General features: G+C 69.9%; 92 protein-coding genes (1 of these 92 running past the window's edge). 41 read left to right on the forward strand and 51 right to left on the reverse strand.

Annotated features, from left to right (window positions below; translation table 11 throughout):
• Nucleotides 1-9: 9 nt before the first annotated feature.
• A complete protein-coding gene (purF, locus tag OWM54_RS14925; protein WP_267697926.1) occupies nt 10-1,395 on the forward strand; it encodes an amidophosphoribosyltransferase in 1,386 nt (461 codons plus the stop codon).
• Between the two features lie 66 nt (nt 1,396-1,461).
• Here the strand turns inward: purF and OWM54_RS14930 are convergent, their stop codons facing one another.
• Both OWM54_RS14930 and wecB read right to left on the reverse strand, forming a co-directional pair.
• Complete coding sequence (locus OWM54_RS14930; protein ID WP_223746171.1) at nt 1,462-2,541, reverse strand: RluA family pseudouridine synthase; 1,080 nt, start codon at nt 2,539-2,541, stop codon at nt 1,462-1,464.
• Nucleotides 2,542-2,954: 413 nt separating this feature from the next.
• Entirely contained in the window at nt 2,955-4,085 is a 1,131-nt protein-coding gene (gene wecB / locus OWM54_RS14935; protein WP_141328718.1) for a non-hydrolyzing UDP-N-acetylglucosamine 2-epimerase, read from the reverse strand.
• A gap of 105 nt (nt 4,086-4,190) precedes the next feature.
• Between wecB and kdsB the strand changes: the two genes are divergently transcribed.
• The gene (gene kdsB, locus OWM54_RS14940) at nt 4,191-4,934 is read left to right on the forward strand and encodes a 3-deoxy-manno-octulosonate cytidylyltransferase (protein ID WP_267697927.1); all 744 of its coding nucleotides are present in this window, start codon (nt 4,191-4,193) and stop codon (nt 4,932-4,934) included.
• Here kdsB and OWM54_RS14945 read toward each other — a convergent pair whose 3' ends face one another.
• A complete protein-coding gene (locus OWM54_RS14945) occupies nt 4,935-5,783 on the reverse strand; it encodes an aldo/keto reductase (protein ID WP_223746170.1) in 849 nt (282 codons plus the stop codon). It abuts the gene before it with no gap.
• Between the two features lie 94 nt (nt 5,784-5,877).
• Between OWM54_RS14945 and OWM54_RS14950 the strand changes: the two genes are divergently transcribed.
• The 6 genes from OWM54_RS14950 (at nt 5,878) to OWM54_RS14975 (ending at nt 12,016) form a co-directional block, all read left to right on the forward strand.
• Entirely contained in the window at nt 5,878-7,644 is a 1,767-nt protein-coding gene (locus OWM54_RS14950) for an ABC transporter ATP-binding protein (protein WP_267697928.1), read from the forward strand.
• A 316-nt stretch (nt 7,645-7,960) separates the two neighbouring features.
• The gene (locus OWM54_RS14955; RefSeq protein ID WP_141328710.1) at nt 7,961-8,194 is read left to right on the forward strand and encodes a hypothetical protein; all 234 of its coding nucleotides are present in this window, start codon (nt 7,961-7,963) and stop codon (nt 8,192-8,194) included.
• 84 nt (nt 8,195-8,278) lie between these two features.
• Nucleotides 8,279-9,913, forward strand: coding sequence for a CTP synthase (locus OWM54_RS14960; protein WP_223746168.1), 1,635 nt, complete (start codon nt 8,279-8,281; stop codon nt 9,911-9,913).
• Nucleotides 9,910-10,749, forward strand: a complete 840-nt coding sequence (gene kdsA, locus OWM54_RS14965; protein ID WP_223746167.1) for a 3-deoxy-8-phosphooctulonate synthase — start codon at nt 9,910-9,912, stop codon at nt 10,747-10,749. The genes OWM54_RS14960 and kdsA overlap by 4 nt, the downstream gene beginning before the upstream one ends.
• Before the next feature lie 29 nt (nt 10,750-10,778).
• On the forward strand, nt 10,779-11,360 hold the full coding sequence (locus tag OWM54_RS14970; RefSeq protein WP_046717472.1) for a KdsC family phosphatase: 582 nt from the start codon (nt 10,779-10,781) through the stop codon (nt 11,358-11,360).
• Between the two features lie 35 nt (nt 11,361-11,395).
• Entirely contained in the window at nt 11,396-12,016 is a 621-nt protein-coding gene (locus OWM54_RS14975) for a response regulator (RefSeq protein WP_046711239.1), read from the forward strand.
• A gap of 134 nt (nt 12,017-12,150) precedes the next feature.
• Here the strand turns inward: OWM54_RS14975 and OWM54_RS14980 are convergent, their stop codons facing one another.
• Both OWM54_RS14980 and OWM54_RS14985 read right to left on the reverse strand, forming a co-directional pair.
• Nucleotides 12,151-12,600 carry an Hsp20/alpha crystallin family protein gene (locus OWM54_RS14980; RefSeq protein ID WP_223746166.1) on the reverse strand — a complete coding sequence of 150 codons (450 nt, stop codon included), beginning with the start codon at nt 12,598-12,600 and terminating at the stop codon, nt 12,151-12,153.
• A gap of 257 nt (nt 12,601-12,857) precedes the next feature.
• Nucleotides 12,858-13,052 (reverse strand): CPXCG motif-containing cysteine-rich protein, encoded by a 195-nt coding sequence (locus tag OWM54_RS14985; RefSeq protein ID WP_141328702.1) that lies wholly within the window; start codon nt 13,050-13,052, stop codon nt 12,858-12,860.
• Nucleotides 13,053-13,133: 81 nt separating this feature from the next.
• On the opposite strand from OWM54_RS14985, the gene OWM54_RS14990 reads away from it, so the two are divergent.
• Nucleotides 13,134-13,997, forward strand: coding sequence for a general secretion pathway protein GspE (locus OWM54_RS14990; protein WP_223746165.1), 864 nt, complete (start codon nt 13,134-13,136; stop codon nt 13,995-13,997).
• A gap of 3 nt (nt 13,998-14,000) precedes the next feature.
• On the opposite strand, the gene serB is transcribed toward OWM54_RS14990, so the two are convergent.
• From serB to OWM54_RS15005, 3 genes are all read right to left on the reverse strand, one after another.
• Entirely contained in the window at nt 14,001-15,191 is a 1,191-nt protein-coding gene (gene serB / locus OWM54_RS14995) for a phosphoserine phosphatase SerB (protein WP_223746164.1), read from the reverse strand.
• Between the two features lie 167 nt (nt 15,192-15,358).
• The gene (locus OWM54_RS15000) at nt 15,359-16,942 is read right to left on the reverse strand and encodes a serine/threonine-protein kinase (RefSeq protein WP_223746163.1); all 1,584 of its coding nucleotides are present in this window, start codon (nt 16,940-16,942) and stop codon (nt 15,359-15,361) included.
• Between the two features lie 67 nt (nt 16,943-17,009).
• Complete coding sequence (locus OWM54_RS15005) at nt 17,010-17,759, reverse strand: TIGR02266 family protein (protein WP_046711233.1); 750 nt, start codon at nt 17,757-17,759, stop codon at nt 17,010-17,012.
• Between the two features lie 105 nt (nt 17,760-17,864).
• On the opposite strand from OWM54_RS15005, the gene nuoE reads away from it, so the two are divergent.
• The 7 genes from nuoE (at nt 17,865) to OWM54_RS15040 (ending at nt 26,181) form a co-directional block, all read left to right on the forward strand.
• The gene (nuoE, locus tag OWM54_RS15010; RefSeq protein WP_141324621.1) at nt 17,865-18,353 is read left to right on the forward strand and encodes a complex I 24 kDa subunit family protein; all 489 of its coding nucleotides are present in this window, start codon (nt 17,865-17,867) and stop codon (nt 18,351-18,353) included.
• A 35-nt stretch (nt 18,354-18,388) separates the two neighbouring features.
• A complete protein-coding gene (nuoF, locus tag OWM54_RS15015; protein ID WP_223746162.1) occupies nt 18,389-19,729 on the forward strand; it encodes an NADH-quinone oxidoreductase subunit NuoF in 1,341 nt (446 codons plus the stop codon).
• Nucleotides 19,726-20,235 carry an NADH-quinone oxidoreductase subunit J gene (locus OWM54_RS15020; RefSeq protein ID WP_267697929.1) on the forward strand — a complete coding sequence of 170 codons (510 nt, stop codon included), beginning with the start codon at nt 19,726-19,728 and terminating at the stop codon, nt 20,233-20,235. The genes nuoF and OWM54_RS15020 overlap by 4 nt, the downstream gene beginning before the upstream one ends.
• Before the next feature lie 75 nt (nt 20,236-20,310).
• The gene (nuoK, locus tag OWM54_RS15025; protein ID WP_046711231.1) at nt 20,311-20,613 is read left to right on the forward strand and encodes an NADH-quinone oxidoreductase subunit NuoK; all 303 of its coding nucleotides are present in this window, start codon (nt 20,311-20,313) and stop codon (nt 20,611-20,613) included.
• 22 nt (nt 20,614-20,635) lie between these two features.
• A complete protein-coding gene (gene nuoL, locus OWM54_RS15030) occupies nt 20,636-22,870 on the forward strand; it encodes an NADH-quinone oxidoreductase subunit L (RefSeq protein ID WP_223746160.1) in 2,235 nt (744 codons plus the stop codon).
• On the forward strand, nt 22,867-24,597 hold the full coding sequence (locus OWM54_RS15035; protein ID WP_223746159.1) for a complex I subunit 4 family protein: 1,731 nt from the start codon (nt 22,867-22,869) through the stop codon (nt 24,595-24,597). The genes nuoL and OWM54_RS15035 overlap by 4 nt, the downstream gene beginning before the upstream one ends.
• A gap of 24 nt (nt 24,598-24,621) precedes the next feature.
• Complete coding sequence (locus tag OWM54_RS15040; protein WP_248542514.1) at nt 24,622-26,181, forward strand: NADH-quinone oxidoreductase subunit N; 1,560 nt, start codon at nt 24,622-24,624, stop codon at nt 26,179-26,181.
• An 85-nt stretch (nt 26,182-26,266) separates the two neighbouring features.
• Here the strand turns inward: OWM54_RS15040 and OWM54_RS15045 are convergent, their stop codons facing one another.
• The 7 genes from OWM54_RS15045 to OWM54_RS15075 all read right to left on the reverse strand — a co-directional run bounded on the left by OWM54_RS15045 (nt 26,267) and on the right by OWM54_RS15075 (nt 36,229).
• Complete coding sequence (locus OWM54_RS15045) at nt 26,267-27,091, reverse strand: GNAT family N-acetyltransferase (protein WP_267697930.1); 825 nt, start codon at nt 27,089-27,091, stop codon at nt 26,267-26,269.
• Nucleotides 27,092-27,511: 420 nt separating this feature from the next.
• Entirely contained in the window at nt 27,512-28,957 is a 1,446-nt protein-coding gene (locus tag OWM54_RS15050; RefSeq protein ID WP_267697931.1) for a sigma-54-dependent transcriptional regulator, read from the reverse strand.
• Nucleotides 28,954-31,470, reverse strand: a complete 2,517-nt coding sequence (locus OWM54_RS15055; RefSeq protein ID WP_267697932.1) for an ATP-binding protein — start codon at nt 31,468-31,470, stop codon at nt 28,954-28,956. The genes OWM54_RS15050 and OWM54_RS15055 overlap by 4 nt, the downstream gene beginning before the upstream one ends.
• Nucleotides 31,467-33,383, reverse strand: coding sequence for a selenocysteine-specific translation elongation factor (selB, locus tag OWM54_RS15060; RefSeq protein ID WP_267697933.1), 1,917 nt, complete (start codon nt 33,381-33,383; stop codon nt 31,467-31,469). Before selB ends, OWM54_RS15055 begins: the two co-directional genes overlap by 4 nt.
• A 19-nt stretch (nt 33,384-33,402) precedes the next feature.
• Nucleotides 33,403-34,224, reverse strand: a complete 822-nt coding sequence (locus tag OWM54_RS15065; protein WP_324289119.1) for a phosphoribosyltransferase — start codon at nt 34,222-34,224, stop codon at nt 33,403-33,405.
• Nucleotides 34,225-34,272: 48 nt separating this feature from the next.
• Nucleotides 34,273-35,304, reverse strand: a complete 1,032-nt coding sequence (locus OWM54_RS15070; protein WP_267697934.1) for a Glu/Leu/Phe/Val dehydrogenase family protein — start codon at nt 35,302-35,304, stop codon at nt 34,273-34,275.
• A gap of 34 nt (nt 35,305-35,338) precedes the next feature.
• Entirely contained in the window at nt 35,339-36,229 is an 891-nt protein-coding gene (locus OWM54_RS15075; protein WP_267697935.1) for an Hsp33 family molecular chaperone HslO, read from the reverse strand.
• A 265-nt stretch (nt 36,230-36,494) separates the two neighbouring features.
• Between OWM54_RS15075 and OWM54_RS15080 the strand changes: the two genes are divergently transcribed.
• On the forward strand, nt 36,495-37,172 hold the full coding sequence (locus tag OWM54_RS15080; RefSeq protein ID WP_267697936.1) for a succinate dehydrogenase: 678 nt from the start codon (nt 36,495-36,497) through the stop codon (nt 37,170-37,172).
• Between the two features lie 151 nt (nt 37,173-37,323).
• Here the strand turns inward: OWM54_RS15080 and OWM54_RS15085 are convergent, their stop codons facing one another.
• Nucleotides 37,324-37,821, reverse strand: coding sequence for a single-stranded DNA-binding protein (locus tag OWM54_RS15085; protein ID WP_223746150.1), 498 nt, complete (start codon nt 37,819-37,821; stop codon nt 37,324-37,326).
• A 546-nt stretch (nt 37,822-38,367) separates the two neighbouring features.
• Nucleotides 38,368-40,638: a D-alanyl-D-alanine carboxypeptidase/D-alanyl-D-alanine-endopeptidase gene (dacB, locus tag OWM54_RS15090; protein WP_267697937.1), complete on the reverse strand. Its 2,271-nt coding sequence runs from the start codon at nt 40,636-40,638 to the stop codon at nt 38,368-38,370.
• A gap of 215 nt (nt 40,639-40,853) precedes the next feature.
• Between dacB and dtd the strand changes: the two genes are divergently transcribed.
• Complete coding sequence (gene dtd, locus OWM54_RS15095; protein ID WP_223783449.1) at nt 40,854-41,324, forward strand: D-aminoacyl-tRNA deacylase; 471 nt, start codon at nt 40,854-40,856, stop codon at nt 41,322-41,324.
• Here dtd and OWM54_RS15100 read toward each other — a convergent pair.
• Nucleotides 41,321-42,166, reverse strand: coding sequence for a hypothetical protein (locus tag OWM54_RS15100; RefSeq protein ID WP_141324636.1), 846 nt, complete (start codon nt 42,164-42,166; stop codon nt 41,321-41,323). The genes dtd and OWM54_RS15100 overlap by 4 nt on opposite strands.
• A gap of 21 nt (nt 42,167-42,187) precedes the next feature.
• The gene (locus OWM54_RS15105; RefSeq protein ID WP_046711218.1) at nt 42,188-42,649 is read right to left on the reverse strand and encodes a PTS sugar transporter subunit IIA; all 462 of its coding nucleotides are present in this window, start codon (nt 42,647-42,649) and stop codon (nt 42,188-42,190) included.
• A gap of 234 nt (nt 42,650-42,883) precedes the next feature.
• Here OWM54_RS15105 and OWM54_RS15110 point away from each other — a divergent pair, with 234 nt between their 5' ends.
• On the forward strand, nt 42,884-43,501 hold the full coding sequence (locus OWM54_RS15110; RefSeq protein ID WP_223746147.1) for a hypothetical protein: 618 nt from the start codon (nt 42,884-42,886) through the stop codon (nt 43,499-43,501).
• Between the two features lie 305 nt (nt 43,502-43,806).
• Here the strand turns inward: OWM54_RS15110 and hpf are convergent, their stop codons facing one another.
• The 9 genes from hpf to OWM54_RS15155 all read right to left on the reverse strand — a co-directional run bounded on the left by hpf (nt 43,807) and on the right by OWM54_RS15155 (nt 51,941).
• Nucleotides 43,807-44,481 (reverse strand): ribosome hibernation-promoting factor, HPF/YfiA family, encoded by a 675-nt coding sequence (gene hpf, locus OWM54_RS15115; protein WP_223746146.1) that lies wholly within the window; start codon nt 44,479-44,481, stop codon nt 43,807-43,809.
• Nucleotides 44,482-44,717: 236 nt separating this feature from the next.
• Nucleotides 44,718-45,602 carry an SDR family oxidoreductase gene (locus OWM54_RS15120; protein ID WP_223746145.1) on the reverse strand — a complete coding sequence of 295 codons (885 nt, stop codon included), beginning with the start codon at nt 45,600-45,602 and terminating at the stop codon, nt 44,718-44,720.
• Nucleotides 45,603-45,720: 118 nt separating this feature from the next.
• The gene (locus OWM54_RS15125) at nt 45,721-46,500 is read right to left on the reverse strand and encodes a hypothetical protein (protein ID WP_223783452.1); all 780 of its coding nucleotides are present in this window, start codon (nt 46,498-46,500) and stop codon (nt 45,721-45,723) included.
• Nucleotides 46,501-46,596: 96 nt separating this feature from the next.
• Complete coding sequence (locus OWM54_RS15130) at nt 46,597-47,247, reverse strand: GNAT family N-acetyltransferase (protein WP_267697938.1); 651 nt, start codon at nt 47,245-47,247, stop codon at nt 46,597-46,599.
• Nucleotides 47,248-47,304: 57 nt separating this feature from the next.
• Nucleotides 47,305-48,822, reverse strand: a complete 1,518-nt coding sequence (rpoN, locus tag OWM54_RS15135; RefSeq protein WP_223746142.1) for an RNA polymerase factor sigma-54 — start codon at nt 48,820-48,822, stop codon at nt 47,305-47,307.
• A gap of 249 nt (nt 48,823-49,071) precedes the next feature.
• Nucleotides 49,072-49,815 (reverse strand): LPS export ABC transporter ATP-binding protein, encoded by a 744-nt coding sequence (gene lptB, locus OWM54_RS15140; protein WP_046711212.1) that lies wholly within the window; start codon nt 49,813-49,815, stop codon nt 49,072-49,074.
• Entirely contained in the window at nt 49,812-50,399 is a 588-nt protein-coding gene (locus OWM54_RS15145; RefSeq protein WP_267697939.1) for an LptA/OstA family protein, read from the reverse strand. Before OWM54_RS15145 ends, lptB begins: the two co-directional genes overlap by 4 nt.
• Nucleotides 50,392-50,952: a hypothetical protein gene (locus OWM54_RS15150; RefSeq protein WP_324289120.1), complete on the reverse strand. Its 561-nt coding sequence runs from the start codon at nt 50,950-50,952 to the stop codon at nt 50,392-50,394. Before OWM54_RS15150 ends, OWM54_RS15145 begins: the two co-directional genes overlap by 8 nt.
• Nucleotides 50,953-50,966: 14 nt before the next feature.
• Nucleotides 50,967-51,941, reverse strand: coding sequence for a lysophospholipid acyltransferase family protein (locus OWM54_RS15155; RefSeq protein WP_267697940.1), 975 nt, complete (start codon nt 51,939-51,941; stop codon nt 50,967-50,969).
• Nucleotides 51,942-51,946: 5 nt separating this feature from the next.
• Here OWM54_RS15155 and astB point away from each other — a divergent pair, with 5 nt between their 5' ends.
• Together astB and OWM54_RS15165 are read left to right on the forward strand one after the other, a co-directional pair.
• The gene (astB, locus tag OWM54_RS15160; RefSeq protein ID WP_267697941.1) at nt 51,947-53,269 is read left to right on the forward strand and encodes an N-succinylarginine dihydrolase; all 1,323 of its coding nucleotides are present in this window, start codon (nt 51,947-51,949) and stop codon (nt 53,267-53,269) included.
• Nucleotides 53,270-53,397: 128 nt separating this feature from the next.
• Nucleotides 53,398-53,937: an aminoacyl-tRNA deacylase gene (locus OWM54_RS15165; RefSeq protein WP_141324648.1), complete on the forward strand. Its 540-nt coding sequence runs from the start codon at nt 53,398-53,400 to the stop codon at nt 53,935-53,937.
• A gap of 6 nt (nt 53,938-53,943) precedes the next feature.
• Here the strand turns inward: OWM54_RS15165 and OWM54_RS15170 are convergent, their stop codons facing one another.
• Entirely contained in the window at nt 53,944-56,544 is a 2,601-nt protein-coding gene (locus OWM54_RS15170) for an O-antigen ligase family protein (protein WP_267697942.1), read from the reverse strand.
• A gap of 185 nt (nt 56,545-56,729) precedes the next feature.
• On the opposite strand from OWM54_RS15170, the gene OWM54_RS15175 reads away from it, so the two are divergent.
• Nucleotides 56,730-57,020 carry a hypothetical protein gene (locus tag OWM54_RS15175; RefSeq protein ID WP_141324650.1) on the forward strand — a complete coding sequence of 97 codons (291 nt, stop codon included), beginning with the start codon at nt 56,730-56,732 and terminating at the stop codon, nt 57,018-57,020.
• A 14-nt stretch (nt 57,021-57,034) separates the two neighbouring features.
• On the opposite strand, the gene OWM54_RS15180 is transcribed toward OWM54_RS15175, so the two are convergent.
• The 5 genes from OWM54_RS15180 to OWM54_RS15200 all read right to left on the reverse strand — a co-directional run bounded on the left by OWM54_RS15180 (nt 57,035) and on the right by OWM54_RS15200 (nt 63,233).
• Nucleotides 57,035-58,225: an acyltransferase family protein gene (locus tag OWM54_RS15180; RefSeq protein ID WP_223783457.1), complete on the reverse strand. Its 1,191-nt coding sequence runs from the start codon at nt 58,223-58,225 to the stop codon at nt 57,035-57,037.
• Nucleotides 58,222-59,523 carry a UDP-glucose dehydrogenase family protein gene (locus OWM54_RS15185; RefSeq protein ID WP_267697944.1) on the reverse strand — a complete coding sequence of 434 codons (1,302 nt, stop codon included), beginning with the start codon at nt 59,521-59,523 and terminating at the stop codon, nt 58,222-58,224. The genes OWM54_RS15180 and OWM54_RS15185 overlap by 4 nt, the downstream gene beginning before the upstream one ends.
• A 101-nt stretch (nt 59,524-59,624) precedes the next feature.
• The gene (locus tag OWM54_RS15190) at nt 59,625-60,596 is read right to left on the reverse strand and encodes a nucleotidyltransferase family protein (protein WP_223746134.1); all 972 of its coding nucleotides are present in this window, start codon (nt 60,594-60,596) and stop codon (nt 59,625-59,627) included.
• A 118-nt stretch (nt 60,597-60,714) separates the two neighbouring features.
• Nucleotides 60,715-61,752, reverse strand: a complete 1,038-nt coding sequence (locus OWM54_RS15195) for a nucleotidyltransferase family protein (RefSeq protein ID WP_267697945.1) — start codon at nt 61,750-61,752, stop codon at nt 60,715-60,717.
• Entirely contained in the window at nt 61,749-63,233 is a 1,485-nt protein-coding gene (locus OWM54_RS15200) for an MraY family glycosyltransferase (RefSeq protein WP_267697946.1), read from the reverse strand. The genes OWM54_RS15195 and OWM54_RS15200 overlap by 4 nt, the downstream gene beginning before the upstream one ends.
• Before the next feature lie 317 nt (nt 63,234-63,550).
• Here OWM54_RS15200 and OWM54_RS15205 point away from each other — a divergent pair, with 317 nt between their 5' ends.
• The 3 genes from OWM54_RS15205 to OWM54_RS15215 are packed head-to-tail and all read left to right on the forward strand — an operon-like array spanning nt 63,551 to nt 66,682.
• Nucleotides 63,551-64,648, forward strand: a complete 1,098-nt coding sequence (locus OWM54_RS15205; protein WP_267697947.1) for an acyltransferase family protein — start codon at nt 63,551-63,553, stop codon at nt 64,646-64,648.
• Nucleotides 64,645-65,607, forward strand: a complete 963-nt coding sequence (locus OWM54_RS15210) for a glycosyltransferase (RefSeq protein WP_267697949.1) — start codon at nt 64,645-64,647, stop codon at nt 65,605-65,607. Before OWM54_RS15205 ends, OWM54_RS15210 begins: the two co-directional genes overlap by 4 nt.
• 13 nt (nt 65,608-65,620) lie before the next feature.
• A complete protein-coding gene (locus OWM54_RS15215) occupies nt 65,621-66,682 on the forward strand; it encodes an acyltransferase family protein (RefSeq protein ID WP_267697950.1) in 1,062 nt (353 codons plus the stop codon).
• Between the two features lie 16 nt (nt 66,683-66,698).
• Here OWM54_RS15215 and OWM54_RS15220 read toward each other — a convergent pair whose 3' ends face one another.
• Nucleotides 66,699-66,971, reverse strand: a complete 273-nt coding sequence (locus OWM54_RS15220) for a hypothetical protein (RefSeq protein ID WP_267697951.1) — start codon at nt 66,969-66,971, stop codon at nt 66,699-66,701.
• Nucleotides 66,972-67,195: 224 nt separating this feature from the next.
• Complete coding sequence (locus OWM54_RS15225) at nt 67,196-73,156, reverse strand: RHS repeat-associated core domain-containing protein (RefSeq protein ID WP_267697952.1); 5,961 nt, start codon at nt 73,154-73,156, stop codon at nt 67,196-67,198.
• A gap of 826 nt (nt 73,157-73,982) precedes the next feature.
• Between OWM54_RS15225 and OWM54_RS15230 the strand changes: the two genes are divergently transcribed.
• A complete protein-coding gene (locus OWM54_RS15230; RefSeq protein WP_267697953.1) occupies nt 73,983-74,945 on the forward strand; it encodes a glycosyltransferase in 963 nt (320 codons plus the stop codon).
• Nucleotides 74,946-74,973: 28 nt separating this feature from the next.
• Here the strand turns inward: OWM54_RS15230 and OWM54_RS15235 are convergent, their stop codons facing one another.
• The 4 genes from OWM54_RS15235 to OWM54_RS15250 all read right to left on the reverse strand — a co-directional run bounded on the left by OWM54_RS15235 (nt 74,974) and on the right by OWM54_RS15250 (nt 79,542).
• Nucleotides 74,974-76,002 carry an ROK family protein gene (locus OWM54_RS15235; RefSeq protein ID WP_267697954.1) on the reverse strand — a complete coding sequence of 343 codons (1,029 nt, stop codon included), beginning with the start codon at nt 76,000-76,002 and terminating at the stop codon, nt 74,974-74,976.
• Between the two features lie 132 nt (nt 76,003-76,134).
• Nucleotides 76,135-77,052 carry a glycosyltransferase family 2 protein gene (locus tag OWM54_RS15240; protein ID WP_267697955.1) on the reverse strand — a complete coding sequence of 306 codons (918 nt, stop codon included), beginning with the start codon at nt 77,050-77,052 and terminating at the stop codon, nt 76,135-76,137.
• A 4-nt stretch (nt 77,053-77,056) separates the two neighbouring features.
• A complete protein-coding gene (locus tag OWM54_RS15245; protein ID WP_223746124.1) occupies nt 77,057-78,007 on the reverse strand; it encodes a glycosyltransferase family 2 protein in 951 nt (316 codons plus the stop codon).
• 17 nt (nt 78,008-78,024) lie between these two features.
• Nucleotides 78,025-79,542 carry an oligosaccharide flippase family protein gene (locus tag OWM54_RS15250; protein WP_267697956.1) on the reverse strand — a complete coding sequence of 506 codons (1,518 nt, stop codon included), beginning with the start codon at nt 79,540-79,542 and terminating at the stop codon, nt 78,025-78,027.
• 235 nt (nt 79,543-79,777) lie between these two features.
• Between OWM54_RS15250 and OWM54_RS15255 the strand changes: the two genes are divergently transcribed.
• The 3 genes from OWM54_RS15255 to OWM54_RS15265 are packed head-to-tail and all read left to right on the forward strand — an operon-like array spanning nt 79,778 to nt 82,728.
• Entirely contained in the window at nt 79,778-80,446 is a 669-nt protein-coding gene (locus OWM54_RS15255; RefSeq protein ID WP_223746122.1) for a class I SAM-dependent methyltransferase, read from the forward strand.
• A gap of 3 nt (nt 80,447-80,449) precedes the next feature.
• Nucleotides 80,450-81,592: a glycosyltransferase gene (locus OWM54_RS15260; protein WP_267697957.1), complete on the forward strand. Its 1,143-nt coding sequence runs from the start codon at nt 80,450-80,452 to the stop codon at nt 81,590-81,592.
• Nucleotides 81,593-81,618: 26 nt separating this feature from the next.
• Nucleotides 81,619-82,728 carry a glycosyltransferase family 4 protein gene (locus OWM54_RS15265; protein WP_267701133.1) on the forward strand — a complete coding sequence of 370 codons (1,110 nt, stop codon included), beginning with the start codon at nt 81,619-81,621 and terminating at the stop codon, nt 82,726-82,728.
• A 14-nt stretch (nt 82,729-82,742) separates the two neighbouring features.
• Here the strand turns inward: OWM54_RS15265 and OWM54_RS15270 are convergent, their stop codons facing one another.
• Nucleotides 82,743-84,293: a serine/threonine-protein kinase gene (locus OWM54_RS15270; RefSeq protein ID WP_267697958.1), complete on the reverse strand. Its 1,551-nt coding sequence runs from the start codon at nt 84,291-84,293 to the stop codon at nt 82,743-82,745.
• A gap of 287 nt (nt 84,294-84,580) precedes the next feature.
• On the opposite strand from OWM54_RS15270, the gene OWM54_RS15275 reads away from it, so the two are divergent.
• Complete coding sequence (locus OWM54_RS15275) at nt 84,581-85,825, forward strand: glycosyltransferase family 4 protein (protein WP_267697959.1); 1,245 nt, start codon at nt 84,581-84,583, stop codon at nt 85,823-85,825.
• Between the two features lie 46 nt (nt 85,826-85,871).
• The gene (locus tag OWM54_RS15280) at nt 85,872-87,020 is read left to right on the forward strand and encodes a glycosyltransferase family 4 protein (RefSeq protein WP_267697960.1); all 1,149 of its coding nucleotides are present in this window, start codon (nt 85,872-85,874) and stop codon (nt 87,018-87,020) included.
• Between the two features lie 5 nt (nt 87,021-87,025).
• On the opposite strand, the gene OWM54_RS15285 is transcribed toward OWM54_RS15280, so the two are convergent.
• From OWM54_RS15285 to OWM54_RS15305, 5 genes are read right to left on the reverse strand one after another with little or no spacing between them, the layout of a single operon-like run.
• The gene (locus OWM54_RS15285; protein WP_223783475.1) at nt 87,026-88,168 is read right to left on the reverse strand and encodes a glycosyltransferase family 4 protein; all 1,143 of its coding nucleotides are present in this window, start codon (nt 88,166-88,168) and stop codon (nt 87,026-87,028) included.
• On the reverse strand, nt 88,137-89,618 hold the full coding sequence (locus OWM54_RS15290) for an O-antigen ligase family protein (protein WP_267697961.1): 1,482 nt from the start codon (nt 89,616-89,618) through the stop codon (nt 88,137-88,139). The genes OWM54_RS15285 and OWM54_RS15290 overlap by 32 nt, the downstream gene beginning before the upstream one ends.
• Nucleotides 89,615-90,739 carry a glycosyltransferase gene (locus OWM54_RS15295; protein WP_223746115.1) on the reverse strand — a complete coding sequence of 375 codons (1,125 nt, stop codon included), beginning with the start codon at nt 90,737-90,739 and terminating at the stop codon, nt 89,615-89,617. Before OWM54_RS15295 ends, OWM54_RS15290 begins: the two co-directional genes overlap by 4 nt.
• A gap of 9 nt (nt 90,740-90,748) precedes the next feature.
• Nucleotides 90,749-92,008, reverse strand: a complete 1,260-nt coding sequence (locus OWM54_RS15300; RefSeq protein ID WP_223783477.1) for a glycosyltransferase — start codon at nt 92,006-92,008, stop codon at nt 90,749-90,751.
• Nucleotides 92,005-94,197 carry a GumC family protein gene (locus OWM54_RS15305; RefSeq protein WP_267697962.1) on the reverse strand — a complete coding sequence of 731 codons (2,193 nt, stop codon included), beginning with the start codon at nt 94,195-94,197 and terminating at the stop codon, nt 92,005-92,007. Before OWM54_RS15305 ends, OWM54_RS15300 begins: the two co-directional genes overlap by 4 nt.
• A 217-nt stretch (nt 94,198-94,414) precedes the next feature.
• Between OWM54_RS15305 and OWM54_RS15310 the strand changes: the two genes are divergently transcribed.
• The 9 genes from OWM54_RS15310 (at nt 94,415) to OWM54_RS15350 (ending at nt 106,082) form a co-directional block, all read left to right on the forward strand.
• The gene (locus tag OWM54_RS15310) at nt 94,415-95,764 is read left to right on the forward strand and encodes a bifunctional glycosyltransferase/class I SAM-dependent methyltransferase (RefSeq protein ID WP_267697963.1); all 1,350 of its coding nucleotides are present in this window, start codon (nt 94,415-94,417) and stop codon (nt 95,762-95,764) included.
• Nucleotides 95,765-95,885: 121 nt separating this feature from the next.
• The gene (locus OWM54_RS15315; protein ID WP_267701134.1) at nt 95,886-97,532 is read left to right on the forward strand and encodes a hypothetical protein; all 1,647 of its coding nucleotides are present in this window, start codon (nt 95,886-95,888) and stop codon (nt 97,530-97,532) included.
• Between the two features lie 247 nt (nt 97,533-97,779).
• Nucleotides 97,780-98,517 carry a hypothetical protein gene (locus OWM54_RS15320; protein WP_267697964.1) on the forward strand — a complete coding sequence of 246 codons (738 nt, stop codon included), beginning with the start codon at nt 97,780-97,782 and terminating at the stop codon, nt 98,515-98,517.
• Nucleotides 98,518-98,559: 42 nt separating this feature from the next.
• The gene (locus tag OWM54_RS15325) at nt 98,560-102,957 is read left to right on the forward strand and encodes a pilus assembly protein PilY (RefSeq protein WP_223783481.1); all 4,398 of its coding nucleotides are present in this window, start codon (nt 98,560-98,562) and stop codon (nt 102,955-102,957) included.
• The gene (locus OWM54_RS15330; protein WP_223783482.1) at nt 102,954-103,469 is read left to right on the forward strand and encodes a type IV pilus modification PilV family protein; all 516 of its coding nucleotides are present in this window, start codon (nt 102,954-102,956) and stop codon (nt 103,467-103,469) included. The genes OWM54_RS15325 and OWM54_RS15330 overlap by 4 nt, the downstream gene beginning before the upstream one ends.
• A complete protein-coding gene (locus OWM54_RS15335) occupies nt 103,466-104,683 on the forward strand; it encodes a PilW family protein (protein WP_267697965.1) in 1,218 nt (405 codons plus the stop codon). Before OWM54_RS15330 ends, OWM54_RS15335 begins: the two co-directional genes overlap by 4 nt.
• Nucleotides 104,684-104,690: 7 nt before the next feature.
• Nucleotides 104,691-105,329, forward strand: a complete 639-nt coding sequence (locus OWM54_RS15340) for a prepilin-type N-terminal cleavage/methylation domain-containing protein (protein WP_255665754.1) — start codon at nt 104,691-104,693, stop codon at nt 105,327-105,329.
• Nucleotides 105,330-105,377: 48 nt separating this feature from the next.
• On the forward strand, nt 105,378-105,701 hold the full coding sequence (locus tag OWM54_RS15345) for a c-type cytochrome (protein WP_267697966.1): 324 nt from the start codon (nt 105,378-105,380) through the stop codon (nt 105,699-105,701).
• A 69-nt stretch (nt 105,702-105,770) separates the two neighbouring features.
• Entirely contained in the window at nt 105,771-106,082 is a 312-nt protein-coding gene (locus tag OWM54_RS15350) for a hypothetical protein (RefSeq protein WP_223746107.1), read from the forward strand.
• Between the two features lie 31 nt (nt 106,083-106,113).
• On the opposite strand, the gene OWM54_RS15355 is transcribed toward OWM54_RS15350, so the two are convergent.
• Entirely contained in the window at nt 106,114-107,586 is a 1,473-nt protein-coding gene (locus OWM54_RS15355) for a PAS domain-containing sensor histidine kinase (protein ID WP_223746106.1), read from the reverse strand.
• Nucleotides 107,587-107,821: 235 nt separating this feature from the next.
• Between OWM54_RS15355 and mfd the strand changes: the two genes are divergently transcribed.
• Entirely contained in the window at nt 107,822-111,415 is a 3,594-nt protein-coding gene (mfd, locus tag OWM54_RS15360) for a transcription-repair coupling factor (protein ID WP_267697967.1), read from the forward strand.
• A 58-nt stretch (nt 111,416-111,473) separates the two neighbouring features.
• Here the strand turns inward: mfd and OWM54_RS15365 are convergent, their stop codons facing one another.
• The 4 genes from OWM54_RS15365 to hutF all read right to left on the reverse strand — a co-directional run.
• Nucleotides 111,474-112,382, reverse strand: coding sequence for a DUF2167 domain-containing protein (locus OWM54_RS15365; protein WP_267697968.1), 909 nt, complete (start codon nt 112,380-112,382; stop codon nt 111,474-111,476).
• 180 nt (nt 112,383-112,562) lie between these two features.
• Nucleotides 112,563-113,150, reverse strand: coding sequence for a flavodoxin family protein (locus OWM54_RS15370; RefSeq protein ID WP_267697969.1), 588 nt, complete (start codon nt 113,148-113,150; stop codon nt 112,563-112,565).
• Nucleotides 113,151-113,222: 72 nt separating this feature from the next.
• Nucleotides 113,223-114,356 carry an acetylornithine deacetylase gene (argE, locus tag OWM54_RS15375; RefSeq protein WP_223746102.1) on the reverse strand — a complete coding sequence of 378 codons (1,134 nt, stop codon included), beginning with the start codon at nt 114,354-114,356 and terminating at the stop codon, nt 113,223-113,225.
• Nucleotides 114,357-114,413: 57 nt separating this feature from the next.
• On the reverse strand, nt 114,414-115,343 hold the 3' portion of the coding sequence (hutF, locus tag OWM54_RS15380; RefSeq protein ID WP_267697970.1) for a formimidoylglutamate deiminase. 453 nt of this gene lie beyond the right edge of the window; only the last 930 of its 1,383 coding nucleotides appear in the window; the start codon falls outside the window, past its right edge — the gene reads right to left on this strand; its stop codon occupies nt 114,414-114,416.

The following is a 115,343-nucleotide window of genomic DNA, read 5'->3' on the forward strand; positions in this document are numbered from 1 at the left end:
CAGCGCGCCATGTGCGGCATCTTCGGAATCACGGGACACGCCGAGGCCTCCAACCTGACGTACCTGGGGCTGCACGCCCTGCAGCATCGCGGGCAGGAGTCCGCGGGTATCGTCGCCTCTGATGGTCATGGCCTGCGGGCCCACCGTCAGATGGGGCTGGTGGCCGACATCTTCGATGCGCCAGTGCTCGCCGGCCTGCCCGGTCAGTCGGCCATCGGCCACGTGCGCTATTCGACGGCGGGCGGCAGCCAGCTCAAGAACGCGCAGCCGCTCTTCGTGCAGTACGCGGGCGGTCAGTGTGCCATCGCGCACAACGGCAACCTGGTCAACGCGGCGGCGCTGAAGGAGAAGCTGGAGGCCGACGGAGCCATCTTCCAGTCGGACGCCGACACGGAGGTCATCCTCCATCTGCTCGCGCGCTCGCGACAGGGGAGCTTCGAGCAGAAGCTGGTGGAGGCCCTGCGCAAGGTGGAGGGCGCCTACAGCCTGCTGGTGCTCACCGAGAACAAGCTGGTCGCGGTGAGGGACCCCTTGGGCATCCGGCCGTTGGTGCTCGGGCGGATGAAGGAAGGCGCGTACGTGCTCGCCAGCGAGACGACGGCGCTGGACCTCATCGAGGCGGACGTGGTGCGCGAGCTGGAGCCCGGTGAGCTGCTGGTCATCGAGAACGGCGTCATGCGCACGAGCAAGCCGTTCGCGGAGCCGGCGCGACTGGGCCGGTGCATCTTCGAGCAGGTGTACTTCGCGCGGCCGGACTCGGTGCTGTTCGGCAACAGCGTGTACGAGGTGCGCAAGCGGATGGGCATGCAGCTGGCGCGCGAGCAGCCGGCGAACGCGGACCTGGTCATCGCGGTGCCGGACTCGGGCGTGGCGGCGGCCATCGGCTTCTCGCAGCAGAGCGGGATTCCGTATGACGTGGGGCTCATCCGCAGCCATTACGTGGGCCGGACGTTCATCGAGCCGCAGCAGTCCATCCGTCACTTCGGCGTGAAGCTGAAGCTGTCGGCGGTGCGCAACGTCATCAAGGGCAAGCGCGTGGTGGTGGTGGACGACTCCATCGTCCGCGGCACGACGAGCCGCAAGATCGTGAAGATGATCAAGGCGGCCGGCGCGCTGGAGGTACACCTGCGCATCTCCTCGCCGCCGACGAAGTGGCCCTGCTTCTACGGCATCGACACGCCCAGCCGGCAGGAGCTCATCGCCGCGAGCCACAGCACGGACGAGATTGCCCGCTACGTCACGGCGGACTCGCTGGGCTACATCTCCATCGAGGGCCTGGGCGAGGCCGTGGGCGACCCCAGCCGGGGCAGCTTCTGCACGGCGTGCTTCTCCGGTCAGTACCTGCTCGGGGAGATGGCCGGCTCCGGACAGGAAGCCAACAAGCTCACCGCCTGACGCCGCGCATGCGCGCGTGAGGCCCCAGGCCCCCTGCCCTTCATCGGGTCGGGGGCCTTCGTCGTTTCAACGGCTGGGTGCCGTGGAGGGCGGAGGCGGCAGGGGCGCGCCCGCGATGAAGTCCGCGAGGTCCGAGGGGAGCGGCGCCGAGAACGAGACCTCCGCGCCGGTGCCGGGGTGCGGGAACACGATGCGCTCGGCGTGCAGGGCGTGTCGGGGCAGTCGCAGTCGAGACCAGGCCTCGGGCTCCAGGCTGTGCTTGCTGAAGCGGTCGAAGTAGCCGGGATCCGGGCCGTACATCTTGTCACCGACCAGCGGGAAGCCCGCCTCACGCAGGTGGATGCGAATCTGGTGCTGACGTCCCGTCTCCGGGAAGCAGCGCAGGAGCGCGAAGGGCTCACCATCGCGGGTGAAGCGCTGGAGCACCTGGAAGCGGGTCCGGCTCGGCTTGCCCTCGACGGCGTCGATGCGCACGGCGATGCGGATGAGCTCGGTGCCCTCGGCGATGGGGGCATCCACGGTGAAGGTGTCCTCGGGAGGATGTCCCTCACAGAGGGCGAGGTACTCCTTGTGCACGTCGCGCGAGACGAAGAGCCGGCCGAGCACACGGCAGGCTTCGGTGGTGCGACCGCAGACGACCAGGCCGCTGGTTTCGCGGTCCAGACGGTGCGCGGGCTCGGCGAAGCGCTCCCCGAAGCGCTCGCGCAGGATGGAGACGAGGGTGCCCTTGTGGTAGCGCGCCGTCGGATGGATGGGGAGACCCGCGGGCTTGTCGAGCACCAGCAGCCACTCATCCTGGAAGACGACGGGCAGCGTGGTGGGCGTCTCCGGCTCCTCGCTGCCGGGGCGGCGCAGGCGGAAGGCCAAGCCAGGGTACACGGGCGTGGAGGGCTTCAGCCGCCGTCCTTCGCAGCGGACGCCGCGCAGGATGATGCCGGCCAGACGCTCGCGCGGCATGCGGCGCAGCTTCTGGCCCAGGTAGTCCTCCAGGCGCCAGCCCGCATAGTTGGGCTCGACGACGAAGGAGATGTCGACGAAGCCCTCGGGAGCGGCGTCCGACGCGGGCGCACGACTCGAGCCCCCCTGCTCGGAGGGCTCCTGCTCAGGGGAGGAGTCCTCCGCCGATGAATCCTTCTCGCCGTGCATCACCTCCGCGCTCTAACACGGCGCGGGACGGCGCACAGTCCGAACCCTTCAGGGTCGGGAGGCCTCACGACGAGGCACCACCCGAGCCAGCGCGGAAACAGAAGGACCTGCGCATCGAAGCGGCTTCACGCCGACGTCGACGAGCCCCTGCGGAAACACGCCACCTGGAGGAGTCCTCACTCCCCCGCCGCGTACGCGGTCACAGCCTCACGCGGATGCAGACACGCGCCACACGGTGAAGCCCAAACATGTCCCCGTCGCTTACGCCCTCACAACGTCACACCGAGGCGGGCACACGCCACGTGGTGAAGCCCACACGGGCCCCCATCACATGCGCACTCACATCCTGGCGCCGAGGCGGCACGCGCCACACGGTGAAGCCCACACGAGCCCCACCGTGCGCCGTCACACGCTCACGCCGAAGCCGCGCGCCGGGCGTCGTCGCTCACGCCCAGGAAGCGCGCGAACAGGTCCGCGATGCGCTCGCCGGAGCGCCCATCCCAGTACTCGGGGATGCGGCCCTTCTTGCCCTGACCATCGAGCACGCGGTCCGCCGACTCGCGGATGCGGTCCGGGTCCGTGCCCACCACCTCGTTGGTGCCCTGCTCCACGGTGATGGGGCGCTCGGTGTTCTCGCGCAGCGTGAGGCACGGCACGCCCAGCGCCGTGGTCTCCTCCTGCAGACCGCCCGAGTCGGTGAGGATCAACTTCGCCTGCGACGTCAGCGCGAGGAACTCCAGGTAGCCCATCGGGTCCACGGGGCGCAGGTTCGGGCTGCGCTCGAACCACGACCCCAGGCCCTGCTCCGAAATCATCTTCCGCGTGCGCGGGTGCACCGGGAAGATGACCGGCACGCGCGAAGCCACGTGCGCGATGGCGGACAGCAGCCCCCCGAGCAGCTTCGGGTCATCCACGTTGGACGGCCGGTGGAGCGTGCACACCGCGTAGCCGCGAGGCTCCACGCCCAGGGTCTTCAGCACGGGCAGCTGGTCCGCCCGCTCCTTCGAGGCGAGCAGCGAGTCGATCATCACGTTGCCCACGAAGTGGATGCGCTCCGGGTCCGCGCCCTCCTTCAGGAGGTTCGCGTCGGCGTCGCGAGAAGGCGTGAGCAGCAGGTCGGACAGCCGGTCCGTGACGACGCGGTTGATCTCCTCCGGCTGGTGCCGCGAGTAGCTGCGCAGGCCCGCCTCGACGTGCGCGAGCGCGATCCCCAGCTTCGACGACACGAGCGCGGCGGCGACGGTGCTGTTGACGTCACCGACGACGGAGACCAGGTCCGGCTTGTGCTCGAGGAACACCCGCTCGAGCTCCACCATCGTCTTGGCCGTCTGCTGCGCGTGGCTCCCCGAACCGATGCCCAGGTGCACCTCGGGCGCTGGCAGCCCCAGGTCCGAGAAGAAGACGTCGCTCATCTTGACGTCGTAGTGCTGTCCCGTGTGGACCAGGACCTGCTGGAGCTGATTCCGCGCGGCGATGGCGCGGTGGATGGGCGCGACCTTCATGAAGTTCGGGCGCGCGCCGACGATGTGGATGACCTTCTTCATGTCGCCAGCCAAGCTAGGCACGCCGGGTCGGATGCCTAGTGGCTGCGGGGCGCCCACCCATCCGGGGGCCAGCGTCCGTTCTGAATCTGATAGACGGAGTGTGCCATGCCCTCCTCGCGCACCATCGCCGTCATCCCCGCCCGTCACGCCAGCACCCGCTATCCGGGCAAGCCGCTCGCCCTCATCGCCGGCCGTCCCATGGTGGAGCATGTCTGGCGCCGCTGTCAGGAAGCAGGCGTCTTCCACGAGGTCTGGGTCGCCACCGACGACGAGCGCATCCGCGCCACCGTCGAGTCCTTCGGCGGCCGCGCGGTGATGACCAGCCCCGCCTGCGCCACCGGCACGGACCGCGTGGCCGAGGTCGCCCGCGCCCGTCCGGACGTGGACGTCTGGGTGAACGTCCAGGGCGACGAGCCCCTGGTCGACCCGGCCGCGCTCGAGGCCCTCGCCGGCCTCTTCGACGACACCGCCGTGCGCATGGGCACCCTCGTGCGCCCCCTGGAGGCCGACGAGGCGGAGAGCCCGCACGTGGTGAAGGCGGTGCTCGCGCTCAACGGCGACGCGCTCTACTTCAGCCGCAGCCTGGTCCCCCACGCCCGCGAGACGGGCACCCCCGTCCCCCGCTGGGGCCACATCGGCCTGTACGGCTACCGACGCGACGTGCTGCTGCGCCTCGCCGACCTGGCCCCCACGCCGCTCGAGGAGACGGAGAAGCTGGAGCAGCTGCGCGCGCTGGAGCACGGCATCGCCATCCGCTGCGCCCGCGTCTCCTGGCGCACGGTGGCCGTGGACATCCCCGCCGACGTCGCGAAGGTCGAGGCCGTCATGCGCGAGAAGGGCCTGCTGTAGTCAGAGCATCGGCAGCTCGTCGCTGTAGGCCCCCAGCGGGAACGCGGCGTCCAGGCGCGCCAGCTCCTCCCGCGACAGCCTCAGCGACGCGGCCGCGGCGTTGTCGCGCAGGTGCGCCACGCGGCTCGCCTTCGGGATGGCGAACAGCGAGGGCCGCCGCACCAGGAACTGGAGCGCCACCTGCCGGGGCGTGACGCCATGCGCGCGGGCCACCGCCTCCAGCACGCGTCCGCCCGGACTGTCGGGACGCGGGAAGCGCCCGTTGCCGAACGGGCTGTAGCCCACCACCGCGATGCCACGCGCCTCGCACCAGGGCAGCACCGCGTGTTCGATGGCGCGCTCCTCCAGGTGGTACAGCACCTGGTTGCACGCGACGCGCTCCGGCTTCGCGAGCTCGACGAGCTCCTCCAGCTCCGCCACGCCGAAGTTGCTCACGCCCCACGAGCGAATCTTCCCGTCCGCCACCAGCTTCTCGAAGGCGCGCACCGTCTCCTCCAGCGGATGCGAGCCGGGCCAGTGCAGCAGGTAGCAATCCAACACGTCGGTGCGCAGCCGCTTCAGGCTCCGCTCACACGCGGCCAGGGTGCCCGCGTACGTCGCGTTGGACGGCATCACCTTCGACACCAGGAAGACCTCCTGACGCCGGCCGGCGATGGCCTCGGAGACGATGGACTCCTCCACGCGGCCATGGCCGTACAGCTCCGCGGTGTCCACATGCGTGAGCCCCAGGTCCAACCCCGCGCGCAGCGAGCGGATGGCCTCGTCGCGGTCATCCTCCTCCATCTGCCATGTCCCCTGCCCGAGGACGGGAACCTGCCTGCCGGTACCGCCGAAGACGCGCTGCTCCATGGCCTACCTCCGTGTCCGGAAGGATGAGCACCTCCCACCCGCTCCGACAGCCGGGAGCCGTGCGAAGCGGGAAACTCCGCGCTAGTCTCCGCCGGTGTCCGCCCGCCCGTCACCCGCCAAGCCCCGGCTCCCCTCGCGCGTGACGCTGGGTCGCCTGCTCACCCTCGCCCGGCCCGAGGTCCCCACGCTCGTCGTGGGCACCCTCTTCCTGCTCCTCAGCAGCGCCGCCACGCTCGTCTTCCCCCGCGCCATCGGTGATTTGGTGGACGAGGCGCTCGGCGCGCGCAGCCGCGACAAGCTGGACACCATCGCGCTGGTGATGTTCGCCGTCTTCGTCGTGCAGTCGGTGGCCATGGCGCTGCGCGCCTACCTCTTCAGCACCGCCGGCGAGCGCGTGGTGACGCGGCTGCGCAAGCGCCTGTTCCAGAGCCTGCTGTCCCAGGAGGTGGCCTTCTTCGACGAGCGCCGCACCGGAGAGCTCACCAGCCGGCTCGCCTCGGACACGAGCGTCCTGCAGAACACCGTCACCACCAACGTCTCCATGACGCTGCGCTACACCTTCCAGGCCCTGGGCGGCGTGGCGTTGCTGTTCTTCACCTCGCCCCGGCTGACGCTGGTGATGCTCGCGCTCATCCCGGCGGTGGCCATCGGCGCGGTGGTGTACGGCCGGCGCGTGCGGGTGCTGTCGCGCCAGGTGCAGGACGCGCTCGCCGCCTCCAGCGAGGTCGCCGAGGAGGACCTGTCCGGCATCCGCACCGTGCGCTCGTTCGCCGCGGAGGCCCACGAGGTGGAGCGCTACGGCGCCGCGGTGGACCGCGCGCTGGCGCTGGCCAAGGACCGCGCGCGCCAGTCCGCCGTCTTCATGGGCGTCGCCTCGCTGGCCATGTACGGCTCCACCGCGGCCATGCTCTGGTACGGCGGCCGCCTGGTGGTGGACGGAGAGCTCACGGTGGGCGCGCTCACCTCGTTCCTCATCTACACCTCGCTCGTGGCGCTCTCGCTGAGCGCGGTGGCGGAGGTGTGGGCGGACTTCATGCGCGCCAGCGGCGCCGCCGAGCGCGTCTTCGAGCTGGTGGACCGCGTGCCCGCCATCCCCGCCGGAGGCCACCAGCTCCCGTCGGTGAAGGGCCACGTGGAGTTCCGCGGCGTGCGCTTCTCCTACCCCACGCGCGCGGACGTACCCGTGCTCCAGGGTCTGGACCTGGAGCTCAAGCCCGGCGAGGTCGTCGCGGTGGTGGGCCCCTCGGGCGGAGGCAAGTCCACGCTCGCCTCGCTCATGTCGCGCTTCTACGACCCGCAGGGCGGCGCGGTGGTGCTGGACGGACATCCGCTCACCACGCTCGAGCCCGAGTGGCTGCGCCGCAACGTCGGCATGGTGGCCCAGGAGCCCCAGCTGTTCTCCTGCTCCATCGCGGACAACATCCGCTACGCCAGGCCCGACGCCACCGACGCCCAGGTCGAACACGCCGCGCGCGCCGCCAACGCCCACGACTTCATCCAGCGCTTCCCGGAGGGCTACAACACCCAGGTGGGCGAGCGCGGCGTGCAGCTGTCCGGCGGCCAGAAGCAGCGGGTCGCCATCGCCCGCGCGGTGCTCAAGGACCCCCGCCTGCTCATCCTCGACGAGGCGACCAGCGCGCTCGACGCGGAGAGCGAGCACCTGGTGAAGGACGCGCTGGAGCGCCTGATGAAGGGCCGCACCACGCTCGTCATCGCCCACCGCCTGTCCACCGTGGCCAACGTGGACCGCGTGCTCGTGCTGGAGTCGGGCCGCATCGTCCAGAGCGGCACCCACGCCAGCCTCATGGGCCAGGACGGCCTCTACCGCCGCCTGGTCGAGCGCCAGTTCGTCGCGGCCTGAACGGCCGCCTACCCTCCGCGTCCTTCGCTCATCGCACCGGAAAGTGGCGCGAAATCAGGGGGGCGATTAGTTGTTCCGGCCTCAAGAAAGGAGGTGATGCCTTGACCGACAGCAAGAGTCAGGCGTCCACCTCCGCTTCGGTGGCCTGAAACGGCTTTCCGTCGCGGTGGAAGACGCTAAAGGTTTCAGGGGCCCGTCTCCGCACATGCGGGGGCGGGTCTTTTACTTTCCGGTCGGGAATGGAAGTCCCGACAACCTGTTCCGACGCGCCGGGGGGAGTGGCCGACCCTTGACGTACCCATCCGGGAGATTCGCCGTGTCCATCACCCCGTGCCCCAGCCCTCTGCCCACCGCCCTGCGTGACGAGGAGTCCGTCCAGGCGCAGCGCAACCTGTACTGCCCCAACTACGACGCCTGCCTGCACATGGTGGTCAAGCGTGGCTGGGAGGGCTGGAGCTGCCGCAACTGCGACTTGCGTGACTTCCGCGTCGGACAACCCGACGTCCGGGAGTTCGCCGTGTCCCGCCCGGGTGCTTGGGACGGCAACTGAGGCGGCGTCAGCAGGCGGACCGGTCGCCCCCCCGTCCGGCGCAGAATAATTGACGCATCCCTGCCCTACTTGGCAGAACGGGATATGCGCTCCAAGAAGACCAAGTTCATTTTCGTGACGGGCGGAGTGGTCAGCTCCCTCGGCAAGGGCCTCGCCTCGGCCTCCATCGGCGCCCTGCTGGAGAACCGTGGCCTCGCCGTCACGTTGCTCAAGCTGGACCCGTACATCAACGTGGACCCGGGCACGATGAGCCCGTTCCAGCACGGCGAGGTCTTCGTCACCGAGGACGGTGGCGAGACGGACATGGACCTGGGCCACTACGAGCGCTTCACCAACGCGCGGATGAGCCGGCTCAACAACTTCACGTCGGGCCGCATCTACCACGCGGTCATCATGAAGGAGCGCCGCGGCGAGTACCTGGGCAAGACGGTGCAGGTGATTCCGCACATCACGGATGAAATCAAGGCGAGCATCCGTCAGGCGGCCCAGGACGCGGACGTGGTCATCGTGGAGGTGGGCGGCACGGTGGGCGACATCGAGTCCCTGCCCTTCCTCGAGGCCATCCGCCAGATGCGCTACGACGTGGGCAGCCAGAACGCCGTCTACGTGCACCTGACGCTCTTGCCGTACATCGGCGCGGCCGGCGAGGTGAAGACCAAGCCCACGCAGCACTCGGTGATGAAGCTGCGCGAAATCGGCATCCAGCCCGACTTCCTCGTGTGCCGCACGGACCGCGAGGTGTCGCGCGAGCTCAAGGACAAGATTGCGATGTTCTGCAACGTGGACACCGGCAACGTGTTCACGTCCCCGGACGTGCGCAGCATCTACGAGCTGCCGCTGGAGCTGCACCGGCAGGGCCTGGATGACCGGCTCGCGGAGGTGCTCAACATCTGGAGCCGCGCGCCGCACCTGGAGCGCTGGGAGAACATCATCCGCAAGGTGTACGAGCCCGCGCGAGGCCAGGTGCAGGTGGCCATCGTCGGCAAGTACGTGAACCTGACGGAGAGCTACAAGAGCCTCAACGAGGCCTTGCTCCACGGCGGCATCGCCAACGACGTGAAGGTCAACCTGCACTTCGTGGACAGCCAGGACGTGGAGGCGCAGGGGCCCGAGAAGCTGCTCGCCGGCGTGGACGCCATCCTGGTCCCCGGCGGCTTCGGCGTGCGGGGCACCGAGGGGAAGATCGCCGCCGTGCGCTACGCGCGGGAGAAGAAGATTCCGTTCTTCGGCATCTGCCTGGGCCTGCAGATGGCGGTGGTGGAGTTCAGCCGGAGCGTGCTGGGGCTCACCAACGCGAACAGCCTGGAGTTCAACGAGCACACGCCGCACCCGGTGGTGACGCTCATGGAGAGCCAGGTGTCGGTGCAGGACAAGGGAGGCACCATGCGCCTGGGCAGCTACGCCTGCGCGCTCAAGCCCTCCACCCGCGCCCACCAGCTCTACGGCCAGGACCTCATCCAGGAGCGCCACCGGCACCGCTACGAGGTGAACAACGCCTACCGCGGCCGGTTGCAGGAGGCGGGCCTGGTCATCTCCGGTCATAATCCGGAGCTGAACCTGGTGGAGATGATTGAACTGTCGGACCACCCCTACTTCGTCGGCTGCCAGTTCCACCCCGAGTTCAAGAGCAAGCCCTTCGCCCCCCACCCTCTCTTCTCCGGCTTCATCAAGGCCGCGCTCGACCAGCGCGACGCCTCCGCCGGCCAGGTGCGCGCATGAGCGCCAGCAGCCTTCCGATTACCCTCTGTGGCCACAAGGTTGGCCCGGGACAGAAACTCTTCGTCATCGCCGGCCCGGACAGCATCGAGTCCGAGGAGATGGCGCTGAAACATGCTCACTTGCTCAAGGGCATCACCAGCCGGCTGGGCGTGCCCTATGCCTTCAAGTGCTCGTATGACAAGGCCAACCGGACAAGCGGGAAGTCCTTCCGAGGTCCTGGCCTCCGGGAAGGGCTGCGCATTCTAGCGCGTATCAGGGATGAAGTGGGCGTCCCGGTCCTCACGGACGTCCATGAAACCAGCCACGTAGGTCCTGCCTCGGAAGTTGTGGATATCATCCAGATACCGGCGTTCCTGTGCCGGCAGACGGACCTGGTCGAGGCGGTGGCTCGCTCGGGAAAGGGCGTGAACTTGAAGAAGGGACAGTTCGTGGCCCCCAAGGACATCGTCCACTCGGCGCGCAAGGCGTTCGAGACGGGCAACCCCAACGTGCTCGTCACCGAGCGGGGCTCGACCTTCGGCTACAACAACCTGGTGGTGGACATGCGGGGCCTGGCGCAGATGCGCGAGGCGGGCCTGGCCGTGTGCTTCGACGCCACGCACTCCGTGCAGCAGCCCAGCTCCGGGGACGGGGTGACGGGAGGCGACCGCAAATTCGTCTCACTGCTCGCCCGCGCTGCCGCGGCCGCCGGGATTGATGCATTGTTCACGGAAGTCCATGAGGACCCTGACCGTGCCCTGTGTGACGGTCCGTGCTCCCTCAATCCACAGATGTTCGAGGACGTGGTACGAAATGTGCTGGATATCCGCCGGGTGTTGGGACACGAGCCCGGCTGATGAACACGACGAGGGGAGCCGAGCAGACGATGCAGACGGACGCACCTTCCAAGCCTGGAAAGGAAGAGCTGACGTCCCGCGCGGCGCGCGTGCGGCTCTTGGTCTTCGACGTGGACGGGGTGCTCACCGACGGCGGCCTGTATTACGGCGACGGCGGGGAGCTGATGAAGCGCTTCGACGTGAAGGATGGCCACGCCCTGGTCATGGCCCGGCTGTCGGGCCTGCCCGCCGCCATCCTCACCGCTCGCACCTCAGGAATCGTGGAGGCACGCGGGCGGGAGCTCGGGCTGGCGGCTGTGTTTCAAGGCCGCCGGGACAAGGGTGCCGCACTGGACGAGCTCCTCCAGCAGCTGGGCGTCCCCCATGAGGCCTGTGCCTACATGGGGGATGACCACAATGACCTGGCCCCGCTGTCGAGGGTGGGCTTGTCCGCGTGTCCCGCGGATGCAGTTCCCGAGGTGCGTCAGGAGGTCCACTTCGTGGCTCAGAGCCCGGGAGGCCGTGGGGCCGCCCGGGAGCTCGTGGAGCTCTGCCTCAAGGCCAGTGCCCGTTGGGACGGGGCCGTGGGTCTGATGAGGGGGACTGATGGACGCAGTGCGCAGAGAGGTTGAAGGAAACCCCGTATTCAAGGTAGGTGGTTGATTCCATGGGCAGCGGAATGATGCAGCAAGAGGGGAGTACGGCGATGACGGACCAGCTCTACACGACGCACGACATCAGTCGTTTGCTTCAGGTGGATCCGTCCACGGTGAGCAAGTGGATTGACCGGGGCATCCTGATGGCCTTCAGGACGCCGGGCGGTCACCGCCGGGTGCGCTCGGCGGACCTGCGCACCTTCCTCATCGCGCACCAGATGCCGGTTCCGGAGGAGCTGGGCAGCGGCACGGTGCGGCTGTTGGTGGTGGATGACGAGCGGGCGGTGCTGGACGCCGTCAAGCGCGCGTTCAAGCCGTTCTCCGCGCAGGTGGAGCTCCAGACGACGACGAGCGGCGTGGAGGCCCTGCTGCTGGTGTCCGAGCAGAAGCCGCACGGGATGATCATCGACCTGAACATGCCGGACATCGACGGCCTCGAGGTCTGCCGTCGCATCCGCGCGCGCAAGCAGATGGAGGGTGTGCGGCTCATCACGATGACGTCCATGCACACCGCCGACGTCGTGGAGCAGTCCAAGCAGGCGGGCGCGCTCGCGTGCCTGGCCAAGCCGCTCGATGTGCAGCAGGTGCTGGAGCTGTTCCGCGTGCCCATCTCGCTCGGCGCCAAGCGCTGAGGTCGGGAGGGCTTCCGCCGCCCCCTCGCGGAAGCCCTCGACAGGGGTGAAGAAGGAGGAAGCCGCGCCGTTCTTCCCCGGACAGCGGCCTCCCAGCAGGGGTGTGCGCGCGATTCGACGCCTCGCGCGAAGCATCAGCCCTGGACCTTGACCTCGATGACCCGAGGCTTGGACTCCTCGCGTCGAGGCAAGGTGAGCGTCAGCACGCCCTGCTCGTAGCGCGCCTCCACCTTGGTGGCGTCCACCGTCTCCGGCAGGGAGAACGAGCGCGTGAAGCTGCCCTGGGCGCGCTCCTGGCGGCGCACGGACACGCCCTCGGCGATGGGTTGCGCCTTTCGCTCGGCCTTCACGGTGAGCACGTCGCGCTCCACCGTCACCTGGATGTCCTTGGCGTCCACGCCCGGCATGTCGAGGTGCAGGGTGACGCCCGCCTCGGACTCGAGGATGTCGGCCGCGGGCACGCGCTCGCGGGCCGTGGACTGACGGAAGAAGCCCGGCTGGGCGAACTCACGGAAGAGCGCGTCGAAGTCGCGCATCAGGGGGTTCACCACCACGGCGGAGTTGAACGGGTTGCGATTCTGCATGGTCTTCTCCTGTGCGTGACACTCCTCTGGCGGAGTGCACGGTGTGTGAATCACAGACGTTGTCGTTGTCGGCGGTTCCGCCTCGGGGGCCCCATCGGGGCTCCACTCCAGCGCCGCCTCACAAGACTCAAGAGAACCATGCTCCGGGACGTGTCAAGCAACGCCCCCGGGCCCTCGCGGCCCCCTCCCGCCATGCCCGCACGCCTGCTCTGCGGACATCCGGACGAGGGCCTTCCGGGACGGGTGGACCCGGGCCGTCAGTCGTCGTCGCGGGCCAGGGCCACGGCGTAGGCCTCCTCGTCGCGCGACACGTGCACGGTCCACGGGCGGCAGCAGACGGGACAGTCCTCGATGTAGCGCTCCGCGCTGGCGCCGATGGGGTCCACGTCGACCTCCACCTCCTCGCCACAGTAGGGGCACTGCTGGATGGCGGCTTCCGCGAAGGGCTGCATGATGGTGCCTCCTCGCCCTCGTAGCGGGCGAAAGCGTCGCGGACTGAGCGTCCGCGCCGTCAGACGGTAGACTCCCGAGCCATGGCTTCTCCTTCCCGCAATCGCATCGGCGAAATCCTCGTCAAGGCCCGCGTCATCGACGAGCTCCAGCTCCGCAGCGCCATGGCCACCCTGGACCAGTGGGGCGGGCGGCTGTCGCGCGTCGTCGCCGACCTGGGGCTGGCCACCGAGGACACGATTACGGAGGCCATCTGCCAGGGCCTGGGGATGCAGCGCGTGCAGTTGGGCAACATCAGCCGGGACGCAGGCGCGCTCTCGCGCGTGGACATGACGCTCGCCGAGCAGAAGGCCGTCTTCCCCGTCACGCTCAAGGACAACGGCAAGACGCTGGTGCTCGCCATGGCGGACCCCACGGACCTGGCCACGCTGGACCAGGTGGCGGCCCGCAGCCGCGCCCGGGTGGTCCCCATGGTGGCGGGCGAGCGTGAAATCGAGCACGCCATCCTGCGGCACTACCGGGGCCAGGAGCCGGTGGTCAGCACGCGCTTCTCTCCCTCGCGCAACCAGTCCTCGGACACGCAGGCCACCGTCGACGAGCAGGAGGACGAGTTCAAGGTCGTCGACATGAGCGGCAAGACGGTAGTGAAGCGCATCGCCGACATCGTCCCGCCCGAGTCACCCGCGGCGGCGCCAGCCCCCCGCGCTCCGGAGCGGCCCGCACCGCCCGCGGCGGCCCAGGGGTCGAGCGCGGCGGACATCCTCGACGAAATCCTGGCCGGTGGCCCGTCCACCTCGCCCGAGTGGACGGACGAGGACCTGCAGCGGCTGCAGACGCTCCAGCAGAACCAGGAGAAGAGCTCCAAGATTCTGCGCGCCCTGCTGGAGCTGCTCCTGGAGAAGGGCAAGCTGCAGCAGCGCGAGCTCGCCGCCAGGATGCGCCTGTAGCGCTCAGCCCGCTTCCTGGAGCTCCCGCCCGGTGAGCCCCAGGAGGTAGAGGATGGTGTCCAGCCCGCCGGCGGAGATGGACGTGTCGGCGGCCTCGCGCAGCCGGGGCTTGGCGCGGAACGCGATGCCCAGCCCCGCGCGCTCCAGCATCAGCAAGTCATTGGCGCCGTCGCCCACCGCGATGACCTGCTCGAGCAGGATGCCCTCCTGGGCCGCGAGCTGCTCGAGCAGCTCCGCCTTGCGGCGCGCGTTGACGATGGCCCCCACGGTGCGGCCCGTGAGCCTGCCGCCCTCCTCCTCCAGCACGTTGGAGTAGGCATGGTCGATGCCGAGCCGCCCCTTGAGCGCCTCCGCCGCCACGGAGAAGCCGCCGCTGATGACCGCGGTGCGGTAGCCCAGGCGCTTGAGCACGCGCACCAGCGTCTCGGCGCCCTCCGTGAGGGGCAGGTTGGCCGCGAGCCGGTGCAGCACGTCCACGTCCAGCCCCTTCAGCAGCGCCACGCGCTGGCGCAGCGACTCGTCGTAGTCCATCTCCCCCTGCATGGCGCGCTCGGTGATGCGCGAGACCTGCTCGCCCACGCCGTGCGCGCGCGCCAGCTCGTCGATGACCTCGATGCGGATGAGCGTGGAGTCCATGTCCATCACCACCATCCGCTTGCCGCGCCGGAACAGGCTCTCCTTCTGCAGCGCCACGTCGAAGGTGTTGTCGCGCATGGACAGCGCCAGCAGCGAGCGCTTGAGCACCTGGGGCTCCAGCGCGGGCGGCAGGGTGACGTGCAGCTCCATGGAGCCCAGGTGCGGCTCGGACAGCCGGACGATGCGCTCCACGTTGGCGCCCGCCTGGGCTAGGTGCGAGGTGAGCGAGTGCAGCTGCCCCGCCCCCAGCGCGCGCCCCACCGCGGTGACGACGTAGCGCGCGGGCATGGGAGCCCCGGGGTCCGGCGTCTCCACCGCCTGGAAGTCCAGCGCCACGCCCAGCTCCCGCGCGGCGAAGAGCAGCGCCCGGGGAATGCCCACCGACTCGGGCAGCCGCACCAGGAGGCACAGCGTCAGCCGGCCCTGCACCACCACCTGCTCCACGTCGAGCAGCTCGGCGCCCGCGTCCGCGAGCAGGCCGGTGAGGCGGGCGGTGATGCCGGGGTGGTCCTTGCCCGTCACGGTGACGAGCACACAGCCTGGAGCAGTGGAGGTCATGGCGCGCGGCACAATGCCATGACCCCGCCTGGACGGGGCGGACGCCGCGAGGCCCCCACGTCGTGCCTGCCTGCTACCGCGGTGGCGGAGGGCCAGGGCACGGCCTCTCCACGCCACCGTCCACACGGGGGACGAGCCTCACGAGGAGGCCCGCGCCCTGGAGCGCGTCACTGCTGGGGCGACTCGGAGGACAGGATGAGGTCGCCGCGGACGAGGAACTCCTTGTCCGGGAAGGCCTTGTAGAAGTCCTCGAGCATGGCGTCGACGTCCGGGTAGCGCTGCTCGCGCTTGTCCTGGGTGGCCTTGTCGAAGAGCTGGTCCAGGCCGCTGGGCGCCTCGGGGTTCACCTCCGAGGGGAGCGGCGAGCGGCGGCCCGGAATCTGCCCGGTGAGCATCTCGTAGAGCAGGATGCCCAGCCCGTACACGTCCGCGGAGGGGCCCGGGTCCTTGGCGCCGCGGTTCATCAGCTCCGGGGCCATGTACGCCATGCCGCCGGTGCCCACGAAGACCTGGGGCATGCCCTTGGTGGCGTCCACCTCCACCACGCGGCCCAGGCCGAAGTCGGACAGCTTGGCGTTGCCGTAGGCGTCGAAGAGGACGTTCTCCGGCTTGAGGTTGTGGTGCGTCAGCCCCGTGGCGTGGGCCGCGCGCAGGCCGTAGGCCATCTGGAGGAACGTGCGCAGCGCGAAGGGCACCGGCACCCCGCTGCCACCGCCCGCGTCCAGCCGCTCCTTCAGGCTGCCGTTCATCAGCTCCAGGACGAAGTAGGGGCGGCTGGCCTCCACGTTCTGGTCCACCACCTGGACGATGCCGGGGTGGCGCACCTGGGCCTGGGCGCACAGCTCCTTCTTCAGCCGCTTGAGCACCTCACCGCGCTGCAGGAAGGAGAAGTACCCGAAGATGTCCTTGAGCTCCTTCAGGCAGATGTCCAGCCCCAGCGCCGTGAAGCGGCCCTTGAAGACGGTGCCCAGCGGGCCCGTGCCGATGGGGTCGAACTTCTGGTAGCGCAAGTCCAGCTCCGTGCCCTTCGGGGCGACGGGCGCGGCGGCGACGGGAGAAGTGGCGGCGGGAGGGGGCATGGAAGGGGCGGCGGACGACGACGGGGGAGCGAGGGGCAGCGGCGCGGTGGGAGCCAGACCGATGGACGTCTCCCGGCGAGGCTCGGGCGTCGCGGGGGTGATGAGCGCCACGGGCACAGGCGGCGTGAAGGGCGCCGGGACGGGCACGGGTACCTGCGACGTGTTGGGCGGCGGCGTCAGGTCCAGCGCGGGCATGGCCGAGCGCGCGGCGCGCATCGGCGGCATGGGCGGCGGCGACGGGGGCGGCGCAATCTGCGTGGCCGCGGTGGGCACCACCTCCGCCTCGTCCAGGAGCAGCTCCGGCGGGGGCGGCGGCAACACCAGCGACTCCTCGGTGCCCTGGGCCACGGGGGGCTCGTCCTCGGCCGAGGCAATCTGGTCGGCGAAGAACTCGCCCACCTCCACGGAGAACTTGTCCGACAGCTCCCCGCCCGCCACGCGCTCGCCCTGCTCGGTGAGCTTGAGCTGGGCCTCGCGGTCCATGGCGATGTAGTGGAACTTGCGCAGGAAGAAGAAGTAGTTGTCGAAATCGAGCGAGACGGACGGCTCCAGCGCGGCCTTCACATCGGCCAGCTTGTTGGAGCGTCCGAGTTGGCCGTTCTCCCTCAGGTTTCGGAGGATGAACAGCGCCTCGCCACTGACGGCGTCGCGGTTGATGGCGGCCTTCGGCATGGGTGGGCGACTCTACGACGTCCACCCGCCACCGCTCAACGTGGGACTGGCGGAACCCGGGGGGTTCTCAGCGGATGCGAAGCAGCTGCTTCACCGTCTCCAGGACCTCGACGAACTTCACCGGCTTGCGCAGGTAGATGTCCACGCCCAGCTGCAGCGCGCGGTCCTGGGCCTCCTTGCCGCCGGCGGAGATGGCGATGACGGGGATGGCCCGCAGGGCCTCCTCCTCGCGGATGCGCTCCACGAGCGCGAAGCCGTCCATCACCGGCATGTAGAGGTCCGTCATCACCAGGCTGAAGCGGCCCTCGCGCAGCATGCCCAGCGCGTGGTGCCCGTCCGGCGCGAAGTGGACCTCCAGGGGCACCTTCCCGTGCAGCTCACCGGACGCCAGCTTCTTCAGCACGTAGCTGTACATCTCGATGATGTGCGGGTTGTCCTCGACGATGAGCACACGGTACCCCTCGTGCTCGGCGTGGGGCGCGTGGCTGTTGGGTCCTGCCGCACTCAAGATGTCACCCAGTCTGCGCCTGTCCTCCGCGCGCTCGACGCGGACCCCGACTCCTCCGGGCTGATCGACGCCCGCGGGCCTCATCCAGGCCACGATGCCGGTGACTTCTACCGGATCCAGCAGTCCCGGGAAAGAAAGTGCGAGCCGCACCTCGTCCCCCAGGGTGAAGACCTGGTCGGTCTGCACGAAGAGCCCCGAATGGGACAGGTTCTCCGTGACGTCACGCGCCTGGCGTCCGTCGGCGTACTCCACCTTCAGCACGGCCGGGACCCGGGGGTGCTGACGCTTGTTCTCTGGGCCCGGGGTCATAACAAGGGGTTGAAATCGCTCGGCAATTTGCTGATGGCGGCCCAGTGTACCGTCGAGGGTTTATGTTGACAACGCGGCCTTTGGAGCAATACGTAGCCCCCCGCCATGGCGGAGCCCCTGTTCACTCCTGAAGAGCAGAAGAAGTTCGACGCGGGTATCGCGGAGATCATCTCCCACTACCCCTCTGATCGCAAAAGCGCGGGCATGCTCCCGGCGCTGCGCCTGCTCCAGGAGATCAAGGGCTGGCTGCCGCCCGAGGGCCTGCGCCTGGTCGCCAAGCACCTGGAGGTCACGCCGGAGCGCGCCTACGAGGTCGCCAGCTTCTACGTGATGTACCACCTGAAGAAGCCGGGCAAGTACGTCATCGACGTCTGCACGAACCTGTCCTGCTCGCTCTGGGGCGCGGAGAAGATGCTCGCCTACCTGGAGGAGAAGCTCGGCCTCAAGGCAGGTGAAGCCAACGAGAAGTTCACCTTGCGCGAGACCGAGTGCCTGGCCTCCTGCGGCACGGCGCCGTGCCTTCAGATCAACGAGGATCACCACGAGAGCCTCACCCGCGCGAAGCTGGACGCCATCCTGGCCAAGCTGAGCTGAAGCGCCACCCTTTCACCCAGGCAGGACGTCATCACATGGCCTCTACGGCAAAGGGCATCGACCCGATCATCTCCGCGGCCTGGGGCAAGCCCCAGTCCTGGACGTTGGACAGCTACAAGAAGCGCGGTGGCTACGAGGGTCTGAAGAAGGCGCTGGAGATGCAGCCGGCCGCCATCATCGACGAGGTGAAGAAGTCCAACCTCCGCGGTCGCGGCGGCGCCGGCTTCCCCACGGGCCTGAAGTGGAGCTTCGTCCCCAAGGACAGCCCCAAGCCCAAGTACCTCGCGGTCAACGGCGACGAGTCCGAGCCGGGCACCTTCAAGGACCGCTACATCCTCGAGGACGACCCGCACATGATGCTGGAGGGCATCGCCATCGCGTCGTACGCGCTGGGCGTGCACACCTGCTACGTGTACCTGCGCGGCGAGTTCAAGTTCCCCGCGGAGCGCTGCCAGGCCGCCATCGACGAGGCGTACAAGGCGGGCATCTTCGGCAAGAAGCTGATGGGCAAGGACTACGAGCTCAACTGCTACCTGGTCCGCGGCGCCGGCGCGTACATCTGCGGCGAGGAGACGGCCCTGCTGGAGAGCCTGGAGGGCAAGAAGGGCTGGCCGCGCTTGAAGCCCCCCTTCCCCGCCGTCGTCGGCCTGTTCGGCAGCCCCACGGTGGTGAACAACGTGGAGACGCTCGCCAGCGTGCCCCACGTCTTCACGGGCGGCTCGGACTGGTACGCGAAGCTGGGCACGGACAAGTCGGGCGGCACGCGCCTAGTGTGCCTGTCCGGCACGGTGAACCGGCCGGGCGTCTACGAGGTGTCGATGTTCACGACCCTCGCGGAGCTCATCTACGACGACAAGTACGGCCGGGGCATGCCGGCGGGTCGCAAGGTGAAGGCCGTGATTCCGGGCGGGTCCTCGGCGCCGGTGCTGGGCGCGGACGAGCTGGACGTGGCCATGGAGTTCGAGGCCCTCAAGGTCAAGCAGACCATGGCGGGCTCCGGCGGCGTCATCGTCATGGACGACTCCACCTGCATGGTGCGCAGCCTGTGGCGCGTGGCGCGCTTCTACGCCGAGGAGTCCTGCGGCCAGTGCACGCCGTGCCGCGAGGGCACGCCGTGGCAGACGCGCCTTCTGCGCAAGATTGAAGAGGGGCGCGGCGAGCCGGGCGACGTGGAGATGCTCTCCAACGTGGCATCCTCCATCGCCCCCTACCCGCCCATCGGCCTGGGCAACACCATCTGCGCGCTGGGTGACGCGGCGGCGCTGCCCACGCACTCGTTCCTGATGCGGTTCAAGGACGAGTTCGAGGCCCACATCCGCGAGAAGCGCTGCCCGTTCGGCGACAAGCCCTGGGGTTCGTTCGGAGACTGGTCTTGAACATCGAGCTCATCCTCTTCGGGGCGTTCGCGCTCCTGACGCTGCTGTCGGCCGGGATGGTCATCTTCGCGCGGAGTCCCATCAACTCCGCCATGGCCCTGGTCTCCACCTTCTTCTTCCTGGCCGGGCTGTACGTCCTGCTCTGGGCGCACACGGTGGCGGTGCTCCAGGTGCTCGTCTACGCGGGCGCCATCATGGTGCTCTTCCTGTTCGTCATCATGCTGCTGAACCTGAGCGAGTCGCCCTCGCGTGGAAAGCCCACGCTGACGAGGCTCGTGGGCGGGGTGGCGACGGTGGGCCTCCTGGCGGTGCTGGGCATCGCGCTCAGCAAGCTGCCCTCGGGGCCGCCCCCGTCCATGGGCGTGGAGGCGCAGGCGACCTTCGGCACCATGGCGACGCTGGGTCAGGTCATCTTCACCCAGTGGCTGCTTCCCTTCGAGGCGGTGAGCCTGCTGCTCCTGGTGGCCATCGTGGGCGCGGTCGTCGTGGCCAAGTCGCGAATCTGATCGCAGCCGACTCCCTCAAACTTTCTGTGCTAGATGGCGGCGCAGGTCGTCCGCCCGCGAGGCCCCGAACCGGCCATGGTCCCCATCTCCTACTACCTCCTGCTTGCCGCCGCCCTGTTCTGCATGGGCATGTTCGGCGTGCTGGTGCGCCGCAACGCACTGGTCGTCTTCATGTGCGTGGAGCTGATGCTCAACGCGGCGAACCTGACGTTCCTGGCCTTCGCCCGCATGCACGGCGACAGCATCGGGCACGTCTCCGCCTTCTTCGTCATCGCGGTGGCCGCGGCGGAAGCGGCCATCGGACTGGCCATCGTCATCGCCGTCTTCCGGAGCCGAGGCAGCATCCTGGTGGAAGACATCCGGACCATGAAGCACTGACGGACACGCCAGGAGCCCACTCATGAGCACCTTCTCGGAATTCCTCCAGGTCGCGCCGGTCGCGCCAGAAGTGATGGCGCCCTCGCTCTGGCTCATCATCGCGCTGCCCCTGTTGGGCGCGTTCATCTGCGGCGTGTTCGGCAAGATGCTGGGCCGCGCCAACGTGCACCTGGTCGCGTGCTCCGCGGTCGCGGGCGCCTTCGTGCTGAGCGTGCTGGCCTTCTGGGCCACCAGCTCCATGGACCTGGAGAGCCGCCGGCTCCTGTCCTTCATCGTGAACCCGTTCGGCAACGAGCGGGACTACGTGCGCTACGCGATTGCGCACGACTACGGCACCTGGTTCTCGGTGGGCGACTTCCGGGTGAACTTCGGGCTGATGGTGGACCACCTGTCCGGCATCCTCCTGCTGGTCATCACCGGCGTGGGCTTCCTCATCCACCTGTACTCCACCAGCTACATGGAGCACGACGAGGCCTACTGGCGGTTCTTCGCGTACCTGAACCTCTTCGTCGCGGCGATGCTGACGCTGGTGCTGGCCGACAACCTGGTCCTGCTCTTCGTGGGCTGGGAGGGCGTGGGCATGGCCAGCTACCTGCTCATCGGCTTCTGGTACACGGACCCCGCCAAGGCGTGGGCCGGCCGCAAGGCGTTCGTCACCAACCGCATCGGTGACTTCGCGTTCCTCATCGCCACGTTCCTGATGGTGCTGATGGTCGGCGCCTTCAACCGGCAGGCCGACGAGCGCGACTACACGGCGGCGGGCAGCACCAGCCAGCGCTACGCCTCCGCGCTCGAGGACAAGGGCCCCGTCACCTTCCTGGGCCTGCAGAAGTTCGCCGAGGCGATGCCCGAGGGCGGCGCCGGCAAGGTGGACCTGTCCACGACCATCGCCGCGGGCCCCCTGGAGGGCTACACGTTCGGCGGCGTGATGACGGTGGCGCTCCTGCTGTTCCTCCTGGGCGCCGCGGGCAAGAGCGCGCAGCTGCCGCTCTACGTCTGGCTGCCGGACGCCATGGCCGGCCCGACGCCGGTCTCCGCGCTCATCCACGCCGCGACGATGGTGACCGCGGGCGTGTACCTGTTCAGCCGCATGTCCGCGCTGCTGGTGCTCAGCCCCACGGCGATGGCCACGGTGGCCATCATCGGCGCGCTGACGTCGCTTCTGGCCGCGCTCATCGCCTTCGCGCAGGACGACATCAAGAAGGTGCTCGCCTACTCCACGGTGTCGCAGCTGGGCATCATGTTCATGGGCGTGGGCATGGGCATCTTCTGGGCGGCCGTGCTGCACCTGGTGACGCACGCGTTCTTCAAGGCGTGTCTGTTCCTCGGCGCCGGCAGCGTGATGCACGGCAACGGGGACGAGACGGACATCAAGAAGCTGGGCGGCCTGCGCCACGAGATGAAGTGGACGTGGGGCACCTTCTTCGTCGCCACGCTGGCCATCACCGGCATCATCCCGCTGTCCGGCTTCTTCTCGAAGGACGCCATCTTCCACGGCGTGCACCACAACCACCTGGCGGGCCTGCACTGGGTGTCCAGCGCGGTCTACTACCTGGGCCTGCTCATCGCCGCGTGCACCGCGTTCTACATGACGCGCGTGTACCTGCTGACCTTCGAGGGGCCCCGCTCCAAGGAGGCCAAGGTGGCGCACGCGCACGAGAGCGCGTGGCAGATGACGCTGCCCCTGGTGGTGCTGGCGGTGCTCAGCGTGGTGGCCTCCGTGTACGCGTGGCCGCTGCTCAAGGCGCCCGGTGACGGCCGTCCGCAGCCGGTGTTCGAGAACTTCCTGAGCCCGGTGTTCGCCGCGATGAACCGCGTGGTCGCCACGGGCAAGACGGTGGAGCTCGACACGAGCGTCCCCACGCTGGGTGACTACGGCTTTGCGTGGCTGGTGGCCGTCTCCGGCGGCGCGCTGGCGGCGTTCCTGTACCTGCGCTTCTTCCCGTCCCGCGCGGGTCAGCCCGCGCCGGCCTATGCCCGGGCGGTGCGCCGCGCGGCGCAGAACAAGTTCTACGTGGACGAGCTGTATGAGCTGGCCATCATCCGGCCCATCAAGTTCATGAGCTTCATCCTCTTCCGCGTGGTGGACGCGCTCCTCATCGACACCGTGGCGGTGCGCGGCACGGCGTGGGTGACGGCGCGCGTGGGCAGCGCGCTGCGCTACGTCCAGTCGGGCGACGCCCAGGCCTATGCCGCAGTGATGGCCCTCGCCCTGCTCGGCGGCGTGGCCTACGCCCTCATCCAGGTGCTGCAATGAGCTTCTTCGACACCCACCTGCTCAACCTCGTCGTCTTCCTGCCGCTCGTCTTCGCGGCGCTGGTGCTGATGCTGCCCGCCGGCGAGGCGGGACAGATTCGCACCGTCACGTTCATCGGCATGGTGGTGGACCTGGTCTTCGGCGTGTGGGCGTACTCACGCTTCGAGGTCGGCGGTCCCGAGTTCCAGCTCGAGTACCGGGTGCCCTGGTTCCAGGAGTTCGGGCTGAGCTACCACCTGGGCGTGGATGGCCTGGCGGTGAGCCTCATCCTCCTGACGGTGTTCCTGGGCCCCCTGGTGGTGCTGGCCTCCACCACGTACATCAGCCACCGCATCAAGGAGTTCCACCTGGCGCTGCTGGTGCTCCAGACGACGATGCTGGGCGCGCTGGTGTCGCTGGACGTGCTGCTCTTCTACATCTTCTTCGAGGCCATGCTCATCCCCATGTACCTGCTGGTGGGTGTGTGGGGCGCCGAGGACCGCCAGATGGCGGCGGTGAAGTTCTTCCTCTACACGCTGGTGGGCTCGCTGCTGATGCTGGTGGCGCTCATCGCGGTGTACTTCATCAGCTCGCCGGCGGGCGCGCGCTCGTTCGACTACGCGAGCATCTACAACGGCCTCCTGGACGCGAACCGGCAGCTGTCCGCGTGCTCCGCGGGACCCGCGGGCGCGTGTGATTCGCTGACGGGCATGGCCGCGACGCTGCACACATACGGCCCCTGGCTGTTCGCGGCGTTCGCGCTGGCGTTCGCCATCAAGGTGCCGATGTGGCCGGTGCACACGTGGCTGCCGGACGCGCACGTGCAGGCGCCGGTGGCCGGCTCCATGATCCTGGCCGGCGTGATGCTGAAGATGGGCACCTTCGGCTTCTGGCGCTACGCGATTCCGCTCTTCCCGGTGGCCGCGCAGCAGGCCCGGCCGTTCCTGGCGACGCTGGCCGTCATCGGCATCGTCTACGGGGCGCTGATGTGCCTGGCGCAGCGGGACATCAAGAAGCTCATCGCGTACTCGTCCGTCAGCCACCTGGGCTACTGCATGCTGGGCATCTTCGCGCTGACGGCGGAGGGCGCCACGGGCAGCGCGTACCAGATGCTCAACCACGGCGTGTCCACGGGCGCGCTGTTCCTCCTGTTCGGCTTCCTCTACGAGCGGCGCCACAGCCGCCTGATGGCGGACTTCGGCGGCATCGCCAAGGTGATGCCGGTGTTCACCACGGCCTTCATCATCATCACCTTCTCCTCGGTGGCGGTGCCCGGCACCAACGGCTTCATCGGCGAGTTCCTGGTGCTGCTCGGCACGTTCAAGAGCGACCTGGGCGCGGCGGCCGGCAACCCGCACCTGACGGCGGTGTTCGGCGCGTTCGCGACCACGGGCGTCATCCTGGGCGCGGCGTACATGCTGTGGATGGTGCAGAAGGTGTTCTTCGGTGGCCTGACGCACCGGGAGAACCAGCACCTGCGCGACATGAACGTGCGCGAGAGCCTGACGGTGCTGCCCTTCATCATCCTCGTCGGGGTGATGGGCCTGATGCCCCAGCCCTTCCTGGACCGCATCGAGCCGTCCACGGAGCGCTTCCTGTCCCGCGCCCGCGTGGGCACGCCCGGAGCGGGTGTGCAGGCCGACCAGGTGCGCGTGGAGGTGATGTCCCTGCCGGCCAACCCCACCGTGGCAGCCCCGAGCGCCCCTGCCCCGCTCGCCGCCCGGGCCGTCCCCTCGTCCCGGCCGTAAGCCGACTGAGCCCTCGCCATGACCTTGCCCCTGCCCAATCTGACCCTGGCAGACTTCCTCCCGCTGATTCCCGCCATCATCCTGGTGGTGGGAGCCTGCATCCTGCTGCTGTCGGAGGTGTTCCTCAGCAGCACCGCGTCGCGGTCCTACCAGGCCGTGCTCTCCGTGGTGGCGGCGGTGGCGGCTGGCGCCGTGGCCGTGTCCAACATGTTCGAGCCGGCGCACGAGGCGTTCCTCGGCTTCGGCGTGCTGGACCCCTTCTCCAGCTTCCTCACCTTCGTGGTGTGCGTGGGCCTGGGGCTGGCGTCGCTCAGCTCGGTGAGCTTCCTGCGCAAGCGAGGCGCGGAGCGCGGTGAGTTCTACGCGCTGATGCTGTTCGCCGCGGCGGGCATGAGCCTGTTGGCCCTGTCCAACGAGCTCATCACCCTGTTCGTGAACCTGGAGGTCCTCTCCATCGCCACGTACGCGCTGACGTCGTACCTGCGGCGCGGGACGCGGCCCTCGGAGGCGGGCTTCAAGTACTTCATCCTGGGCGCGTTCTCGTCCGCGGTGCTGCTGTACGGCGCGGCGCTGCTGTACGGCGCCACCGGCACCACCACGCTGACGGCCATGGCCGGGCCGCTGTCGACGGCGCTCGCCCAGCAGCCGGCGCTGGTCTACGCGGGCCTCATCCTCCTGGGCTCCGGCTTCGCCTTCAAGGTGGCCGCGGTGCCGTTCCACATGTGGACGCCGGACGTCTACGAGGGCGCCCCCACCCCCGTCACCGCGCTGATGAGCGCGGGCGTGAAGGCGGCCGCGTTCGCGGCGCTGGTGCGCGTGTTCCTGACGGTGGGCAAGGGCATCGACCCGCAGATGCCGCTGGTGCTGTTCTCCACCCTGGCCTTCCTCACCATGGTGGTGGGCAACCTGCTGGCGATTCCGCAGCGCAACGTGAAGCGCATGCTGGCGTACTCGTCCATCGCGCACGCCGGCTACCTCCTGGTGGGCGTGGCGGCGCTGTTCGTCACGGCGCCGGGCGAGCAGTTCCGCCTGCTGGGCCCGTCGGAGCTGACGGGTGGCTCGCCGCTGGAGCTGGCGCGCTCGCAGGCGCTGCGCGGCATCCTCTTCTACCTGCTGGCCTACACCTTCAGCGCGGTGGGCGCCTTCACCCTGGTCTCCGTGCTCGAGCGTCGCGAGGACGAGGAGAAGGGCACCGCGTGGGATTTGGAGCGCTTCAGTGGCCTGGCGCAGCGGCGCCCGGGCTGGGCCGTGGCCATGGCCGCGTTCATGCTGTCGCTGGGCGGGATTCCTCCCACCATCGGCTTCATGAGCAAGCTGCTCGTGTTCCAGAGCGCGGTGGACGCGGGCCTCATCGGCCTGGCCATCATCGGCGTGCTCTCCAGCGCGGCGGGCGTCTATTACTACCTGCGCGTGGTGGTCTACATGTTCATGCGCCCGGTGCCCGAGGGCGCCCAGGCGCTGGAGCGCAGCTGGTCCACCGAGCTGGCCCTGGTGCTCTCCACCGCGGCCGTGGTGGTGCTGGGCATCCTCCCCGGCCCCGTCACCGCGTGGCTGGTGCAGGCCAGCAGCCTCTTCGGTCAGTAGCCTTCGCGGGCCGCGAGCCCGTCGACTCCGCCCGCCCCGGCCTCGTGCCCGGGCGGGCGTCGTCTTTCAGGGGCACCGGAGTGCGTCAGCCCGGGAGCTCGCCGCGCAGCTCGTACGTCTCCAGGCGCGTGCGGGCGCCGGCCTTCCGCAGGACGGCCACCAGGGGCTCGTTGTCCGTCATCACCACGCCCAGGGACTGCCGCGCGGGCCCCACGCGGGTGAAGGCGTCTTCCAGGAGCGCCCGGGCATGCGCGAGGGACACCGCGAAGAACGGGTAGAGCACCGCGCCGCCGGAGCGCAGGTCCATCAGCCCCAGCAGCTCCGTCCCGCGCGTCAGCTTCCAGAGCTGGTGCGAGGCGAGTGAAGAGAAGCGCGCGAGCTTGCCCGGAATCATCCCGAAGGCCTCCGTCAGCGGCTCCCAATCCGCCGACTCCACCGGCGACGTCTTCAGGCCCCGGGGCGCTTCGGGCAGCGTGGCCACGTGGGCCCGTGTCACCTCCAGGTCCGTGGCCTGCCGCGCACGCCGCATCCCCAGCGAGCCGTACAGCTCCAGGGCCGGGGTGTTGTCGCGCACCACCGTGAGGGACCAGCGCTGGCAGCCCTGCGCCCGGAAGCGCTCGGCCGTCCTCAGCATCATCCACCGCCCCAGCCCCTGACGACGCGCAGCGGGCGCCACCACGAGCTGCCCCACGTACCCCATGACGCCCAGGGCCTCCGTGGACGTGTACCCCACCACCCCACCCTGCCCCTCGACGAGGAAGGTACGAGCCGCCAGCTCCTGCTCCCACATGGACGCCGGCGGCGGAGGGTCCTCCAGCCCCAGCTCCGCGAACAGCCTGACATACGTCGGGTAATCGTCGGCGCGTCCGGGCCGCTGCACCCACGGACACGGCCCCACATCCACCGTCATCGGCCTGCCTCCGGTTAGAAGGAGCGATACCGACGCGAGCCTGACTCAACGTCCGACGGCACAAAAGAAGGCGGCCCGACACTCCAGGGGAGGGTCGGGCCGCGGGTCTTCTGAAGGTGACTCACCGGAAGTGCTGAAGGGGTGGGGGGGAACCGCCTTCAGCCTCGCTTCGATGTGTCCCGCGTGAACCTATAGCAGTCGCCGTGCCAGACCCCGATTTGAGACAAACTCCAGTTTTCTCAGGCACTTAGAGGTCTGCCCAACACTGGCCCACCCCGGCGATTGCATTTCAGCCCTGCAATCGGCTTTCAGAACTGAAAATCTCCAATGAGTCCGGGTGGTTGTGTTTTTCACCGATGAACCCCGTTCATTTCGGATCTGAATCCACGGGTGCGCAAAAGTTACACGTCCAACTCCACCCTACTCCCGACCCACCTCGTTGGGCGGCCGGAGGTTGAGGCGCTTCATCTTGCGCCACAGGGTGGTGGAGGAGACGCCCAGCTCGTCGGCGACGCGGGCCAGGTCCACGCCGTGGCGCTCCAGGGACTGGGCGATGGCGCGGCGCTCGGCGTCCTCGACCACCTGGGCCAGGGTGGGCCCCGCGCTGGTGCCAGGGGGCAGGCTGCCCGGGCCGTCCAGGGTGCCCAGGGAGTGGGTGCCGGCGACGGGCGTCAGGCGGGCCTGGCGCAGCGGGAAGTCCTCGGGCAGCAGCTCGTCGCTCTCCGAGAGCGCGGCGGCCTGCTCGACCAGGTTCTCCAGCTCGCGCACGTTGCCGGGGAAGTCGTAGCTCATCAGGTGCGTCACCGCGGCGGCGGACAGGCGCCGGGGGTTGGGGCTGCGGGCGTTGGCGCGCCCCAGGAAGTGCTCGGCGAGCGCGGGCACGTCATCCAGGCGCTCGCGCAGGGGCGGCACGCGCAGCGTCACCACGTTGAGGCGGTAGTAGAGGTCTTGGCGGAAGCGCTTCTCGCGCACCTCCTGCTCGATGTCGCGGTTGGTGGCCGCCACGGTGCGCACGTCCACGCGCAGCGCGGTGGACTCGCCCACGCGGCGCACCTCGCCCTCCTGCAGCGCGCGCAGGAGCTTCGACTGGAAGGTGGGGCTGGTCTCCGTCACCTCGTCGATGAAGAGCGTGCCGCCGTCGGCCTCCTCGAACAGGCCCCGGCGGGCCTTCACCGCGCCGGTGAAGGCGCCCTTCGCGTGGCCGAACAGCTCGCTCTCCAGCAGCGTCTCGCTGATGGCCGCGCAGTTGACGGGCACGAAGGAGCGCCCCTTGCGGCGGCTGTGGGCGTGGAGCGCGCGCGCCACCAGCTCCTTGCCCGTGCCGCTCTCGCCCTGGATGAGCACCGTGGCGTCGCTCTGCGCCACGCGCATCAGCCGCGAGGTGAGGTCCCTCATGGCGGCGCTGCGCCCCACCAGCGCGGACAGGCCGTGGCGCTCGTTGAAGTCCGTGGCCAGGTTGTCCACGTCGCGCAGCAGGCGCGCGCGCTCCAGGGCGCGCTCCACGCGGTAGCGCAGCTCGCTCTCCTTGAACGGCTTGGTGACGTAGTCGTACGCGCCCAGCCGCATGGCCTCCACCGCGCTCTCGATGGAGCCGAAGGCCGTCATCATGATGACCTGCAGCCGGGGGGCCACCTCCAGCGCGCGCCGCAGGAGCGTGAGCCCGTCCATGGGCTCCATCTTCAGGTCCGTCAGGAGCAGGTCCATGCTGCCGCCGGCCAGGTGCGCCAGGGCCTCCTCGCCGGTGCCCGCCTCGAAGACGGTGTAGTGCTCGGCGCGCAGGAGCAGCGCGGTGGTCGCGCGCATGTTGCGCTGGTCGTCCACGACGAGGATGCGTCCGCGGGACGGCGGGAGGTTCGCGTCGGTCATGGGAAGGACGGGGGCTGCGAGAGGGGGAGCCGGAAGGTGAAGGTGGTACCGCGACCGGGGGTGCTGTCCACGGCGATTTCGCCGCGGTGCTCCTCGAGGATTCGTTTCACGACAGCCAGTCCCAGGCCGGTGCCCTGGGCCTTGGTGGTGAAGAAGGGCTCGAAGACGCGGTGGAGCAGCTCGGCGGGAATCCCCGGCCCCTGGTCCGCCACGTCGATGCGCAGCTGCTCGCGGCCCGCGTGGGCCTCGCGGCGCGCGCGCACCTGCACCAGCCCCCCTTGCGGCATGGACTGGATGGCGTTGACGGCCACGTTGACCAGCGCCTGGCGGATGAGCCGGCGGTCCATGGGCACGGGCGGCAGCCCCTGCTCCACCTCCGCGTCGATTCGCACCGGCCGGTCCGGCGCCCCACCCTGCGCGCGCGCCGCCTCCAGCGAGTCCTGGAGCACGCGGCTCAGGTCCTCGTGCTGGAGCACGGGGTCGCGGGGCCGGGTGTAGTCGAGCAAATCACCGACCATGCGGTTGAGGCGGTCGCTCTCCTCGCCCAGGATGTCCAGCAGCATGGCCGCGTCGCCGGAGGGCTCCAGGAGCCGGCGCAGCGAGGCCACCGCGTTGAAGATGACGCCCAGGGGGTTTCGCACCTCGTGGGCGACGATGGCGGACAGCTCGCCCAGCGCGGCCAGCCGCTCGCGCTTCACCATCTCCGCGCGCGTGGCGGCCAGCTCCGCGTAGCTGGCCCACAGCGACTCGTACAGGCGCGCGTTGGCGATGGAGAGCGACAGCTGGCCACACGTGGCCTCCGCCAGCTCCACCAGCTCCGGGCTGAACGTCCGCGCGCGGCGCGTGTCGTCCACCAGCACCACGCCGATGAGCTCCTCGCGCGAGGTGAGCGGCAGCGCCAGGAGCGCCTTCTCCCCGAAGCGCTGGACGAGCTGCGGGTTGAAGCCGCCGCCGGAGGCCTCCACGTCCTCGATGACCACCGGCTTGCGCTCGCGCGCGGCGCGCGCCGCCACGCTGTCACTGGAGAGCGACAACACCACCGTGCGGAAGAAGTCGCGGTGCGCCGCGGAGGCCGCCGCGCCCCGGAGCACCTTCGCGCTCTCGTCGTACAGCATGATGTAGCAGTTGGAGACATCCAGCAGGTGGACGAGGAAGTCCGACGCCACGTCGAGGATGCTCGAGGTCTCCAGCACGCCTGATGTCGTCCGGGCCAAATCCAGGAGCAGCCGCGTCTCGGTGAGCTGGCGCGCGGACTCCGAGCGCAGCCGGCGCTGCTCGAGCAGCGTCATCAGCAGCTCCGACAGCGTGCCCAACAGCCGCACGTCCCGCGCGTCGAAGGGCCGGTCCGGCGCGCGCAGCACCTGGAGCACGCCGCACACCTCGCCGCCCCGCGCCAGCCGCACCGCCGCGCCGCTGCCCAGCGTCCCTTGCGAGGCCTCGCGCAGCGCCTGGGCCTGCGCCTCACTGGTGAGGTCGCCATCCAGCGCGTCCGGCACCGAGCCGCCCATCACCCCACCCAGCCGCGCGACATCGCCGCCCGGGCCCACCACCTCCGTCAGGCCGACGTGGGCCGACAGCACCAGCGGCCCCTCCGCGCCCCGCGTCAGGTGCAGCGCCGCGGCCTCCGCCAGCAGCAGCTCCGACACGCGCGAGAGGAAGTCCTCGGGCGTGGGCGGAATCGGCCGCGCCACGAAGCGCGCCATCTCCGCGACGGCCCCCACCTCCCACCGGCTGCGCGTGCTGTCCGACTGCACGCGCGCGTCCGTCAGCGCCGCGCCCACCACCTTCGCGAAGAGCGTCAGCACCGAGCCATGCCGGGGCGCCACCCACGGGCCCTCCACGCGAAGGACCTCCACCTGGGGGCCGCCGACGGGCAGGTACACGTGCGTGGGCGAGGCCCGCTCCGCGCCGCCGAACACGGGGCGCCCGTCCGACAGCGCCTCCAGCCCCAGGGCCACGTCCGGCGGAGGAGCACCACCATCCAACGGGTTCAGCCGCAGGCCATCCCAGCGCAGGAGCCGCACCCGGAAGCCCGCGGCCTCCAGGCCCTTGAGGGCCACGCGGCGCACCGCGTCCTCGGAGTGCGCGGACACCAGGCTCGCCGAGGTCTCCACCAACCGCTCCGCCATGGACAGCTCGGGGGGCTTGTCCGTCAGCGGCAGCAGGTTGAGCAGCAGCGCGTGCCGCCCGCCCTCCAGCGGGATTCGGGACGCGTAGAGGGCCACCTCGCGCGTGACGCCGTCGGCCGAGGGCACCTGGTAGACCTGCGTCCTCGCCTCCATGGCCCCGCCGGACTCCACCAGGCGGTAGCGCTCGATGAGCCGGCTGCGCTCCTCGGGCTGGACGAAGTCCATGACGGAGCGCCCCTCCACCCGCTCCCGGGGCAGCCCCAAGAGGGCGAGGTAGGCGTCATTGGCCGCGGACACGCGCCCGTCCACCACCGCGAGCACGGGGTTGCCGAAGGGCTCGATGAGGGCGCGCAGCGACGCCTCGCTGTAGTGGCTGGTGCTCATCCGCGACGCAGAACCCGCTTCTCGCCCACCCGGAGCGTCACCTTCTCCCGGTCGAAGTACTCGGACAGAGGGATGACGAACTTGCGGCTCTGTCCCACCAATTCCTTGAAGGACTGGGTGGTAATGTCCTTCTTCTCGCGCAGGTGGGCAACCAGCCGTTCCTTCAAGGCCTCCAGACAGCCCGCGTCGAAGCACAGCTCCTCGCTGACGCGCACCACCTTGCCTTCGGCCACCAGGAGCTTCAGCAGCTCGCGCAGGCGGGGCGCCGGGAGCTGGAGCTTCTGGGACAGCTCGCCCTCGGTGGGCGGCGCCAGACCCGCGGCGGACAGCTCCGCGGCGAGCCGCGCCCGCGCCGCCTCGTCCCCCAACGACAGCGCGCGTCCACGCCCCTTCAGGCGTACCAGGTCCCGCTCGACCTCCAGCTTCCCGGCATCCCCCAGCCCCTGCAACACCCGCTGGAAGGCCCTCGCATCCAGCTCACCGGACAGCCGCTGGCGAAGCTCCTCGCGGGACAGCCCCTCACGCAAGGGCTCACGCTCATGGAAGGCCGCCAGCACCGCGAGCGCCCGACCTTGCAACCCCTCGAGCACCTCGCCGGACAGGTACAGCCGGCTCTCCCGGTCCAACAGCACCACCGCGCCCCGGGCGCCCAGGAGCTCCAGCGCGCGCGTGAGCACCTTGGGCCCCAAGGCCGAGCGGCCGAACAGCGCCTGCTGCGTGAGCCCCGCATAGCCCGCCTGCCGGAGCAGCCATGCCACCTGCCCCGCCGGGTCCGCCTCGCGCAGCGGCGCCACGATGGACGCGCCGCCCTTGCGGCGCCTCGGCGGGGAAATCGACAGCACGCGCCCACCCGCCACCGTCGCGCCCCGCCCCGGCAGCGCGCGCGAGCCCCGGAGGATGAAGCGCTGCCCCACGAGCGCGGCCACGGGTGCGTCCAGGCGCAGCTGCGCGAGCGTCGTCTCGCCGGGCTCCAGCCGCTCCACGTCCAGCAGCGCCACCGTGGCCTCCACCTGCGCGGTGCCCAGGTGCAGCAGGAGCTTGCGGCGGCGCGGCAGGGGCGACGGCGCGGAGGGCAGCAGCGTCAGCTCCACGTCGAGCATGCGCGTCTCGGGCAGCTCTCCGGCGCGCGTCAGCACCTGCCCCCGGTGGAGCGACTCCGGCTCCACGCCCGGTAGGTTCACCGCGGCGCGCTGGCCCGCCTCCACTCGCGCCACCGCCCGGCCATGCTGCTGCACCCCGCGCACGCGCAGCGGCCCGGGCGTGCCCGGCAGGAGCGACACCGCGTCATCCACCGCCACCGTGCCCGACAGCAGCGTGCCCGTCACCACCGTGCCGAAGCCCTTGAGCGTGAAGACGCGGTCCACCGGGAGGAACGTGGGCCCCTCCGAGGGGCGCTTCCCCAGCGAGCCCACCGCCCGGGTGAGCGCCGCGCGCAACGCCGCGAGCCCCTCGCCCGTGCGCGTGGAGCACGGCACCACGGGCGCGCCCTCCAGGAACGAGCCGGCGGTGAGCGCGGCGAGGTCCGCCTCCACCAGCGCGCGCCACTCGGGCCCGGGCTCGTCCAGCAGGTCCGACTTGGTGAGCGCGACGACGCCGGCACGAACGCCCAGCAGCCGGCAGATGTCCAGGTGCTCGCGCGTCTGGGGCATCACACCCTCGTCCGACGCCACCACCAGCACCGCCAGGTCCACGCCGCCGGCGCCCGCGGCCATCGCCTTCACGAAGCGCTCGTGGCCGGGCACGTCGACGACGCCCGCGACGGTGCCGTCATCCAGCGTCAGGTGCGCGAAGCCCAGCTCCAGGGTGATGCCGCGGCGCTTCTCCTCCTGGAGCCGGTCCGTGTCGATGCCGGTGAGGGCCTTCACCAACGACGTCTTGCCGTGGTCGATGTGGCCCGCCGTGCCGACAATCATCGCATCACCGCGGTACGGCTCAGGCTCCGGCCTTGTCCGGGTCCTCGTCGAAGCGCGCGTCGCCGGTGCCCGGCGCGTAGTCCCACGGGAAGACGACGAGCGCCCCCGTGGAGATGCCCGCGAACTGGGGCGCGTACGCGTCCGGCTTCACCACCAGGCACGCCGTGGACACCTTCTTCGCCCCCGCCTCGCGCGCCAGCGCCATGGCCAATTCCAGCGTGTCTCCGCTGGACGCCACGTCGTCGACGATGAGCACGCGCTTGCCCTTCAGCTCGCGCGGCATCTCGTTCGCGGGCTTCGGTCCGCCCCGCGGATGCGCCTTGTCGCCGCGGTCCCTGCTGCGGCGGCTGATGCGCACCGGGAAGAACGCGCACCCGAGCGCCGACGCCAGCGCGCCGCCCACGAACACGCCGCCGTGCGCCACGCCCACCACCGCCTCGGGCTGGAAGGACTGGCGGATGTCGTCGGCCATCTGCTGCACGGCGCGGTCCAGCTGCGCCCAGGACAGCTCGCGCAGCACGCCCGCGGTGCGCTTGCGCGACTGGTCCTTGCCCGTCGGCTGACGGGGGGCCTCCGCCTGGGGCGCCAGGACCATGTCCGTCGGGATGGAGACCAGCTTGCGCGCCTGCTCGCGCGCGGCCGGCGACGGCGACGCGACACGAGACTTCGCGGGGGCCTTCTTCGACGACGAAGGCTTCGGGGAGGATTTCGCGGTGGGCTTGCGCTTGCCCTGGGCCTTGGGCCCGGGTGCTGCCCGCTTGGTGGCCACGGCGGTGAGCTCCGGCTGAAGTGCGGCCCCGTCATACCCCGAGGCGCGCGCCCTGGCCACATCCCCGCTCACATCCCCACCACCTCACGGACACACGAGGCGGTGGGGACCTCACGGCCCTCAGGCCTGGAGCTTCTCCTCCACCATCCGGTCCGCCACCTGCTCGGGGCGCAGGCCCGACTCCTTCGCGCGCCGCAGCACCGTGTCGATGGTGTCGAAGATGTTCGCCGCCCGGGCGTACGCCTTCTCCCGGTCGTACCCCGCCCACTCCTGGGCGACGTTGATGAGGCCGCCCGCGTTGGCCGCGTAGTCGGGCACGTACAGGATGCCCCGGCTGGCCAGCTGCTCGCCGTGGCGCATGGTGAGCAGCTGATTGTTGGCTGCTCCACACACCGCCTTCACCTTGAGCAGGGGCAGCGTGGTGTCGTTGATGGCGCCGCCCAGCGCGCACGGGGCGTACACGTCCGCCTCCATGCGGTGCAGGGTGTCCGCGTCCACCGCCGTGGCGCCGTACTGCTTCACCGCGTGCTCCACGCTGGCCGCGTTGATGTCGCTCACGAAGATGTGGGCGCCGCGCTCGTGCAGCTCCTTCACCAGGTACATGCCCACGTGGCCCACGCCCAGCACGGTGACGCGCAGGCCCTTGAGGTCCGCGCTGCCGAAGACGTGCTTGGCGGTGGCCTCCATGGCGCGCGCCACGCCGTACGCCGTGACGGGCGACGGGTCTCCGCTGCGCTCCTTCAGGCCGACGACGTTCTTCGTGTGCTTGCGCACGTGCTCCATGTCGTCGGTGCTGGTGCCGCTGTCCTCGGTGGTGATGTAGCGGCCGCCGAGCGACTCCACCGCGCGACCGAAGGACTCGAACAGCTTCGCCCGGTCGAAGTTGCCGCGGGGCAGCATGATGACCGCCTTGCCACCTCCGTGCGGCAGGCCCGCGAGCGCCGCCTTGTATGTCATCCCGCGCGCCAGCCGGAGCGCGTCCGCGACGGCCTCCTCCTCGCTGGTGTACGTGGACAAGGCACGCGTGCCACCCAGCCCAGGGCCGAGTCGCGTGTTGTGCATTCCGACGATGGCGCGAAGTCCCGTGCGGGAATCGCTGAGCAGGTGGACGGCCTCGTAGCCGCCTTCGAGCAGTTGCGTGAAGTAACTCATGGCGCGCGGCCTCTACCGAGGCCACGCACCCAAGTCAAACCGAGCCGGTCTCCAACATGCGCCGAATTTCATCTCCTGGAATGACATAGCGCGTCGTGCAGAATTGACACGTTGCTTCAGCCTGCCCTTCCTTCTCCAGCAGGTCCTGGAGCTCCTCGCGCCCCATGGCGAGCAGCGCGCGCTTCACGCGGTCCTCGCTGCACGAGCAGCCGAAGCGCAACGGATAGCGGGCCATCACCTCGAAGTCCGCCTCCGGCAGCAGCGCCCGCAGCACCGCGGACGCACCCGCGGGGGCATGGGCCCGAAGGGCGCCTTCGGCGTCACGACGCAGCCGCTCACCGAGCGCCTGGAAGACCTCCAGGTCGGCGTTGGGCAAGGGTTGGACGAGCAGGCCCGCGACGATGCCCAGGGACTCCGGCTTGCCGCCCACCTCGGCGGGCAGCTGCGCGAGCACCACATGCGAGGGGAGCTGGTCGGACTGGTGGAAGTAGCGCTCCAGGTCGCCCGCCAGGTCGAAGCGCTCCAGCTCCACGGAGGAGCGGTAGTGCTCGCCGCCGCCCAAATCGCGCAGGACGGAGAGGAACCCCTTGTTCCCCAGCACGGGACGCCAGTGGTACTGGTCGTCACTGCCCGTGTACTCCACGAGCGTGTTCTTCACGTAGCCCCGCACCAGGCCGGACGTGTCACCGTCCACGAAGAGGCCCCTCAAGGGGCCGTCGCACTCGAGCTGGAGGTTGACGCGGGAGTCGCCCTTCTGGAGGGCGCCCAGCAGGGCGGCGGCGGTAAGGGACTGGGACAGGAGCGCCGCGGCGGCCGGGGCGGTGTGGTGGGTGGCCCGGGCCTGGCGGGACAGCTGCGTGGTGAGGGCCAGCACCACGCGGACATCGGACTTCTTCAGCAATCCACTGACGAGCTCATCGGACATGACAGGGCGAGTAGCGTGCCCGAGCCCGGCGTGCCCGCCAACGTCAGAAGGCGGACGCCCCGTCGCATGCCGGCCCGGCAGCAGGCCCGGCCGGGGTGACGCATAAGTCCAGGCTTATGCCTCCATGCGCGAAGGCTGGGATGCGCATGTGCGGAAGAAATCCAGCGTCGTGGCCGGAACGGCTATAAACCGCCGACCGACAGTCAGTCACCTGACCTTGAGCTGGGGCGCGGCCACCTGCCCGCGCGCCATCGCTGGAGAAACGATGAGCACCCAGGCCGCCACCGCCGACGCCGTTGCAACGAAGACTCCGCTCCTCAAGTCCCGCCTGGGCTCGTTCCTCGCGGTGGTGCCCCTGAGCTTCTGGGTCGTCAACCACCTGTGGGACAACCTGTCCGCCTTCAATGGCGGTGACGCGTGGCAGAAGTCCGTCACCACGTACTCCAACCCGTATGCCCAGGCGCTCACGTTCATCATCGTGATGCTGCCGCTGCTGTTCCACACGGGCTGGGGCCTGGTGCGGCTCTTCAGCTTCCGGCCCAACAACAACCGCTACAACAACTACGGCAACTTCAAGTACATCCTCCAGCGCGTCAGCGCCCTGGGCGTGCTCGCGTTCCTGGGCGCCCACATCTGGCTGGCCTTCCTGCGCCCGCGCCTGATGCTGGGTCACCCGGAGCTGTTCGAGGACATCGCCCGGGAGATGCACTTCCACGGCCCCACGCTCGTCGTCTACCTGCTGGGCACGCTCGGCACGGCGTACCACCTGGCCAACGGCCTCCAGGGCTTCGCGATGGGCTGGGGCCTGCTGGGCTCCGAGCGCGCCATGCGCCGCTTCGAGCCGGTCTCCATCCTCATCTTCCTGCTGCTGACGGCGATGAGCTGGAGCGCCATCTACGCGCTGTACCAGGCGGGCGGGGCCCTCGGGCCCGCGGGCCACTAGGCCTTCCTGTGTCACCGGGCACTCCGCGAGGAGTGCCCTCCTCACGGTCCACACGTCTCGAAAAGCACACCGGCCGCCCCCGAGTCCTTCCGGGGAGCGGCCGGTTCGCTTCTGGGGTGTCCGACCGGAGCGGCCGGAGTCCCGACACGGCTCAGAACGGGATGTCGTCCTCGTTGTTGCCGCCGCCGCCACCGCCCATGCCGTCATCCATCGGAGGCGGCTGGCCGTAGTCGTTGTTGTCGCCGCCGCGCGGCTGCGAGCCGAAGTTCCGGCGCCCGCCACCACCGCCGCCGCTGCCCATGTTGTCCCCGGCGTCACGGCCGCCCAGGAACGTCACCGCGTTGGCCACGACCTCGGTCGTGTAGTTCTTGCGGTTCTCCTTGTCGGTCCACTCACGCGTCTGCAGGCGGCCCTCGACGTAGCACTGCCGTCCCTTCTTCAGGTACTCGCCGCAGAGCTCCGCGAGCTTTCCCCAGACGACGATGCGGTGCCACTCGGTCCGCTCCTGCTTCTGGCCGTTCTTGTCGGTCCAGCTCTCGCTGGTCGCGATGCGGAAGTTCGCGACCGCCTGACCTCCCGGGGTGAACCGCACTTCGGGGTCCGCGCCCAGGTTGCCGATGAGGATGACCTTGTTCACGCCTCCTGCCATGACTGCTCCCTCTTCCTTTTCGTCGAGATCCCCCCCGCCACGGGGGGGATACGGGCCCACCGGGCATCAGCCCTGGCAGGTTGCCTTCCACGTATAGCAGTGCGCCCTGACATTTCCAGAAGGCGGACCGCGGCACGGGGCCCGCCCGGGCGACAGCGCACCAGGCGGGCAGACAGGACCTGACGGGTGCGGGACGGGCCCACCCGGGCGCGAACCCGAAGCCCCAGTGCACCCAGGACCGCACACGAGGCGAACCAGGGCGTGGGTACGCCCCGAGCGTCGCGCGGCGAAGCCCGCCTTGAATCACGCCCAGGGGACACCCGCACGGCGATGCCCCTCGGTTAAACGAGGCTCGGGATGAGCTGAGGCGGGCTCGCCGCCCGCTTCGATGCGGTGCACGCGCGACAGCACGCAAAGCCCCCGCATCCAGGTGCGTCGCGGCAGGGAATCGCCGCCCGGATGCAGCTCAAAGATGCGAGCCCCGGCCCCGGAAGGCCACCCGCCCGGCGCCTTCCGGTACGACGGCCCGCGGTGGCGCGACGCTCGCTACCCGCCCGGGTGCGTCTCGGCGGTGCGGGCCTCGGGGGCGCTGCCCTGGGGCTTCGAGGACGCCGGAGGCGGATTGCCCGCCGGAGCCACCACCTGCACCGGCGCGCCTTCCACCGGGCGGGCCTTGGCCTCCGCCACCTTCTGCGACAGCGTCGAGTCCAGGCCCTTGGCGAACGTCGCCACCTGCGGATCCGCCGCGCCCACCAGCTTGCGCAGCGATTTCCAGAACGGATGGTCCGACTGGCCCGTCTGCACCAGCGCCCGGGCCAGCAGCGTCGTGGACGCCTCGCGGTCCGAGGTCGACGCCGCGCGCAGCGCCACCACCAGCTCCTCCGGCGCCGTGCGAGCCACCTCCCCCAGGGCCACCGACATCTCGCCCTGCGCGGTGGCATCCGCGCCCGTGGCGCCCGCGAGCTCCAGCACCCGCGCCAGCGCCTCCGTGTTCCCACCGGCCGCCAGCTCCACCATGCTCGTGACGCCCGGCACCTCCACCGCCAGCACCCGCGCCACCTCCCTCAGCCGGCCATACACATCGCTGCCCGCCGAGTAGCTGTCCAGCAACGTGCGCGCGCCCAGGTAGTCGTGCGGGTTGGACTGGTACAGGCCCTCCGCCAGCACCGCGCGCACCGCCGGGTCCCTCTCGCTGCGCCACGCCGTGCGCAGGAAGCCCAGGTTGCGCGGATCCCTCTGACGGCCCAGCTCCAGGTACGTCTTCACGCGCGAGGCCACGTCCCCAATCGCGCCCGCCGCCTTGCCACCGTCCGCCAGCGACGCCACCGCGCTCGAGGGCCCCAGGCTGGAGCCCGTGGCCGCCACCGCCGCGCCCAGCGCGTCCAGCCCCGCGACGATGGGCCCGGCCCGGCCCGCGAAGTCGTTCACCATCATCGAGAACGAGAAGCGCTCACCGCCCGCGCTCGTCACGTAGCCGCTCAGCGCGGACACCCCCTCCAGCGTGCCCGTCTTCGCGCGCAGCCGGCCCACCGCGTCGCTGCCCTCGAAGCGGTACTTGAGCGTGCCGTCCTTGCCCGCGATGGGCACCGAGGACAGGTACTCCGGCGCGAACGGGAAGCGCTCATACATGTAGCGCAACAGCTTGTTGAGCTGCGTGGCCGAGAAGCGGTTCGCGTCGTTCAACCCGCTGCCGTTCTTCATCACGTACGTGCCGCGCTGGATGCCCACGTCGCGCTCGAGGAACTGCTCCACCACCTCCACGCCCTTGGTGAAGGTGCCCGGCTGGCCCCGCCCCTCGGCGCCCATCGTCTTGAGCAGCTGCTCGGCGACGAAGTTGCTGGAGAGCTTGTTGAGCCGCTTGAGCAGCACGTCGAACGTGTCCGACTGCGCCACGTACACCGCCCGGGCACGCGACGGCGTCGCCCCCGCGCGCACCCTCCCCTTCGCCTTGACGCCCCGCGTGTTCAGGAGCTGCTTGAGCGTCTGGCCGAAGTACATGGGCGGGTTGTCGATCTTCTTCCAGACACTCACCGCGCCGCCGCGCTCGGGCGGCACCTGCCCGCGCACGACAATCTTCTGCTGCGGCCCCACCGGGTCCGACGTCACCGACACCCGCCGCGCCCGGCGCGCTCCCGTGGAGAGCTGGTTGTCGACGATGAAGTAGTCGCTGGGCGGCTCCATCTCCACCACGCCCTTGGCGCCTGCGCTCGCGCCGGGCCGCAGGTAGATGGCCGCCGCGTTCCAGTTGAGGCTCAGCGCGCCCGTGGGCGCCATGTACGCCCGGTCCGAGTCCTCCTGGTCATACCCGGGCGGCGTGCGCTCGGCGTCGAACCACGAGTCGTCCACGACGATTTCGCCCACCTCGCGCACGCCCACGTGCCACAGCTCCGACACCATGCCCCACAGCCGCTCGGTGGTGACGGACGGGTCGCCCTTGCCGCGCACGTAGAGCGTCTTCACCTTGCCGTCCGCGCCCAGCTCCGGGTCCACGAGGAACTCCGTCTCGTAGCGGAACTCCGGCCCGAGCGTCGCCAGCGCCGCCGCGGACGTGACGAGCTTCACGTTGGACGCGGGGTTGAGCAGCTCGTCCGCGTTGTGGGTGAACACCACCGCGCCGTCATCCAGGCTCTGCATGTGCACGCCCACCCGGCTCACCTTGAGCGGGGCACGCTGGAGCACCTCGAGCAGCGCCGCGCGCAACGCCTCGCGGTCCGCGCGCTTCTCGGCGGAGGGCGGCGCCGCCAGGGCACCGGGGGGAAGCAGCAGGGAAACGATGGCCGTCGCGGCCAAGAGGTGTCTGGCTCGAAGAACCTGCACGCACGCTCCGGGGAAGTCGGCGGCCATTATGGTGAATCGCGTGAAACCACGGCAAGGGAGAGGGGGTGCGGGAGTCCACGGCTGGGCGCTCGCTCTACCGCCAAGAACAATTTGGCCGCCCTGGCATGTGGACTTCTTTTCATAATCCAAGGGCGCAAGATGCCACGCGCCCCTGACAGTCGTCGGTGGACAATCGGCCCTGGGAGGAAAGTTCGATGCGTGCGGTGGTGCAGCGAGTGCTGGAAGCGTCGGTGACGGTGGACGGGCAGAAGGTGAGCGACATCGGCCCGGGGCTGCTGGTGCTCCTGGGCGTGGGCAAGGGCGACACCGAGGCGGACGTGGCCTGGATGGTGGAGAAGCTCGCCACGCTGCGCATCTTCGAGGACGCGGGCGGCAAGATGAACCTGTCGCTGGAGGACACCTCGCGGCAGCTCATCGTCGTCAGCCAGTTCACGCTCTACGGCGACGCGCGCAAGGGCCGGCGCCCCAGCTTCATCGACGCCATGGAGCCCACCGTGGCCAAGGCCCTGTACGAGAAGGCCTGTGAGGGCCTGCGTCAGCGCGGCCTGTCCGTGGGCACCGGCATCTTCGCCGCGGACATGAAGGTGGCGCTCGTCAACGACGGGCCCGTCACGCTCCTGTTGGAGAGCCCCGGGAGCACCGCCGCCGCCACGCCCAAGGCCTAGATGCGGACGGAGGTGCCCTTGGTGACGAGCGCCGCGAGGCCCTGCTTCGCCAGCGCCGCCTGACGGATGTGGCCGGTGAGCGCGCCCAGCTCGCGAATCCAGTTCGCCGCGCGCGGCCCCAGCCCGGAGAAGGCCACCGTCAGCGGCGGCGGTTGGGCCTGCTTGCCCAGCCAGTAGGCGAGCACCTCGTCACGCTCCGGCAACGACGGCAGCTTCATGCGCTCCTGCTCGCGCGTGAGCAGCCGCTCCAGCTTGCGCGGCAGGTTCACCTGCCAGTGCGCCACCGCGCGCGCCGGGCGCCAGGCCCAGTCCGCGAAGGCGAAGCGCTCGTTGGGGAAGTACTCGCCCCGGCCCTGGGTGACGAAGACGCGGTCCGGGGGGAACTCCGGGAAGGGGTCCCACTGCCCCGCCAGCAGCGAGGCCAGCCCCACGTCCGCCAGCGGACGCAGACGGAAGCCGTCGCGCACCTCGCGGGACGTGCGGTTGTCCCAGTAGGGGTAGTGGGCCTCCTCCAGCATCAGCGCCAGGTGCAGCGCCTCGTCCCAGGCGTCCGCGTACCCCGCGTGGCGAGGGTCCACCTCCCAGCCCATGGGCCCCGTCCTCCACGGCTGGAAGGCGAGCCGGTCCACCAGGTCCGCCCAGGGGTCCGCGTCCACCGAGCCCAGGCCGCCGGGCACCGACGTCGCCAGCATGCGCTCGCACAGCATGCGCGACTGGCCGTCCCCCAGCTGCTCCATCAGCGACTCCAGGGCCCCGCTGGCGTCGCCCATGGCGCGCGTGAGGAACGGGAGCACCTGCTCATGGAAGAACGCGTCGTTGATGGGCCGCAGCACCACGTCCATGGTGTCCCCCCGGCCCGGCGCTCAGGGCCGGGCGTCTTCCTGGATGATGAGCGCGTGGATTTCCGCGGTCGTGGGCGCCTCGAGGATGGCGGCCCGGAAGCGGGGGTTCTTGAAGAGCCGGGAGATGCGGGCCAGGGCCTTCAGGTGCACGCCGGCGCTGTTCTCCGGGGCCACCAGGGCGAAGAACAGGTGGGTGGGCTTGCCGTCGATGGCCTCGAAGTCCACGCCCGCGCGGGACACGCCGAAGGCCGCCTGCAGCTGCGTCATGCCCGGCAGCTTGCCGTGGGGGATGGCCACCCCCTCGCCGATGCCGGTGCTGCCCAGCTTCTCGCGCTCGCGCAGCACCTCCACCAGCCGCTCCTCCAGGAGCGGGGGGTGGGCCCGGGCCAACGTGGCGCTCAGCTCGCGCAACACCTCCTGCTTCGTCCGCGACTGCATGTCCGCGATGACGGCTTGGGGGCTGAGGAACTCGGCGATTCTCACTGACGCTCCCGCGCTGGCGCTCCTGAGATGGCGGCAATTACTCCTCACCCTCGATTCGCGCAAGGGTCGCCTGTCGTCCCGGCGCCACCCCCGCTCACTGCGCGTCAGGGACCGGGACCACGGGCCGCCCCCATGTCTCCCCGCCCCGCCGTCCCCCAGGGGACGATATGCCCTCCCCCAGCGTCCGTTTCCTTCAGTGAACCACGACAGCAAACGAAAAGGGGAGCGACCGCCATGAAGCGAACGCTGTGCTCGAGCCTTGTCCTCTCGCTGCTGGCCACCGGCTGCGCCACGACCGGTGTCCAGGGCTCCGCGCTGGGAGACGCCGCCGAGGAGTCCCTGCTCCTGCGGGGAGACGCCATCACCGGCCCCACCTCCACGCTGAGCATCTCCGACAACAGCATGCACGGGCGCTACCGCCGCCACCCCGTGGCGCTCCAGTGGGACTACCAGTTGCTCACGGGCTCGGTGGCCCAGCAGGGCACGCGGCTGGAACTGGCCGAGGGGGACGACACCCGCGTCTGGGGCACCTTCGGCGGCCAGCCGGTGGACCTCACCGAGGACGGCACGTGGCTGCATGGCCGGGTGGGCAGCTGCGTCTACCTCCTGAAACGGGAGGCGGAGGCGCTCTCGGGCATGCGCGAGTGCGGGGGAGCGCGCGAGACGGACATCGTCGTGGCCTTCCCCTCCGCCATCCACTCGCGCCCGCTGGGTGAGCGGGCCGCGCTGATGACGCTGGCGCTCGTCAACGTCCGGGCCCCCGCCGTCACCACGCCCGTGGCCGTCTCCACCGGCGTGTTCACCGACCTGCGCAACGCGCAGGGGATGTCCAGTTGCAAGAAGGGCTACTGACGGCCCCTCCCAGCCAGGGCCGAGGCGCGCTCCATCTCCCGGGGGAGAGATGGGGCGCGTCGTTTTTACCGGAAGCCCCCCGCGATATGCGCGGTGGGCCCAGGCGTTCTTGGGGATGGATGCGCCAGCCGCCCTACCCGGGCGGTTGGGGGGACACCGACAAGGCCGTGGCCGACCGCGAGCCTCGTGGGAAGCAGCATCCGTGAAGGACCGACGACGCTCCCGTCATCGACTGGATGGGAGCGTCCGCGCTCCGCCTCCTCGAGGGGGGTGGCGGAGCGCGACGCTTCCTTCAGGCCCTCGCCTCAGGTGCCGGCGGCCGCGGCCAGCGCGGGCGGCTCGTGGGGCTCGATGAGGCCGTACTGGCCATCCTTGCGCCGGTAGACGATGCCCAGCGCGTCCGACTCCACGTTGTGGAACACGTAGAAGTCGTTGTTCATCAGGTTCATCTGCATCACCGCCTCGTCCACCGACAGCGGCTTGACGGTGAGCTGGGTGGAGCTCACCACGCGCGTCGTGGCGGCCACGGGGGTCGCGGGCGGGGCGGCGGCGAGCTTCGGCGCGGGCGTGTCCACCGTGGACTGCTCGGCGATGTCCGCCAGCTCCTCCGCGTCCGGCACCTCGAAGACGGCGTGACGCACCTTCAGGTGGTTCACCAGGTCCTGACGGTGGTGGACGCGCTCCTTTCCGTGATGCGTCTTGAGCTTGTCGCGGTAGCGGCGCAGCTGTCGTTCGATCTTGTCCATCGCCAGGTCGATGGACGCGTACATGTCACTGCTCTTGTCGCGCCCGCGGAGCACCCAGGCGCCTGAGTGGACGGTGATGTCCGCGTGGTGGATGTGGTTGGCTTCCAACCACAGGACGACGTGTGCCTCTCCTGCTCTATCCAACAGCTTGTTCACCCGCTCGACCTTCTCGCGTGCGTACTCCTTGAGGGAATCCGACGCCCCGAACTGACGGAAGGTGATGTTGAACTGCATGCGTGGCTGCCTCCTAGGGTGAGGGGAGCTGCGTGACAGATCAGAAACGTTCTGCCCCCGGGAAAGCAACCCGTCCCCCCAGGTTGACTCTTCCCAAGCGCACCTGCCGTCCGGGGCCTGACAACACGCCGTGACTGGTGCTCGGACCTGCGGGGCACCAGACTCTTCAACCCCTCGGAATCAGGCGGTGCGCCGCCGCACGGACAACGGCGCACCGGGTAGCTCGGGACACGGGCTCAGGCGAGCAGCCTTCCTCCGGTGACACCCAACACCTCCGCGTTCACGAAGCGCGATTCATCCGAGGCGAGGAACACGTAGGACGGCGCCAGCTCCGCCGGCTGCGCGGGGCGGCCCATGGGCGAGTCCTCGCCGAACGTCGACACCTGCTTGCCATCGAAGGACTGCGGAATCAGCGGCGTCCACACGGGGCCGGGCGCCACGGCGTTGACGCGGATGCCGCGCTCGATGAGCTGCTGCGCCAGGCCCTTGGTGAAGGTGACGATGGCGCCCTTCGTGGTGGCGTAGTCGAGCAGCGGCGGCGTGGGTTGATACGCCTGGATGGAGGCGGTGTTGATGATGGTGCCGCCGGCCTTCATGTGCGGCAGCGCGTAGCGCACCAGGTGGAACATCGCGAGGATGTTGACGCGGAACGTGCGCTCCACGCGCTCGGCGTCCAGCTCCTCGAACCTCTCCACCGCCTTGCCCTGGAAGGCCGCGTTGTTGACGAGCACGTCGATGCGACCGAAGCGCTTCACCGTCGCCTCCACGAGCTCGCGGCACTTCGCCTCCACCGCCAGGTCCCCGGGCAACAGCAGCGCCGAGCGCCCCGCGTCCTCCACCACGCGTTGCACCTGTCGGGCGTCGTCCCCCTCGCTCAAGTAGGAGACGGCCACGTCGGCGCCCTCGCGCGCGAAGGCCAGGCACACGGCCCTGCCAATGCCGCTGTCGCCACCGGTGACGAGCGCCACGCGGTCCTTCAGCCGCCCCAGTCCCTTGTAGGACTGCTCGCCGTAGTCCGGCTCCGGCGACATCCGCCCCTCCTTGCCCGGAGGGGCTTGAGTCTGCTCGGGGAAGGGAGGCTTGGGGCCCGCCTCACGCGGGTCGGGGTTCTTCTGGGCCATGGCTGCGGTCCGTTCAGGGGAAAGAGGGTCCCTGCACGGTGGCGTCCGAGGCCGGCCACGACAACCGGGCGAAGCGGGCTCACGTGCCCGCCCGCCCCGGAGGGATGCGAGCGGAGGGCTACTGCACCGAGACGACCTGCTCCTCGGAGTGGAAATAGGTGCCCGAGCAGCTCGTCACGCCCGTGCACTCCAGCACCTCGCCCTGGACCTGGCCCCTGACGGTGAGCAGGTGCGTGGCGGCGCCCAGGTTGGGCGGCACGGTGAAGGTGATGCGGCCCCCGTCGCGCGTGGTGGTGAGCGTCGCGGTGACGGCGCTGCCCTCCGCCAGCAGCGTGGCGCCGGCGGACTCGAGCTTCTCGGTCGACGGCATCCACTGGTACGAATAGGACTGGCCCCGGAGCAGCCGCTGCACGTCGGACACGCCGTCGAAGGAGCGCTTGGCCTGGGCCTCCTTCATGACGACGGTGATGGTGGTGCCGGAGCCGTCCTGGAAGACGACGCGCGCATCGGTGGGCGGCAGCGCGGCCCACTCATCCGGGGCGTAGTCGAAGAAGGCGCGCGTGGGCAGGCACAGGTCGCGGCCCGCGGTGCCATCCACCCCGCCCCGCTCCACCTGCATCGGCTCGCCGTTGAACGTCGCCGTGACGCCCTCGTTCAACCGCGTGCAGACGTCGCCGCCCGCCTGGGAGAAGGTGACGGTGACGCGGTGCGAGCCCGCGGCCTGCTCCAGCTCGAACAGGTCCACATCCGCGTGCGTGTACAGGAGCGTGCGGCCGGACAGCCCCGCCAGGTCCACGTCCTGCTCCTTCAGCGAGGAGCCACAGCCGGCCGCGAGGAGCCCGAGCGCGGCCAGGACACCCGACACCACGCCACCACGGAAACGAGAGGAAGAGTGCATACGGGCCGCACCTATACCGCCCGCGCCCGCCCGACGGGAGCACCAACGGCATGACGCCGTTGCCTTTCCCACCCCGGACCGAGGCCCGCCTGCTCGCTAGCCCTCCTTCTGGAGCATCCCCGAGAGCCGGGCCTTCACCTCCGGCCACTCGGTGTCGATGACGGAGTAGTAGGCGCTGTCGCGCACCACCCCACCCCGCACCAGGACGTGGTGGCGGAGGATTCCCTCGAACTTCGCGCCCAGCCGCTCAATCGCGGCGCGCGAGCGCGTGTTGCGCTGGTCCGTCTTGAGCTGCACGCGCATGACGCCCAGCGACTCGAAGGCGAGCTGGAGCAGCAGGAACTTGCACTCGGTGTTGACGCGCGTGCGCCACACCCTGCGCCCCAGCCACGTCCAGCCGATCTCCAGCGTGCGGCTGTCGCGCTGGATGTCCAGGTAGCTGGTGGAGCCCACCGGCGTGCCCGTCGCCTTCTCGAGGATGACGAAGGGGCGCTCGGTGCCCTTCTCCGCGCCGCGCAGGCGGTCCGCGATGAAGCGCTCCACGTCCGCGAGCGTGCGCGGCACCACGGTGAAGTACGTGAAGAGCTCGTCCTCGCACAGCGCGGCGAGGGCCGGGGCGTGCTCGAGCGACAAGGGCTCCAGGCGCACCGCGCGGCCTTCGAGGAAGACGGGGGGAACGACCAGCGGCAGGGGCTCCCTCCAGGGGAGCCCCTCGTCCGAGGGAAGCAGCGGGACAGGGGCGCTCATGAGGTGCCCACTGTCCGTCGGCGCGTCCCCACGCGCCAAGAGCCACTTGTCGCGGGCTCAGTAGTACCGCTTGCGCTTGCTGCTCGGGAGGATGCCCAGCACCTCGCGGTACTTGGCCACCGTGCGGCGGGCAATCTCGGTGCCCTGCGAGCGCAAGAGCTCGACGATCTTCTGGTCCGAGTACGGGTTGCGCGCGTCCTCCTGCGCGACGAGCTGCTTGATGTGGTGCTTCACCGCCTCGCTGGCGGTGTCCTCGCCGGACACGCGGGCGATGGACGAGTTGAAGAAGTACTTCAGCTCGAAGATGCCCTGCGGCGTGTGCACGTACTTGCTCGTCGTCACGCGGCTCACCGTGGACTCGTGCATGCCGATGTCCTCGGCCACGTCGCGCAGGATGAGGGGCTTGAGGTGCGCGATGCCCTTGTCCAGGAAGTCGCGCTGGAACTTCACGATGCTCTCGGTGACCTTGTAGATGGTCCGCTGCCGCTGGTGGATGGAGCGGATGAGCCACACCGCGCTGCGCAGCTTGTCCTGGATGAAGTCCTTCGTCTGGCCGGGGCCCACCGCGCCCGTCTTCAGCGCGTTCCGGTAGGTGCCGGAGATGCGCAGCTTCGACAGGCCGTCGTCGTTGAGCACCACCGTGTACTCGTCCCCCATCTTGTAGACGAAGACGTCGGGGGTGATGTACTGCGCGTCGTCCCCGCTGAAGTTGCGGCCCGGCTTCGGGTCCAGCTTGGGGAGCAGCTTCACCGCCTCCACCACCTCTTCCAAGGTGACCTTCAGGTCCTTGGCGATGGCGGGCAGGTTCTTGCTCTCCAGGTACTTCATGTGCCGCTTGATGATGAGGCCCAACAGCGGCGCCTGCGGCTCCTTCATCCCCTGCAGCTGGATGAGCAGGCACTCCTGCAGGTCGCGCGCGCCGCAGCCGCGCGGCTCCAGCATCTGGATGCGACGCAGGGTGCGCTCGGCGATGTGCATCGGCACGTCCGCCTCGTTGGCCAGGCGGATGAGCGGGTCTCCCTCGATGTCCGGCAGCTTGAGGTAGCCGTCGTCATCCAGGTTGCCCAGGATGAGCATCGCGATGCGGCGCTCGGCGTCGTTCAGGCGCAGCGTGCCCAGCTGCTCCTGGATGTGGTCGACCAGGTCCTCCTTCTTGACCAGGTTCGCCTCGAACGACGGCAGGTCGTCCGTGGCCACGTTGCCCTTGTTGGACGCCGTGGTGGGCTCGTTGAACTGGTAGCTGTTGAGGTACTGCTCCCAGTCGATCTCCGGGGGCCCGTCCCCGTCCGCCTTGAACTCCGGGGCGTTGTCCCCGGAGGCCGACGGCAGCTCCACGTCGCGCGGAATCTCGACGTTGTCCGCCTCCAGCGACGCCTCTCCGGGCTCCTTGTCCCCCACGTCGCCCGGTGCCTGCTCGTCCGGCTGCTCCAGGAGTGGATTCTGATCCATCTCCTCGCGGACCTGCTCCAGCAGCTCCATCCGGGAGAGCTGAAGCAGCTTGATGGCCTGCTGCAGCTGCGGCGTCATCACCAGCTGCTGCGCAAGCTTCAGGCTTTGTTTGAGTTCCATCGCCATGAGACAGGGTCTCCCCGAGTGATTCAGCCCCTACACGACACGGGACCAATCAAAGACCGTGCCAACGTAACAAGGCCCCCTGACGGCGTCTAGTGCCCGAATCGTGGTCCCTTGCTTGCATATTCAAAATTCCACAAGGAAACCAAGAGCTTGCACGCACTGAGCGTGACTGGGCCTTGTTGACCTGTCGACGCAAAAGCGAGGCCAACCGGAGTCTATGCACTCGGTTGGCCGCTTGCCAGTCGTCCCTCAAAGCGGCTGCTGGAGGCGGAACCGCTCCCCCAGGTAGACGGCGCGCGCGCGGGGCGAGGCGGCGATCTCCGCGGGGGTGCCCTCCTCGAGGATCTGCCCTTGTGTGATGATGTAGGCCCGGTCACAGATGCCCAGGGTGTCCTGGACGTTGTGGTCGGTGATGAGGACGCCCAGGCCCCGCTCGCGCAGCAGGAAGATCTGCCGCTGGAGGTCGCCCACGTTGATGGGGTCCACGCCGGCGAAGGGCTCGTCGAAGAGGATGAAGCGCGGCTGGGGCAACAGGCTCCGGGCAATCTCGGCGCGGCGGCGCTCACCGCCGGAGAGGGTGCCGCCCAGGGACTCCGCGACGTGGGAGAGGCCGAACTCCTCCAGGATGGCGCTGGCGCGGGCCTCGCGGGCCTTCTTGTCCAGGCCCTTCTGCAGCTCCAGCACGGACAGGAAGTTGTCGCGCACGGTGAGCTTGCGGAACACGGAGGCTTCCTGGGGCAGGTAGCCCACGCCCCGGCGCGCGCGGCGGTGCATGGGCAGGTGCGTGAGGTCCTCGTCGCCCACGCGCACGCGGCCCGCGTCGGGCGTCACCAGGCCCACCACCATGTTGAAGCTGGTCGTCTTGCCGGCGCCGTTGGGGCCCAGCAGGCCCACCACCTCGCCCGGGGACACGGTGAAGGACACGCCGTTGACCACCTGGCGCCCGCGATAGGCCTTCTTGAGCCCCTCCGCGTACAGCTTCGCGTCGCTCATCGCGGCGCCGCCTCCGGGGCCACGGGGGCCGTGCGAGCGGGCGCGGGCGCGGCCTTGCGCTTGGGGGACGAGGGGGCCGACGGCGGCGACTCGAAGATGATGACGGCGTTCTCCACCTCGAGCTTCTCGCTGCCCAGCGTGAGGCGGACCTTCGTCCCTCGCATGTACGTGGTCCCCTGGCGCGCCTCCGGGGTGCCGGTGACGACGAGCACGCCCGAGGCGACGTCGTACTCGGCGCGCTCGCCGCGGGCCATGCGGTCGCCGTCCACCGCGTGCACGCCGCCGGTGCACACCACGCGCGTCACCACGCGGGGCGGCGCGAAGTAGGCGGTCATCCGGTCGCACTTCAGGTCCAGGGTGCGGTGCTTCACCTTCACGTTGCCGGTGAGCGTGGCCTGCGACTTGCCGCCCTCGATGAGGTCGGCGTTGATCTGCACCGGCTCCTTCAGGTCCACCGGCCCCAGGGGCCCCTGGCCCGGGCTGCCCGCGGCGGCGGCGGCAGGCGTGCCCCCATCCGTGGGCGTGGCGGCGACGGCGGGCACCGGCTGCGCCACGAAGAAGGCCATCACGAGGAACTCAATCACGCCCTGATTCTCCCAGCACGGTCTCCACCGAGCCTTCGAAGGTGAACGTCTCATCCGGGAAGGACAGCTCGAAGCGGTCCGCCCGCAACCGGTACGCCGGCCCTCGTACCTTCACGCCCTCGTTGCCCCGGGCGCCCTTCTCCACCGCGTCGTAGGTCAACCGCGGCGTCTCCACCACCATGCCCTCGCCCGTGCGCACCACCACGCCGCCGGACGCCACCAGCTGCTTGGACGCGAGGCTTCCCTCCATATTCGGGGCGCTGATGTCCAGGCCCTTCTCGGTGCCCACCGACATGCCCTGCTCGGGGGTGCCCGGGGGGATGCGCAAGGTCGCGTTCGTGGCCTGCACGTCGCCGCCGGAGCGCTGGTACGTCAGCGACTCGGCCTTGCCCGACAGCGTCAGGCGCTCGCCCTCGTAGGACACCAGGCGCGCGCCGCGGAGCACCACCTGCGGCGGGGGCTGCTGGGACGCCCCCTCCGCCGGGCGACGCGGGGAGCACGCCGCGACGAGCAGGCAGAGGGCGAGGAGGCAGACGGGCTCGGAGCGCGACACGAGGGTGCCTTCTATCACCGGGCGGTGGCCGGCGCCGCCCCGGCGAGCAGGGCCTGGGGGGAGGCCTCGACGGGGGGCCGCGTCTTCCAGCGCTGATGCATCCACACCCACTGCTCGGGGGTGCGCCGGATGGCCGCCTCGATTCGCGCCGACAGGGCGGCGGTGAGCGCCAGCGCCGCGGCCTCGCGGTCCTCGTCCTCGGGCAGGGGCACGTCCTCCATGACCAGCCGGTAGCCGCCGCCCTCCACGCGGTGACAGAAGCCCGTCACCACCGCCGCGCCCGTGCGCACGGCCAGGTCCGCCGCCGCGCGGGGCGTGGCCGCCAGCTGCCCGAAGAAGGGCACGAAGAGCGACTGCACCTTGGTGTCCTGGTCGATGAGCAGCCCCAGGATTTCACCGGCCCGGAGCGCGCGCAGCATGGCCCGCGCCGCGCCGTCCTGGCCCCGCCAGATGCTGCGCACCCCACCCCGCTCCCGGAAGCGCTCCACCAGCTTCGTCAGGCGCGGGTCCGTGGTCTCCTTCGCGATGCTCTGGCTGGGGTAGCCCGCGCGCGCCACCCGCCGGGCCAACAGCTCCCAGTTGCCCACGTGCCCGGAGATGAAGACCACGCCCTTGCCCTTCGCCAGGGCCGCGTCCAGCACCGCCCGGTCCGCCTCCGGCCATGCCACCAGCGACTCCAGCCCCCGGTCCAGCGCGCCCGTGCAGGCCACCTCCAGCGCCGCGGCGCCCAGGTGACGGAAGGACGCGCGGGCCAGCGCCTGCCGCTGTGCGTCGGACTTCTCCGGAAACGCGGTGGCCAGGGACTTCAGGGCCTTGCGGCGCTCACCGCCCGCGATGGCGTAGGCCCACCCGCCCAGGCGGGAGCCCAGGGCCCGGGCCCACCCCAGGGGGAGGGGTTGAAGGCACAACAGGACCGTCCGGATGAGCAGGTACCGGAGGAAACGTTTCAGGCGCTTTGCTAAGGGTGGACGCTCCACACGTCGCTCCATATCCCATGCGCGAATACAACTTCGACGGGCTCGTCGGTCCTACCCACAACTACGCGGGTCTGTCGCCCGGCAACCTGGCGTCACAGAGTCACGTCGGCGAATCGAGCCACCCCCGGGAGGCCGCGCTCCAGGGCCTGGAGAAGATGCGCTTCGTCTCCGGCCTGGGGGTCGGCCAGGCGGTGCTGCCGCCCCAGCCGCGCCCCTCGCTGCGCGCCCTGAGGACCCTGGGCTTCACCGGCACCGACGAGGAGGTCATCACCCGCGCCGCGCGCGAGGCCGAGCACCTGCTGCGGCTGACGTCCAGCGCGTCCTCCATGTGGACCGCCAACGCGGCCACCGTGGCGCCCAGCTCCGACACGGCGGACGGCCGGGTGCACCTGACGCCCGCCAACCTGTCGCAGATGTTCCACCGGGCGCTGGAGGCGGACACCACGCACGCGGTGCTGCGCGCCATCTTCGCCGACGAGAAGCACTTCGCGGTGCACGCGCCCCTGCCGCCCGGCAGCCACTTCGCGGACGAGGGCGCGGCCAACCACACACGCCTGGCCACCCCGGGGCACGCGGGCGTGCACCTGCTCGCCTGGGGCCGCAGCGCGTGGCAGGACGTGGCGGGCCCCAAGCGCTTCCCCGCGCGACAGACGCTGGAGGCGAGCCAGGCGCTCGCGAGGCTGCACCAGTTGGACGCGCGCACGGTGCTCTTCCCCCAGCAGCACCCGGAGGGCATCGACGCGGGGGCCTTCCACACGGACGTGCTCGCGGTGGGCAACGAGCGCTTCCTCATGCTGCATGAGCTGGCCTTCGTCGACCATCCGGGGCTGCTCCAGGTGCTGCGCGAGAAGCTGGGCCCCGACTTCCGCGCGGTGGTGGCCAGCAGCGCGGAGCTGCCGCCCAAGGACGCGGTGAAGGCGTACCCCTTCAACTCGCAGGTGCTGACGCTGCCGGACGGGACGATGGCCATCGTCGCGCCCATCGAGAGCCGCGAGACGCCCGCGGCCCGCGGCTTCCTGGAGCGCGTGGTGGCCGAGGACACGCCGGTGAAGGCGGTGCACTACCTGGACGTGCGCCAGTCCATGAACAACGGCGGCGGGCCCGCCTGCCTGCGCCAGCGCGTGTGGCTGACGGACACCGAGCGCCGCGCCATCCACGCGGACGTCTTCTACACGCCCGCCCTGCACGAGTCCCTGGCCGCCTGGGTGCGCCGCCACTACCGCGACGTGCTGCGCCCCAAGGACCTGCAGGACCCGTCACTCGCGCGCGAGACGATGACCGCGCTGGACGAGCTGACGCGAATCCTCAAGCTCGGCAGCGTCTACGACTTCCAGCAGTGACGCCCGCCCGCCTGCTCCAGTGACAGGACGCCGAGCCCTCGTCCCGGGGGCTCCGTCCCGAGGGGCGAGGAGTGCCGTGGCCCCAACCGTCGCGGTGACACACCTTTCGTTCAAGGAGGTGGCGTCCCGTGATTCCGGCTTCCATCCAATACTATCTGCGTCGCAACCGAGTCCTCTACGAGCGCTACTGGCACCCCCGGGCGGTCACCGCCCAGGAGCTGGCCGAGGCGCTCCATGTCTCCGGCTGGCGCGTGGCCAAGTCCGTCATCGTGATGGCGGACCGTCAGCCCTGGATTTTCGTCGTCCCCGCCGCGGGCACCGTCGACCTGGAGCGCGTGCGGGAGCTGCTCGGCGTGCGCACCGCCCGGCTCGCCACCGAGCGGGAGTTCTCCGACCACTTCCCGGACTGCGAGGTTGGCGCGGAGCCGCCCTTTGGCGAGCTGTACGGCCTGCCCGTGGCGGTGGATGAGACGTTGAGCCTCACCGAGCACCTGCTCTTCCGCGCGGGCTCGCACGAGGAGGCCCTGGAGATGCGCTTCCAGGACTTCGCCACGCTGGAGTGGCCGCTCGTCGCCTCGTTCATCCACGAGCGGCTTCAACCCTCGGCCTCGGCCGTCACCGTCATCCCTCCCATCCTGATGGAGCAGGACGCGCCGATTCCGGCGTGAGGAGGGTCAGGGTTCCACGAGCGGCTCGCGGGAGTCTCCCAGCAGGTGCTCCAGCTCCTGCGCGCGCGGGTCGCTCAAGAGCTCCTTGCGACGCGAGTCCACGCGAGCACGCTCGGCGGACTCCAGCCGCGTCATCCAGGCCCGCGCGGCCTCGCGGGCATCGGGCGGCAACAGCGCCAGTCCCTCGCTCACCGAGCGAGCCGCCGCATCGTAGCGCTTGAGTGACTCCTGCAGCCGCGCCACCGCGAAGTGGGCCTCCGCGCTCGGCAGGAGCCGGGCCACCGTCTGCCGCCGGTCCACCGCGCGCGACAGGAGCCCCTCGCGCTCAAGCCCGTCCGCCTCCATCGACAAGAGGCGCGCCCGCTGACGGTAGTCCGTGACGAGGCCGCCCACCTCCTGGAGCGTCTGGCGCGCCCGCCGCGTCAGGCCCGCGTCCATCTGCCAGGAGGCCAGCATGAGGGCCAGCTCCAGGTCCTCGGGATGACGTGAGCGCAGGGCCTCGATGTCCCTCAGCGCGGCGTCGCTCTCCCCTCGCCCCCGGAGCACCTCGGCGCGCAGGAGCGCGGTGTCACGCTCACCCGGCGCTCGACGCTCGACCTGCACGCAGGCCGCCTCCGCCTCGGGCAGCTCCTTGCGCGTCAGCCGCAGCCGCGCCTCCCGGGCCCACAGGGCCGTGACACCCGGGCGGCCCTCGAAGTGCTCTCGCGCCCAGGCACCATAGGCCAGCGCGAGGTCCGAACGATTCAGATGCCAGGACAGCGCGTCCAGCAGCGCCCCGGCGATGTCGGGCGAGTCCGGCGTCATCGCCACCAGGTCCTCCACCGTGCGAGCCCGGCGGACCGCGTCGCCCACGAGCGCGCCCTTCTCGCCCGCCTCGTACGCCAGCCGGTACTCCAGGAAGGCCTGCGAGCGGTGCCCCATCGCCAGCAGCGCATGCGCCGCGACCCGATGTGACACCGCGTCCAGCGGCGCCAGGTACAGCGCGCGATTCACGAAGGCCAGCGTCTGGCTCGCGCCCTCGACCCCTCGCGCCGCGTGCGCGGAGGCCACCAGTCGATACAGCAGGTAGTCGGCCGGGTGCCGGTCGATGAGCGCGAGCCCCCGCGCATGCACCGTCTCCACCGGCGCCCGCGCGCGGACCTGCTCCGCCAGCTCGGTCTCCGCGTCCGAGAGTCGCGAGGCACCGGGCAGCAAGGCCACCAACGCCACCGCCATCAGCGCACCACTGGCGCCCAGCGAGACGAGGGACGAAGGCAGCGCCCACACGTCCGCGGTGTCGCGCTCGCGAGGGCGCGCCACCGTGCCGAGCACCACCAGCGCCGCCACCGCGCAGGCCGGCAGCTCCAGGCTGAAGTCGAAGAGGTTGTGCAGGGCCAGCGCCGCCACGCCCGCGAGCGCGGACACCTCCAGCGCGTCCAGCCCTTCACGTCGCGCCAGCCGCGCGAAGCCCCAGACGGCCAGGACCAGCAGCAGCAACCCGGGCAGGCCCAGCTCCGCCGCCAGTTGGAGCACGGCGTTCTCCGGATGCGTGAGCGTGTTCGGGTTGAGCTCGGACTGGTAGCGCGGGAAGGCCGCCTCGAACGCGCCGCGCCCCATGCCCAGCGCCGGGAAGGACGCGGCTGCCCTCGCCATCATCGGCCACAGCGACACCTTGGACTGGCCCAGCTTCTCCAGGCTGTCCGCCGAGCGGGCCTCGGCCCAGAGCGGCTCCGCCACCGCGTACGCGCCCACGGCCAGCACCGCCACGAGCCCCAGCACCGGGACGAAGCTCCGCGCGGACGTGACGCCGCGCCGGTCCTCCTGGCGCCTTCGCGCGAGCCACAGCGCGAGCAGTCCCTGACCGAGGACGAGGAACACGATGCCGCCCCGTGACAGCGTCAGCACCACGCCCAGCCCACACGCGCCCGCCGCCAGCGCATACGGCAGCGCCTTCATGGGAGGCCGCATCGTGAGCGCCAGCCCCACGCCCACCGACGCCCCCAGTCCGAGGAAGCCCGCCAGGTGGTTGGGGTTGCCGAAGAACGTCACCAGCGTCGGATGCGCGTGCACCCAGGAGCGCAGGCCGAACAGCGACGTCACGCCCATGAGCGCGTGGCCCAGCCCCACCAGCGTCACCGCCGCGCCCGTGAAGGTCACCACCGCGAGCAGCCTGCGACGGCTGTCCTTCGAGCGCGACACCTGGACCGTGGCGAGGAAGACGAGCAGGTACGCCAGGTGCTTCGACAGCTCACGCCACGTGGCCGGCGGGTCCAGCGACACGGGCCGCGCGCCACCGAGGCCCAGGGGCTCCAGCGCGAACTCCCGCAGCGCCGCGGCCTCGGGGCTCAACAGCCCCAGCACGCCGGACGGCAGGGGGACGAGCTGCGCCGCGCACAGCGCCGCGCCCGCGGCCAGGGGCGCGGCCACGAGCGGGAAGCGCAGCGACTGCCCGTGTCGCCGCGCGCCGATGCACGCCAGCAGGGCCGCCGCGCCGGAGAGGAGGCCCAGCGGGACGAGCACCCACTTCGCCGCGCCGCCGAGCGCCAGCGGACACACGACGACGAGCATGGCCAGGGCCACTTCGGCGAGCCGGGTATACCGGGAGCTGCTGCGTTGCGAGGGGGCCATGCGAGAGGGCCTGCGAGTATGGCATGGGCTCCGGAACCCTCTGCTTTCCGGCCCGCACGTCCTGCTCGGCGGCTGACAGGGCCGGCAGGCGCGGAGCCCCTCCCTCCCTGTCCGGCGTTGAAAACCCCTCCGGCCCCCGAGTGGGCTTGCATCCCGAAGACCTTCTGGCATCTTCGCCCGCACCCATGCGCCGCTTCCTGCTCGCCACCGCCCTCCTCTGCGCCACCCTGTCCGGCCTCGCCGGCTGCAAGGGGCCCTGCCGCGAGCTGTCCGAGAAGCTGTGCGACTGCTCCATCAACTCGGTGGAGAAGGAACTCTGCCTCCAGAACGCCTCGCGCGAGGAGAGCCGGGTGGAGCCCACCCCCGAGCAGGAGGCCGTCTGCGAGACGAAGCTCGCCGGCTGCGACTGCAAGAAGATTGAAACCGCCGAGGGCAAGCGCGAGTGCGGCATCGCCCGCGAGGGCGGCATCGACTGAGGAGGCGGTAGCCCTCAGGCCCCCGGCGCCACCGGCCGCGCGCGCGTGGATGCCCCCTCCGCGTCCACCCACGGCTGCAGCGCCTTGCGCACCCGGGAGCGCATCGGCGTCTCCACGTACCGGTGCACCAGCACGGACGCGGGCAGCGCCAACAGCAGCACCGAGCCCAGCCAGCCCCACGGCGTGTTGAGGTCCACCCACGGCGACAGCACGCGCTCCAGCTTCATCGCCGCCTCGCCCGCGGGGTACTGGAGCAGGTACAGCGCGTAGCTCGCCGAGCCCAGGTGCACCGCCCACGGGCGTGACAGCACCCTGCCCAACAGGCCCCCACCCCGCGCCAACCCGTACACGAGCAGGCCCGAGGCGGGCGCCAACAGCGCGTTGTGCATCAGCACGTACGGAATCCGCTCGCCCGCCGCGCCCGCCGCCACCAGCAGCGCCGCGCCCAGCGCCGCCAGCACCGCGCCCGAGCCCTTCGCCGCACCCACCTGCCGCTCGCGCACGAAGCACCAGCCCAGGAGCACGCCGAAGAGGAACTCCGGCAGGCGCGAGAGCGGCGCGAACTTGAGCACCGCCAGCCACGCGCCCCACGAGTGCGCATCCACCGTGTCCAGCCCATCGGGCCGCAGCGCGAGGTAGAGCACCGGCGGCACGAGCCCCAGCACCCACGTCGCGCCCAGCGCCACGGGCAACAAGGACGGCTTCAGGCGCGACAGCCCGCGCGCGAGCTTCGGGAACAGCGCGTAGAAGAACGCCTCCACCGCCACGGACCAGCCCGGCGGGTTCCAGTACAGCGCGAGCAGCGGCACCCACGCCTGCACCAGGGCCAGCGTCGCCACCGCCGCCACCGCGAGCTTCACCAAGGCCACGTGCCACGCGTTGCTCGCGAACGAGGCGAGCATGGTGGGCGGCGCGGACAGCAGGAAGGTCAGCAGATACACGGGATAGACGCGGGCCACGCGGGCCGCGAGGAAGGCGCGCGTGCCCGTCTCCATGCGCCCGTCCGCGTCCAGGTAGTTCCAGGCGAGCACGAAGCCGGACAGGACGAAGAACACGCCCACGGCCGAGAAGCCCGCGCCCACCAGGTTCTGCAGCCACTCCGGCGCCGGCGCCAGGGCCGGACGCGCGAAGTGGAACAGCACGACATGCAGGGCCGCGAAGAAGCGCAGCCCCGTCAACGCATCGAGTGAACCGCCCCGGCTCACCGCCGGCCGATGCCGTAGTACGTGAAGCCCAGCTCGCGCATGCGCACGGGGTCGAACACGTTGCGGCCGTCGAAGATGACCGGCGCCTTCATCAGCGACTTCATGCGCTCGAAGTCCGGGTGACGGAACTCGTTCCACTCCGTGACGACGAAGAGCGCGTCCACGCCCTCCAGCGCCTCGTAGGGCACGCTGGCGTAGCGGATGCGGTCACCGAAGACGCGCCTGGCCGTGTGCGTGGCCACCGGGTCGTGCGCAACCACCGAGGCGCCCTTGCCGATGAGGCCCTCGATGACCTCGATGGACGGCGCCTCGCGCATGTCGTCCGTCTTCGGCTTGAAGGCCAGGCCCCACACGCCGAACTTCTTGCCCTCCAGCGAGCCGCCGAAGTGCTTGGCCGCCTTGTTCACCAAGAGCTTCTTCTGCCGCTCGTTGGTGCGCTCCACGGCGCGCAGCAGGTCCAGCTCCAGGCCGAACTCGCGCGCGGTGGCGCCCAGCGCCTTCACGTCCTTGGGGAAGCACGAGCCGCCGTAGCCCACGCCCGGGAACAGGAACGGGTAGCCGATGCGCTTGTCCGAGCCCAGGCCCTTGCGCACGAAGTCCACGTCCGCGCCCACCTTCTCGCAGAGCGCGGAGATGTCGTTCATGAACGAGATGCGCGTGGCGAGCATCGCGTTGGCGGCGTACTTGGTCAGCTCCGCCGAGCGCGTGTCCATGAAGAGCACCGGGTTCTCGGTGCGCACGAAGGGCGCGTACAGCTCGCCCATCACCTTGCGGCCGCGCTCGGAGTCCACGCCGATGACCACGCGGTCCGGCTTGAGGAAGTCGTCCAGCGCGGCGCCCTCCTTGAGGAACTCCGGGTTGGAGACGACGTCGAACTCCACGCTCGTCACCTTGCGGATGGCCTCGCGCACCTTGTCCGCGGTGCCCACCGGCACGGTGCTCTTGTCCACCACCACCGTGTACTGCTTCATCGCCTTGCCGATCTGCTCGGCGGCGGCCAGCACGTACTGGAGGTCGGCGTCGCCCGTCTCACCCTCGGGCGTGCCCACCGCGATGAACACCACGTGCGCGTTGGAGACGGCCTCGGCCAGGTCGCGCGTGAAGAACAGGCGCTTCTCGCGCACGTTCTTCTTGATGAGCTCCTCGAGCCCGGGCTCGTAGATGGGCACCTCGCCCGCCTGGAGCATCCGGATCTTCCGCTCGTCGATGTCCACGCACGTGACGTCGTTGCCCGAGTCCGCGAAGCAGGTGCCCGCGACCAGGCCGACGTAGCCCGTTCCGATGATGGCAATACGCATTGAAGGAGTCCCAGTGGGGAGGTGTCTTGACCAGAACTCATACGCCGGGACGCGCTCGGAAAGGAAGCCCGTCCCTGGGGCAGTTCAGCAACCGGGCGGGCTCACTGCCCGGTGAGCAGGCGCCGCACTCTTTCCAAGCCCCTGAGAGCCGAGGTCCGCCCGGGGGTGCTGACTGGACCCACCACCGTGCGGTCCAACAGCTCGCGCGTCGCCCGGCGCAGGGGCGGCAGTGCGGCGGTGGCGTCGGCCGCGGCCTCCGGGAAGAGGCGGGCGATGATGGACAGCGACGTGTACAGGGCGCGCTCCAGTCGCCAGTCGGCGGCCCGGGCGAGCAGCGCGGGCACATCCAGCGGGCGCGAGTAGACACCGCCCATCCACTTGGCGCCCGTGACGAGCTCGCGGAGGTCGATGAAGGACAGCCAGGGTACGTCGTACCCCTGACGCGCGTGCTCCAGGCAGACCAGGAGGACCGAATCCTCCAGGTCGGCCCGGTACATGGAGGGGCCGTAGACCTTCATCGGCTTGGCGCGCTCGATGATGCCGGCGGTCTGCTCGCGGCGCTGGGGACCCAGGATGTCGGAGTAGAGGTGGATGGCGGTGCGGCCGTCGGTGACGACCTTGGTGGCGCCGCTGTGGGAGGCGTCGGCCTCCGGCTTGAACTCGTGGTTGGAGAGGAAGCCGGCGAAGCCATCCACGTCCATGCGGCGCAGGAGCAGCTGCAGCTCGAGCACGGGGCGGAAGCCGATGTGCGGATAGAGCGCCTCGGCGAAGGCGGCCGAGCCCATGAGGACCAGCTTGCGCCCCTCCAGCTCGTCGACGACCTGCTTGAAGTTGACGAGCTTCATCACGTTGTCGTTGACGGAGCCCTGGTAGACGGAGAGCAGCCTGTCGCGGGCCCACTCGGGCGCGGCGCTGGCGCCCAGGCGGTACTCCAGGTTGTAGGCCGCCAGCGGCGCCAGGCCCTGGGCGATGGCCCAGTCCACGTACTCCTCCCAGGGCGCGCCCTTGAGGGCACCTCGCGGTGGGTCGAACGAGGCGAGGACGCGGAAGGTGTCGAGCAGGCTGAGCGGCATGGTGGCCCCCTTTAACGGGCCCACCGCATGCCCTGCAATCACTGCCTGCGCCCCTCGGGACGACGCCGTGGTGGACAGCGGACATCCGGCCCGTCCCCCAGGGCGAGCCCCCACCCGCTCACCTGTCGGGCGGGCCGCGCAGCAGGGTGTCCAGGCGCCGCAGGGCATAGCGGACCATCGCCCCGGGCTCGGGCGACAGCAGCAGCTTCGCCGCCATCCAGCGAGGCCGGCTGTGCACCAGCTCGGTGGCCACCAGCCGAGGCTCGGAGAAGAACCGCCGCCCCAGGCGCCTGCGCCACCCCGAGGGCGCGAGCGCCGCCAGGACGTCCTCCGGCACCGGCGCGCCCAGCAGCCGCCGAGCGACCTCCCAGCTGTGGAAGACGAGCTGGGGCAGCCCCGAGTCCCGAGCCCCCTCGATGACGCGGTCCCAGTCCAGGCCCCGCGCCGCCAGGAGCTTCAGGTCGAACAGCCAGGCCAGCCGCTGCAGCAGGTGGTGGCTGGCGTGGAGGGCCAGGTAGACGGCCTCGTCCTCGGGGCAAAGCCACCGCACCCGCTGGCCATCCACCGTGCCCTCCACCGCGCGCGCCAGCAGCGCATCGCCCTCGAGCGCCCTGCCCCAGCCCGCCAGCGCGCGGAAGTGCAGCTCCACGAGCCCCGCCTTCCCCTCCAGCTCCAGGTGGTGCGAGTCCACGTCCGAGTGGCGCCCATCGCGCGACGGGCGCACCGTCAGCCCCAGGCTGGAGAGCTGGTGCACCGCCGTCGCCACCTCGGTGCGGGACACGAGCAGGTCCACGTCGCGCGTGGCGCGCTGGAGCGGGTCCGGGTACAGCCTCAGCGCCAGGCCGTAGCCCTTGAGGGACACGGGGACGATTCCCTCGCGGGACAGCGCCTCCAGGCTCTTGAGCAACAGCGCCTTGACCTGGAGCGAGCGGGCCGCGCCGGCGAGTGACTCCCGGCGCAGCAGCGCGCTCGACTCCGAGGGGAGCTGCCACCCGGCCTGCCCCACCGCGTGGGCCACGAACCCGGCGAGCCCGTGGCGGACGGCGCTCCGCACGAAGGCGTCCGCGTCGGCGCCCTGGGGAGCGCGAATCTCCGGGGGCTCGGGCCAGGCGCGCAGCAGCCCGACGAGGGGGCTCGGGCCTGGGCGGGTCGTCATCGGCGCAGCGCGATGACGCGCCCGGGTTCGGCGTCCGCGACGGACAGGAACTTCACGGCGCGCGCGGCGATGGCGTCCGCCACCAGCTCCAGCGCCAGCTCCTCGTCCCGGTCGATGGCGTCGCGGCCATCGCGCCAGATGAGCAGCAGCGAGCCGAGCACCTGGTCCTCGTCCTTCACCTCGAGCCTCCGCTCGAAGGGCAGCGACAGCCCCGCGGCGCGCTCGGTCTCGAAGACGATGCCCTCCACGAGCTCGTCGTGGGCCTGCTGGAAGCGCAGCTCCTGGCGCGACACGCCCAGCACCTCCGCCAGCGGGCGCACGGCGCTCCAGACCTCCTGCGGCGAGCGCGCCTCACGCACCGAGCCGATGACCTGCTTCACCACCGAGCGCAGCCGCAGGTTTCTCTGCCGGCGCTGCTGCATGTCCCCGGCCCGGCCCAGGTCCAGGTAGCCCAGCTTGCGCATCATCACCGCGATGACCACGCCCATGCCGCACAGGAGCAGGGCGCTCTGCGCGCTGTTGGCGAAGTTCAGGCCCAGCGCGGTGAGCATGAACAGGCCGCACAGGGCATACAGCACCAGCACGGTGGAGCGGTGGCTGAGCACCATGCGGCTCATCACCCGGTGATGGATGTGCTCCTTGTCCGCGCTGAACAGGGGCCGGCCCAGCAGCGAGCGGCGAATCACCGCGAGCAGCGTGTCCATGATGGGCAGGCCCAGCGCCATGATGGGCACGAGCATGGCCACCGCGGTGCCGCTCTTGGTGCTCGTCTTGATGGAGACCGCCGCGAGCACGAAGCCCAGGAACATGCTGCCCGTGTCCCCCATGAAGATGGAGGCCGGGTTGAAGTTGAAGACGAGGAACCCGAGGATGGCCCCCGCGAGCGCCGCCATCAGCAGGCACAGCAGCACGTCGCCTCGCGACAGCGCGAGGATGAAGTTGGTGCTCACGCCGAAGAACGCCACGCCGCCCGCGAGCCCATCCAGCCCGTCGATGAGGTTGAGCGCGTTGACCACGCCCACCATCCACAGCACGGTGAAGGGCAGGCTCAGCGCGCCCAGGCTCAGCTCGGGGCCGAAGGGATTGGCGATGACCTCGATGCGGAAGCCCAGCGCATACAGGCCGAGCGCCACCGCGAACTGCACGCTGAACTTCAGCCGCGCGTTCGCGCCCCGCAGGTCGTCGTAGAGCCCCAGCGCGGCGATGACGCCACCGCCGACGAACAGGCCCATCACGAGGTCGGTGTGGGAGCGGAAGTTGTGCCCCACGCCCGAGTCCACCAGGAACAGCGCGCACAGGGGCGCGAAGAAGCCCGCGACGATTCCGATTCCCCCGAGCCGGGGAATGGGCCGCACGTGGACCTTGCGACTGGAATTGGCCTGGTCGAGCCACCCCCACGCGAGGGCCTGGTTGCGCACGACGTACGTGAGCCCCAGGGCGACCATCAGCGAAACGAGGAAGGCAACGAAGAAGGTGATCATCGAGGTGGGCCGCCTTCGTCATGCTGACGGTGAGCGTCACGGCGCGTCAATGAATGTCGTTGTGCGACACCCCGATGTCGCACGAGTCGTCCCTCGCCGAGCAACCATGCGGGCTGCGGCGTGTCATTGTTGACCTCGAACGGAACCGATTCCTCGTCGGCGGAGAATGCGAGAGGCCGGCCCTGCTGGCAGGCCCTTCGTCGTCCGCTGTTGACGCCTTCGCTTCGGGGGACACAATGCGCCCACCTCTTGCGCATGCCTCCCAGGACATCCATCCGCCTACAAGCCCACGGGCCACTGCCGCTGGGAGCAACCCGTTGAGTGGCGAGCTCGCGTCTCCGCGGCGCATGGATGGGCTGGATGTGCTGCGGGCCTTCGCCATCCTCGGCGTGCTGGTGTTCCATGCGCCCGCGGCGGTGCATGACGCCGTGCCGTACGCGGTGCGCTTCGCGTTCGCGCACGGATGGATGGGCGTGGACCTGTTCTTCGTGCTCTCGGGCTACCTCGTGGGTCGGCAGGTCTTCGCCACGGAGGAGGGGCCCACGCTGGGTGCGCAGCTGCGCACCTTCTGGCTGAAGCGCTGGATGCGCACGCTGCCGCTGTACTTCGTGGTGCTCGCGCTCTACGCGCTCAAGCCGTGGCTGGTGGGCACGCCCTTCGTGGGCGGAGGCTGGCACTACGCGCTGTTCCTCCAGAACTTCGGGTACCCGCGCGACTTCGTGCAGAGCTGGTCCTTGTGCGTGGAGGAGCACTTCTACCTGGTGCTGCCGCTGATGGCGTTCGCGCTGGGTGGGCGACGCTGGCCCGCGTGGGCGTGGCTGGGCTCGGTGGCGCTGAGCGTCGCGGCGCGATGGCTCTTCTCGCGCGGCCTGCCGGCGGATTTGCCGATGACGGAACTCTCCACGCTCGCGCCGTGGTCCACGGAGATGCACCTGGACGGGCTGGGCATCGGCGTGTTCCTGGCGAAGACCGCGCCCACGTGGCGGAGTTGGTCGCCGCGCGGCCGCATGCTGTGTGGCGTCGCGGGCGTGGGCGTGCTGGCGCTGACGGTGGGACAGTACGGAGCCATCGTGACGACGACGAGCCACATCTGGCTCTTCGCCGGACTGGCGGTGGGCTTCGGCGGGGTGCTCGTGGGCATCGAGTCGCTCCAGTTCCCCCGGGCCCCGCGTTGGGCCATCTACCAAATCGCGCTGCTGTCCTATGGCGCGTATCTCTGGCACGGGCTCGTGCTGCGAGTGGTGGAGCGGCTGGACCTCCGCCTGGGCGCGTGGGGGCTGGACCTCCTGGCGTACCTCGCTCTGACGCTGGGCGTTTCGTGGGTGACCTACGTCGCGGTGGAGAAGCCGTGCCTCAAGCTGAGGGACTGGATGCTCACGCGAGGGGCGACGCCTCATGGAGTTCCGGCGCCATGAATCAACCAGGCGTCACGCTGATCATCCCCACCTACAACGGCGCTCGCCGGGTGGAGGCTCCCCTGCGAGCACTGGTGGAGCAGACCGCGCCGAGCGGCTGCTTCGACGTGGTCGTGGTGGACAACAACTCGACGGACGACACGGCGCGCGTGGTGGAGCAGAGCGCGTCCGTCGCGGGGCTGCGCCGTCGCGGCGTGGAGGTCCGCGTCGTGAACGAGGCGCGGCAGGGGCTGCTCTTCGCGCGACTGTGCGGAATCCTGAGCGCGCGACGGGACATCATCTGCTTCCTGGATGATGACAACGTCCCGGAGCCGAACTTCATCGTCGATGGACTGGCGCACTTCGCGGATGCCAGTGTCGGCGCGGTGGTCTCGCGGCTGTATCCTCGCTACGAGACACCGCCTCCGCCCAGCATCTCCCGGAGGGAGCACCTGCTCGCCATCAATCACCGAATGGGGGATGCGGTCATCGACTTCGGCGCGGGGGCCACGATTGCCCCCACGATTGGGGCCGGACTGTGGCTGCGTCGCGCGGCCTTCCTGGAGGCTGTCCCCTGGCAGACACCGGAGCGGCTCATGCCGGACAGGCTGGGCAACCGACTCCTGAGCGGAGGAGACATCGAGCTGGGGTTCCTGCTCGGCAAGGCGGGACACCGGCGCATCTATTCGCCTGCGTTGAAGGTGTGGCACCTCATCCCGCCCTCCCGATTCGAGACGCGGTACTTCCTGCGGCTCATCGTCGGCGTGGTGCGCAGTGAGAAGACCCTGGAGGCGCGCTATCTGGGGCGACGCATGGGCGCGGTGTCCCGGATGAAGAACTGGGCACGACTGGTGGGAGCAGGACTTGCGAGCCCCGCGCTGGCGCTTAGAGGAGACCCCGTGCGAGAGGTGTTGTTCGTGCTTGCGAGCCGCTGGGCACAAGCGCTGGGCCCCTATTCCCACCTGCATCAGTCACGCTGAGCGAGCCCTCACCATGGCGGCCCCACCGCGTCCCACATTGAGTGAGTGTCTGGAGGGCCGGGGGAACAACCTGGACTTCCTTCGCTTCGCGGCGGCCACGGGGGTCATCGTCAGCCATGCGTTCCCGTTGGGCGAGGGCCCCGCGAATTCCTCCGAGCCCCTGATGGACTTCACGCGAGGGCAGCTCTCGCTCGGGCTGGTCTGCGTGGCGGTGTTCCTGGTCATCAGCGGACTGCTCATCACGCGGAGCTGGGAGCGCAGGCCCGACGTCCGAGGCTTCCTCCTGGCGCGCACGCTGCGAATCTTCCCCGGGCTCGCGGTGTCGCTGCTGCTGACCGCCTTCGTGCTCGGCGCCGTGTTCACCACGCGCCCTCTGACGGAGTACTTCTCGTCGAGGGATACATACACCTTCGTCCTGCGCAACCTCACCCTGGTCGAGCCACAATGGACGTTGCCCGGGGTGTTCGAGGCGAACGTGTACCCGGGAGCCGTCAACGGCTCGCTGTGGACGCTGAAGTACGAGGTGGGCTTCTACCTGCTCGTGCTGGGCCTGGGCGTCACGGCCTTGTTGCGCAAGGAGCTGGCGCTGGTGGGTTGGTGTGCCACGGCGGGGTTGTCGTTGCTGCACATCGGGCGGCTGGGCTTCTGGCCGAACCTGGGGCTCGCCTTCGGGGGCGGACTGGTGCTCTACCTCTGGCGCGAGCGCGTGAGGATGAGTCCGTGGATTGCTGCGGGATGTGGGCTGGTGCTCGTGGCCACGTCACTCTTGGGCAAGGGGCTGCCCATCGCCATGGGCTCCTGTGGCGCGTACCTGGTAGTCTTCCTCGCGTTCCTTCCGAGCCGGCTCGCGAGCTTCGGGCGCTACGGAGACTTCTCCTACGGGCTCTACATCTACGCCTTTCCCATCCAGCAAGTCGTCGCGGCGCTGATGGGGAGCAACAGCCCGTGGTGGTGGAACACGGCGCTGGCGTTCCTCCCCACGCTCGTGCTCGCCGTCCTGTCGTGGAGACTCGTCGAAGCAAAGACACGTTTCATCGACGGACGGCAGCGTCAAGCCGCGCCCCAGCCCCCCTGAACAGGACGCCGGACCATCACTGCATCAGACATTCCAAAGCAGTCGTCAATGCATCTGACTCCCGGAAGACCCTCTGCCCGCCCGAGAAGAAGAACCACGCCACCCCAACAGCTATCACCGTCACGAAGCCCCACGACGCAATCGTCGAGCCCAGCATGAGAAGTATCCCGATCGCGGCAACCAATGAGCCGACGACGCAACGCACCGCAGCCATCATGCGAAGCTGCGTCACGAGACGGACCCGGCCATCCGCCAACAACTCCAACTGGGACTCGATGTTCTTCCCCATCCGAGTCAACAGGTACTCTCCTAGCGGGAGGTCACGTCTGACGACGAGACGCGAGCCATCTCTCCTGCCGCGATACCACCCTTCCCCGCCGGAGGAACGCAAGCCGGGCGCCACCTTGAAAGGGCCTTCCCAGCCCGCCAGTCGAGCTTCCGTCTGGCCCTTGTCTCCCGTGGGCTGCAAGACCCGCTCTATGTGTATTTGGAATAGACGCATCCGCAGGGTCCTCACTTCAATAACGTCTGCAAATCCACCGTCTCCATCCGGTAGGAGCTTGCTCCTGCTCCAGGTCCCTTCGGAGACCCAATGGTAAGCGTCTTGGCACTCGCGCTCCAAGAAAACGACACGGATATCATGGGGAGGTCAAGGTTCAACGTGTCAGAAGCACCTCCGAACTCACTTGCATTGCTTGCGGTCGTCATCACGAGCCCCATACTGACTCCCGCAGCCGCCCCCACTGCTGTCGCCGACGAGTCCTGCTCGGGCATACCGGAAATCTCCGAGGGAGTGCCATCCGTGCGCTCTGTCTTGGAGAAAATACCTCCCGTAAAGGTCATCGCCTGCTCGCCCTTCCATGTCTGATTATCAGAGAAGGTCATGATCTGCCCAGACATCTGCCCCGCACTCTTCACCCCCAAAGTCTCATAAAGATAGTCGACGGCCAACGTGAAGCCGGCGCCGAACGACAACCCGAATCCGACATTGCCGTCCGGATCCCGGTAACCCACTGGATTGTTATAAGCGTACGAGTAGATGGGAACACTGCGCCCTGCCTTGGCTTGTGCCACGACCCACTGAGCCTCCCGCATCATCAACTCGGGGCCCAGATACCGCCCGCTACCCGGCTCGTAGAATCGATTCCAGTTCTCGAAGAAGCCCGTCTCCTCGTCATGGTACTGCCCGGAGAAGCGCAGGGGCGTCCACACCGGCGTCGCCCCTACCTGGAAGCGCCGGTACTCCACGCTCCCCAGCGCAGCATCCTGAATCGCCCCCGAGGTCGACGCGGACTGGAAGCGCACCTGCGCACCTCCCGTGGAGCTCGGGACAACCCAGCGGGAGACGGCCTCCGCGGCCCGCACATTCGTCATCAGCGTCGACGAGCCATCAACCCCGTTCAGCAGCCCCCCGGCGCTGTCCGCGAGATAGACGCCGCTCCCACCCTGCACATCCAAGACAGGGAACCGGGCCCGCATGTGCGTCACCAGGGCGCTGGAGTTGGGGACCTGCGCCGTTGCCATCAACACATCCTGCCCGGTCGACAAGACCGGCGAGTCTGCCACCAGCGTCGTGCGATTGACCTGCCCATAGGGGTCGTAGTCCGCGACGCCCGTCACACGCCGATAGGAGTCGAGCGCCAGGACGGGCTTCCCCAGCGCATCCGTCACCAGGAAGTAGAGCCCACACGGAGCGGGCTGCCCGTAGCGGGGGCATTCTCCCGCAAAATCCTGCGTACGCCGTTTGTCTTGATCGAACCGGACCTTGAAGAACGCAATCGGCTTGCCGCCGAGCCAGATGTACTCGTCATGCACGGGCACCGCGGTGCTGGGGTTGAACGTCGTGTTCCCCCAGTCCTCGAGCAGCCTCGTCCCATCATGGAAGTACTCGTCCTCGAGAACCCCCGCCGAGGTGCTCACACAATAACGCTTCAGGCGCCTGCGCCCGACCGCATCGTAGAAGTACTCGTAGACACGGTCCTCGCTGTCGGACACCTGGCGGTAGACCGCGCCAATCGCCGCATGCGGTCCGTCCGTGGTCGCATCCAGTGACACGGCATGGAAGGGTGACGCGACGGCATCCGTCCGATTCTTGTAGGTCGCGATCCGGCTCACGCGGCCATCCGGGTCATAGGTGTACCGCTGAGTCACGCCCAACCGGGGCGGACAGATGGAACCTCCGCAATCCACTCCCTCCAGATAGCGCGAGGTCAGCTGATCCACGCGAGAGCCCCCAGCCGCATACTCTCCCTTGAACCGCCAGCCCTCCTGTACATCCAGCAGACGGTTCCCTCGCGCGTCATACTGGTACGCCCGGCTCCCGAAGGAACCACCAGCCGTTGACGACGAGTTCGCGACCTGATGCGCATGCTTCAGTTGCAGCCGCGCGTCGTAACCAGGTGCGCCGCTGGAGGCCTCCGCGTAGCGAATCGAGTTGGGCGGCACATTCCCGGTCTCGAGGACACACGTGTCCTCGCGCAGCAGCTGGTCCGCCTTCCAAGTGTAACCACGCTTGAAGATATCGCCTTGCGCGCCACCGGCCTCCAGCCGGGATACCGTGAGCCCAGAGAGCCGCCCTGTCGTATCCCCGCCGGCCGAGAATGCAGTGCCGTTGCAAGTGGACAAGGGCTGGTTCGCCCCATTGAGGTGGTACTCGACTCGCGCCTTCTGAGCCCCCGCAGGTGCCTTGGGCGCGACGAGGACATAGGAACGGAGCCCGCCGAACGGCTCCCACCGGACCTCCTCCACGACCCGAAGGAGCTGGTCCCACGCCACGCCGTTGAAGAGCACCGCGTCGACGGACTCGATCTGGTGGGGGCGCCCCGATTGGAGAGAATGGTAATTGTAGGCCAGGACGCGCCCCCCGGGATACGCCTCCGAGAGCAGACGCCCTGTGTTGTCGTAATAGCGCCCCGCATTCGGAGCATCTCGGTTGCCGGACTCATAGCAGAGGTCCGTGCGAGCGGGGATTCCAGCGCGCGGCCTGTTCCGAGCGACATGCACGACGTTGCCGTGCGAGTCATAGCGATACCAGCTATCCCCCAAGGAGTCCGTGAGCACCTGGGCGCGCCCCATCGCCTTCGAAGGTCGGGTGGGGGCATAGCCAGGGCACCCCCACGGGGGTGTCACGGTCTGGTCGTAGTAGTACTCGAAGAGCGTCTTCCGGGACTGGACTCCTCCCGAGGACTCGACGGCCTCCGACTTCAGAATCCGCTTCATCTGGTCATACTGATTCTCGACCCACTGGGGCTGCGTGGCAGCTCCCATGGACGGCGTCTGCTTGCGGGTGGGGTTCCCCGCTGCGTCGTACTGATAATGGAAGCGCCCACGCCCCTGCGGCCCCCCCGTGGTCTCCGCCGGTCCCGAACCCCAGGGCGCGTCGATCCGCACGACATTGCCGAAGTCGTCATGCCGGAATCCGAGCAGGGGCTGGTTGCACTGGCTGCAATCCCCCGCGGCACCGCTGCCCTTCGGGCAGCCCTGACGAACCCCCTGCAGATTACCAGCCTTGTCATAGGACAGGCACATCTGGACGGCATCCCCCGTCGAGCTGGTGCCATCCACCGGCTCCAACAGTCCAACAAGACGGTTCAGTCGATCATAGGCAAAGGCCTTGCAGTGCGGACTCGCCGGCTGGCGCGGAACCCCTTCGCCCAGACTGTTGGGGTCGAAGCCGCCGCACCAGGGCTCGGGGTCGACAGCCGCGGGCTGGTACGGCTGCCCCAATCCCACCCGGTTGCCCTGAGCATCGAAGAGGCTCGTCTGCGTATACCGGAGGTCCGACGCGAGGGCCGGACCGGCCGCGCCCCAGGCCTCGAAGGTCTGCCGCTCCAGCGGGTCCCGGTCATAGAAGCGGGTGCGACGAACCTGGTTCGTCTCATCGCGGAAGGTCTCGCTGCGCAGCTTTCCCAGATGGTAGGTGTAGTCGACGCGCTCGGCATGCGTCGCCCCCGACGACAAGCTGGACGTGGCCTTCCACTGCAGCAGGGTCGTGAGCTGGCCGCCCGTGCACCCCTGCCCGGGCAGCGTGTTCTTCCGATAGCACAACACCTCGTAGCGCCCGTCCGCATACCGCAGGTAGTCCCCATGCGTGGCGTTGTCGTCATAGCCGTACTCCGTCGCGGCCTCGAGCTGAGGGTCGCCCGCCGCGGCCGTCTTCCGGACCAGCTTCATCCCTTCGAACTCGAAGCGCGTCACGATGCCATTCGCATCCGTCATTTGAAGCAGGCGGCCACGTGCGTCGTAGTCGTCATAGTGGGTGACGATGGGAGTGGACCCACAGCCCGCCGGGTAGACCTTCTTCGCCTTCATGTGCCCGGCGCGGTCGTCCGCGGCGGAGGCGTCCCAGTACTCGTAGGTGGTGATGGGAACAGCCGCCCCGGCCACACAGGCGGTCGCCGAGCCCGAGGCCACCTCACACGGCCCCATCACCGTCCGGATGCGCCCTTGCGCATCCGACAGCGGCTGCGACGAGCACACGTCCTGGGTCAGATAGTAGGTCCCCACCGAGCGCGCGACGCGACTCCACGAGTTCGACGCAGGGGCGAAGGTCATCGTGTAGCCGCTGCGCACGACGCCCAAAAGTCGATTCGTGACGGGGTCGTACTGCCGCTGGACCACCACATTCAGGCTCGGGTCTTCATCACGGAACGCGGAGGCCGACGTGTCGGAGGCCACCAACTGCTCGAACGCCTGCCGCGCGGCGGGGCGGCCCGCGCCACCATAAAGATAGGTGTACTCCTTCTCCTGCAAGGCCGAGCCACCGTCGAGGTCCGTGGCCCCCAGGGAGACCTTGCGAAGCTCGGCCGGTGGAAGGAAGGCCTTCCCCATCAGGCTCGGCGCCAGTGCCTGATGGTAGACGGTGCGTGAACCATTCGGGTGGAGGGCGCTGCCCGCGGCCTCGACCGTCCGCGTGACGGTCACAGGAAGCTCCTTGACGCGCCAGGAAGCCTGCGCGGGCGGCGACTCCAGCCCCAGACAGGGGACATCACATTGCACGGTGGTCAGCTGGCTGGACATGACCACCCCCTGGTCGCCCAACGGGTCCTGTCCCGCCAGGCTCATCCGGAAACGAGACATCACCTGGTTCACGAAGTAGCCGCTGCCATCCCCCACGCTTCGGCCGTGGGTGGTGAAGTACTGGTCCTGGCTGAGGCAGGACCCCGTCGCGGAGAAGACGCCCGGCTGACAGCCGTTGGCCTCCGCCGTGATGAGATAACGGTTCTTCGTGACGGAGTTGCCCTGTCCATCCGAGTCGTCCAGCACGTCCCCCCGCGCGCCCAGCACCTGGTGTACGACCTGCACCCCGTCCTTGCGAATGCTCCAGACGCCTGCGTCACTGGCCCAATAGCCGTACTCCAGCTTGGAGGCCGTCACAGGCCCCCCGCTCTGGTCCGGCCATTCCGTGGACACCAACAGGCCCGCCACCGGCTGGGGCCCTCCCTGCAGGGAGCGTTGCTCATACTGATAGGTCACCGCGGAAGGTTCGATGGAACCATCGCGCCCCACCAAGTCCACCGCGCGCAGGACACATTCGTGCGTCTTGCCGATGAGGCTCGGGACCCGGGACAGGAGCCGCTGGTAACGGAACACCATCCGGGCGCCATTCGCGGCGCTCACGGAGCTGAGCAACTCGACGTCGGCGCCCCCGGTCTGGGCGATGTCCTGCGATGACCCCTGCCTGCAATCGGAGGGAAGCGCATAGGACAGTCGCGCGATGCGTCGGTGGCAGGAAGCCGCGACATCCGAGCCCGCGTCCTCGAAATACTCGAGGGGACAAGCAGCCTCGTCATACTGGAGCGGTTCGATGAATTGCAGCCGCCAGATGTTCGACGCCGGGTTGTTCGGATCGGGGTTCAGGTAGACATAGCGCCCGTCCCGAGAATGGACGATCAGGGCCCCATCCAAAGACTGGAGGCGGAGGTCCTGCACGGAGCCATTGGCACCGAAGCAGCCATCCACCTCGCAGAAGTCGAAGGTCACCTTCGTTCCAGCGGGCCCACCGTGGACGTCCCAGTAGAAGCCACCACACGTTTCGTCCACCGGGCACGGGAAGCCCAGGTCCTCGCGCAGCTCGATGTAACTATGGAAGTTGTGCGTCCAGCGCAGCCGCGTCTTCTGGGGACTGGTCGTGGTCGGACCCGCAATCCTCCCGAAGGGAGAGATCACACCACTGCTTTCCCAGGCCCCCTGCGGCGGCCCCGCCATGCGCATCAAGGAAAGGGGACCCAAGGCTCCCTTGATGGACAGGTCCACATGCGAGTAGCTGGGCTTGAGCGCGCCGAGCGTGACAGGACTCTCCTCGGACGCGCCATACTCCCCAGGTCCCGCGAGCGGCGGCTGGGGATTGACGGTGAGCTCATCGATCTTGGTCGACAGCTCCTCATCGGTCATCGCGCCGCCGTCATCCACGGCCCACGCGCCGACCGCCGAGAGCAGACCTCCCACCACGACCGCCATGACTGCGCGGTGCATCCGAAATCCACGCCCGCTCTTTGTCTCTTGCGTCATCCTAGACCTCACTCGAACAAACACCTGGGCACACCCCGCCCACAGGCCCCCGGGCCTCGCCACGACTCAAACAGACTTGTCTTTGAATTCCGGCTTTCAGCCCTTACCAGGAGAAGGTCTACAGACGGCTTCCGTCGACCCCGGCACGACACTCACACAACGCCAGCCCGACGGGCAGACTGCGTCCTGCTGACACCACTCGCTGCAGATATGCCCCAAACCCTTCAGGCCGCGGACCTGGATACACAATCCACTCAGACATTCCGCACCACCGTGCTGGGTACAGTCCTCTCCCGCGGCCTTGGTCGCAGCCTGCTTCGTGGAGGCTGGACGCCACTCCCTCACGACCGGGCTCGACTCTCCTTCGGGCTTCGGAGTAGAGGACACATCTTCCGAGAAGGAGTCACACCCTCCGAGCCCCCAGAGCAGAAGCGCCACGATACCCGTCCGGAGGACCCCTCTTGGAAGGGTCCTTCCACCACGCCCCAAGCCCAGCATCGGAGTCTCCCCATTCTTCGACACTCGGCACCCAGGCGTGCCAAGGACAAACCAGAGTCAGTGTCCGCCACAATACCTTGAATGACTAGGAATGACGATAGGGAATCGGTGGATTCGCGTCTCAGAAAGCCATGAGCAAACCATGCGTGAAAAATGACGTGACCAGGAGGCCCCCTACGAACCGTGCCTCCCAATCCGGCGCGCTCCGGGTGCCTCGGGTCGACTTCGCGGGGGCGGGTACGAGCAGCGGCTCCCTGCGCTGGGCGCGGCCTCATTCGGCCGAGGCGCGTCGATGAGCTCGTCTGGCGTCACGGTCATCATCCCCACGTACAACGGAGCCCGGCGCGTGGAGGCGCCACTGCAGGCCCTGGTCGCACAGGAGGCTCCGAGCGGGTGCTTCGAGGTGGTAGTGGTGGACAACAACTCGGCGGACGGGACGGCGGGCGTGGTGGAGCAGAGCGCGTCCGTCGCGGAGCTGCGGCGCCGAGGCGTGGACGTGCGCGTCGTCCCCGAAGCTCGCCAGGGGTTGCTCTTCGCGCGCCTGTGCGGAATCCACAGCGCGCGGCGGGAGGTCATCTGCTTCCTGGATGACGACAACATCCCCGAGCCGAACTTCATCGCCGACGGGCTGGCACACTTCGAGGACGCGGGCGTCGGAATGGTGGTGTCGCGCATCTACCCCCGGTACGAGACGCCGCCTCCGCCGAGCATCTCGCGGCGCGAGCACCTGCTGGCCATCAACCACCAGATGGGGGATGCACTCATCGACTTCGGTGCGGAGGCGACGCTCGTGCCGACGATTGGCGCGGGGCTGTGGATGCGCCGCTCGGCTGTTCTCGAGGCGGTCCCCTGGCGGACGCCCGAGCGGCTCATGCCGGGCCGGCTGGGGAAGCGGATGGTGAGTGGGGAGGACATCGAGCTTGGGTATCTGCTCGGCAAGGCGGGGCACCGGCGCATCTACGGGCCCACACTGAAGGTGTGGCACGTCATCCCGAGCACCCGATTCGAGACGCGCTACTTCATCCGGCTCATCATGGGCGTCGTGCGCAGCGAGAGGACTCTCCAGGCGCGCTACCTGGGGCGCCACAGGGGCGCACTCTCCCGGCTGAAGGAGTGTGTGAGCCTGGTCGGGGCGGGTCTCGCGAGCCCGGCGCTGGCGCTCCGAGGAGACCCGGTGCGCGAGGTGTTGTTCGTGCTCGCGAGCCGCTGGGCGCAGGTACAGGGGCCGTATGCGCAGTTGCACGAGTCGCGTTGACTGACGCGCCTGGCGCTCCGGCTACGGTCTATGCCACGTCAGGCTCGACCAGCAGCGCCGCGCCAATCGCGCCTGAGAGCTCACCCAGTTCCGCAACCAGCACCGGCGGCTGTCGCTCCGTCATGAAGACATGGGGGCTCATGGCCTCGTGAATCAGCCCGGCGTATCTGGCGCCCAGGCGTGAGCCCAATCCTCCGCCCAGGATGACGGCCTCCACGTCCAGCAGGTTGATGGCCGACGCGATTCCGACACCCAGCATGTGCACCGCGCGCTCGATGAGCTTCGTGGCCAGCGCGTCCTCCTCCTCCAACGCCTTCTTCCAGATGCTGCTCGTCAACCGAGTGCGCTGCTTCTTGCGCATCAGCTCGAACAACTGCGTCTTCTCGCCCTTCTCCTCCGCTTTACGCGCGTCACGCTCCAGGTTTCCGCGTCCGGCGTACGCCTCCATGCAACCCCGCCGGCCACATCCACACCGCGCCCCTCCGGGCTTCACCACCATGTGGCCAATCTCTCCGGCCGCCCCTCGGCCTCGCCAGGGAACACCGTCCAACACCAATCCTCCCCCCACCCCGGTGCCCCACCACACCCCCAGCACCGAGCGATAGGGACGCCCCGCCCCCAGCCGATACTCCGCCGCCACCGCCACCTGGACGTCGTTGCCCAACACCACCTCACCTCGGGTCAGCTCGGACAGACTCCCCGCCAGCGGAAACGGAGCCGTCCATCCACGCCCCACGTTGCTCACCCGCGCCAGCGTCCCCGCGTTCGCATCCACCGCCCCAGGCGCCCCCACGCCGACGCCTCCCAATCGCGTCAGCCGCAGCCCCGCCGTCTGCACCGCGTCCTCCAGCGCGCCGTACATCTCGCGCACCACGTCCTCCGGCTCGCCCTGCGTGGGCGTCGGATGCCTCGCGTGACCTATCGGCTTGCCGTGCCCGTCGATGACCACGGCTTCGATCTTCGTCCCGCCCAGGTCGATGCCTCCCCACACCTTCCCGCGTCGCGGAGTTCGCGACCTGCGAGACGCCACCGTCCTCTTCGAGCGGACCCGATCCATGTCCAGCCTCCGAGCAAGGGCCACACAAACGTCCCTCGGAAGATGCGCAGACCTCGCTCCGTCCGGCAGCCCGTAGGGCCGCCTGCTGTGGAGAGACTCAAGACGGACAAGGCCCTGGCCGCTCGGCCGGACTCAGCGACGGCGCACGACGTGCGCCAGCCGCCTCACCGCCACCTTGGGCAGGAACCCCAACAGATAGCGCCACCGGGGAACCTCCCGATGGAACGGCAGCCCCCGCCAGTACAAGTCCAGCGCGAGGTCCATCCGCTGGTGGTCCACCATCACGTGTGACACGTGCCGCGTGGCGTACAGCAACATCTCCAGCCGCTCGCGCCTGCGCTCAGGGCCTCCGGGATAGCGGCCCAGTCGCTCCTGCATCAACTGGTACGCCATGCCCTGATGCGCCGCCTCCAGCATCGTCGACTCGGAGCCGTGGTGCTGGCGATAGCCCACCATCACCGGCGAGCGCACCCACGCGAAGCCCCGCTCCGTCCCCAACCGGAACAACAGGTCGTAGTCCTCCGCCACGATGCGCAGCGGCGTGAAGCCCTCCACCTTTCGCAGCGCCTCCGTCCGCACCGCCAGCACGCAGGCCGTGCGCGGCGTCCGGTCCAGGGCGCTCGCCAGATAGTCCGCGAACGGTGACGCGCGCACGGGCTCACGGACCACCCGCGCCAGCTCCGACTCGTCACGGAAGGTCACCGACGTGCCCATCACCACCGTCGGCTTCCCGTGCTCCTCAATGACCTGCCGATACGACGACAGCGTCCACGGGAACCACAGGTCGTCACTGTCCAGGAACACCACGTACTCGCCCCGGGCCGCCTCGATGCCCCGGTTGCGCGCGACTCCCGGTCCCGCGTTCACCTGCTGGAGCACCCTCACGCGCTCGCCCAGCCGCGACAGGACCTCCAGCGTGTCGTCCGTGGAGCCGTCGTCCACGACGAGCACCTCGTAGTCCCGCTCCTCCTGCGCGAACACCGACGCCAGCGTCCGCTCCAACAGCCGTGCCCGGTTGTACGTGGGGATGACGACGGAGAAGAAGGGCATGTCCTCAGACCCGCGTCCGCAGCCCCATCTCGGAGATGCGCAGGAACGTGGCGAGCTGCCGCCGATACTCCGTCAACTCCATGCGCCCTCGCAGCAACGTCTGCGTCAGCACCAGCGAGTTGTACGGCAACGTCCCCACCAGGATGGCGCGCAGCATCCACTCACGCATCCGACCGTGGTGCTTGCGGAAGTACGCCACCCGCGTGCGCCACAGCTCCACGCGCACCTTGTCCGGCCCCGTGGCCGAGGGACGGAACGAGCGGCTCGTCAGGTGCGTAATCACCGCCTCCGGACAGAAGGCCACCTCCCAGCCCGCCTTCCACGCCCGGACACACCAGTCCGTGTCCTCCGTGTTCCCCAGGGGTGACATCGCCTCGTCGAGCAGCCCCACCTCCGCCAGCGTCTCCTCGCGCACCACGATGCACGCGCCGAGCACCCAGTTCACCCGAGCATCCTCGTGCCCGTACTGCGCCGGGTCGATGTCCTTGCGCTTCAGGAAGTGCAACGGACGCGGCAGGAACACCAGGTCGAACAACTGCCCCGACAACGACATCGGACGGAAGGTGCAGTTCTGGATGGTGCCATCCGCGTTCAACAGCCGCGCGCCCGCCATCCCCACCCGCGGGTTCTCGTCCATGAACCGCACCAGCGAATCGAACGCCCCCTCGTGCACGATGGTGTCGTCATTGAAGATGCAGAAGTAGCGGCCCGACGCCTGCCGCAGCACCTGGTTGTGGTTGGCGGAGAACCCCTTGCGCGCGGTGTTGAAGAGCCAGCGCACCTGCGGAAAGTCGCGCCGCATCGCCTCCACGCCCCGGCCGTCCGTGGCGTTGTCCACCACCCACACCTCGAAGGTGCACTCGCGCGTCGTCGCGTACAGCGTCCGCAGGCAGTCGTGCAGCAGCTCCGGGTTGCTGTGATTGACGATGGAGATGATCAGGTCGGGCTTCGACATCGAATGCCTCACGTCCTTCATGACGCCGGGCTCGCCGGCGCGGACCGGGCCGCGCGTCGCGCCCGGACGAACTCGATGATGTCTCGCACCTCGCCCACCATGGAACGCAGCCCCGGGAGCCACTCACGCGCGAGGACGAGCAACAGGAACGACACCCCGCCCACGCCCCACCGCGCCCAATCTCCCTCAGGGCCCCATTTCAGCGCCACCAGCGCGGACACCGCCAGCAGGAGCCCCACCGAGACCAGCGGCTCCACCACCTGCCACATCAACCCTCGCAGCCCCGGGTTCAGGTGCGACACCCGCCACGCCGTCACCCCGACCTCGAGCATCGACACCACCAGGCCCACCGGGCCGATTCCCTCCAGCCCCCAGCGATGGATGGCCCAGGTGCCGAGACTCCACTTCGCCACGCCGATGCCCACCACCACCGCGAAGCGCTCCCAGGGCCGACCACCCGCGTTCTGCGCCGTGGCCAACAGCCCCGTGAGCGTGATGAGCAGACACTCCAGCGTGAACCACTGCACCAGCGGCACCGCGGCAATCCAGCGCTGCCCGAAGAACAGCGGCACCAACACCGGCATCCCCAGCACCGCTACCGGCAACGTCAGGAGCAGCGCCGCGGACAGTCGTCGCAACGAGGTCTTCAGGTACTCCGCGAACCCGCTCGGGTCATCCTGCATCCGGCAGTACGCGGGGAAGGCCACACGGTTGAGGACCACGCTCAGCATCATCGGCGTGGAGGCGAGCGCCCAGGCCCAGTTCACCAACCCCACCACGTCCTTGCCCAGCACCTGCCCCACCACCAAGGGCACCCAGCCCGCGACCAGCGCCGCCACCAGCGGAGGCAGTTGGAACGCCAGCCCGTATCCCAGCAGCCGCTTCAACACGTCCCGCTTGAAAGTCCCGCTCGGACGCCACGGGGACGCCCACGCGATGCAGACGAGCCCCACGGCGCCTCGGATGAGCGAGCCCACCACCAAGGCCCAGGCCCCCATCCCCGCCGCCGCCAGGGCCAGTGTGCCCGCCACCTGCGCCACGTTCTCCACCAGCTCCGCTCGCGCGATGGTCGGGAACGCGAGCTTCCGCTCCAACGCCATCAACGGAATCACGCGCAGCGACGACAGGAACAATCCCAGCGCCATGGCCCAGACCATCGGCACGGCTTCCGCGCCCAGCGCGTAGCCCTCGGTGAGCACGGGCGCCATCGCGCACACCGCGGCCACGATGACGGCGGTGAGGGCCTGGTGGCTCCAGAAGATGGTGAAGGTCTCGTCCTGGGTGGGCTCGTGCGACTGACGCACCAGCGCGGCGCTCAGGCCCAGGTCGCCCAGGAACACACCCAGCGAGCTGGCGTAGGCGACGATGCCGAACAGGCCGTAGTCCGAGGGGAACAGCAGCCGGGAGAGCGCCAGCGCGCTGATGACCCGCAGCCCTTGCGAGGCCACGGTGCGCAGCACGAGGACGACCATGCCCTTCAGGGCACGGGCCTTGACCTCGCCGGTGTTCACCTGGGGTGCCGCGGTCGCATTCATCGCAATGGGGGGCTGTCTGCTTCCGAGCCGCGGTGAGAAGGCCGGCCTGCGTGGACGGCACCCACCCGCGCTCGAGGCTCGAATGAGGGTTCGATGGTAGCGAGGCCCCTCTCCCCTCACAAGCGACACGCGCGTGTGCCGCGTGGGTCACCAGAGGACCAGGGCCCGCTCGGCCGCCAGGGTGCCGCACTCGTGGTTGCCACCCAGGAAGGCGCGAGGCTACGGTCCGCCCGCCATGTCACCGAGCCCATCCCTCTTCCAGTTCCTCAAGCGCGAGGTCCTCGTCGCCGAGCACGAGGTGTTCCACCGCACGCTGCGAGAGACGCTCGTGGGCACCTGCGACAGCGTGCTCGACATCGGCTGCGGCTCGGGCTCTCCCTTGAAGCACATCTCCCACGAGTTCTCGCGCACCGTGGGCGTCGATGGCTACACCGCGAGCATCGAGCGCAGCCGCGCCGCGGGCATCCATCAGGAATACCACCAGTTGGACCTGCTCCAGGTGGGGCAGCACTTCGCGCCCAAGAGCTTCGACGCGGTCATCGCGCTCGACGTCATCGAGCACTTCGACAAGCCCGAGGGCTATCGGCTGCTGGAGATGATGGAGTCGCTCGCACGCAAGCGCGTCGTCATCTTCACGCCCAACGGATTCCTGCCGCAGGACGAGTGGGACAACAACGTGCACCAGGTGCACCGCTCGGGTTGGGAGGTCTATGACTTCGAGCTGCGCGGCTACCGTGTCACCGGCATGAGCGGCCTGAAGCCGCTGCGCGGAGACTTCGCGCTGCCGCGCATCCGGCCCGCGCGCCTGGGCAGCCGCCTGTCCATCCTCACCGAGCCGCTGGCGACGCGTGTTCCGCAGCTCGCCTTCCAGCTCTTCGCCGTCCGCGACATGGAGGCCTCCTGAACCGTGGAGGCCCCCACGTGGCACCTGCTCACGGGTGAGTATCCGCCCCAGCCCGGCGGCGTCAGTGATTACACGGCCCTCGTCGCCCGGGGGCTCACGCTCCGAGGTCAGAGGGTCCACGTCTGGGCTCCCGGCGATGCGGGCACGCTCGACGAGCAGGGCGTCACCGTCCACCGCATTCCCGGGATCTTCACGCCGCCGGGATTGGTCCGCCTGACGCGTGAGCTGGACCGGTGTCCGGGGCCTCGGCGATTGTTGCTCCAGTACGTGCCGCATGCCTTCGGGATGAAGGCGATGAACGTGCCGTTCTGCGCCTGGTTCTCCTCGCGGGTGCGGGACGAGCGCTGGGTGTTCTTCCACGAGATTGTCTACCCGTGGAGTCTGGCTTCGCCCGTGCGCCATCAGGTGCTCGCGGGCGTCACCCGTGTGATGGCGCGGCTGGTGGCCCGGGACGCTCGGCGCATGTTCGTCTCCATTCCCACCTGGGCGGACCATCTGCCCTCCGCGATTCGCGGACGCGCGGAATGGAGGCCGGTTCCCAGCACGCTGCCCACGGAGGTGCCCGAGGACCTCGTGCGCAGGATGCGCGAGGAGTTGGGCGCGGGCCTCTGGCTGGGCCACTTCGGTACCTATGGGGCCGCGATTCGAGGGCCGCTCGAGACGGTGCTCGTGTCGCTGCTGCGCGCGGATGAGCGGCGGCGTTTCCTGCTGTTGGGTCGAGGCAGTCGGCACGTCGCGCGGGAGCTGGGCGAGCAGCATCCGGAGCTCGCCGCGCGAATCGTCGCACGAGAGGACCTCGCGCCCCTGCTGCTCGCTGCGCACCTGTCCGCGATGGACGTGTTGATTCAGCCCTACCCGGATGGGGTCAGCACCCGACGCACGTCCACCATGGCGGGACTGGCGCTGGGCCGCGCGCTCGTCACGCAGACGGGACTCCTGACGGAGCCGCTCTGGCGTGAGTCGGGCGCCGTCGCGCTCGCGGGGGATACGAGTCCCGGTGCGATGATTGAAGTCGCCGAACGGCTCCTCGCTCGGCCGGAGGAACACGTGGCGCTCGGTGAGCGCGCGGCTCGGCTGTATCGGGAGCGCTTCGCGCTGGAGCACACCGTGGAGACGCTCCTCTCGGATATCGGGAGTCGCTCGTGAAGACGTCACTCGAGCTCGCGGTGCTGATGGACCCTCGTGAGGAGGGCTGGCACAGCATGGACCTGGTGGGCGAGGCGCTCCTGGAGGAGCTCGCTGCACACCCTTCCGAAGTCTCCGCGCATGCGCTTCGTCCCCCCATCCCCTCCGTGGCGCGACGGATGCCGGGAGTGGGCGCGCGGAACGCCGCGTTCAATGTGGACCGGCTGCTGACCCGCTTCGGTCTCTACCCGGCTCGGGCGCTGCTCTCGCGGCCCTGGTTCGACGCCTTCCATGTCGTGGACCACAGCTATGCCCAGCTCGTCCACGCGCTCCCGGCTTCGCGCACGGGGGTCTACTGTCATGACCTGGATGCGTTCCGCTCCATCGTGGAGCCGCACCGTGAGCAACGGCCCGCGTGGTTCCGGCTCCTGGCGCGAGCGCAGCTCCGTGGACTCGAGCGCGCCGCCATCGTCTTCCACAACTCCCAGGCCGTTCGTGACGAGCTCCTCGCCCACGGACTCGTCGACCCCGCGCGCCTGGTCTGGGCGCCTCTCGGAACCTCGCCGGAGTACAGGCCCGAGCCCGTTCCCGGCGACCAGAGCGAACAGGTGCTCGCGTCCCTCGAGGGCCGTCCGTACCTGTTGCACGTCGGGAGCGCGATTCCGCGCAAGCGACTGGATGTCCTCTTCGAATTGTTCGCCGCGCTGCGTGCACGGCATCCAGACCTGCGGCTCGTTCAGCAAGGTGGCGCGCTGAATGCGGCGCAGCGAGAGCAGGTCGCTCGACTGGGGCTCGGCGATGCGCTCGTGCAGCCCCCCTTCCAGCCTCGCGCCACGCTCGCGGGACTGTACCGACACGCCCAGGCCGTGCTCATCACGAGCGAGGCCGAGGGCTTCGGCCTGCCCCTCATCGAGGCCCTCGCCTGCGGCGTCCCAGTGGTGGCGAGTGACTTGCCCGTGCTGCGCGAAGTGGGCGCGGACACGTGTCTCTACTGCCCTGTCGGCGACCTCGCTGCGTGGACGATGACCGTTGACGCGCTTCTCTCGGGGAAGCTGTCCCCGCCTCCACTAGACGCCCGCCTCGCTCGCGCTTCGCGCTTCACGTGGAAGGCTCACGGTCGAACCATCCTGGACGCGTATCAGCACCTCTTGCGCTGAAACCGACACACGGCTCACAGCGTGACGTGGTGCTCGATGAACGCGCCCGCGTGAATCTCCAGCGAGCCGCTGTACGTCGTCGCGGCATCCCGGCCCCGCACCTCCAGCCGATGGATGCCCTCGGGCAGCTCGAGCACGTAGCGCTCCCCGTGACTCTTCCCGTTCACGAGCACCTCCCTCAGCGGAGGTCCGCTCACCCTGAGCACCACGGTGCCCGTCCCTGGCACCTCGCTCACCAGCGCCGGAGTCGACTGGCGACGCATGGAGGCCGCTCGCGCCTGTGACAGGAACGCCCAGCCTCCGACCACCAGCACCAGCGCCAGCGCTCCGCCCATCCACCACTTGCGCGAACGCCGAGGACGCACCGTGCGGTGGTCCAACGCCGTCTGCTCCAGCAACATCGTGGGCGCTTCCACATTCGTGCGCTGGTCCGAATCCGCAGCCGGGGCGCGACGCTCAGGCACCCTCGCCCGCCGCACCTTCGCCTTGGGAGGCGCCTGCAACGGCGCCATGGAGAGCCGCGTGGCCCCTTCCGAGAAGCTCGCGAGGATGCCCTTCAGCTCCCGACGCACCGCCTCCGCCGACGCGGGCCGCGCCGAGGGAGCCTTCTCCAAGAGCCGCGCCACCAGCGCCGCCAGCGAGGCATTCACCTCCCGATAGCGCGACACGGGCGGAGGCGGCGTGCGGACATGCTGCAACACGATGCCCATCGCAGACTCCCCCTCGAAGGGCAGCCGCTTCGTGAGCATCTCGAAGGCCATCACCCCCACCGCGTACAGGTCCGTCTGCGGACTCACCTGCTGACCACAAGCCTGCTCCGGCGCGATGTACTCCGGCGTCCCCACCAACGCGTTGGCGTGCGTCTGCGGCGTGCTCCCGTACGGCGCCTCGCTGCGCTTGGCGATGCCGAAGTCGAGCACCTTCACCGACTCCGAGCCATCCCCCTCACGCACCAGGAACACGTTGCCGGGCTTGAGGTCGCGGTGGATGACGCCCACGCCGTGCGCCGCGCCCAGCGCGCTCAACAGCGCATCGAGAATGCGGATGACCTCCACCTCCAGCATCGGCGCGCGCTGGAGCAGCACCTCGTCCAACGGCGCACCGTCCAGGTACTCCATCACCAGGTACTGGCCCACGTCGGGGATGGTGCCGAAGCCGAAGATGTCGATGATGCCGCGATGACGGATGGCCGCCGCCGAGCGCGCCTCCGTGGCCAGGTCCCTGGCGCGACCGCCCTCGACGTAGTCCGGGCGGATCACCTTCACGGCCACCCGGCGACCGATGACGGCGTGCTCGCCCTCGTAGACGATGCCCATGCCGCCATGGCCGATGCGGCGCTTGATGAGGTAGTCGCCCACCTTCGTGCCCACGAGCACGTCGCGCGTGACGGAGTCCTCCCACGTCATGTCGCCCGCGGGAGCCTTCGCCACCAGCGGCCGCACGACCTCCGTGCGCGTCTGCCGGCCTCGCTTGAACGTGGCCTCATCCGTGTCGTCACGCGACTCGGAGCGGTACGCCCCCGCGCCAGCGGCGACACCCGCACGAAAGACCTCGCGCGGGCACACCGTCACTCCCGGCCTGTGGTTCGCACCACAGCGAGGACATTTACGCGCAGGACTCATCGTCGCTCGCATCATGGCCCGGCAAGCAGGCCGGAAGCCATCTCACCCGCGGGTCTCCCAACGGCTCGGAAAACACTTTTCTGGATTCACTTCTCTGGCTTGATTTCATTTCCAAGACATCGCGGCATCCCCATGAGTCCTTGACGGACTGTGACCCAGGGGTGCGGTCCCGCACGACTTCATGAACCCTCATTGACGCCCTCGAAGGGCTCTGCTTCGGTCCATCAGGCGTGCGCGTCCTCTTCCTCAATCCTGTAGGTATTGTCGGCGGCGCGGAGCGCGCGTTGCTCGATTTGATGTCCTGCCTGCGCGAGCTGGACGCGGGGCTGTCGCTCCACCTGTTCTCGGGGACAGAGGGGCCGCTGCTGGAGCAGGCCCTTCGGCTGGGCGTGGACGCGCGCTGCCTGCCACTGCCCTCGCGCCTGTCGAGCCTGGGGGACAGCGCGCTGCGCGGACAGAGCCTGGGAGATACGCTGCGCTTCGCGAGCAAGCTGCTCCCGGTGCCCGCCCTGCTCGCGAGCCACGGACACGTGCTGCGACGCGAGGTCTCTCGCCTGCGCCCGGACCTCATCCACTCCAACGGCATCAAGTCCCACCTGCTGAGTGCCGTCACTGCGGGCCTGCCGCTCCGGCGCGTCTGGCACGTCCACGACTTCCTCGGTGAGCGTCCCCTGGTGCGACGTGCGATGGGCGCCCTCGCACCACTGGCCTCGGCGGCCATCGCCAACTCGCGAGCCGTGGGAGACGACACCCGTGAGGTGCTCCCCAAGGTGCCCGTGCAGGTCGTCTACAACGGCGTGGACGTGAGCCGCTTCGCGCCGGACACGGGAGACACCGCCGACCTGGACGCGCTCGCGGGCCTGCCTCCCGCCCCGGTGGGGACGTCGCGCGTGGGACTCGTCGCCACCTATGCACGCTGGAAGGGCCAGGACCTCTTCCTGGAGGCCGCCGAGGCGCTGACGCGCGTGGAGCCGTCGCTGCCCGTGCGCTTCTATATCGTCGGCTCGCCGCTGTACCAGACGGCGGGCTCGCAGTTCTCTGAGGACGAGCTGCGTCGCCTCATCGCGCGGCGCAACCTCACCGGACGCGTTGGGCTGGTGCCCTTCCAGCCCGACTCCGCGCCCGTCTACCGCGCGCTGGACGTCTTCGTACACGCCAGCACGCGGCGCGAGCCCTTCGGTCTCACCATCGCGGAGGCCCTGGCCTGTGCCCGCCCCTCCATCGTCTCGCGCGCGAGCGGCGCGGCCGAGGCGCTCACCGATGGCGTGGACGCGCTCACGCTGGCGCCGAACGATGCCCATGCCCTGGCGGAGGCGCTGCGTCGGCTGCTGACGGACGCACCCCTGCGTGCCAGGTTGGGCGCCGCGGCCCGGAGCACCGCCGTGGAGCGCTTCTCCCGCCAGCGCTACGCCCACGAGATTCTCGCCGTGTACCGCGCGCTGCTGGGCGGACAGCCCGTCTCTCGCGCGGGTTGACCACCCCGAGGGGCTCTGGTTTCGTCCGCCGCTCACTGGAGCTTCCGTGCAGCGGCCTCGCAGACTCGTCACCGTCTCGCACTCGTACGTCGTCACCCTCAACCGGCGCCTCGCCAACGAGATGGCCCGCGTGGGAGGCGGCGCGTGGGACGTCACCGCCGTGGCGCCTCGCTTCTTCCATGGTGACCTGCGGCCCATCCACCTCCAGCCGGATTCCAACGAGCCCGCGAAGGTGGAGGGCGTGCGAGCCTTCCTCAGCCGCTCACCGCACGCGTTCCTCTACGGCCCCGAGCTGCGCGAGCACCTGCGGCGCGGCGTGGACCTGGTCCATGCCTGGGAGGAGCCCTTCGTCCTCGCGGGGCTCGAAGTCGCCCTGCTCACCCCGCGCCGCGTGCCCCTGGTCTTCAGCACCTTCCAGAACCTCTCCAAGCGCTACCCACCGCCCTTCGCGCAGACAGAGCGCTTCGTCGTCGGGCGCAGCGCCGGTTGGGTCGCGGGCGGGCAGACGGTGAAGGACAACCTGCTCGGCCGACCGGGCTATGCCGAGCGCCGCTCCTGCATCATCCCCATGGGCGTGGACACGGAGCTGTTCCGACCGGACCGCGCCTCGGGAGAGGCCGTGCGACGCGAGCTCGGGTGGAGCGCGGACGGTCCTCCTGTCATCGGCTACCTCGGACGCTTCGTCCCCGAGAAGGGCGTGTCGCTGCTGATGCGAGTGCTGGAGCAGCTCCGCACACCGTGGCGCGCGCTGTTCGCCGGGGGAGGCCCCCTGGAGGCGGAGCTGCGCGCCTGGGCCGCGCGCCACGAGGACCGCGTGCGCATCCTCACCGGCATACCCCACGAGGGCGTGCCGCGCGTGCTCAACGCCATGGATGTGCTCTGCGGCCCGAGCCAAACGATGCCTCGGTGGAAGGAGCAGTTCGGCCGCATGCTCGCGGAGGCCTTCGCGTGCGGCGTGCCCGTGCTCGCGAGCACCTCCGGCGAAATCCCCCACACCGTGGGCGACGCGGGACGACTGCTGCCGGAGGCGGATGACTCCGCGTGGGCTCGCGCGCTCTCGGACGTGCTGGAGAGCCCCGAGCTCCGGCGCGAGCTGTCCTCACGCGGCCGCGAGTGGGCCGTGCGGCGCTTCTCCTGGCCCGTCGTCGCTCGCGCCCACCTGGACTTCTTCGAAACGCTGCTCGAACGGCGCTGAGGCGTTCAGCCCTCGCGCTCCATCACCTGGACGATGCCGGCGGCCATGTCATCCCACGTCCACGCGCGCAGCCGCTCCGAGAAGGCCGCCACGTGGGGCGCCCACGCCGCCTCGTGCTCGCGCCATGACTCCAGCGCGCGCACCAGCCCGTCCACGTCATCAGGGTCATCCAGGAGCAGGCCGTCGAGCTCCGCCGGATAGCGCTCGGCCACGCCCGCCGAGCGGCTCACCAGCGCGGGCAGTCCCGAGCACAGCGCCTCGTGGACGCCCAGCCCGTAGGCCTCGTACCGCGTCGGGGACACCAGCAGGTCCGCCGCGGACAGCAGCGCGGGCACATCCCGTCGGAAGCCGAGGAACTCGATGCGCCGCTCCAGCCCTCGCGTGCGCGCCTCCTGCTCCCAGGCCTCGCGCTGCGCGCCCACGCCCACCACCTTCAGGTCCACGCCCCAGTCACCGTGCGCGTGCAGCCGCGCCCACGCGTGGAACAGGGAGTCGAAGCCCTTGCGACGGTCTCCCAGCGCGCCCACGAAGAGCGCCACGCGCCGCTCCTCCGGCCAGCCCAGCTCCGCGCGCGCCGCGCGTCGGGCCTCGGGCGACACCGGATGGAAGCGCTCCGAGTCGTTGCCGTAATAGACGACGTGCACCCGCGCCTCGGGAACCCCCGTGGCCGCCACCAGGTCCGCGCGTGTCCGCTTCGAGTTGGCCAGGATGACGTTCGAGCGCCACAGCGCCTTGCGCTCCTCGCTCACGAAGCGCGCGTGCCCCACCCGGCCCTTCACCTGACGCAGCACGCCGCCGACGTGCTCCGAGACATAGGCCCCATGCACGTAGTGCACCCAGTTGGCGCCAGGCACGACGCAGTTGCCGCCGTTGGCCAGCACCCGACCGCCCTCGGCGCGCGTGCGCAGCGCCCACGCCTTGCCCATCGCGGCCAGCAGCGGCTCGCCGAGCAGATAGGAGTTCGCGGGCTTGGGCACCTTCACGAAGCGCACGTTGGGGAAGCCGAGCAGCTCGTCCGCCACGCGGTGGGCCACCAGCCGCACGGGACCGCCCTGCTTCGCCAGCCAGTGCGCGAGCGCCAGGTTGGCGCGGTCCATTCCACCCGTGGCGACGAAATCACCGGCGATGAGCGTGTAGGGTCTTCGCATGCGTCCAGGCGCCGAAGAGCGCCGCGTTGAGCAACCAGAACTCCATGCCCACCTGGCTCATGAAGAACGGATAGCTGAAGGTCAGGGCCAGCGCGCCCAGGTTGTAGGCGAAGATGACGCTTCCCCACAGCCAGAACTCGTCGCCGGAGTCCTGGCGCCGCCGGGCCATCTGGAGCACCCACGCCATCGTCGCCAGGAGCGCCAGGGGGTAGAGCACCACCACCACGATGCCGCCGTCGTAGACCCACGCCGTCCACTGGATTTCGGCCCACAGGGGCGGCTGCGCCGGGTCGGAGTTGTCCCCGAAGTACGCGTTGGCCATGCCGTAGCGCCCCAGGCCCGCGCCCAGCGGATACTCCGGGAGGAAGTACTCGAAGGTGCCCTCGAGGAAGCGGCCCCGGTTGCTGTGATAGACCTCCTCCGGCTTCGCCTCGAACAGGCTGTCCCAGCGCTTCTGCACCGCGTCGCCGCCCACGGCCACGGCCCAGCCGAAGGCGAACACGCTCGCCATTCCCACCACCGCCATCAGCTTCGCCAGCCGCGCCACGCGGCCGGTGAGCACGAGCATGCCCGCCATCGCCGCCAGACAGACGCCCAGCGTCAGCGCAATCGCGCGCACCTGGCACAGGTAGAGGCAGAGCAGCCCCACCAGGATGCCCACGACGCTCAGCGCGCGCGACAGGCCCTTGCGCGAGGACAGGAGGAAGCCGCTGCCGAGCAGCACCGCGTAGAAGCCTCCCGTCGCCGCGCCGCCCGGCATGTCCGTCAGCCCCATGGGGCGGAAGACGCGCGCGCCGCTGGCGGTCTCGAACTCCAGGCTGCGCAGGTAGGAATCGCCCTGCGCCTGCACCGCGGCCGACATCGCCGGCTGGAAGCGGCCCGGGAAATAGACCTGGAGCACCCCCACCGAGGCGCTGGCCGTGTTGAAGAGGAACAACAGCGTGAGGGTGAGCCGGAAGACGCGCGAGTCGATGGACAGCCGCGTCACCCAGAACAGCGGCGCGATGATGGACAACTGGATGCCCAGTTGCACCACGCCGGCCATCGGGCTGACGGTGCCCGGGTGGAAGAAGTTGAGCGCGGTGATGGCCAGCGAGCCCACCACGAAGGGCACCGCCGGATGCCTCACTCCTCGTCCGGGGACGAGCACCAGCAGCGCCAGGCTCAACCCGAACGCCAGGATGCGCACCAGCACCCGCAGCGGCGCGATGGCCTCCACCAGCAGCGCGAGCTGACACGCGACGAGCACGCCGATGAACAGCGGCACCAGCCGGCTCGAGGACAAGAAGCCCGTGCGAGGCGCCGCGGGCGGGGCCTCCTTCGTTGGCGCCTGTGCTTGCCGTGGCGTCGCCACCTCCAGGGGCGCGCCCGGCGCGCGGCGCACGTACCTGCGCCCGAGCACACCAGGCCCCTGGAGCTGAGGCCGGGAGGACGGACGTGGCGCGCTCACGCCCCGACTCCCGACACGGCCACGCGCAGGTCCTCGTCCAGGCCGCGCAAGAAGACCTCCGGCGCACAGAGCGCCGCCGCGCGAGCGGGCCCACCCGCGCCCAGCTTGCGCCGCGCCTCCGCGTCCACCACCAGTCGCAGGAGCGCGGAGGACAGCGCGCCGGCCTCGGGCGCGACGAGCCGACCACACGTCTCGTCCACGATTTCCAGCGGCCCGCCCTGCGCCGTCGTCACCACGGGCAGCCCCGCCTGGAGCGCCTCCACGAAGGCCAGGCCGAAGGGCTCCGGCGACGTGTTGGGCTGGCAGTGCACGTCCGCCGCGCGCATCAACCGGGGCACGTCCGCACGCTGCCCCAGGAAGCGCACCCGTCCCTCCAAGCCGAGCGCTCGCGTCTGCGCGACCAATCCCTCCAGGTAGCGCGACTCCTCCTCGCGCTGAGCGCCCCCCGCCACCCACAGTCGCCAGCCCCGCGCCTCGCGCATGCGGCCCAGTGCCTCGAGCAGCAGCCGGTGTCCCTTCCACGCCTCCATCCGGCAGGCCTGGAGGATGACCACGTCATCGTCACTGGCGCCGAGTTCGGCTCGCAGCGCCGCGCGCTCCGAGGGCTCCGGAACCCGCGCTGGTGCCTGCACCAGGGGATGGCGCACCCGATGCGGAGCCCGGGGATACACGCTGCCAAGTGAACGGGCGGAGTACGCGCTGTTGGCGAGCACCAGGTCCGGCGAGGTGACACCGGCCCAGCGCTCCACCCAGTGCGCACCCGTCAAGGCATCGTGCTGGTAGAAGACCAGCGGCACACCGGCCGCGCGCGCCACGGGACCGAACACCGCCTGCGGCCACGCCGCGTGGCAGACGACCACCGCGTACCCGCCGGTCTTCAGCAACGCGCCCAGCGCCCGCCGGGCGCGCCACACCGTCCAGGGCCGCGCCACCCGCACGCTCCCCAACAGGTGGACCGCGGCGCCCGCCTCGCGCAGCTCCGTCGACAGCCGCCCCTCGAAGCACAGCGCGTACTCATGCGCCGTGCCCTCCGCGTGGCGCGAGGACGCCCGCGCCAGCGCGACGAGGAAGGACTCGATGCCTCCGTAGAGGTTGCCGCTGTAGACGTGCAGCGCGCGCATGCGGGCGTCTCAGGCCCTCCCCGTACCCGTGAGCGCGGGGACCTCGCTCGGGGCCTCCGTCATCTCCGGCACGGGACGACCGAGCGCCTCCGCGTAGAGCTTCAGGCTGCGCGTCGCCATCACGTCGTGCCGCAGCTCCGCCTCCGCGCGCTCCCTGGCCCCACGGCCCAGCCGCTCCGCCAGCCCCGGCTCCTCCACGAGCCGCCTCGCCGCACGCGCCAGCGCGTCCGCGTCCCCCACCGGCACCGTCAGGCCCGTCTCCTCGTGGCGGCTCACCCACGCGACGCCCGAGTGCGGAATCGCCGTGTTCAACACCGGCAGGCCGCTGGCCATCGCCTCCGCCTGCGACAGGCCATAGGCCTCGCTGCGCGCGTTGCTCGGGAACCAGAGCGCGGTGGCGGCGCGATAGGCCCCCATCAGCGAGGCCGGCGGCAGATAGCCCGCCCACGTCACGCGGGACTCCACGCCGAGCGCCTTCGCCCGGGCGCGGCCCTCCGCCTCCAGCGGCCCCACGCCCACCACCACCAGCCGCCCCGGCGCCTTCGCCAGGGCCTCCAGCGCGGTGAACAGTCCCTTGTAGTAGACGAGCCGCCCCACCATCAGCCACAGCGGCGTCCCCGCGAAGTCCTGACGCCAGCGCGCCTCGGCGGCGAGCACCTCCGCGGACGGCCGCAGGTACGGCTCCACGTCGATGCCGAGCGGCAACGCCCGCACCTTGCTCCGGAACAGCTTCAGCAGCGAGGAGCCCTCGATGTACGCCTCGCTGTCCGAGAAGATTCGCAGCGCGCGCGTGTAGAGCAGGAGCTCCAGCGGCCGGAACAGCGCGCCCGCGACCTTCTGCCGGATGACGTCGCTGTGGTGCGTGACGAACACGGCCGGCAGCCGGGGCATCATGTCCAGCGCCAGCAGCATCGTCGGGTTCGGCGCGTGCAGGTGCACCACATCCACGCCCTGGGCGAGCATCCGCCGCAGCGTCCCGGGCAGCTCCGGCAGCACGTCCATGCGCGCCACCGACGCGCGCCGCCCCAGCCTCACCACCCGCACCAGCCCGTCCCACTCCTCGAGCGTGGGGCTCTTCCCGTGGAACTCGTGGCTGGTGTTCCCCGAGTCGCGCGAGTGGTTGGCGCACAGCACCTCCACCCGCGCACCCTGCGCCGCCTGCGCGCGCGCCAGCGTCTGGACATGGCTCTCGATGCCGCCGGACGCCGGCGGATAGAACTTGCCCAGGTGCAACACCCGGAGGCCCGCTCCCGTCAGCGTGCCGCTCACGACTGCGCCACCCGGTCCTTGGGGTCCTCGGCGTACTGCCCGTAGCCCTGGTAGGCGATGTACGTGCCGCCATAGCCCGGGGCCTTGAGATCCACGTCGTTGAGGACGGCGCCGTACATGCGCGCCTGCACGTCCGCCAGCGAGCGCAGCGCGCGCTGCGCCGAGTCCCGGTTCGTCTTGCCCGCCTTGAGCACCAGCACCACGCCGTCACACTGCGTGGCCAGCACCGCCGCGTCCGCCACCGCGTTGAGCGGCGGGCTGTCCAACAGGACGCGGTCGAACTTCCCCGCCACCAGCTTGAGCAGGTCCGCGAACGCGCGCGTGTGCAGCAGCTCCGCCGGGTTCGGCGGCAAGGGGCCACACGGGAGCAGGAAGAGCCCGGGGACCTCGGTGCTCTTCACCGCGGCCTCCAGCGTCCCCTCGCCCACCACCAGCGAGGAGATGCCCAGGTCGTTCGGCACGCCGAAGGCCCGGTGCAGCCGGGGCCTGCGCATGTCCGTGTCCAGCAGCAGCACCCGGTTGCCGCTCTGGGCCATGGCCACGCCCAGGCTGATGGTCGTGGTGGACTTGCCCTCCTGCGGCCCGCTGGACGTGACGACCAGCGTCTTGAAGGGCGTGTCCGGCGACATGAAGAGCAGGTTGGTGCGGATGGCCCGACAGCATTCGGCCACCGACGACTTGGGCTCGCGGTGCACGAAGAGGTCGCGGTCCTTGGGCGGACGGTTGCCCTCGATGCGCGGCATCACGCCCAGGAACGCCAGCCCCAGCCGCCCCTCCACGTCCTCCTGCGAGGCCACCGTGTTCGACAGGAGGTCCAAGAGCAGCGCCACGCCCAGCCCCGTCAAGAGGCCGAGCACCACGCCCACCATCAGGTTGCGCTTCACGTGGGGCTTGACCGGCGCGAACTGCGGACGCGCCGGGTCCAGCACGCGCACGTTGCTGGTGCGAAGCAGGCCCGACAGCTCGATGTCCTTGAGCCGCTTGAGCACCAGCTCGTACAGGCGCTGGTTGTTGTCCGACTCGCGCTTGAGGCGGTCGTACTCGATGGACTTCTTGTTCACCTGGAAGGCCTCGGCCTTGGCCTCGTCGAGCAGCTTCACCAGGTTCTTGCGCTGCGCCTCCGCCTCCGACAGCTCCGTCTCCGCCAGGCGCACCACGTTGCGCAGGCTCTTGAGGAAGTCGGCTTGAATCACCGCGAGCTTGCCCTGGCACTCCAGGAGCTTGGGGTGCTCGGGCAGGTAGCGCTCGGCCAGCTCCGCGCACGCGACGCGCGCGTCGGTGTAGCTCTTGCGCAAGTCCTGGATGGGCCCGTCCTTCGCGCCCGGCAGCGCCTCCGCCCACGTCTCGTCGTCGGGGGACGCCTTGCGCAGCTTCTGGATGGCCTCCACGCGCGCCTGCAGCGCGGCGATGCGCGTGCTCACCTGGGTGAGGTTCAGGTTGTAGCTGTTGATGCGGTCGCTGACGATGCTCATCCGCGACTCGAGCGACGTGGACAGCATGTCCGCGTCCTTCTTGAAGTCGTAGACGGCCAGCTCGCTCGCCTTGGACGTGTTCTCCAGGTCCTCCAGCCGGCTCTCCAGCCAGCTGCGCGCGTCGTCCGTCATGCGCAGCTTGAGCGCCAGATTCTCCGCCATGTACGCGTTGGCGACCTCGTTGGCGAGCAGCGCCGCGCGCGCCGCGTCCAGGTCATCCACCGCGATGTTCATCACCCGCGAGTCCTTGGCGGGCAACACCCGGATGCGCGACTGGAGCAGCCCCACCGCGTCCGCGCCCTGCATCGCCTGCACGCGCGTCTTCTCATCCGAGATGTGCGCGACGCCCAGGTAGCTGGCGTCCGTGGACAGGCCCAGCTTGTCCACCACGCGGCTGGCCACCGCGCGCGAGGTGATGATCTCGCTCTGGGTGGCGTAGTACTCCTTGTTGAACCAGTAGTTGCTGCGCTCCTCGCCCATCACCTCCTTGACCTCGCCGTCGAGGAAGCGCGGCGCCGTCACGTCGATGATGAGGGAGGTGCTGGCGGAGAAGACCTTGGGCTGGCGCAGCGTGTAGACGGCCGACAGCGCCGCCACCACCACCGCCACGCCGAGCACGACCCACTTGCGCCGCCACAGCGCCCGCGCGCGGAGCATCAACCCCGCGGACGTCGGGCCACCGGTGCCACCGGCCGGGTCGAACACCGTTCCATCCACGTCTCGTCTCTCCTGGAGCCCTGGGGCGCCGCGCGGTGCGGCGGCGCCCGGCACCCGCCGGCCCCGACCTTCACCCACACCCATGGAAATCACCGTCGAGCGTGCCGTGTCCGCCCGGGGTTGTCCATCGTTCCGCCGCCGCCTGGAAGCCCCCCATCCCACCCTTCTTCGAGGCGGGGCCGCGCGCATCCGGGGCGCCTGTGCTAGTGAGCCCGACGTGAGCTTCCAGCATTCGGTCATCATCCCCTTCGACCCCTCCACCGCGGACGCCGCCGCCCACTTCGCCCGGGAGCTGTCGGGCCGTGCCGAGGTCGTCCTCGCCGGCGCCGGACGGCTCGACGTGGCGTCGAGCCCCGGCCTGCGGGTGCTGGACGTGCAGGGAGGCAAGGGCGCGGCCATCCGGGCGGCGCTCGCGCATGTGACGAGCCCCGTGACGGTGCTCCAGGACCCGGACGCCGCCTACGCCGCGGACGCCTACGAGGCCCTGATGGGGCCCCTGCGCGACGACACCGCGGACGCCGTGTTCGGCCACCGCGCCGCGACGGGGCTGTCGCCCGAGCTATGGGCCGAGCGCGCGATGGGACAGGTCACCCGCTTCGTCACCGACGTGGCGGTGACGGACCCGCTCAGCGGCGTGCGCGCGTTCCGCACGGAGGCGCTGCGCTCCGTCACGCTCACCAGCGACGACGACGCGGTGGACGCGGAGCTGGTGGTGAAGCTGGCCGCGCAGCTGTACCGGCTCACCGAGGTCTCCCTGCCTCCGCTGCAGGCGGTGCCGCGCCGTCCGCGCGCCGCGCGCCTGTCCCAGCTGCGCACCCTGATGCGCTACGCCACCGTGCGCGACGACGCGGACAACCAGCACGAGGGCTACACCACGCTGGAGCGCATGGACGGGGCCACGCACTACAACCAGTGGCTGGGCCGCCGCTTCCGTGAGCACCTGGGCCGCCGCGTGCTGGAGATCGGCGCGGGCATCGGCACGATTACCCGCGAGCTGGAGTCCGGCGCGGAACTGCTCATCGCGCTGGAGGTGGACCGCTTCTACGTGGACCGGCTCAAGAACCTCTTCCGCGGCCGTCCGCACGTGCGCCCGTATCTGTCGGACGTGGCGCTGGCGGATTGGGAGTCGCTGAAGAAGGAGCAGCTGGACACCATCGTGCTGTCCAACGTGCTCGAGCACATCCCGGATGACGGCTCGGCGGTGCGCCGCTTCCGGCAGATTCTCGCGCCCGGCGGCCGCGTGCTCATCCTGGTGCCGGCGCTGGAGCAGCTCTTCGGCAGCATCGACGAGGCGGTGGGGCACTACCGTCGCTACACGCCCGCCACGCTGCGCGCGGTGCTGGAGGAGAACGGGTTCGAGGTGGAGAAGCTGGAGTGGATGAACCTGGTGGGCATGCCCGGCTGGTTCGTCAACAGCCGCCTGTTCCGCCGCCGCTCGGTGCCCAAGCTCCAGCTCAAGCTCTACGACACGCTGGCCCCGCTGTTCGCGCGCGCCGAGGCCCACGTGAAGCTGCCGGTGGGCATGAGCCTCTTCGCCGTGGCCCGCGTCACCGGTGGCGAGGCGTGAGCGGGCCGTGCCGCCCGCGCCCGGAGGACCCGGCGCCGTGAGCCCGGCCGACCCCGGCACCGCGGGAGCGCAGCGCGACGAGACGGTCTCTGGCGCGACGGCGACGAGCCCCGGCGCCGAGGTGTCAGCGACCGCGGCGCACCCCGCCCCCATCGCGGCCTCGCGGGGTGCTCCGCGCTGGGTCTGGGCCAGCCTCGCGGCGCTGTACCTCCTGCTGTTCCCCTACCACCCGAAGCTGCGCTCGCCCAACGAGCTGTGCCGGCTGTGGCAGACCATCTCGCTGGTGGACCACGGCACGCTCGTCATCAACGAGGTGCTGCGCGAGCGCGGCTACGTGGGTGACCTGTCCGTGAAGGACGGGAAGTACTACCCCAGCAAGGCCCCGCTGCTGTCGTTCGCCGCCACGCCCCTCTACGCGGCGCTGCGCGCGGTGGCCCGCCCGGGCCCGGTGCCGGAAGTGCCACTGGTCTTCTTCTCGCGCCTGTTCCTCACGGTGCTGCCCACGCTGTGGATGCTGTGGCTGGTGCGACGGTATCTGCGCGAGCACCTGTCACCGCTCGTCTCGGATGCGCTCACGGTGACGTATGGCCTGGGCTCGCTGGCGTTCAGCTATTCGTTGCTGTTCATGAGCCACCAGACGGTGGCGGTGCTCCTCTTCGCGGGCTTCTATGCGCTGTGGCGCTGCGCTCGCGGCGACTGGCGGGAGCGGGGCTACGTGCTCGCGGGGGTGTGCGCGGGCGCCACCGTGGCGGCGGAGTACACCGGCGCGCTCGGCGTGCTGGGGCTGGTGCTGTACGGCGTGCTCACCGTCCTGCTCCAGGAGGCCCCCGCGCGCGAGCGCTGGAAGGGCCTGGGGCGCGCCGCGGGGCTCGCCACGCTGGGCGCGCTGCCCTTCGTGGTGGCGCTGATGCTGTACCACCAGGCCGCCTTCGGCCACCCGCTGACGAGCGGCTACAAGCACCTCAACGACGCGGGCTATCAGCCGTGGCACCTGGGGGGCTTTTTGGGCATCCGCACGCCGGACCCGCGCGCCTTCACCCTGTCGCTCGTCTCGCCGCTGCGGGGGTTGTTCACCCTGGCACCCTTCCTGCTCCTGGCCATCCCTGGCGTGTCGCGGCTGACGTTCCGGCGCGGCGCGAGCGCCGAGGCCCGCGCCACCGCGTGGATGACGGCGGCGCTCGTCGCCGGCTACCTCTACTTCACGTCGTCGTTCTCCTACGACTCCTGGGGATGGACGACGGGCCCTCGCCACCTGACCGGGCTGGTGCCCTTCCTGCTGCTGCCCGCGGGACTCTGGCTTGCGCGACTGCGCGCCGCGCCCCGTCCGGTGGCCCTGGGGCTCGCCGCCATGCTGTGCGGGGCGGCCATCCTCACCACGGGGCTGGCCACCTTCGTCAATTACATCCCAGACGATGTCTCCAACGTGCTCGGAGGGCTGACGCTCCCGCTGTTGTCCGACGGCTACTTCCCGCCCTCGGTGCTCTCCTTCCTGGGGCTCCCCCAGCCCGCGGCCGGCGTGGTGTTGCTCGCCGTGCTCGTCGCCGTGACGTGCTGGGTCTTCCTGTCCCTGGCCACGCCTCCAGGACGCCGCGCGCCGGGCGTGGGGGCCTGGGGCGCGGCGGTGGCCACGCTGCTCGTGCTCGCCACCCTGCACCACGCCTCCACCGAGCACGACACCGCGGACCAGAACGCCACGCGCTTCCTGGAGTCAGTGTGGCTCGCACCTCCCCAAAGTCGCGTGTCCTTCTGGCCCCTCCCGGGTCGCTGAGACTTCATACATTTTCGGATTCATCGCGAATTCGATGAATCACAAACACATTCCAAGACACGCCTGACACCTGTGACACCTCGCAAGTTTTGCGAGGCTCGCAAAAGCTTGTCAGTGTCGGACTTCACCCAGGGTGCGACCCAAGACCCTGGAAGCATTGAAGTCCGGAAGCCCGCAGCGGCGGGTCCGGGGATTGCTCATCACTCCGGCTGCTCTCGTTCCTCCGTTCATCGGCAAGGAGCCGCTGGTGTCGCGTCCCTCATGCACCCGTCGTCCGTCTGGAATCCGCCCACCTGCCCCGCGGGGCATGGCGCTGTTGATGGCCATCGGCATCATCGCGTTCATCGCCGCGGCCGTCGTCGTGTCCCTGCGCAAGGTGGCCGCGGAGAGCGCGCTGCAGGCGCAGGAGCGCAGGAAGCGCGAGGCCCACTTCGCCGCGGAGGCGGGGCTGGCGGAGGCGCGCGAGCTCACGCGGGTGCTGCGTGAGGAAGGAAACACCAACTTCAACAAGGTCATCGAGAAGTTGAGCAAGCAGTACAACGGGCAGGCTCCTGCCAATGGCTACGTCCAGGGTGAGCCAGGACTGCCCAGCGGTCCTCCCAATGGGAACGTGTTCCCCTGGTACGAGGCCATCCCCTGGACGCCCTATACCCTCGCGGCGGCGTCCTCTGGGACGGCCGTCGACTCGGACGTCACCACCGCCTTCCTGGAGATGAACGGCGCGGCCGGCCGCCGCATCCTGGACTTCCCCGCCCAGGAGCGCGTCCTCTACCGGGTCTTCCTCGTCGACGACAACGACACCGACGACCGGACCGTGGACTCCAACAACCGCGTCTGGCTCGTCTCCGTGGGTGAGGTCCGGGGCCGCGACGGCACCCAACCCCAGCGCGTCATCATCCGGGCCCTCATCACCAGCGGCGCGGTCCCTGGCGGCGCCTGCAGCACCGAAGACACCAACGGCGCCGCCAACAACGGCGAGTGCTGACCTCCTGTCTGTCCTTTCCCGCACCCCACCCCAGGACTCCCCATGCCGTACGCACGACCTCTGCTCATCGCCGCGCTGGCGCTCGTCACCGCGCTCCCGGCGCTCGCCCAACAGGACGGAGGAACCCCCTCCGTCTCCTACAACCCCTGCATCGACGAGACGGGCAAGGACAAGCAGCCGCCCTTCACCGCCGATGCCGGCTACCCCACCGCTGTCATCCTCACGCCCGACAACAAGCTGCGCCTCAACACCAACCGCAGCATCCTGGACCCCGAACGCATCATCCTGCCCTTCGACCAGGAGTTGGAGGCGCTCCTCGTCCATGACCAGGCCGGCGGCGGCGCCTCCAACACGCTGGGCTGGTTCTATTACGACGACCTCATCGCCGGCGGGTACATCGACCCGAAGGACGTGGACAACCCCAACGACGACGTCCTGCTCGACAAGAACGGCAACGGCGTGCCGGACTTCCACGAGCATCTCTACAACCTCGACCCGCAGACCTATATCGGCGACGGGCCCCGCTGCGGAAACCAAGCGAAGACCTTCCAACACAAGCGCGCCGACAACACCACGGTGACGTTGCGCGAACCGGACCTGCTCACCGGCCCCTGCAACGCCGCCAGCACCTACAGCGCCACGGCGGGACCGCGCCGCTGGCAGGACGCCTATGGCACCAAGCCCAGCGGCGGCGTGGTGGGCGCCCGGGTGATGGACCACCCCGCGGGTGTGTTGAACGGCGAAGACAACATGCAGACCAACCCCACGAACGTCGACAGCTACTTCAGCGACCGGGGGCTCTTCCCACACATCCCCAACCTGCTCGAGCCCAGGTCCCAGGAGAACGGCAACCGGGGCATCGGGCACCTCGTCTTCCTCGCCACGGACGACGATGACAACCACTGCCCCACGGGCAACATCTCCGGCGATTCACCCACCTCGGAGTGCTTCCAGCCGCGCACGGCATGGCGCGAGGTCAACGGCGTGCGCACCGCCGTGGGGCCCGTCTGGGACAGCCGCCTGGCCACGGGACAGGATGGTCTGCCCGACTACAAGGCCAGCGCCTTCGATGACCGGGGCGTGCTCATCCCCGGCAGGAATCCCCTCGATGCCCCCAACGAGGAGGACCGCCGCAAGAAGATGGGCGTCATCCAGGGACAGCGGGAGATCGTCTTCTTCCTCGTCACGTACGTGGAGCAGATCTACGACGGCACCGACACCTGCTTCATCACCAAGATGACGACCTGGCCCGCGTCCCAGGGCGGCGGCGCGCGGCTGCAGTGCGACCTGTGGGGCCACGGTGACATCAACGTCTTCTTCACCAAGACACTGCTCAACCTGGACCTGCATCAGACGAAGGACGACATCGTCACCGTGAAGGAGCTGCGCAACGGCTGGCTCGACGGCGTCGCCTATGACCGCCTGCGCTCCCCCACCTACGGCCAGGTCCGCTTCAACACGAACCAGAACCAGGAGGTCAAATCCTACTTCCGGCGGGCCGCGCACACGCTGGTGGGCGCGCCCGTGGACAACCCCCGCGTCTGGATTCTCGGGTGGGAGGACCAGAACTCCGGCGGCAACCGGACCTACGACGACACCGTCATCCTCATCAACAAGCAGAACAACGGCATCTACAAGTCGGACCTGGTGTCGAGCATCCCGCTCGATGTCGCCCAGGACTACACCATCACCTCCGTCGAGATGACCATCGACGACCAGCCCTACTACCGGTTCAACAACCAGACCAGTGACTGCCAGCCGCCAGCGCCCAACCCGATACCCGACGGCTACGTGCAGCCCAAGCCGCAAATCACCTATCAGGTGTCGCTGGACTGCAAGGTGTGCGTGGACCGGTGCAACACGACCGACCCAGACTTCCAGCTCAACCCCGCGCCCCATTGGGTGACGATGCCCTTCCCGGACGCCACGGCCAATCCGGGGACTCGGGTGAACATCACCCGGACGGTGAACGACTTCCTGGAGCAGGGCTTCACCGGCTCGCAGCTGTGCTGGCGCGCGGTCTTCGAGAGCCCCGGCGAGTCGTGCCAGCCCACCATCGCCAACGTGAACATCTCCTACAAGGCGCAGAAGGCGGGCCAGTACGGCCGCGCCGCGAGCCTGGGCGTGGCCAACACCGTCATCCTCGGGGTGTCGGAGACGCCGGGGCGGACCTGGTACACGCCCGAGCCCTGGTACGAGCAGTCCTCCGGCAACCCGCTCTATCCCTCCAAGCGCGTCTACGACCAGCGACTGGACGTGGCCGAGCGGGGCCACGTCTACCTGCGGCGACTGTACGAACCGGACCAGCCCAACCGCGCCAACACGGAGGCGGACGACTGGAACCAGTGGGACGGAGGCGAGCAGCTCAACCGCCTGATTCGCACGGCCTCGCCCAATGACCGCCAGCTCTTCACCAGCGCCCCCGCGACGACGCCCACCTCGCGCGTCACGGTGGCCTCCCAGGCCGGACAGGACGACAACAACAGCCCCCTGTTCCCCACCGTCGCCAACACCAACGACGAGGCTCGCAACTACTGCGCATCCACCCTGGGCCGCCGGTATGACCTGAACCAGGATGGCCTGTGCGACAAGCTGGACCGAAACGCCCTGCGCAACTGGCTGTACGGGTGGGAGGACAACAGCCTCGCCTCCGGCCCCGTCACTCGGCGCACCTGGCCCATGGGCGGCATCAACCTGTCCACGGCGGCCATCGTCGGCCCCGCCAGCGAGCCCACCTGGGTGAAGCGGGCGTCGCTCAGCGAGCAGGCGGCGTACCGCAGCAACAGCTTCATCGGCAACACGGTGATGAAGACCCGTGGCGCGGCGGCCTTCATCGGCAGCACCTCGGGCTTCCTGCACGCCCTGTCGCTCGGTGAGCTGCGCGCCGGAGATGACTCCTGCACGTCCTTCCGGGACTTCCGAGGGTACTTCGCCCACGACTCGGGCTGCTCCGCGGGCCGCGAGTATGGCACGGGCGGCGAACTGTACGCCTACATACCCGGCAAGCTGCTGCGTTTCTTCGCGGAGAACTACGTGCGCGGCAACGACAAGGCGAAGCGCGCCTCCGTGGACGCGTCTCCGGCCGTGACGGTGGTGGACCTGCGCTCGGGCAACGAGTACCAGCCCGACACCGGCCACAACCCCGCCACGGGCACCCAGTGGCGCTTGAGCACCCAGCCCAACGAGCGCACCGACGCGAAGACGGTGCTCGTCAGCCCCACCGGCCCCCAGCAGAGCGTCTTCTTCGCGCTGGACGTCACGCGTCCCACGGAGACCGCGGCCAACTACCCCGGCGTCCTCTGGGAGCTGGACGTTCAGAGAGATCGCTTCAACACCTCGGGAGACCCGTGCACCAGCACCAGCAGCACCTGCAAGCTCCTGGAGGAGCACTTCTCCCTGCGCCCCGACACCAGCGGCTCGCGGCACAACCCGCTCCTGGTGCGCATGGACTTCGGCACGCGCGGAGGCAAGAAGTGGGTGGCGGCGTTCGCGTCCGACTACTCACCCAGGAACGCGGGCGGCCGCGCCACGCTGTATCTCATCGACGTGAAGACGGGGCTGCCCATCCAGGTGGCCCATGCCGGGCAGACCGCGCTCAAGCGGAAGCTGGCGGGCGTCGTGGTGCTGGGTGACGAGGGCGAGGGCGTCGGTGGCGCGCCCGTGGCCATCGACGTGGACGGCGACAGCAACTACGACGTCGTCTACGTCCCCACGACGAAGGCCCGCGTGTTCCGCGTCAACCTGCGTGACGTCGACGCGACCCGCCCCATGGGTTCGGTCGTCCCATCGTGCATCATCGCCGACGCACGCAACGACCGGGACCCCGCGACCAATCAGGTGATCGACGACGCGGCGAAGCAGGGCCTCTATTCGCAGATAGCGGTGAGCCAGGAGCGCTCCGGCTCCGGCACCTCCGTGCGCATCTACATGGGCACCGGCAACAACCCGGACCTGGACAACGAGGACGTGGACCGAGACCCGCGTCCCCGCTACCACGTGATGGCCTTCGTCGACGCAAACCCGCTGGCCTCCGGGTGCTCGGGGCGGAGCGTCGCCTGGGTGCAGAAGCTCGGGCCCAGGCAGGTGGTCTGGGGCGGCGTCTCCGTGGACGAGGACGGCGTCGTCCACACGGCCACCGCCGTGGGCACCTCCGCCAACCAGTGCAGCCTCGACGCCGACGAGAGCGGCCGGGTCTACGCCTTCAACGGGAGCAACGGCGCGCCCCAGCCCTCGAGCGACGCCAGCCTGGAGGGACACAGCCTCACCCAGCCGCTCATCTTCGACAAGAAGGTCGTCATCCAGACCAACAACGGCTTCAAGCTCATGAACAACGGCTCGGATGTCTTCAACAACGAGACAGGCAACGGCCAGGGGAGCACGGCGCGCACGCTCATCTGGGACGTGAAGACCACCGGCAACATCCAGGGGGTGGTCCCATGAGGGCCCTTCGTCGCGCTCACCGGGGGGCCACGCTGCTGGAGGCCATGGCCACCATGGTGGTGGTGGTGTTCGGCATCCTCGGCATCGCGCTCGCGGTGCTCGCCGCCGCGAAGCAGAACCGCCGCAACCTCATCCAGGCCCAGGCGGGCCTCATCGCGGAGCAGGAGCTGGAGCGCATCACCGCGATGAGGTGTGTCACCCCCGCGCCCGGCCGCCCCTGCCAGAACATCGAGGCGCTGGACCGGGACCGGCATGAGGTGTGGTGGAGCGCCAACGGCACGCCGCGCTACCTGGCGCCCGCCGCGGGCGAGCCCGTGCGGATGAAGTACGACGTCGCGGTGGACGTGGACCCGCCCATGGAGGGCGAGGAGGCGGGGACGCCCGTGCTGGCCCGCGACCTCATCCCTGGCGTCAGGCTGCCCAACGTCGTCAACGTGCGTGTCACCGTGAGCTGGCAGGACCCGGACAAGGTCCTGCGCGCGGTGGCCCTGCAGACCCGGATGACGCCATGAGCCGCGCGCCCCACACTCGTGGCTTCAGCCTCATCGAGCTGATGATGGCCAGCACCATCGCGCTGGTGGTCATCGCCGGCGCGGTGTCCGCGGGCACCTATCTCCAGCGGCGCGGCTTCCTCGAGGAGCGCACCATGGAGACGCAGAACGCCGCCCGCGCGGCGCGGGACTTGTTCACCCCCTCGCTCCAGCGCGCTGGAGAGGGCTTCGGCAGCTCACCGCTCTACCTGGGCGGAGCCCCCGGGGAGCTGCGCTACGCCATCAACGTGACCAGCGCGGCGGGCGCCTCCGCCGGATACGTGCCGCCCAGTGGCGCCTACGCGACCCTCCGCTCGGATGTGCTGGAGATCTTCGAGGCGGACAGCGCGCGCTCCTTGAGGATGAGGGGCTGCGCCGGCGGCAATACGGACGCCCGCCTGACGGCCACCACGCAGGTGTGCCTGGTGGTGGCCGCGCCCCCCGGCACCGACGCGGGCATCCCCACGGGGAGCGCGCTCGTCGCGGCGGATCCGTCTGCCCGAGGCGCATGCGTGGGAGTGGCACAGGCCCAGCGCAACCTCCTCGTCCTTCCCGACACCGAGGCCAAGAACATCGCCTGGCTCCCTGGAGCCCCTGGGGCCACGGCGTTCGACGTCAACAGCTACTGCACCGCCACGGCGGGGAACAGCGCGCCGCTGTGGCTGGTCGGCAACGACGACGACGCGATGCTCATGCCGGTGACCTCGCGCATCTACCGCGTCAACTGGCGCCAGGGGCGGCCCGCCCTGGAGCTGGACCCGGACGGTTCGCTGGGCCCCGAGGAGTTCCGGGTGCTGTCGGAGGAGATTGAACAGCTCCGTGTCCGCCTGGGGGTCGCCACGCTGGAGAACCCGAGCGACCCGCTGCGCTACTTCCCGGACCCGGACACCGAGCGTCCGCCCATCGACCAGTGCACCAACACCCAGTGCTGGGGCCTCATCCCCGGCGACGCGGGCACCATGGGCGCGCTGGACCACGGACCGGGCAGCGCGCGGGACGAGCTGATGCGACGCGTGCGCGTGGTGGAGCTGCTCATCACCGCGCGCTCCGCGCGGCCGGACCGGGAGGCCGCGCGCGGGTCGCCCGACGCGGGGACGCTCCCCGACGACGACGAGGGCAACCCCGACGACGGCTACAAGCGACGCCACTTCCTCATCCGCGTGACGCCGCGCAACTTCGGCTACGCCGGGGGCTGACACCACCATGCAAGTCACACGACGACGACACGGCATGACGTTGATCGAGCTGATGGTCGCGCTCGGTATCCTCGGCTTGCTCACGGCCCTGGCCACCACGGGCTACCAGGCGCTCACGCGCAACCAACGCGCCGGCGCCGCCTCGCGCTCCATCCTCCTGGCCGCGCAGGAGGCCCGGCAGCAGGCCCGGAGCACGCGGCAGGCGGTGCGGCTCATGCGCACCACCACGGTGGAGAACGGCGTCAGCCAGCCCGCCCTGCGCTGGGAGAAGCCCGACTGCGCGCCCGGGGACACCTGGGGCTCCCAATGCCCCCGGACCGAGTGCCTCACCGCCGCGTGCGGCACGTCCGGCTGCACCTGCGCGCAGGTGGGGGACGCGTTCGCGGTGTCCCCCGAGCTGGACGTCTCCAGCCTGCACGGCCTGTGCTGGCTCGGAGAGACCGCGCGCCCTGTCGCCCCCCGGGGCTCCACCATGTGCGACCCGGAGGGGGCGGCGCCGGTGACGGGCTCGCTGCGCATCCTCCGCAAGCGCGGGCCACAGGACCCGGCCGTGCCGGACCGCGTGCTCCAGGTGGACGCACTCACCGGGAACCCGACCTTGATGGACTGCGAGCTTCAGCCCACCGCCGCCGGGTGCACTCCCTGAAGCCAGCGTTCCATGTCACAGTCAGGGCCTCCCAAGGAGGCAGTGACGATGATGAAGCGGTTCGCCCTGATGATGAGCCTGTGTCTGGCCCCCGCCGCCCACGCGGCCGACGACGTCGTCGAGGTGTGGAAGGCCAAGTGCAAGTCCTGTCACGGCGACACCGGCAAGGCGGACACGAAGATGGGCAAGAAGGAGTCCATCACCGACATGAGCCAGCCTGCCTGGCAGGCGGCCCAGTCCGACGCGGACATCCGCACGGCCATCGCCGACGGCTCGCCGCGCAACACGAAGATGAAGGCCTTCAACGACAAGCTCACCGCCGCGCAGATCGACGCGCTGGTGGGATACATCCGCACCATGAAGACCAGGTAGGGGCGGGCCTCGGGGCTGAATAACCGTTTCGGGCTCGCGTCTTGCCGAGAAGAGAAACGGAGCCCCCTCATGAAGACCCTTTCGACCCTCTTCGTTTTCTGCCTGGCCCTCGCGGGCGTCTTCACCTCCGTGCAGGCCCACGCGCTGAGCACCCCGCGCATCGAGCCGGGACTCTCCCGGCCCGAGCCTCTGTCCCTGCGCCCCGATGACGGCAAGGACAAGGGCGACGGGAAGGACAAGGACAAGGACAAGGGCGAAGAGGACGAGGAGGACTACCGCTACCGCGGCCTCCGCGGGGCGGCGGCGCTGGAGCTGGTGGACCCGGGCGCGCTCAACGACATGCTGCGCCTGCGCGCCGCGGCGCGCTACGCCCGGTACTGACCGACACCACCGCGCGTCTGGGCCTCGTCCCTCAGGCCCAGCGCGTCTGGGCCTCGTCCTGCGACTGGGCCACCCGGGGCAGCGTCACCGCGAAGCACGTGCCCGCCTCCTGCGAGGACGCGACGTCCACCCACCCACCGTGGGCGGTGACGATCTGCGACACGATGTAGAGCCCCAGCCCCAGCCCGTGGCGATGCGGCCTGGGCATGCCCGGCTCGGGCGTGCCGCGGTGGAAGGGCGCGAACAGGCGCGGGCGCAGCGACTCCGGAATCGGCGGCCCCACGTTGTGCACCTCCACCCGCTGGAAGAGTGGCTCGCTCGCCGCCAGCCGCACGCGCACGGACGTGCCCGCGGGGCTGTGCTGCAGGGCGTTGCCCACCAGGTTGGAGAGCACCTGCCCCAGCCGCTCCTCGTCCCAGACGCCGCGCGAGTCCCCCACCACCTCCAGGTCCACGCGCTGGTCCGGATGGGCCGGCTCCAGCTCGGAGATGATGCGCCGGCACACCGACTCCATGCACACCTCGCGCGGACGCAAGGGGATGCCACCCGCCATGCGCGCGCGGGTGAAGTCGAGCAGTTGTTTCACCAGCCGCGCCATGCGCTCGGCGCTCCCGTCGATGCGCGTCGCCACCCGTCGCACCTCCGGCGTCAGCGTCGGCTGGGCGAGCAGCGCCGCCGCGGACAGCCGCACCGCCGCCAGCGGGTTGCCCAGATCGTGTCCCAGCACGCCGATGAAGCGCTCCTGGAAGCGCGCCTCCTCGTCCCGCTCCAGCTCCTGGCGGCGCCGCGCGGTGACGTCCCGGCTGATGCCGAACAGGCCGTAGACGGTGCCGTCGCCCCGGCGCAGCACGCCCTTGGTCGTCTGCCAGATGCGGTCGCTGCCCGGGCCGCCCTCGGAGTCCTCGTACGTGGCGGTGACGCCCGACTCCATCACCGCGCGGTCGTGCGCCAGCGTGGGCCCGGCGATGTCCTGGCCCAGGAGCTCCAGGTCCGTGCGCCCCAGGATGTCCTGCGGCGCCCGGTTGAAGGCGCGCGCCGTGGCCGGGTTGATGAGCACGTAGCGCGCGTCCACGTCCTTCACGTAGATGGCGTCGGTGGCGCTCTCGATGACCGCGTGCAGCAGGTCATGGTCGCGTCTCAGCGTCTCCTCGGCGGCCATCCGCTCCGTCAAATCCTCCAGGAAGACGACGACGCCGTCCTCCCACGGGGACACGCGGGCGAGCAGCCACACCGGCCCCACGGAGGACTGGCGCGAGACGCGGATGATTTCGGGCTCGCGTCGCACGGCCACCCGGACACACGCGGCGAACAGGCCACATTCGCCCACCCACGCAGCCTCCTCGAGCAGGCGCTGGCGCACCAGGGAGCGCTCCTCGCGCCCCAACCAGCGCTCCGCGTGCACGTTCGCGGAGACGCATTCGAAGTCCAGGATGCCCTGCTCAGCGGAACGGACGCTGCGCAGCACCACCACGGCTTCGGAGGGGGGCGCGCCCGCCCCGCTCATCACCCTGTTCCAACGGCCGGATTGCATGGCTGGCGTGTGGCACCCCCCAGCGATGCCTTGAGGAAGAGTAGGCCCTGCCCCAGGCATGCGGCCAACCCAGCCCCGGTACGGCTGATTCGTGGCGGACACAGCACTCCGGGCCGCGTCGGCTCCGACACACGACAGGCGACGCGCTCTGTCGTTGACCTGTCAGGGGCGCGCCCCTAATTACCCCGGGGCCCTCAGGGGTCCACTCATGGACAGTCCTTACACACAGAGGTTGGATGGCGAGGCGGCGCGGGACGGTGGCGTGCCTCTCGTGGCGGCGGACACCTTCTCCCGGCTGCTCGGGGAGCTGCGCGCAGGCCAGCGCACACGCACCCAGGGCCTGAAGGGCGCGGCCCGGGGCCACGTGCTCGCCCGGCTGCATCGCGAGGCGAGGGCGCCGCTGGTGTGCGTGGCGGCGGACGAGGAGGCGGCCGACAGCCTGGCCTCCGACCTGGCCTTCTTCCTGGGCGGAACGGGCACGCTGCGAGAGCCGGGGGTGCTGCGGCTGCCCGCGGACGAGGTGCTCCCCTACGACGAGCTGTCCCCGGACGCGGCCGTCGTCACCGAGCGCATCGGCGCGCTGTACCACCTGGCGCGGGGCACGCGCTTCCCGGTGCTGGTGCTGTCCCTGCGCGCGCTGTACCGCCGCATGCTGCGCCCGGACGTCATGGCCCGGCTCACGGACCGGGTGACGGTGGGCCAGGAGTACGACCGCGACGCGCTGGCGCGGAAGCTCTCGCGCATGGGCTACCAGAACAGCCCCATGGTGGAGGACGTGGGGACGTTCTCCGTGCGCGGAGGGCTGCTCGACGTCTTCAGCCCGCTCTACGACAAGCCGGTGCGCCTGGAGTTCTTCGGTGACACCATCGACTCCATCCGCGCCTTCGACCCGGAGTCGCAGCGCACGGTGGACGCGCTGAAGGAAGTGGACCTGGTGCCCGCGCGGGAGCTCCTGCTCACCGAGGACACCCGCCCCCGCGCGGAGGCCGCCGCGCGCGCCGTCGCCGACCGCATCAACCTGCCCACCATCCAGCTGCGCGAGCGGCTGGACGCGCTGCGCGAGGGCCTGCCCGGCTTCGGGCTGGAGGGGCTGCTCCCCGGGCTGTTCGAGGGTGGGCTGGCCACGGTGTTCGACTTCCTGCGCGCGTGGAGCCCCGAGGGGCCCGTCTTCTACCTGGACGATCCGCTGGAGCTGTCGCGCGCGGCGGACGCGCTGTGGGAGGAGCTGGAGCGCACCTTCGCCCAGGCCGAGGAGCGCAAGGACCTGGTGTGCCCGCCGGCCGAGCACTTCCTGTCGCGCGACGCGGTGGAGCAGCAGCTGTCCGCCTATCGCGTCGTCGAGGGCGGTGGGCTGTCGCTGACGCAGTCGGAGAAGCCGCCGGTGTTGTTCCAGTTTGGCGGCACGCAGGACCTGCGGGAGGCCATCCTCGCGCACCATGGCGAGGAGGGCGCGCTGCAACCCCTGGTCGAGCGGCTGCAGCGCTGGCGCGACTCGCGCGTGGCGTGCGCGGTGGCGTGCGGCACCCTGAGCCAGGCGGACCGGCTCAAGCGGCTCTTGCTCGACCGCAACGTCATGGTGAAGGTGCACACCGAGCCCATGAAGGACGCGTCGGCGCTGTACGAGCCGTCCGTCTGGGCGCACCTCTTCACGGGCGAGGTGAGCCAGGGCTTCGTGGACGGCGGGGGCGGGCTGGCGCTCCTGTCGGACGAGGAGATCTTCGGCGTCCGCGCGCGTCGGCGCGTCAAGCGCGGCAAGAAGCTGGACGCGTTCGCCGCGGGCTTCAAGGACCTGAAGGAAGGCGACCTCATCGTCCACACCGACTTCGGCATCGGCCGCTACTCGGGCCTGACGAAGATGCAGGTGAACGGCGTGCCCGGGGACTTCCTCGTCCTGGAGTACGCGGGCCGGGACAAAATCTACCTGCCGGTGGGCCGCATGCGGCTCATCCAGAAGTTCACCGGCGGCAACCCGGAGACGGTCCAGCTCGACAAGCTGGGCACGACGAGCTGGGAGAAGACGAAGAAGCGCGTCAAGGAGCAGCTGCTCAAGATGGCGGCGGAGCTCCTGCAAATCGCCGCCTCGCGCCGCGCGCACCCGGGACACGCCTTCAGCGCGCCGGACCGCTACTTCGCCCAGTTCGAGGCGGACTTCGAGTTCGAGGAGACGCCGGACCAGGCCAAGGCGATTGAGGACGTGCTCTCCGACATGCAGAAGCCGGAGCCCATGGACCGGCTGGTCTGCGGCGACGTGGGCTACGGCAAGACGGAGGTCGCCATGCGCGCGGCCTTCAAGGCGACGCTGGACCGCAAGCAGGTGGCGGTGCTGGTGCCCACCACCGTGCTGGCGCAGCAGCACTTCCTCTCCTTCAAGAAGCGCTTCAAGGACTACCCCGTCACGGTGGAGGTCATCTCCGGCCTGAAGAAGCCGCCGGAGGTGCGCGAAATCCTCAAGCGCGCCAAGGAGGGCAAGGTCGACATCCTCATCGGCACGCACAAGCTGTTGGGCGGCGAGGTGGCCTTCAAGGATTTGGGGCTGATGATCGTCGACGAGGAGCAGCGCTTCGGCGTGAAGCAGAAGGAGTCGCTGAAGAAGTGGCGCTCCCAGATCGACGTGCTGACGCTGACGGCGACGCCCATCCCCCGCACGCTGCACATGAGCATGTCTGGCGTGCGCGACATGAGCATCATCGCCACGCCGCCGCAGGACCGGCGCGCCATCCGCACCTTCGTGATGAAGTACGACCCGATGGTGGTGAAGGAGGCGATTGAACGCGAGATTGCCCGCGGCGGGCAGGTGTTCTTCGTGCACAACCGCGTCGAGTCGCTGCCCTCCATGGAGCAGCAGCTGCGCGAGCTGGTGCCGCAGCTGTCCATCGGCGTGGCGCACGGACAGATGGGCGAGGGGCAGCTCGAGAAGGTCATGCTGGAGTTCACCGAGCGCAAGCACCAGGTGCTGCTGTGCACGGCCATCATCGAGAGCGGCATCGACATCTCCAGCGCCAACACGATGATTGTCAATCGGGCGGACCAGTTCGGTCTGGCGCAGCTCTACCAGCTGCGAGGTCGCGTGGGCCGCTCCAAGGAGCGCGCGTACGCGTACCTGCTGGTGCCCACGCGCCGGGCGGTGACGCGCGACGCGCAGCGCCGGCTGGAGGTGCTCCAGAACTTCACCGAGCTGGGCGCGGGCTTCTCCATCGCCAGTCACGACCTGGAGATTCGCGGCGCGGGCAACCTGCTGGGCGAGAAGCAGTCCGGCGCCATCGCCGAGATTGGCTTCGACATGTACGCGCAGCTCCTGGAGGAGGCCGTCGCGGAGCTGCAGGGCCAGCCGCCCAAGGTGCAGATTGAACCGGACGTCACGCTGCCCATGCCCGCGCTCATCCCGGACGACTACGTGGCGGACGTGCACCAGCGGCTCGTCTTCTACAAGCGCTTCAGCCAGGCCAGCCACCCGGACGAGGTCACGGACCTGCGCGCGGAGCTGGTGGACCGCTACGGCGAGGCCCCGGACGAGGTGGACCACCTGTCCGAGCTGACGCTGCTGAAGATCGACATGCGCGACCTCCGGCTGCGCGGCCTGGAGGTGGGGCCGCAGCGGCTGGTGGTGACGCTGGGCGCGGACGCGCTGCTCGACGGACCGAAGGTCGCGGGGCTGGTGCAGCGCTCGAAGGGCTACTACCGCCTCACGCCGGACATGAAGCTCATCGCCCGCGTGGCGCAGGGCACCCAGGGGCACGACCTCATCGCCGAGGCGCGCAAGGTGCTCCGAGACCTGGACCACTGCTCGCTGCCGAGGAACTGAACGCGAAGAGGCTCGGGACACGAAGTCCCGAGCCTCCTGGATTCACACGCGGAGCTGACTACGGCGTGCCGTCGCTGTTGCCGCCGCGCTTGAACAGCTTGCCCAGCGCGACGAACAGCATCACCACACCGGCGATGACGACCTTCTTGCCGGCCAGCAGCACCGCGAGCAGGCCCTTGAAGAGCCCCGCCTTGGCGGCGACCTTGCCCGCCACCAGACCCGCGACACCATACGCGGCGACGCGGCCGGTGCTGGGGTCGAAGTCCTCGTAGCGGTGGCCCTGCTGGAACTCGGTGAAGGCCAGCACCTGCTTCATGTCCTTCTCCACCTGGGGCAGCGCCACCATGCTGGAGACGGCGTTGAGGACCAGCACGCCCTCCTTGCCCAGCACGCGGACGGCGTAGTTCAGCGTGTGCTCCTTGGAGCCACCGAAGGCCAGCTCCTGCGCCCAGTACAGCTTGCGCGTGCTGGCGTCGTAGTGCGGGGTAGCGGCCCAGCCGACCAGGTCCACGGCCTCGAAGCCCGCGCGGGTGCGCTCCTTGTTCTCCTCGCGCGTGCCCTCCTGCATCTCCTCGAGCAGCTCCGCGTAGTCGATGCTGGCCGCGTCCTTGTCCTCCACGTGGCCGTCATCGTCGTACTGGATGACGACGCCCCACCCCTCCGGCGCGTCCACGCTCACGTCCGAGGGGACCAGCATGCCCAGCGTCTTCGTGCCCGGAGGATTGCCCCACACCTCCACGAGCACCTTCTCCGCGTCCTCGGGCGACAGGTAGCCGAAGTTGGCGGGGACGTTCATTTTCGCCAGGCCGTTGCCCAGCACCACCACGCCCGTGCGCAGGTGCAGCTCGGGCAATGCCGGGGCCGCCACCTCCGCCGCCTCGGCGGCCTCCTGCTGCTCGGGCGCCTGGGCCCACGCGCTCACTCCCACCAGCAACAACACCGCGAACCACCCACGTCGACACTGCATTGAGCTCCCCCTCCAGGGATTCCAGACACAATCGGCCGGAGGGACGTGAAGCGTCAGCGAGGCTGACGATGCCGCGCGCGGCTCGACGCACATGCGCGGCGGGCCCCCGGGGCCGAAAGGCGCGGCACCCTAGCGACGCGTCGGAGCACGCGTCAAATCAGCGCCGGTGCGGGGACAGACTCAGGCAGCTTCGGTTTTCGCGACAACCACGGGACGCACGAGAAAGTCGCGCGCGGTCGTGACGGCGCGTGGGTCCTGGAGCACCTGACCGGGCGTGTTGCCGTGGCCGATGAGCGCGCCGCGCCAGTGCATCTCCATGTAGTCCGCGCTGAGCTGGAGGCTCTTGAGCAGGGGCTGGGCGACGGCGTCGTCCTCCTCGGACGAGTGGGAGGTCACCAGCGAGAGCACCTTGCCGCGCATGCGCTCGCGGAAGCGCAGCTCGGTGATTCTCAGCCAGTGGGACCAGTGCTCAAGGTAGGACACAGCGTTGGCGGGCAGGCCATACCAGTAGACCGGCGCCACGAAGACGAGCTCGTCGGCGGACACCGTGCGCTGGGCGAGGTCCCACAGCTCGGGACTCAAGGGCTGCGTGTAGCCGCCGGGTGAGTGCCGCAGGTCCTTGAAGACCTCCCCTCGGTAGCGCTCCAGGTTCACCCACTCCGCCACCGTGCCCGGGGGCAAGGACTCCGCGGCCTTGCGGGCGAGCTGCTCCGCGTTGCCGTTCTCACGGGCACTGGAGAGCAGGAAGAGGAGTCGACGGGAGTGCATGACGGAGGTCCGGGAGGAGGAGCGACCGGGCCTTCATAACGAAGGCGGTCGCTCCTCGCACGGGCCCCAGGCTCACTTGCCGCAGAAGTGCGCGACGGCGCGGGCCAGCACGGCCTCGCAGCGAATCAGGTCCTCGATGGGGACATGCTCGCCCGTCTGGTGGGCCACGCGGATGTCGCCGGGGCCAAACACCACGGCCTCCGCGCCCAGCTCCGTCATCTGCGGCGCCTCCGTGCCGAAGGGCACCGTGGTGGACGCGTTGCCGCTGGCCTCGGCCAGGAAGCGCACCACCTCCGCGTCCGCGCGCGTGTTCACACCCCGGTCCGTGCGCAGCACGCGGATGCGCGCCTCGTACGCGGGCTCGTCGCGCACCAGCTCCTGGCGGATGGACTCCAGCAGCTCGGACACGCGCTCGGTGGGCTGCCCTGGAATCGGCCGCCACTCCACCGTGAAGCGGCACGAGCCCGGCAGGATGTTCTTCGCCTTGCCACCCTGGATGACACCCACGTTCACCGTGGTGAAGGGCGGCTGGAAGCCCTCGTCGAGCTCCTCGCGCAACACCGTGGTGGCCAGTTGCTCCAGTCGGTTGAGGAAGCGGCCCGCGCGGAAGATGGCCGACGCGCCCGTGTCCGGATACGCGCTGTGCCCTTCCTTGCCGAGCACCTCCACCTCCGCCAGGCAGTAGCCCTTGTTCGCGCGCACCGGCGTGAGCTTCGTGGGCTCTCCGACGATGGCGTGTCGCGCACGGCCCAGCCCCGCGGCCACCAGCTTCTTCGCGCCGATGAGGCCAATCTCCTCGTCCGCGGTGAGCACCACCATCAGCGGCGCGGAGAGCTTCTCGGCCCGCTCGGCGGCGTGCAGCGCGCACGCGATGAAGCCCTTCGTGTCACAGGCGCCGCGCGCGTAGAGCTTGCCGTCCTTCTCCGTCAGCTTCAGCGCGTCCGTCCACGCCGCGTCATACGGCACGCAGTCGGAGTGCCCCACCAGCGCGAGCGCCGCCCGGCCCGTGCCGCCCTTCACCGCGACCAGGTTCACCTTCTCCACGCCCGCGTCGTCCGTGTAGCGCTGACGCTCCGCGCTGAACCCGGCCTTCTCCAGCCGCGCCTGCGCGTAGTCGATGAGCGGGGCGTTGGGGCGCGCGGACGTGGTGTCCATCGCCACCAGCTCCGCCAGGGTGGCCCGCAGCGCGGGCAGCGTGTCGCTCATGAAGACTTCCTCCGTCGTGGCGTCATGCCATCGCCCGGCATCAGGCGCCAGCCCCCGTCAGCGATACAGCGAATGCGCGAGCGTCTGGAAGGCGCGTCCGCTCTCCTCCGCCAGCGGATGCACGCCGTCCCGGACCACCAGCCGCCCGGCCACCGCCACCTCGCGCACCGCCGCCTTCTCCGCGCCCAGGACGATGGAGACGAGCAGCGACTCCGGCCCCGCGCCCACGAGCGACGGATGCCCCAGGTCCACCGTGAAGAAGTCCGCCAGCGCACCCGGCGTCAGCGCCCCCGTGGACAGCCCCAGACAGCGCGCGCCATCCAAGGTGGCCATGTCCAGCAGCCGCGCGCCCAGGCCGGAGACCTGTCCACCTCCCGGGTCCAGGACCGAGCGCCGCAGCCGGGAGAGTCGCAGGTGCCCCTCGAGCTGACGGGCCTCGTCCAGCAGGTCCACGTGCGCCTGGCTGTCGGAGCCCAGGCTGATGTGCGCTCCCGCCTTCACCAGCGCGTCCGCGGGGACGATGCCGTCCCCCAGGTTGCGCTCCGTGGAGGGACACGCGCACACCGTCGCGCCAGCGGCGCCCAGCATGGACACCTCTTCGTCCGTCAGGTGCACGCCGTGCACGGCGGTGAAGCCCGCCCCCAACAGCCCCAGGTCCGACAGCAGCTCCACGGGCCGGCGGCCGTACTCCGCGAGGCTCGCTTCAATCTCCTTGGGCTGCTCGGCGACGTGCATGTGCACGGGGAAGCCTCGCGCCTTGGCGACGGCGGTCAGCCAGCCCTTCGGCACCGCGCGCACGCTGTGGGGCGCGAGCCCCACGCTCACCGCCGCGTCGCCCTTCACCTCGCTCGCGAGCGACTCCGCCGATGCGAGGAACGTGTCCACGTCCGGGTCGATGAAGCGCCGCTGCCGGGGATTGGGCGCCACCTGGAAGCCCGCGCGCGCATAGCCCACGCGGAGCAGACAGATGCGCAGGCCCGCGTCCCG

The organism is Myxococcus sp. MISCRS1 (assembly GCF_026626605.1).
Classification (GTDB): Bacteria; Myxococcota; Myxococcia; order Myxococcales; family Myxococcaceae; genus Myxococcus; species Myxococcus fulvus.

What these genes read in the sequence shown, in the direction of transcription:
- OWM54_RS15130 (WP_267697938.1), bottom strand. Translation starts at nt 47,247, where the DNA reads ATGAGCGCCCCTGTCCCGCTGCTTCCCTCGGACGAGGGGCTCCCCTGG.
- OWM54_RS15215 (WP_267697950.1), top strand. Translation starts at nt 65,621, where the DNA reads ATGGCGGCCCCACCGCGTCCCACATTGAGTGAGTGTCTGGAGGGCCGG.
- OWM54_RS15075 (WP_267697935.1), bottom strand. Translation starts at nt 36,229, where the DNA reads ATGTCCGATGAGCTCGTCAGTGGATTGCTGAAGAAGTCCGATGTCCGC.
- OWM54_RS15265 (WP_267701133.1), top strand. Translation starts at nt 81,619, where the DNA reads ATGGACCCTCGTGAGGAGGGCTGGCACAGCATGGACCTGGTGGGCGAG.
- OWM54_RS15005 (WP_046711233.1), bottom strand. Translation starts at nt 17,759, where the DNA reads ATGACCCCGGGCCCAGAGAACAAGCGTCAGCACCCCCGGGTCCCGGCC.
- serB (WP_223746164.1), bottom strand. Translation starts at nt 15,191, where the DNA reads ATGACCTCCACTGCTCCAGGCTGTGTGCTCGTCACCGTGACGGGCAAG.
- OWM54_RS15330 (WP_223783482.1), top strand. Translation starts at nt 102,954, where the DNA reads ATGAGGGCCCTTCGTCGCGCTCACCGGGGGGCCACGCTGCTGGAGGCC.
- OWM54_RS15255 (WP_223746122.1), top strand. Translation starts at nt 79,778, where the DNA reads ATGTCACCGAGCCCATCCCTCTTCCAGTTCCTCAAGCGCGAGGTCCTC.
- OWM54_RS15370 (WP_267697969.1), bottom strand. Translation starts at nt 113,150, where the DNA reads ATGCACTCCCGTCGACTCCTCTTCCTGCTCTCCAGTGCCCGTGAGAAC.
- rpoN (WP_223746142.1), bottom strand. Translation starts at nt 48,822, where the DNA reads ATGGCGATGGAACTCAAACAAAGCCTGAAGCTTGCGCAGCAGCTGGTG.
- OWM54_RS15195 (WP_267697945.1), bottom strand. Translation starts at nt 61,752, where the DNA reads ATGACGACCCGCCCAGGCCCGAGCCCCCTCGTCGGGCTGCTGCGCGCC.
- purF (WP_267697926.1), top strand. Translation starts at nt 10, where the DNA reads ATGTGCGGCATCTTCGGAATCACGGGACACGCCGAGGCCTCCAACCTG.
- OWM54_RS15035 (WP_223746159.1), top strand. Translation starts at nt 22,867, where the DNA reads ATGAGCTTCTTCGACACCCACCTGCTCAACCTCGTCGTCTTCCTGCCG.
- OWM54_RS15285 (WP_223783475.1), bottom strand. Translation starts at nt 88,168, where the DNA reads ATGCGAAGACCCTACACGCTCATCGCCGGTGATTTCGTCGCCACGGGT.
- OWM54_RS15345 (WP_267697966.1), top strand. Translation starts at nt 105,378, where the DNA reads ATGATGAAGCGGTTCGCCCTGATGATGAGCCTGTGTCTGGCCCCCGCC.
- lptB (WP_046711212.1), bottom strand. Translation starts at nt 49,815, where the DNA reads ATGAGCGACGCGAAGCTGTACGCGGAGGGGCTCAAGAAGGCCTATCGC.
- OWM54_RS15245 (WP_223746124.1), bottom strand. Translation starts at nt 78,007, where the DNA reads ATGTCGAAGCCCGACCTGATCATCTCCATCGTCAATCACAGCAACCCG.
- OWM54_RS15355 (WP_223746106.1), bottom strand. Translation starts at nt 107,586, where the DNA reads ATGAGCGGGGCGGGCGCGCCCCCCTCCGAAGCCGTGGTGGTGCTGCGC.
- OWM54_RS15250 (WP_267697956.1), bottom strand. Translation starts at nt 79,542, where the DNA reads ATGAATGCGACCGCGGCACCCCAGGTGAACACCGGCGAGGTCAAGGCC.
- OWM54_RS14975 (WP_046711239.1), top strand. Translation starts at nt 11,396, where the DNA reads ATGGGCAGCGGAATGATGCAGCAAGAGGGGAGTACGGCGATGACGGAC.
- OWM54_RS15235 (WP_267697954.1), bottom strand. Translation starts at nt 76,002, where the DNA reads ATGGATCGGGTCCGCTCGAAGAGGACGGTGGCGTCTCGCAGGTCGCGA.
- OWM54_RS15085 (WP_223746150.1), bottom strand. Translation starts at nt 37,821, where the DNA reads ATGGCAGGAGGCGTGAACAAGGTCATCCTCATCGGCAACCTGGGCGCG.
- mfd (WP_267697967.1), top strand. Translation starts at nt 107,822, where the DNA reads ATGGACAGTCCTTACACACAGAGGTTGGATGGCGAGGCGGCGCGGGAC.
- OWM54_RS15225 (WP_267697952.1), bottom strand. Translation starts at nt 73,156, where the DNA reads ATGCACCGCGCAGTCATGGCGGTCGTGGTGGGAGGTCTGCTCTCGGCG.
- kdsA (WP_223746167.1), top strand. Translation starts at nt 9,910, where the DNA reads ATGAGCGCCAGCAGCCTTCCGATTACCCTCTGTGGCCACAAGGTTGGC.
- OWM54_RS15210 (WP_267697949.1), top strand. Translation starts at nt 64,645, where the DNA reads ATGAATCAACCAGGCGTCACGCTGATCATCCCCACCTACAACGGCGCT.
- OWM54_RS15120 (WP_223746145.1), bottom strand. Translation starts at nt 45,602, where the DNA reads ATGGCCCAGAAGAACCCCGACCCGCGTGAGGCGGGCCCCAAGCCTCCC.
- OWM54_RS15365 (WP_267697968.1), bottom strand. Translation starts at nt 112,382, where the DNA reads ATGCAGTGTCGACGTGGGTGGTTCGCGGTGTTGTTGCTGGTGGGAGTG.
- nuoE (WP_141324621.1), top strand. Translation starts at nt 17,865, where the DNA reads ATGGCGGAGCCCCTGTTCACTCCTGAAGAGCAGAAGAAGTTCGACGCG.
- OWM54_RS15175 (WP_141324650.1), top strand. Translation starts at nt 56,730, where the DNA reads ATGCGCCGCTTCCTGCTCGCCACCGCCCTCCTCTGCGCCACCCTGTCC.
- OWM54_RS14960 (WP_223746168.1), top strand. Translation starts at nt 8,279, where the DNA reads ATGCGCTCCAAGAAGACCAAGTTCATTTTCGTGACGGGCGGAGTGGTC.
- wecB (WP_141328718.1), bottom strand. Translation starts at nt 4,085, where the DNA reads ATGAAGAAGGTCATCCACATCGTCGGCGCGCGCCCGAACTTCATGAAG.
- OWM54_RS15125 (WP_223783452.1), bottom strand. Translation starts at nt 46,500, where the DNA reads ATGCACTCTTCCTCTCGTTTCCGTGGTGGCGTGGTGTCGGGTGTCCTG.
- hpf (WP_223746146.1), bottom strand. Translation starts at nt 44,481, where the DNA reads ATGCAGTTCAACATCACCTTCCGTCAGTTCGGGGCGTCGGATTCCCTC.
- OWM54_RS15110 (WP_223746147.1), top strand. Translation starts at nt 42,884, where the DNA reads ATGAAGCGAACGCTGTGCTCGAGCCTTGTCCTCTCGCTGCTGGCCACC.
- OWM54_RS15045 (WP_267697930.1), bottom strand. Translation starts at nt 27,091, where the DNA reads ATGACGGTGGATGTGGGGCCGTGTCCGTGGGTGCAGCGGCCCGGACGC.
- nuoF (WP_223746162.1), top strand. Translation starts at nt 18,389, where the DNA reads ATGGCCTCTACGGCAAAGGGCATCGACCCGATCATCTCCGCGGCCTGG.
- OWM54_RS14980 (WP_223746166.1), bottom strand. Translation starts at nt 12,600, where the DNA reads ATGCAGAATCGCAACCCGTTCAACTCCGCCGTGGTGGTGAACCCCCTG.
- OWM54_RS15155 (WP_267697940.1), bottom strand. Translation starts at nt 51,941, where the DNA reads ATGGAGCGACGTGTGGAGCGTCCACCCTTAGCAAAGCGCCTGAAACGT.
- OWM54_RS15080 (WP_267697936.1), top strand. Translation starts at nt 36,495, where the DNA reads ATGAGCACCCAGGCCGCCACCGCCGACGCCGTTGCAACGAAGACTCCG.
- OWM54_RS15335 (WP_267697965.1), top strand. Translation starts at nt 103,466, where the DNA reads ATGAGCCGCGCGCCCCACACTCGTGGCTTCAGCCTCATCGAGCTGATG.
- OWM54_RS15000 (WP_223746163.1), bottom strand. Translation starts at nt 16,942, where the DNA reads ATGCCGAAGGCCGCCATCAACCGCGACGCCGTCAGTGGCGAGGCGCTG.
- OWM54_RS15200 (WP_267697946.1), bottom strand. Translation starts at nt 63,233, where the DNA reads ATGATCACCTTCTTCGTTGCCTTCCTCGTTTCGCTGATGGTCGCCCTG.
- nuoK (WP_046711231.1), top strand. Translation starts at nt 20,311, where the DNA reads ATGGTCCCCATCTCCTACTACCTCCTGCTTGCCGCCGCCCTGTTCTGC.
- dtd (WP_223783449.1), top strand. Translation starts at nt 40,854, where the DNA reads ATGCGTGCGGTGGTGCAGCGAGTGCTGGAAGCGTCGGTGACGGTGGAC.
- OWM54_RS14985 (WP_141328702.1), bottom strand. Translation starts at nt 13,052, where the DNA reads ATGCAGCCCTTCGCGGAAGCCGCCATCCAGCAGTGCCCCTACTGTGGC.
- OWM54_RS15350 (WP_223746107.1), top strand. Translation starts at nt 105,771, where the DNA reads ATGAAGACCCTTTCGACCCTCTTCGTTTTCTGCCTGGCCCTCGCGGGC.
- OWM54_RS15100 (WP_141324636.1), bottom strand. Translation starts at nt 42,166, where the DNA reads ATGGACGTGGTGCTGCGGCCCATCAACGACGCGTTCTTCCATGAGCAG.
- OWM54_RS15325 (WP_223783481.1), top strand. Translation starts at nt 98,560, where the DNA reads ATGCCGTACGCACGACCTCTGCTCATCGCCGCGCTGGCGCTCGTCACC.
- kdsB (WP_267697927.1), top strand. Translation starts at nt 4,191, where the DNA reads ATGCCCTCCTCGCGCACCATCGCCGTCATCCCCGCCCGTCACGCCAGC.
- OWM54_RS15220 (WP_267697951.1), bottom strand. Translation starts at nt 66,971, where the DNA reads ATGGGGAAGAACATCGAGTCCCAGTTGGAGTTGTTGGCGGATGGCCGG.
- OWM54_RS15240 (WP_267697955.1), bottom strand. Translation starts at nt 77,052, where the DNA reads ATGCCCTTCTTCTCCGTCGTCATCCCCACGTACAACCGGGCACGGCTG.
- OWM54_RS14930 (WP_223746171.1), bottom strand. Translation starts at nt 2,541, where the DNA reads ATGCACGGCGAGAAGGATTCATCGGCGGAGGACTCCTCCCCTGAGCAG.
- OWM54_RS15185 (WP_267697944.1), bottom strand. Translation starts at nt 59,523, where the DNA reads ATGCGTATTGCCATCATCGGAACGGGCTACGTCGGCCTGGTCGCGGGC.
- OWM54_RS15170 (WP_267697942.1), bottom strand. Translation starts at nt 56,544, where the DNA reads ATGGCCCCCTCGCAACGCAGCAGCTCCCGGTATACCCGGCTCGCCGAA.
- nuoL (WP_223746160.1), top strand. Translation starts at nt 20,636, where the DNA reads ATGAGCACCTTCTCGGAATTCCTCCAGGTCGCGCCGGTCGCGCCAGAA.
- OWM54_RS15055 (WP_267697932.1), bottom strand. Translation starts at nt 31,470, where the DNA reads ATGAGCACCAGCCACTACAGCGAGGCGTCGCTGCGCGCCCTCATCGAG.
- OWM54_RS15295 (WP_223746115.1), bottom strand. Translation starts at nt 90,739, where the DNA reads ATGCGCGCGCTGCACGTCTACAGCGGCAACCTCTACGGAGGCATCGAG.
- OWM54_RS14970 (WP_046717472.1), top strand. Translation starts at nt 10,779, where the DNA reads ATGCAGACGGACGCACCTTCCAAGCCTGGAAAGGAAGAGCTGACGTCC.
- argE (WP_223746102.1), bottom strand. Translation starts at nt 114,356, where the DNA reads ATGAGCGACACGCTGCCCGCGCTGCGGGCCACCCTGGCGGAGCTGGTG.
- OWM54_RS14990 (WP_223746165.1), top strand. Translation starts at nt 13,134, where the DNA reads ATGGCTTCTCCTTCCCGCAATCGCATCGGCGAAATCCTCGTCAAGGCC.
- OWM54_RS15340 (WP_255665754.1), top strand. Translation starts at nt 104,691, where the DNA reads ATGCAAGTCACACGACGACGACACGGCATGACGTTGATCGAGCTGATG.
- OWM54_RS14945 (WP_223746170.1), bottom strand. Translation starts at nt 5,783, where the DNA reads ATGGAGCAGCGCGTCTTCGGCGGTACCGGCAGGCAGGTTCCCGTCCTC.
- OWM54_RS15050 (WP_267697931.1), bottom strand. Translation starts at nt 28,957, where the DNA reads ATGACCGACGCGAACCTCCCGCCGTCCCGCGGACGCATCCTCGTCGTG.
- OWM54_RS15230 (WP_267697953.1), top strand. Translation starts at nt 73,983, where the DNA reads ATGAGCTCGTCTGGCGTCACGGTCATCATCCCCACGTACAACGGAGCC.
- selB (WP_267697933.1), bottom strand. Translation starts at nt 33,383, where the DNA reads ATGATTGTCGGCACGGCGGGCCACATCGACCACGGCAAGACGTCGTTG.
- OWM54_RS15070 (WP_267697934.1), bottom strand. Translation starts at nt 35,304, where the DNA reads ATGAGTTACTTCACGCAACTGCTCGAAGGCGGCTACGAGGCCGTCCAC.
- OWM54_RS15190 (WP_223746134.1), bottom strand. Translation starts at nt 60,596, where the DNA reads ATGCCGCTCAGCCTGCTCGACACCTTCCGCGTCCTCGCCTCGTTCGAC.
- astB (WP_267697941.1), top strand. Translation starts at nt 51,947, where the DNA reads ATGCGCGAATACAACTTCGACGGGCTCGTCGGTCCTACCCACAACTAC.